We start from the raw sequence: 115,343 nt of genomic DNA on the forward strand, positions 1-115,343 counted from the left end.
GGCTGGAGTTTTTAATGCACCTTGATATCGCATGGCAGGACGTTGATACCGTTCTGCTGGATATGGACGGCACACTTCTCGATCTCGCGTTTGATAACTTCTTTTGGCAAAAACTGGTGCCGGAAACCTTTGGCGTCAAGCAAGGCTTAACGCCGGAAGAAGCGCAGAACGTTCTCCGCCAGGAATATCACGCTGTGCAGCATACGCTAAACTGGTACTGTCTGGATTACTGGAGCGAACGCCTGGGCCTGGATATTTGCGCCATGACCACCCAGCAAGGGCCGCGCGCGGTGCTGCGTGAAGATACGGTGCCGTTTCTGAATGCGCTACAAAAAAGCGGTAAACGCCGCATTTTACTGACCAATGCACACCCGCATAATCTGGCGGTCAAACTTAAGCACACAGGCCTTGCATCGCACCTTGATTTATTACTTTCCACCCATACATTTGGTTATCCGAAAGAGGATCAGCGTCTGTGGCAAGCTGTCGCGCATGAAACTGGGCTCAATCCTGAACGGACGCTGTTTATCGATGACAGCGAACCGATTCTTGATGCAGCGGCGAAATTCGGCATCCGCTACTGCCTGGGCGTCACCAACCCGGATTCCGGGCTGGCGGAAAAATGTTATCAGCGCCATCCAGGCACCAATGACTACCGTGGCCTGATCCCTTCACTTCTCAAGGAGATGTGATGAAACAGCAGCCTGCGCAAGAAGTTCGTCTTGATAAGTGGCTGTGGGCCGCGCGTTTTTATAAAACCCGCGCCCTTGCTCGCGAAATGGTTGACGGCGGCAAAGTGCATTACAACGGGCAGCGTAGCAAACCGAGTAAAATCGTCGAGCTGAACGCCACGCTCACGCTACGTCAGGGAAATGATGAGCGAACCGTCATCATCAAAGGCATTACGGAGCAGCGCCGCCCGGCAAATGAAGCTGTCGAGCTGTATGAAGAGACGACAGAAAGCATTGAGAAACGCGAAAAAGTGGCGCTGGCCCGCAAACTTAATGCGCTCACCATGCCCCATCCCGATCGCCGCCCGGATAAGAAAGAACGTCGCGATCTCATAAAATTTAAATTAGGTGATAGCGAATAACGCTCACCCGCAAGAGAGATAATCATGGCCATTCAAGACCAATTACACCGCTATCTTTTTGAAAACTACGCTGTTCGCGGCGAGCTGGTGACCGTTTCCCATACCTGGAAACAGATCCTCGAAAACCACAACTATCCACTGCCGGTAAAAACGGTGCTCGGCGAGTTGCTGGTCGCTACCAGCCTGCTGACCGCGACGCTGAAATTTGCCGGTGATATTACCGTACAGTTGCAGGGTGATGGCCCGATGAGCCTGGCGGTTATCAACGGTAACAATCGCCAGCAAATGCGCGGTGTGGCGCGTGTTCAGGGCGATGTACCGGAAAACGCGGATCTGAAAACGCTGGTGGGCAACGGCTATTTAGTTATCACCATTACGCCTGAAGAGGGCGAGCGTTATCAGGGTGTTGTTGGTCTTGAGGGCGATACGCTGGCGGCATGCCTGGAAGATTACTTCCTGCGTTCAGAACAGCTGCCGACACGTTTGTTTATCCGCACCGACGAGGTTGATGGCCAGCCCGCAGCGGGCGGCATGCTGCTGCAGGTATTGCCAGCGCAGGAAACGCAGGCTGAAGATTTTGAGCATCTGGCTGTGCTGACAGAAACCATTAAAGCGGAAGAGTTGCTGACGCTGGCGGCGGAAGATGTGCTGTGGCGTTTGTATCACGAAGAAGAAGTCACGCTGTATGATCCACAAAATGTGGAATTCAAATGCACTTGCTCTCGTGAACGCTGCGCGGGTGCGCTGAAGACGCTGCCGGACGAAGAAGTGGATAGCATCCTCGCGGAAGAGGGCGAAATCGATATGCACTGCGACTATTGCGGTAGCCACTATCTGTTTAACGCGATGGATATTGCCGAGATCCGCAACAACGCTTCTCCTGCCGATCCGCAGGTGCACTAAACGACCTTCCTCACGCCGCCTGCGGGCGGCGTTTTTGCATGACTCGTCACGTTTCCGCTAAAATCCCCAATGAAAGTGTTACGTAACTTACTTTCATGAAAGCGATTACAGTCACAAAGCCGCGGTTAAAAATGTCGTCTTACGCCATTTTTGGAACATTTACCCCATAAATGAGGCTATTTTTGCCATAATCCGTCTCGTTACGTGACCACAATCACAGTGTTTTCCGTCAGTCTGGGTTTGTCGAGTTAGGTAAATCTATGAGCCTCGTCCCGGTAAGCGGGTAAAAAACAACCCTACAATTTCAGGCAGTACATATTGGCTAAGGAGCAGTGACATGCGCGTTAAGAGCTTAACCCCGCAGGATCTCAAGGCTTATGGTATCAACGATGTTCAGGATGTCGTCTACAACCCCGATTACGATACGCTGTATCAGGAGGAGCTCCGTCCAGACCTGGAAGGATATGAGCGTGGTGTGCTGACGAATTCTGGTGCTGTCGCCGTCGACACCGGTATTTTTACCGGCCGTTCGCCGAAAGATAAGTATATTGTGCGTGATGACACCACCCGCGATACCGTGTGGTGGTCCGATAAAGGCAAAGGCAAGAACGACAACAAGCCGATCTCGCCTGAAATCTGGCAACATTTAAAAGGTCTGGTAACCCGGCAGCTTTCCGGAAAGCGTCTGTTTATTATTGACGCATTTTGCGGCGCAAACCCGGATACGCGCCTCTCGGTGCGTTTTATCACCGAAGTCGCCTGGCAGGCGCACTTCGTGAAGAACATGTTCATTCGTCCCACCGAAGAAGAACTGGCAAGCTTTACGCCGGACTTTATCGTGATGAATGGCGCGAAGTGCACCAACCCGCAATGGCAAGAGCAAGGTCTCAACTCGGAAAACTTTGTCGCCTTTAATCTCACCGAACGCATCCAGCTGATTGGCGGAACCTGGTACGGCGGCGAGATGAAGAAAGGTATGTTCTCGATCATGAACTACCTGCTGCCGTTACAGGGCATCGCCTCGATGCACTGTTCTGCAAACGTCGGTGAAAAAGGCGATGTTGCCGTGTTCTTCGGCCTCTCCGGCACCGGCAAAACCACCCTCTCTACCGACCCGAAACGCCGCTTAATTGGCGACGATGAACACGGCTGGGATGATGATGGCGTCTTCAACTTTGAAGGCGGTTGCTACGCCAAAACCATTCGGCTTTCGGAAGAAGCTGAACCGGATATTTTCCACGCCATTCGTCGCGATGCGTTGCTGGAAAATGTCAGCGTCCGCGACGACGGCAGCATTGATTATGATGATGCGTCGAAAACGGAAAACACCCGGGTGTCGTATCCGATTTACCATATTCAGAACATCGTAAAACCGGTCTCCAAAGCAGGCCATGCAACGAAAGTTATCTTCCTGACAGCGGATGCTTTCGGCGTACTGCCGCCGGTTTCGCGCCTGACCGCCAGCCAGACGCAGTACCATTTCCTCTCGGGTTTTACCGCTAAACTTGCCGGAACCGAACGCGGCGTCACCGAGCCGACACCGACATTCTCTGCCTGCTTTGGTGCCGCGTTTTTATCGCTGCATCCAACCCAGTACGCGGAGGTTCTGGTGAAAAGAATGCAGGCCGCCGGCGCTCAGGCGTATCTGGTCAATACCGGCTGGAACGGCACCGGTAAACGTATCTCTATCAAGGACACGCGGGCGATTATCGACGCGATTCTTAATGGCTCGCTGGACGATGCGGAAACCTTTACCCTGCCGATGTTCAACCTGGCAATCCCGACTTCGCTGCCCGGCGTGGATACGCGCATTCTCGACCCGCGCAATACCTATGCGTCCCCGGAGCAGTGGCAGGAGAAAGCCGCGCAGCTGGCTGCCTTGTTTATTGAAAACTTCGAGAAGTACACCGATACCGCTGCCGGCGCCGCGTTAGTCAGCGCCGGGCCAAAAGTGTAATTTGGCTACGCAAGAGAAACAAAACCCGCCAGATGGCGGGTTTTTTTATGCTTCTTTATTCTGCCCACTCAGTCGGGCAATCGGGATCGGCAGCCAGGCGCGAATACAGAGCCCGCCCCGCTCGCTGGTGCCCAATTCAAGGATGCCGTTATGGTTATCCACAATACGCTGCACGATCGCCAGCCCGAGGCCAGTGCCGCTGGTGCTACGCGCGCTGTCACCACGGACAAACGGCTGGAACAGATGTTCACGCTGCTCCGGTTTGATACCAGGACCGTCGTCTTCAACCTGGAACCAGGCGCGATTGTGCTCAGTGCCGCTGCTGACTTTGATCCAGCCATTGCCGTAGCGCGCCGCGTTAACCACCATATTGGCAACCGCGCGTTTAATGGAAAGCGGGTGCATCCGCACGAAAATCTCGCTCTCTTTCAATCCGGTATCGATTTCACGTTCGTAGCCACTTTCTGCGGCGATCACTTCGCCAAGCACCGCATTCAGTTCGGCCACTTCCATCGGCATCTCCTGCCCGGTACGCAGATAATCGATAAACTGCTCGATAATCGCGTTGCACTCTTCAATATCTTTATTAATAGATTCAGCGAGATAACCATCTTCTGCCGCCATCATCTCCGTCGCTAAGCGAATACGCGTGAGCGGCGTACGCAGATCGTGGCTGACGCCTGCCATCAATAATGTACGATCGTCGGCAAGTTGCTTAACCCCGGCGGCCATCTGGTTAAAGGCGCGGGTGACCGAGCGCACTTCCGACGCGCCATATTCACGCAGCGGCGGCGGAATATGCCCTTTCCCCACCTTCAGTGCGGCGTGTTCCAGGTCAACAAGTGGTCGGTTCTGAATACGGATAAACAACCAGGCACCGCCTATCGCCAGCAGCATAATCGCCAGCGTGTAGCGGAACAGCGGGGAGAAATCCCCTTGATGAATTTCGGTCAGCGGCACGCGCACCCAGATATTGGGCGACAGCCAGGTTTTCAGCCACACCACCGGCGAGCTTTTATTCACCTCAACGCGCACTTCGGTCGGGCCGCCAAGCTGCTGCGCCATTTGCTGACTTAAGAATTCATAATGCTGTGCCCAACGCAGGCCGGCGTCTTCCGCGGCCTCGTTGGAATAAAGCGAAATGCCCAGCTCGCGGTAAATCTCACGACGAAACGCCGGAGGCACCACCAGCTGCGTGCCGTCCTCCAGTTGCAGTTTATCGGTCATCAACATACGCACTTCGTACGCGAGAACCTTATTAAACTGTTGGAGGCTAGGCAGAATGGCGAAGTTCAGCACCACCAGGTAGGTCGTCACCAGGCTGGCGAACAGCAAGGTGACGATAAGTAGCAGGGTGCGGGCAAAAGAACTTCGCGGCGAGAAACGCACTCGCATCATGCTTTAGAGCCGTCCGGCACAAACACGTAGCCCAGACCCCAAACTGTCTGAATATAACGAGGGTGCGCCGGATCTTCTTCCACCATGCGGCGCAAGCGTGAGATCTGCACGTCAATAGAACGCTCCATCGCCGAGTATTCACGGCCGCGCGCCAGGTTCATCAGTTTATCGCGCGACAGCGGTTCACGCGGGTGGCTTACCAGCGCTTTTAGCACTGCGAACTCACCGCTGGTCAGCGGCATCGGCTCGTCTTCGCGGAACATTTCGCGCGTCCCGAGATTCAGCTTGAACTTACCAAACGCAATGACCGCTTCTTCCTGCGATGGCGCACCTGGCAGTTCATTCGCCTGACGGCGCAGCACAGCGCGAATACGCGCCAGCAGCTCACGCGGGTTAAACGGTTTTGGAATATAATCGTCGGCACCGATTTCCAGACCCACAATGCGGTCCACTTCTTCGCCTTTCGCCGTCACCATAATAATCGGCATCGGGTTGCTCTGGCTGCGCAAACGCCGGCAGATAGAGAGACCATCTTCGCCGGGCAGCATCAGATCCAGCACCATCAGATGGAAAGATTCACGGGTTAACAGACGATCCATCTGCTCAGCGTTAGCCACGCTGCGAACCTGGAAGCCCTGCTCGGTAAGGTAACGCTCAAGCAATGCGCGCAGGCGCATGTCGTCATCCACGACCAGAATCTTATAATTCTCTTGCATTGTTTATACTCCCAAAGGTTCCGACAATAATGTTTCCGTATTCTAGAAAAGTGCGCGTTCACGACCAGCGAAATCTGGTATACATTCTAGTCGAAATTGTTACAAAGCATATTTAACAGCAGCTTATATGCATATGTCATCACAGAAAGCATGATTAATCTGCACCTTACACTATCCCATTTGTAAAGTGTGTGCAGGCAAGAATGTCCCGGAAATAAGGCCCAAGAATGAAAACGCCCCTGATTACCCGCGAAGGTTATGAAAAACTGAAGCAGGAACTCGATTTTCTCTGGCGTCAGGAGCGCCCGGAAGTCACCAAAAAAGTCACCTGGGCGGCCAGCCTCGGCGATCGTAGCGAAAACGCCGATTACCAGTACAACAAAAAGCGTCTGCGCGAGATAGACCGCCGTGTGCGCTATCTCACCAAATGCCTGGAAAATCTTAAAATCGTTGATTACTCCCCTCAGCAGGAAGGCAAAGTCTTTTTTGGTGCATGGGTGGAAATTGAAAACGACGACGGCGACACACTGCGTTTTCGCATCGTTGGCTATGATGAAATTTTTGGTCGCAAAGATTACATCTCTATCGACTCACCCATGGCACGCGCTCTGCTCAAGAAAGAGGAAGGCGACGTGGCGGTAGTGCAAACGCCCGGCGGTGAAGCAACCTGGTACGTCAATCAAATTGAATACGTGAAATAACCCCCAGAACCGTCTGAGAAGCCCTGCGCGGCTGGCATTTTGCGATGTCAGTCCGTATAACTATCCCTTGATTTTTGTTCAGAAGATGAAATGACATGATGAATGATTCGCTCTGCCGCATTATTGCGGGTGAACTTCAGGCACGAACCGAACAGGTGGAATCCGCCGTTCGCCTGCTTGATGAAGGGAACACAGTGCCGTTTATCGCGCGCTATCGTAAAGAGGTCACCGGCGGTCTGGATGACACGCAATTGCGTCAGCTCGAAACCCGCCTTGGTTATCTGCGCGAACTGGAAGAACGCCGCCAGGCGATTCTGAAATCGATTGGTGAACAGGGCAAGCTCAGCGATGAGCTGGCAAAAGCCATTAACGGTACGCTGAGCAAAACCGAGCTTGAAGACCTCTACCTGCCGTATAAACCTAAGCGCCGCACGCGTGGGCAAATCGCCATCGAAGCCGGGCTGGAACCACTGGCAGATTCATTGTGGAATGATCCGTCGCAAGACCCTGAAACGCTGGCTGCGACATTTGTCGATGCCGATAAAGGCGTCGCCGACAGCAAAGCGGCGCTGGATGGCGCGCGCTATATCCTGATGGAACGCTTTGCGGAAGATGCCGCGCTGTTGGCGAAAGTGCGTGATTATTTGTGGAAAAATGCGCACCTGGTCGCAACAGTCGTCAGCGGGAAAGAGGACGAAGGCGCGAAATTCCGCGACTATTTCGATCATCACGAACCGATTTCGACGGTCCCTTCGCACCGCGCGCTGGCGATGTTTCGCGGGCGTAACGAAGGCGTGCTGCAACTGGCGCTGAACGCCGATCCGCAGTTTGATGAGCCGCCAAAAGAGAGCCACTGCGAGCAAATTATTATCGACCACCTCGGCCTGCGCCTGAACAACGCGCCGGCGGACAGCTGGCGTAAAGGTGTGGTGAGCTGGACATGGCGTATCAAAGTGTTGATGCACCTGGAAACGGAGCTGATGAGCACGGTGCGCGAACGCGCGGAAGACGAAGCCATCAATGTTTTCGCCCGTAACTTGCACGATCTGCTGATGGCTGCGCCTGCCGGGCTGCGCGCCACGATGGGTCTCGATCCGGGTCTGCGTACCGGGGTGAAAGTCGCGGTGGTGGACGCCACCGGCAAATTGGTCGCCACCGACACCATCTATCCGCATACCGGGCAAGCGGCAAAAGCAGCGGTAGCCGTCGCGGCGCTGTGCGAAAAACACAATGTTGAGCTGGTGGCGATTGGTAACGGCACCGCCTCGCGCGAAACAGAACGTTTCTACCTCGATGTGCAGAAACAGTTCCCGAAAGTGACCGCGCAGAAAGTGATTGTCAGCGAAGCGGGCGCATCGGTTTATTCCGCCTCTGAACTGGCGGCGCTCGAATTCCCGGATTTGGATGTTTCACTGCGCGGCGCGGTCTCAATCGCCCGTCGTTTGCAGGATCCGCTGGCGGAGCTGGTGAAAATCGATCCGAAATCTATCGGAGTCGGCCAGTACCAGCACGATGTCAGCCAGACGCAACTGGCGCGCAAACTGGATGCCGTCGTCGAGGATTGTGTAAACGCCGTCGGCGTTGATCTGAATACCGCCTCTGTGCCGCTGCTGACGCGTGTTGCCGGTTTAACCCGCATAATGGCGCAGAATATTGTCTCCTGGCGCGATGAAAACGGTCAGTTCCTGAACCGCCAGCAGTTGCTGAAAGTTAGCCGCCTGGGGCCAAAAGCCTTTGAGCAGTGCGCGGGCTTCCTGCGTATTAACCATGGCGACAACCCGCTGGACGCTTCTACGGTTCACCCGGAAACCTACCCGGTGGTTGAACGTATTCTGGCGGCAACCGAGCAGTCATTGCGCGATCTGATGGGCAACAGCGCGGAACTGCGCAAACTGAAAGCCAGTGATTTTACCGATGCGCAGTTCGGTGTACCGACGGTTACCGACATCATCAAAGAGCTGGAAAAACCGGGGCGCGACCCGCGTCCGGAGTTTAAAACAGCGACCTTTGCCGAAGGCGTGGAAACGATGAATGACCTGCTGCCGGGCATGGTGCTCGAAGGCGCGGTAACCAACGTGACTAACTTTGGCGCTTTCGTTGATATCGGTGTGCATCAGGATGGTCTGGTGCATATCTCATCGCTGGCGGATAAGTTCGTCGAAGATCCGCATACCGTGGTGAAAGCGGGCGATATCGTGAAGGTCAAAGTGCTGGAAGTGGATTTACCGCGCAAGCGAATCGCGTTGACCATGCGTCTGGACGAGCAGCCAGGCGACACCAACACCCGTCGTGGCAACGGCAACAGCAGTAACCGCGATAACGGAAATCGTAATGCGGCGCGCCCGGCAAAAGCGCCACGTGGCCGCGACAGCCAGCCGAGCGGCAACAGTGCAATGATGGATGCACTCGCCGCAGCAATGGGTAAAAAACGTTAATCTTTCCCCCTCCCTTCACCGGGAGGGGCATTTTCTTCATTTACGTTCGAAAAAGTCCAAATTAATCCTGCCAAATGATGAGCGAAATGCAATTAACTCGTTATTTCGCCTATCATTTAATATTCAAAATTATTAACCAATCATACCTAAATTTTATTTTTACTTTTGGTCTTTGCATTATTTTCTTTGCACGACGCATATTACAAATATTCAACAATCATTAACTTTATAAAATAAAGATTATCTTTTTAACCTGGCGGTCATATTTTTTCGTTTTACGCAGAGAATAGACAACCCAACAAAATTTTGAGCTACGTCAAAAGAGAATCAAATTATCAATTCTGCCCCCGGCAAACGCATTTTTATGATTGATGATAAAAACTATTCTCATTATCATTGGGTCAGTAGATTGTTTCTCCACTCCTTCGATGATGAACAGTGCGCCAGACGGCGCGTGATAACTCTTGGCTCGCAGCGAAAATAAGTAGGCTCTATGCAATTCTCTCCAGACAGTGCGTGGAAAATCACCGGTTTCTCTCAAGAAATAAGCCCGGCCTGGCGGCAGAAACTCCTGTCATTAGGGATGTTGCCCGGCTCCTCTTTTAATGTGGTACGCGTCGCGCCGCTGGGCGATCCTATTCATATTGAAACCCGCCGCGTTAATTTAGTGTTACGGAAGAAAGATCTCGCATTCCTCGAACTGGAAGCGGTTTCTCGTTAATCAGCCAGTCGTTATAAGAGCGGTAAGTAAAAATGAAAAAATTGACCATTGGCTTAATTGGTAACCCTAATTCTGGCAAGACAACGTTATTTAATCAGCTAACCGGCGCGCGTCAGCGTGTGGGAAACTGGTCCGGCGTAACCGTTGAGCGCAAAGAGGGCCAATTCAACACCACCGACAACCACGTTACGCTGGTCGATCTTCCTGGAACCTATTCGCTCACCACCATTTCCGCGCAAACCTCGCTGGATGAGCAGATCGCCTGCCACTACATTTTAAGCGGTGATGCCGATCTGGTGATTAATGTTGTCGATGCATCGAATCTTGAGCGCAACCTCTATCTGACGTTACAACTGCTGGAGCTTGGCGTACCGTGCATTATTGCGCTCAACATGCTGGATATTGCGGAAAAACAGAAAGTCCGCATTGATATCGATGGCCTTGCCGCGCGCCTGGGTTGTCCGGTGATCCCGCTGGTTTCCACTCGCGGTCGCGGGATTGAAGCGTTGAAAATGGCTGTCGACCGTCATCAACACAACGACAACGTTGAGCTGGTGCATTACGCCCAACCCCTCTCCCGCGAAGCAGACGCGCTGGCGCAGCAAATGACCGACGATGTGCCGTTGCAGCAGCGTCGCTGGATGGGCCTGCAAATGCTGGAAGGCGATATCTACAGCCGCGCCAACTCTGGCGTAAGCGAACAGCAACTGGATGCCTCACTCGCGCGCCTGGGAACGGAAATGGACGACCCCGCTCTGCATATTGCAGATGCACGTTACCAGTCGATTGCGGCGATTTGCGATACCGTCAGCAACACGCTGACTGCCGAGCCAAGCCAGTTCACCGCCGCAGTTGACCGCATCATCATTAACCGCTTTTTGGGTTTGCCGATCTTTTTGTTCGTCATGTACCTGATGTTTCTGTTTGCCATCAACATCGGCGGCGCATTCCAGCCCATTTTCGATGCGGGCTCGGTAGCCATATTTATTCATGGTATTCAGTGGCTGGGTTATACCCTGCACTTCCCGGAATGGCTGACCGTATTCCTGGCACAAGGCATTGGCGGCGGTGTAAACACCGTGCTGCCGCTGGTGCCGCAGCTCGGCATGATGTACCTGTTTATGTCCTTCCTTGAAGATTCCGGTTACATGGCACGCGCCGCGTTTGTAATGGATCGTCTGATGCAATCGCTGGGGCTGCCGGGCAAATCTTTCGTACCGCTGATTGTCGGTTTCGGCTGCAACGTACCGTCGGTGATGGGCGCGCGAACGTTAGACGCGCCGCGTGAACGTCTGATAACCATTATGATGGCGCCCTTTATGTCCTGCGGCGCGCGTCTGGCCATTTTCGCTGTTTTCGCTGCTGCCTTTTTCGGCCAGCAGGGAGCGCTCACCGTCTTCTCGCTGTATGTGATCGGTATCGTGATGGCGATCCTTACCGGCCTAGTGCTGAAACATACACTGTTGCGCGGTGAAGCATCGCCGTTTGTGATGGAACTGCCGGTGTACCACGTTCCGCATCTGAAAAGCCTGTTGCTGCAAACCTGGCAGCGCCTGAAAGGTTTTGTCATCCGCGCGGGTAAAGTGATTATCATCGTCAGCATTTTCCTCAGTGCGATGAACAGTTTTTCGCTGGATGGCCGCACCGTACACAAAATTGATGAATCCGCGCTGGCTTCTGTCAGTCGCGTATTTACTCCGCTGCTGGAGCCGATTGGTGTGCATGGCGATCACTGGCAAGCCACAGTGGGTCTTGTCACTGGCGCAATGGCGAAAGAGGTGGTCGTCGGTACGCTGAACTCGCTTTACACCGCGGAAAATATTGAGCATGAAGCCTTTAACCCAGCAGAATTTAGCCTGACGGATGAACTGATTGCCGCCCTGGAAGACACGGCGAAAAGCGTAAAAGAAACGTTCAGCCTGAGCGTGCTGGCGAACCCAATCGAAGCCAGCAAAGGCGATGGTGAAATGGCGACCGGCACCATGGGCGTGATGAGCGAAAAATTTGGCAGCGCGGCAGCCGCGTACAGCTACCTGATTTTTGTACTGCTTTACGTACCGTGCATCACCGCGATGGGTGCTATCGCCCGTGAATCCAGCCGTGGCTGGATGGGTTTCTCGGTACTGTGGGGGCTGAATATCGCCTACTCACTCGCCACACTCTTTTACCAAACAGCGACCTTCAGCGATCATCAGGTCTATAGTCTGACCTGCATTCTGGCGGTTCTTCTGTTTAACGTGGTGGTGATTAGCGCGCTTCGCCGCGCCAGAAGCCGGGTGGATGTCAATCTGCTGGCCACGCGCAAAACCGCCGCCAGCTGCTGCGACAGCCCGGCGGGCGATTGTCACTAAGGAGCAACAAAATGGCGTCGTTAATTGAAGTGCGCGACTTGTTGGCGTTGCAAGGCCGAATGGAGGCTCAGCAACTGAGCGCCGCATTACACACGCCGCGTGCAATGATCGACGCCATGCTCGATCGTATGGAAGCCATGGGCAAAGTGGTGCGTATTCAGGAAGAGGCTACCGGTTGTTTAACCGGTAGCTGCAAACAGTGCCCGGAAGGGAAAAGCGCCTGTTCCCGCGAATGGTGGGCGCTGCGTTAAACGAGCCTGGCTTTCAGCGCCAGCAACGCATCGCAGAATTCATCAGGGTGTGAAACAAACGGCGCATGTGCCGCTTTCGGGAAGATCAACGACTCGCTCTGCGGCCACATATCATCCAATAACGGGACGATTTTACGTGGCACCAACCCGTCAAGGCGGCCATACATACGCAAAAATGGCAGCGTCAGTCCACCAAGCGCTTCGCGTAAATCCACCGTTTTTAAAATCTCCAGCCCACCATTCAGTACTTCCGTTGGTGGCATCGGAAGCGACAGCACCGCATTTTTAAGCTGGCGAGCATCCTGCCTTGCGGTTTCGGTGCCGAGCGTCTGCAATGCCAGGAAACGCTCAACGGTACGCTGAAAATCCTCACTCAATTGCTGCTGGAAACCGGCCAGCACCGCTGGCTTGATACCTGCCCAATCCCCCTGCGCGCTAAAACAGGGCGATGAGGCAACCGTAACCAGCGCGCTGACGCGTTCGGGTGATTGCAACGCAATCTGGCTCGCCACCAAACCGCCCAGGCTCCAGCCCAGCCAAATTGCCTGCTGGGGCGCGTGAGATAACACAATTTCTGCCATCTGCGGCAGCGCCAGTGCGCCAAACCCTTCGCTTCTGCCATAGCCCGGCAAATCCACTAAATGCAGCGTAAATTGCGAACTCAGTTCCGGCGTAATGCAATCCCAGACCTGAGCATTCAGCCCCCATCCGTGCAGCAGCACAAGATGACAATTTCCCTCGCCTTTGGTTTGCCACCAGATGTTCTTCATCAGCTATCGTTCTCTTCTTTCACACAAGGAGGTGGCACATGCTAACAGTGCCGGGCTTATGCTGGCTATGTGGAATGCCATTGATGCTGAGCCAGTGGGGAATCTGTTCAAGCTGCACGCGCGTCATGAAAGTGCGCGAAAAAGTTTGCCCTTTGTGCGGTTTACCTGCCGCTCGCGACGACATGCTCTGCGGGCGCTGTCTGCAAAAACCACCGCCCTGGCAGCGGCTGATTGCCGTCAGCCGTTACGCGCCACCGCTTAGCCCGCTGGTGCAGCAGTTTAAATTTTTGCCTCGCCCGGAAATTGCCCGCGCGCTGGCACGTCTGCTGCTGTTAGCCGTGTTAAACGCGCGCCGCAGCGGGAACTGGCAGAGGCCGGATCTGATCCTCAGCGTACCGCTGCATGCACGTCGCCAGTGGCGCAGAGGGTTTAATCAAAGTGATCTGCTGTGCCGGGCGCTGACGCATTGGTTGCAATGCCCATACGCTTCCGTCGCGCTGCGCCGGGTGCGGGCAACGCCTGTTCAGCACCAACTCAACGCCCGTTTGCGCAAACAGAACCTGAAAAATGCCTTTCATCTTGAATTGCCGGTCGCTGGTCTCCATATCGTCGTGGTGGATGATGTCGTCACAACTGGCAGCACCGTTGCGGAAATCACCCGGCTGCTTTTACGCAGCGGCGCAGCAACTGTTCAGGTCTGGTGCCTGTGTCGAACCTTGTAGACCCTCGATGATGGGCGTATTATAACCAAGTAAAATAGTCAACTATTAGGCCATTGCTATGATCCGTATTTCCGACGCTGCCCAAGCGCACTTTGTCAAACTGTTGGCAAATCAGGAAGAAGGGACACAAATCCGCGTATTTGTGATTAACCCAGGCACGCCAAACGCTGAGTGCGGCGTCTCGTATTGCCCGCCGGACGCGGTTGAAGCCACCGACACCGCGCTGAAGTTTGAACAACTGGTTGCCTATGTCGATGAGCTGAGCGCGCCGTATCTGGAAGATGCGGAAATCGATTTTGTCACCGACCAGTTGGGTTCCCAGCTGACGCTGAAAGCGCCGAACGCCAAAATGCGTAAAGTATCCGACGACGCACCGCTGATGGAGCGCGTGGAGTATTTGCTGCAGTCACAAATCAACCCGCAACTGGCTGGTCACGGCGGTCGTGTTTCGCTGATGGAGATCACCGATGAAGGTTACGCCATCCTGCAGTTTGGCGGCGGCTGTAACGGTTGCTCCATGGTCGACGTCACGCTGAAAGAGGGTATCGAAAAGCAGCTGCTGACCGAGTTCCCGGAGCTGAAAGGCGTGCGCGATCTGACCGAGCACCAGCGCGGCGAGCACTCTTACTACTAAGCCTGCTTTCTGCTGTAGATTGCCCGGCGGCGTTCTGCTTGCCGGGTCTACAAAGTTACTCCTTGTGTTACCCGTATCTCCCTGCCCCTATTTCCCTTTTCCCTGGTGTTTAGTTTCCCGGCGTTAATATGACGCATGTCTCAGATCTTACATTTAGATCGCCAGAGTGATTCTCTTTTTATAGATGTTACCCGTATCATTCCTGTCAGCACCGACAACTTAAAAAACATCCGACTACAATTTTTAGCAATGGATGTCAGCCGCAACGGTGCCGCAGCTCGCTCTTTCCTCTTTCGGGAATTTTCAGCGGCTGCCAGAAACACTGACGTTACCCATAACAAATTAAAGGCCAGGTAAATCATGCCATTAGTCATTGTCGCTATCGGTGTTGCTCTCTTACTCCTGTTAATGATCCGCTTCAAACTGAACGGATTTATCGCTCTGATCCTCGTGGCGCTCGCCGTGGGGATGATGCAGGGCATGCCGCTCGATGCCGTTATTAAATCCATTAAAAATGGTGTCGGCGGTACGCTGGGCAGCCTTGCGCTGATCATGGGCTTTGGTGCCATGCTCGGCAAAATGCTGGCGGACTGCGGCGGTGCACAGCGCATTGCCACAACGCTTATTGAAAAGTTTGGTCGCCAATACATTCAATGGGCAGTAGTGCTGACCGGTTTTACCGTCGGTTTCGCGCTGTTCTATGAAGTTGGTTTCGTACTGCTGCTGCCGCTGGTATTCACCATCGCGGCGTCCGCGCGTATTCCGCTGCTGTATGTCGGTGTGCCGATGGCGGCAGCGCTGTCAGTGACGCACGGCTTCCTGCCTCCGCACCCTGGTCCAACGGCGATTGCGACCATTTTCCATGCTGATATGGGCAAAACGCTGCTCTACGGTACGCTGCTCGGTATCCCAACCGTGATCCTGGCTGGCCCGGTCTATGCACGTTTCCTGAAAAGCATTGATAAACCGATCCCGGAAGGTCTCTACAACGCGAAAACCTTCACTGAAGAAGAGATGCCGGGCTTTGGCGTCAGCGTCTGGACGTCACTGGTACCGGTAGTTCTGATGGCGCTGCGTGCGGTAGCAGAAATGCTGCTGCCGAAAGGCCACGCGCTGCTGCCTTACGCAGAGTTCTTCGGCGACCCGGTCATGGCCACCATGATTGCGGTGCTGATTGCCGTCTTCACTTTCGGTCTGAACCGTGGCCGTTCGATGGACGACATCAACGAAACGCTGACCAGCTCCATCAAAATCATCGCCATGATGCTGCTGATCATCGGCGGTGGCGGTGCGTTCAAACAGGTTCTGGTTGATAGCGGCGTAGATAAATACATCGCCTCAATGATGCATTCCACCAATCTCTCCCCGCTGTTTATGGCGTGGTCAATTGCCGCAGTGCTGCGTATTGCGCTGGGTTCCGCGACCGTTGCGGCAATCACCGCCGGTGGCATTGCGGCGCCGCTGATTGCCACCACAGGTGTGAGCCCGGAATTGATGGTGATTGCGGTCGGTTCCGGTAGCGTGATTTTCTCTCACGTTAACGATCCGGGTTTCTGGCTGTTCAAAGAGTATTTCAACCTGACCATCGGCGAGACCATGCGCTCCTGGTCGGCGCTGGAAACCATCATTTCCGTTTGCGGTCTGGTTGGCTGCCTGCTGTTGGGCATGGTGGTTTAATTCAGTCGCTGCACGTGAAAAGGCCCGGATAACCGGGCCTTTTTTTATTTCCGTTTTGCCGCCGTTTTGCGACGTCGGGCGAGATCTTTTAATAACTTATTGACCTTTTCATCGGCAAACATCGCCTCCAGCGACACCGCCAGCTTCCGCCGCCAGTTTTTATACTGATAGCTGGTGCCTGGAATATTTACCGGCCCGGCCATATCCAGCCAGTCTTCCGGTTGCAGCCCCAACAGCGCGCTGTTGCTGTCGGCGATATAACGCTGCATTCCACGATTGAGCACCGATGTCATTGGTGTACGTGAGGCTTTATGTCCGGCGCGCTGCGGCAAACAGCCGTACTGATGAAGCGCATCGAGCAGCCCCTGTTTCGCCAGTTCGCGATCCTGATACAAGCCGCGTAAAACAACCTCATCAGGATAAAGTCCCAACGTTTTACCGAGCGTCAAATCGACGCTTTCCCAGTAGCCGCGCAGCGTAGGGAGATCATGCGTTGTCGCCACCGCCATTGACTGTTGCGGATACGACTGCGGTGCGCGGAATGTTTTTTCATGATCGTTTTCGAAGTAGAGCACTTTGTAAGAGTAAACGCCGCTGCTGCGCAGTTTACCGACGATCTCCACCGGTACGGTCCCCAGATCTTCACCAATCACCATGCACTGATGACGCTGGCTTTCCAGCGCGAGAATCGCGAGCAAGTCATCGACTGGGTACTGCACATACGCGCCGTGATCCGCCGTTTCACCGTACGGGATCCACCACAGACGCAGCATCGACATCACATGATCAATACGCAGCGCACCGCAATTTTCCATGTTGGCACGCAGCAGATCGATAAATGGCGCATAAGCACGAGCGTGGATCACATGAGGATCCATCGGCGGTAGGCCCCAGTTTTGCCCCAGCGGGCCCAGAATATCTGGCGGCGCACCGACGGATGCCTTCAGGCAATACAGCTCGCGATCGCACCAGGTTTCTGCGCCACCTTCCGCAACACCCACCGCCAGGTCGCGGTACAGACCAATCGGCATCGCGTACCCCTGGCTGGTTTGCCAGCAATCGGCGAACTGGGTGTAAGCCAGCCATTGCAGCCACAGGTAGAAATTCACCTCATCCACATGCTCTTTGCAGAACGCTTTCACCTTTGGGCTATGCGTGTTCTGGAATCCTTCCGGCCACACCGGCCAGCCCCAGCGCAGCGCATCTTCCTTCACCTGATTGGCATGAATGGCATCGAACGCTGCTTGCCAGTAAAGGCTTTCACCTTCCTGCTGCACAAAGCGCTGAAACGCCACAACCTGCTCATCGCTCTCCGCGCGCTGGCGGAAGCGCAGCCACGCCATGCGCAACGCCTCCAGTTTCAGCGCTGTAACGGTGGCGTAATCCACCCACTGTGCATCACGGGCGGCTTGCAGCGTTTCGCGCGTCGTGGACAGGTTCCACCAGGCCTGCGCCTCTTCGCTGTCGCGGAAATCCGCCACCGCATTGACATCGATATAGATAACATTCAACCAGCGGCGCGATGACGGGCTGTACGGGCTGGCGCTCTCCGGGTTCGCCGGATAGAGCGCATGAATCGGGTTGAGCCCGATAAACGCGCCGCCGCGGCTAGCAACCTCGCCGAGCATCTTTTTCAGATCGCCGAAATCGCCAATCCCCCAGTTACTCTCAGAACGCAGGGTGTAGAGCTGCACACATGCGCCCCATAGTTTCTTACCGTCGAGCAGCGCCTGAGGTTCATAACAACGCGCCGGCGCGATAATCACCCGGCACTGCCAATGCTGATTTTTCTGCGTCACAGTTAGCGTGTGATAACCCAGCGGCAGACCAGTGGGCAGTGGCAAATTAGCACCACCGCGCGCGTCGCCCTGGTATTGCTTGCCCGTTTCCGTGGTGAGTTGCCATTGGAAATCACCTTTACCGACAACCGGCAGCACCTTTTTCTTGCCATGGATAAACACTTGCACCACTGGCACTGGTGGCGCGCTGACCGCCACCGCAGGCGCTGGATGCATTGCATCCAGCAAGCGCTGCTTGGTTTGTACGGTAATGGATTGCGGTTTACCGTGCGCATTGATGTAGTTTGGGCTGATCCCCGCCGCCAGCGCGGCCTGTTCCAGACGTTTACTCTCCATCGCCCTTCCTTAGCGTTTAGCCTGCCAGATACGGGTTTGATAATCGCGAATCGAACGGTCGGAGCTAAACATTCCGCAACGCGCAGTATTCAGGATCGCGGCGCGCGTCCAGGCTTCCTGGTCGCGGTAGAGCACATCGACACGTTTTTGCGCGGCCACGTAATCAGCGAAATCCGCCAGCACCAGATACGGGTCGCCGCCCTGTTTGCCGATACTGTGCAGCATCTGGTCGAATGCGTGTTTATCGCCATCGCTGTATTTACCGCTTTCCAGCTCTTTCAGCACCGCATCCAGAAGCTTGTCTTTTTTGCGCCACTTCAGCGGGTCGTAACCTTTCGCTTTCAGCGCCTTCACCTGCTCAACGGTGTTACCGAAGATAAAGATATTCTCCTCGCCCACCTGCTCGGCAATCTCGACGTTGGCACCGTCCAGCGTACCGACAGTCAACGCACCGTTCAGTGCCAGCTTCATGTTTCCGGTACCGGACGCCTCTTTACCGGCCGTGGAGATCTGCTCGGAAACATCCGCCGCCGGAATCAATTTTTCCGCCGCCGAGACACAGTAATCCGGCAGGAAGACAACCTTCAGTTTGTCGCCAATGCTGGCGTCGTGATTAATCACTTCCGCCACTTTATTGATGGCAAAGATGATGTTTTTCGCCAAGTAGTAACCCGGCGCGGCTTTCGCGCCAAACAGGAACACGCGCGGCACGCGGTCGGCTTGCGGGTTTTCGCGGATCTCTTTATACAGCGCGATGATATGCAGCAAACCAAGATGCTGGCGTTTGTACTCGTGCAAGCGCTTGATTTGAATATCGAACAGCGCCTGCGGGTTAATGTCTATGCCGGTACGCGCTTTCACAAACGCTGCCAGTTGCTGTTTGTTGTGCTGCTTAATCTCGCGGTACTGTTTGCGAAACGCCGCATCGTCGGCGTATTTCTCCAGGTTAATCAACTGGTCGAGATCGTTGGCCCACTCTTTTTTCAGCGTCTTATCAAGCAGCGCAGCCAGTTGCGGGTTGCACTGTTTGATCCAGCGGCGTGGGGTGATGCCATTGGTGACGTTATGGAATTTGCCCGGCCACAGTTGGTGGTATTCCGGGAACAGGTCTTTCACCACCAGATCCGAGTGCAGCGCCGCAACACCGTTGACCGCAAAACCGCCGACCACGCACAGGTTCGCCATGCGCACCTGTTTGTGATGCACGACCGCCAGCTTCGCCCACACCGCTTTGTCGCCCGGCCAGGTTTGCTCGACCAGCACTTTAAATTTGTCGTTAATCTGCTTAATGATTTGCATATGGCGCGGCAGCAGCGCTTTCACCAGCGTTTCGTCCCAGCACTCCAGCGCTTCAGGCATTAACGTATGGTTGGTATAGGCGAAAGTGCGGCTGGTGATCGCCCACGCATCATCCCAGCTCAGTTGATGTTCATCGAGCAATACCCGCAGCAGCTCAGGAATGGCGATGGTCGGATGCGTATCGTTCAGTTGAATAACTTCATAGTCCGGCAGTTGCGCCAACTTGCGCCCCGCAAGATGATGGCGGCGCAGAATATCGGCTATCGAACAGGCACACTGGAAATATTGCTGCATCAGACGCAGCTTTTTGCCCGCCTGATGGTTGTCATTCGGGTAGAGCACTTTGGTGAGCTTTTCCGCATCAATACCGGTTTGTTCGGCACGCAGAAAATCGCCATCGTTAAATTTGGTAAGGTTAAACGGGTGCGCGTGCGTCGCCTGCCACAGGCGCAGTGGCTGTGTTACGCCATTGCGATAGCCGATGACTGGCAGATCCCAGGCTTCACCAATCAACGTAAAAGCGGGTTGCCAGTGCCCTTCTTTGCTGACTTTACCGCCAATCCCAACTTGCACGTCCAGTTGTTCGTTATGGCTAAACCATGGGTAGCTGCGGCGGTGCCAGTCGTCCGGCGCTTCGTGTTGTTGCCCGTCAACAAAAGACTGGCGGAACAAACCGTATTGATAGTTCAGACCGTAACCGGTGGCCGACTGACCAACGGTGGCCATCGAATCGAGGAAGCAAGCCGCCAGGCGTCCTAAACCGCCGTTGCCGAGCGCCGGATCGATCTCCTCTTCCAGCAGGTCGGTCAAATTAATGTTGTGGTGTTGCAGCACCTCGCCGACACCCTGATACCAGCCCAAATTCAACAAATTGTTGCCGGTCAGGCGACCAATCAAAAACTCCATGGAGATATAGTTGACGTGACGCTGCTTTTTCGCCGCTTTGGGTGCGGGCTGCGCCGCCAACAATTCCGCCAGCGCACCGCTGACCGCTTGCCACCATTGATGGGTTGTCATGTCATTCGCGGCCTGAACCCCAAAACGCTGCCACTGGCGCGTAAGAGCCGTTTCAAATTCCGCTTTATTAAACGTTGGCTTTGACATAAAGAATCCGGGTCCTGTAATGAAGTAGATCGACGTTTGCGATAGTGTGCCTGGCTCAACAGGTGACTTCCTCATCCTGCCAGGGATTAGCCGGGGAGGAGTGGCGGGGATGAGCGAAAAGTGTGATCGCCGCCACCTAAAGGTAGCGTCTTTTTTGAACATTATTCAATCAAAAAAGCAGCAACAAAGCATGAGAAATTCATCCTGCTTGCAGGAAAAATGAAATGACGTTTCGGAGAGAATAAGTATTGCTGACCAGTGAAAATTTGGCGAAATAATATTTCGGTGAATGGAATTGTTCGTTTTTTGCTATTTGTGCGTTTATGTCAGCCAATGTCTTAATATTTCTAATAAAGACCTTATAGTTGCCGATTGTATTACGAATCCTTGCCGCCGTAGCCCGCCAGTCCTGCTTCCTCGCCTTTTGCCATTATTGTGCTTTATTTATTCGCGACATAAATAGAAATGTGACATGGTGCAAATTCACAATCGCCAGATTCGGACATAACTTGCAATATTTCTTCATCTGGCCGACCTTATTACTATTAATTACGAAGCGCAAAAAAAATCGCCCCCTCCGTTTTTTCGCACAGTGAAGTGATAACTATGTTGATTCCGTCCAAATTAAGTCGCCCGGTTCGTCTCGACCACACGGTGGTTCGGGAACGGCTGCTGGCTAAACTTTCCGGCGCCAACAATTATCGGCTTGCGCTGGTAACCAGCCCTGCGGGTTACGGCAAAACCACGCTCATTTCACAGTGGGCAGCAGGTAAGAACGACGTTGGCTGGTACTCGCTGGATGAAGGAGACAACCAGCAAGAACGATTTGCCAGCTATTTTATTGCCGCCGTTCAGCAGGCGACGGGCGGGCACTGCGTCAGCAGTGAAATGATGGCGCAAAAGCGCCAGTACGCCAGCCTGCCGTCGCTCTTTTCACAGCTATTTATTGAGCTGACCGAATGGCAGCGCCCGTTGTATCTGGTGATCGATGATTACCATCTCGTCACCAACCCGGTGATCCACGATGCGATGCGCTTTTTCTTACGCCATCAGCCAGAAAACCTGACGCTGATTGTGCTGTCGCGCAACTTGCCGCAGTTAGGCATCGCTAATTTACGTGTGCGCGAGCAGTTACTGGAAATTGGCAGCCACCAGCTTGCCTTTACCCACCAGGAAGCCAAACAGTTCTTCGACTGTCGCCTGACCTCCCCTATTGAAGCGGCAGAGAGCAGCCGCCTGTGTGACGACGTAGCCGGTTGGGCAACAGCACTCCAGCTTATCGCGCTTTCCGCCCGGCAAAACCACAGCGCTCCACATCAGTCTGCGCGTCGCCTGGCGGGCATTAACGCCACCCATTTATCGGATTATCTGGTTGATGAAGTGCTGGATAATGTCGATGTCGATACCCGTCATTTCCTGCTCAAAAGCGCGCTGCTGCGTTCTATGAACGACGCGCTGATTGTGCGCGTGACCGGCGAAGAGAACGGACAGATGCGGCTGGAAGAGATTGAGCGCCAGGGCCTGTTCCTGCAACGGATGGACGATTCCGGCGAATGGTTTAGCTACCACCCGCTGTTTGGCAGCTTCCTGCGCCAGCGTTGCCAGTGGGAACTGGCGACAGAATTACCGGATATTCACCGCGCGGCAGCGGAGAGTTGGATGGCGCAAGGCTTCCCGAGCGAGGCCATTCACCATGCGCTGGCGGCGGGCGATGGCATTATGCTGCGCGATATTCTGCTGCATCACGCCTGGGGGCTCTTTAACCACAGCGAGCTGAGCGTGCTGGAAGAGTCGCTAAAAGCGCTGCCGTGGGAAAGCCTGCTGGAAAACCCTCGCCTGGTGCTGCTGCAAGCCTGGCTGATGCAAAGCCAGCACCGCTACAGTGAAGTGAATACCCTTTTGGCGCGCGCTGAACAGGAGATGACCACGCAAATGGACGCCTCGCTGCACGGTGATTTCAATGCCTTGCGCGCGCAGGTGGCTATCAACGATGGTGACCCGGTGGAAGCCGAACGGCTGGCGATGGTGGCGCTTGAAGAGTTGCCGCTGGCAAATTACTACAGCCGCATAGTGGCCACCTCGGTCCACGGCGAAGTGCTGCACTGCAAAGGCGAGCTGACCAATTCGCTGTCGGTCATGCAGCAAACCGAGCAGATGGCGCGTCGCCATGATGTCTGGCACTACGCGTTGTGGAGCCTTATTCAGCAAAGCGAAATTCTGTTCGCCCAGGGCTTCCTGCAAGCCGCCTGGGAGATGCAAGAGAAGGCGTTCTCGCTTATCCGTGAACAGCATCTTGAACAGCTGCCGATGCATGAATTTTTGCTGCGCATCCGCGCGCAACTGTTGTGGGCGTGGGCAAGGCTGGACGAGTCCGAAGCAGCGGCGCGCCAGGGTATGGAGGTGCTTTCCGCTCTGCAACCGCAGCAACAATTGCAGTGTCTGGCGTTGCTGGTGCAAAACTCGCTGGCGCGCGGCGATCTGGATAATGCCCGCAGCCACCTGCACCGGCTGGAAAATTTACTCGGCAATGGTCAATACCATAGCGACTGGGTATCAAACGCCGACAAAGTGCGGGTGATCTACTGGCAAATGACCGGCGATAAAAAAGCGGCCGCCCAGTGGCTGCGCCAGACGCCTAAACCTGAATTTGCCAATAACCATTTTCTGCAAAGCCAGTGGCGTAATATTGCCCGCGCGCAGATTCTGCTCGGTGATTTCGACCCGGCGGAGATGGTGCTTGAAGAGTTAAACGAAAATGCCCGCAGCCTGCGACTGATGAGCGATATCAACCGCAACCTGCTGCTGTTGAACCAGCTTTACTGGCAGGCGGGACGTAAAAATGACGCGCAGCGGGTGTTGCTTGAGGCATTGCAACTGGCTAACCGCACCGGGTTTATCAGCCACTTCGTGATTGAAGGTGAAGCAATGGCGCAGCAATTGCGTCAGTTAATTCAGCTTAATACGCTGCCGGAACTGGATCAGCATCGCGCCCAGCGTATTTTGCGCGATATCAATCAGCATCACCGTCACAAGTTCGCGCATTTTGATGAGAACTTTGTCGAACGGCTGCTAACTCACCCTGAAGTACCGGAATTGATCCGCACCAGCCCGCTGACCCAGCGCGAGTGGCAGGTGCTGGGGCTGATTTATTCTGGCTACAGCAATGAACAGATTGCGGGCGAGCTGGCCGTCGCGGCGACGACCATTAAAACCCATATCCGCAATCTCTATCAGAAGCTCGGCGTCGCCCATCGCCAGGATGCGGTTCAGCATGCGCAGCAGCTTTTGAAGATAATGGGTTACGGGGTGTAAAAACCGCCGAAAGGCGGTTTAACACAACTCCAGTTGCACGTTGTTGCTGGTAATCACCTGCACCACGCTTGCAGGTGGCATTGTATCGGTGTAAACCGCGTCCACCATGCTGATACTGCCCATATTGACCATCGCGTTACGACCAAACTTCGAGTGATCCACCACCAGCATCACATGGCGCGAGTTTTCAATGATCGCCCGTTTGGTACGTACTTCATGGTAATCAAACTCCAGTAATGAGCCATCCGCATCAATGCCGCTAATGCCGAGGATGCCGAAATCGAGGCGGAATTGAGAGATAAAATCGAGCGTCGCCTCGCCCACAATGCCGCCGTCCCGACTGCGAAGCTCGCCGCCCGCCAGAATCACCCGAAAGTCGTCTTTTTTCATTAATGTATTGGCGACGTTCAGGTTGTTGGTGACGATGCGTAAATCACTGTGGTTGAGCAGCGCATGAGCGACCGCTTCCGGCGTGGTGCCAATATCAATAAAGAGCGTGGCGCCGTTGGGAATTTGTTCTGCCACTTTGCGGGCAATACGTTCTTTTTCCGCCGTTTGTGTCGCTTTGCGATCGTGCCAGGAGGTGTTTTCCGAGCTTGATGGCAACGCCGCACCACCGTGATGACGCAAAATTTTATTCTGATCCGCCAGATCGTTCAGATCGCGGCGAATCGTTTGTGGACTAACGGAAAATTGCTCGACTAACTCTTCGGTACTGACGTATCCCTGCTGTTTAACCAGTTCAATAATTGCGTCATGACGCTGTGTTTGTTTCATGAATTGTCCCTGGATAATTATGTTCGTTTTCGCACATTTCTTGTGTCGACCAGCGCCATCGCCAGCCCAATCACCATCCCCGCCGTGTGTGCGCCGTTAGCAATCGCGAAGCCGGTCAAACCGAACCACTCCGCTATCATCAGCACCACCGTGAAGATAAACAATCCGTTAGGTAACGCAATCTGCGATTCCGGGTCGCGTATACCGCGCAGCCAGGCATAGCCAATTAGCGCGTAAACCACGCCGGATAAGCCGCCAAACCACGGGCCGGTAAGCTGGTGCTGCACAAAACCGCTCAATAAGGCGCTAATGAGGGTAATGACCACCAATTTTCCGGTGCCCAGCCGTTTTTCAACCATGCCGCCAAGATACCACCACCAGAAAAGGTTGAAGATGATGTGCACCAGCGAAAAGTGCATTATCGCATGGGTAAAGTAGCGCCAGACTTCAAACTGCACGCTTGCATCCCACGGCCAGGCAAGCCACATCATTACCGTTTGATCGCCGATGATGTTCATCATCACAAACACAACAATGCACAGCGCCGACATCAGCAGCGTTAATGGCCCGCCACGCTCACGCAGCGCCGCCCGCAAGGGAAAGCGGCGATAGTGCAAGCCACTATCGATTTGGCCGGATTGCCAGCTCGCCGCCAGGTAACGCGGGTCGCCAGGGTTTTCCATAAAACGCGCCAGTTCGCTGCGTACGCGTTCTGCCTGGCTTTCATCTGCCAGCCAGACATCGCTTTGCTGATGGTGTTGAAGAGTGAGGATCACACCCTGGGTCTGCATATAGTCCACAAACGCCTGGGCGACGCGAGGGTTGGAAAAAGAGGTAATCATCAACATGGCAGGCGTCGTTTAGTCCCTACAAAAAAAGACAGTATACCGAAGACGAGCGTAATGCCTACAGCGCACCGTGCATCACTTCTGACGGAAAGTGCCGATGCCAGGCGTCGAAACCGCCGTCCACGCTGTAGACCTGATCGTAGCCCTGCTGCAACAGATATTGCGCAGCGCCTTTACTGCTGTTGCCGTGATAGCACATCACCATCACCGGCGTGTCGAAGTCGTTATCACGCATAAACGCGCCCAGCGTGTCGTTGGTTAAATGAAACGCGCCTGGCGTATGGCCCATCGCAAAGCTCTGCGGATCGCGAATATCCACCAGTACGGCCTGTTGCTGGTGCAATTTTTGGTGGGCTTCTTCTACGTTAATACACTCAAAGTGATCCATGACGTTCTCTTAATTGACACAATAAATGGCTATCCTGCCGTCAAGTGTACGTCGTGACGGCGGGTTAGCGCCATTATGTTATGCATATCACTCTAAATTGTTTTTTTGATGTTACCAAAGGCGCGTTCCTTTGCTATCATGAGCGATATCGAACATTTTTGAGCTATAACGAAAGTGCATGAGGACAGCATGGAAACCAAAGATCTGATTGTGATAGGCGGGGGCATTAATGGTGCCGGTATCGCGGTTGACGCCGCAGGGCGTGGTTTATCCGTGCTGATGCTGGAAGCACAGGATCTCGCCTGCGCGACATCCAGCAACAGCTCCAAATTGATTCACGGCGGCCTGCGCTACCTTGAACACTACGAATTCCGCCTGGTGAGCGAAGCGCTGGCCGAGCGCGAAGTGCTGCTGAAAATGGCACCGCACATCGCTTTCCCGATGCGTTTTCGTCTGCCGCATCGCCCGCACCTGCGCCCGGCGTGGATGATCCGCATTGGTCTGTTTATGTACGATCACCTGGGTAAACGCACCAGTTTGCCAGCGTCCAGCGGTTTGCGTTTTGGCGCAGAATCGGTGCTGAAACCGGAAATCGTGCGCGGTTTCGAATATTCCGACTGCTGGGTGGACGATGCGCGTCTGGTGTTGGCCAATGCGCAGATGGTGGAACAAAAAGGCGGTAAAGTGATGACCCGCACCCGCGCAACCAGCGCACGCCGCGAAAACGGCATGTGGATTGTTGAAGCGGAAGATATCGATACCGGAGAAAAATTCAGCTGGCAGGCGCGCGGCCTGGTTAATGCCACCGGCCCATGGGTGAAAGAATTCTTCGATGACGGCATGCATCTGCCATCCCCGTACGGCATCCGCCTGATCAAAGGCAGCCATATTGTGGTACCGCGCGCGCACGCGCAAAAACAGGCGTATATCCTGCAAAACGAAGACAAACGTATTGTGTTCGTTATTCCGTGGATGGATGAGTTTTCGATTATCGGCACCACGGACGTGGAATATAAAGGCGATCCGAAGCACGTTGAGATCGACGAAAACGAGATCAACTACCTGCTGAAAGTCTATAACGGTCACTTCAAGAAACAGCTGACCCGCGAGGACATTGTCTGGACCTACTCAGGCGTACGTCCGCTGTGTGATGACGAATCCGATTCGCCGCAGGCCATCACCCGCGACTATACGCTGGATATCCACGACGAAAACGGCAAAGCGCCGCTGCTGTCAGTGTTTGGCGGCAAGTTGACCACTTACCGCAAGCTGGCTGAACATGCGCTGGAAAAACTGACGCCGTACTACAAAGGTATTGGCCCGGCGTGGACGAAAAGCTGCGTGCTGCCTGGCGGAGATATTGCGGGCGACCGCGATGATTACGCCGCCAAATTGCGCCGCCGTTATCCGTTTATCAGCGAATCGCTGGCGCGCCATTATGCCCGCACTTACGGCAGCAACAGCGAGCTGATACTGGCGAATGCCACCAGCCTTGAAGAGTTAGGCGAGCATTTTGGTCACGAATTGTATGAAGCCGAATTGCGTTACCTGGTCGAGCACGAATGGGTCAGACGCCTGGACGACGCTATCTGGCGCCGCACCAAACTCGGCATGTGGCTGAATGCGGAAGAGCAGTCACGCGTGGCGCAATGGCTAACGCGTCATCATAAAGCGGAACTGTCGCTGGCGTCGTAACAGAATCCGCCTCTCCCCTACGGGAGACTGGCATCGCAAGAGAAAAAACCTCTCCTGACCGGGAGAGGTTTTTTATTACAACCGAACCGGTTTGATATTCCAGATATTCTCGGCATATTCCTGAATAGTGCGATCCGATGAGAAGTACCCCATATTGGCGATATTGCGCATCGCTTTGTGGGTCCACTCTTCCGGATGGCGATAGAGCTCATCCACTTTTTCCTGGCAGTCGACATAGCTCCGGAAATCCGCCAGGACCTGATAATGGTCGCCAAAGTTGATCAATGAATCGACGAGATCGCGGTAGCGCCCAGGTTCCTGCGGGCTGAACAAGCCAGTGGCGATTTGCGTCAGTACCTGATGCAACTCTTCATCTTTCTCGTAGTATTCACGCGGTTTGTAGCCCTTGCGCCGCAGCGCTTCCACTTCATCCGCCGTGTTACCGAAGATAAAGATATTCTCTTCACCAACATGTTCCTGCATCTCAACATTCGCACCGTCCAGCGTGCCAATGGTCAGTGCGCCATTAAGGGCGAACTTCATATTGCTGGTACCGGAGGCTTCCGTACCCGCCAGTGAAATCTGCTCGGAAAGATCCGCCGCCGGAATAATGACCTGCGCCAGGCTGACGCTGTAATTGGGGATAAACACGACTTTCAGTTTGTCGCCAATCTGCGGATCGTTGTTGATCACCTGCGCAACATCGTTGATCAAGTGGATGATATGTTTCGCCATGTAGTAAGCAGAAGCAGCCTTACCGGCGAAGATATTGACGCGTGGCACCCATTGCGCCGTTGGCTCAGCCTTGATGCGGTTATAGCGAACAACAACGTGCAGCACGTTCATGAGCTGACGCTTATATTCATGAATGCGTTTGATCTGCACATCGAATAGCGCTTTCGGGTTCACTACCACGTTCAGTTGCTGGGCGATAACGATCGCCAGCCGTTTTTTATTCTCCAGCTTCGCCTGCCGCACCGCCTGATTCACCGTCGGGTAATCAATATGCTGCTCCAGCTCGCTTAACTGACTGAGATCGGTACGCCATGTGCGGCCAATATTTTCATCAAGTACGCTCGAAAGCGCCGGGTTCGCCAGCGCCAGCCAACGTCGCGGCGTCACGCCGTTGGTGACGTTGAGAAAACGCATCGGGAAGATGTCTGCGAAATCGGCAAACAGCGACTGGACCATCAAATTAGAGTGCAGCTCAGAAACGCCATTCACTTTATGGCTCACCACCACCGCCAGCCAGGCCATGCGCACCTGGCGCCCGCTGGATTCGTCAATAATCGACGTGCGGCTCAACAAATCGATGTTATTAGGATGCTGCTCCTGCAAGGTCTTGAGGAAATAATCATTAATTTCAAAGATGATTTGCAGATGGCGCGGCAAAATCTTACCCAGCATATCCACCGGCCAGGTTTCCAGCGCCTCACTCATCAGCGTGTGGTTGGTATAAGAGAAGACCTGGCAGGTCACTTCAAAGGCGTCATCCCAGTCGAATTTATGCTCGTCTATGAGCAAACGCATCAGCTCAGGAATCGACAGCACCGGGTGGGTGTCATTAAGGTGAATGGCGATTTTATCTGCCAGATTGCTGTAAGTCTGGTGCAGCTGATAGTGACGGCTGAGGATATCCTGCACTGTTGCGGAGACAAGAAAGTACTCCTGACGCAGACGTAATTCTCGACCGGAATAGGTTGAATCATCCGGATAAAGCACACGGGAGACGTTTTCCGAATGGTTTTTATCTTCCACGGCGGCAAAGTAGTCACCCTGGTTAAATTTGCCGAGATTGATTTCGCTACTCGCCTGCGCATTCCACAAGCGCAGCGTGTTGGTCGCATCGGTATCGTAGCCGGGGATAATCTGATCGTAGGCAACGGCGAGGATCTCTTCGGTTTCAACCCAACGGCTCTTTCTGCCTTCCTGCTGAATGCGCCCGCCAAACCGCACCTTGTAGCGCGTGTTGTGGCGTTTAAACTCCCACGGGTTGCCGTACTCCAGCCAGTAATCCGGCGACTCTTTCTGCCGCCCGTCCACGATGTTCTGCTTGAACATCCCGTAGTCGTAACGAATGCCGTAGCCGCGACCGGGCAACCCCAGCGTCGCCAGAGAATCCAGGAAGCAGGCCGCCAGTCGACCGAGGCCACCGTTGCCAAGACCGGGGTCGTTCTCTTCATCAATCAGCTCTTCAAGGTCGAACCCCATTTCATCCAGCGCATTTTTCACATCGTCATAGATACCGAGTGAGAGCAAGGCGTTAGAAAGGGTACGGCCAATCAGAAACTCCATCGACAAGTAGTAAACCTGGCGCACTTCCTGAGAAAGCTGCGCGCGGGTGGAGCGCAGCCAGCGCTCCACCAGCCGATCGCGCACGGCAAACAACGTGGCATTCAGCCATTCGTGGCGGTTGGCGACAGCCGGATCTTTACCGATAGTGAACATCAGTTTGTAGGCAATCGAATGTTTTAACGCCTCAATACTTAACGTAGGTGAAGCATAAGTAAAAGGTGCATTCATATAAGTGATTCCTGGGAAACTATTTCAACCGAAAGTAAAGATCGCGGTATGACTGTGCAGCGATCTGCCAGCTAAAATCCATCGACATCGCCTGACGTTGCACAAAACGCCAAAGCGATGGACGGGACCACAACACGAAAGCACGCCTGATGGCCCTAAGTAGCGACCAGGCATTACTGTCTTCAAAGACAAAACCGCTAGCGACGCCATCCGCCAGGTTTTCCAGCGAACTGTCGGAAACCGTATCCGCCAGCCCGCCAGTACGGCGCACCAATGGCAGCGTGCCGTACTTCAAGCCATACAACTGTGTCAGGCCGCAAGGTTCAAAACGGCTCGGCACCAGAATCACATCCGCCCCGCCCATAATGCGATGCGAGAACGCTTCGTGGTAACCAATCTGCACCCCTACCTGCCCGGAGTGTTCTGCGGCGGCGGCGAGGAACCCTTCCTGCAACACCGGATCGCCCGCCCCCAGCAACGCCAGTTGACCGCCCTGTTCAAGAAGCCCAGGCAAGGCTTCCAGCACCAGATCCAGCCCTTTCTGGCTGGTCAGGCGGCTTACCACCGCAAACAATGGGATCTTGTCGTTCACTTTCAGCCCCATCGCCACTTGCAGTTGGCGTTTGTTTTCCGCTTTTTCTTCCAGCGTATCGCGCGTGTAGCGCGCACCGAGCAGCAAATCGGTGGCTGGATCCCAAATTTTTTCATCCACGCCGTTCAGGATGCCGCTCAAACGCCCTTCTTGCTGACGCTGGCGTAACAGCCCTTCCATGCCATAGGCGAACTGCGGTTCGGTGATCTCGCGAGCGTACGTCGGGCTCACCGCGGTAATATGGTCCGCGTAATACAGCCCCGCCTTAAGAAACGAAATCTGTCCGTTGAACTCCAGCCCATGCATATTAAAGAACGACAATGGCAGTTCGATGTCATTCATATGCTGTGCATAAAACATGCCCTGATAGGCAAGGTTATGCACCGTAAACACCGACTTGGCCGGATGCCCTTTCGCAGCGAGGTAAGCCGGAGCCAACCCTGCATGCCAGTCGTGCGCATGCACCACATCCGGGCGCCAGAATGGATCAAGCCCACTGGCCATTTCGCTGCCGACCCAACCGAGCAACGCAAAACGCAGCACGTTGTCGGTATAGGCGAACAAATTCGTATCGTGATAGGGACTACCGGGCCGATCATACAGATGCGGCGCATCGATCATGTAAATCCCCACCCCGTTAAAGTGACCGAATAACAACGAAATAGGCCCGGCAAACGTCTCGCGTCGGGACACCACTTTCGCATCGCTCACACCACGACGAATATCAGGGAACGCAGGCAACAGAACGCGAGTATCAACACCACCGGCAATTTGTGCCGCAGGTAACGCGCCAATCACGTCTGCCAGACCCCCGGTCTTCAGCAACGGAAACATCTCAGAACATACATGTAAGACCTGCATTATCGCTCCTGTTCGAAACCCGTTGGCCTTGACGCCAGGAAAGGGAAAACAGCGCGGACCCCTTCCGCGCAAGGTTATTATCTGATGCTTTCAGCTTTTAATTTGCGCAACATTTCACGTGTGACCAACACAATCCCTTCTTCAGAACGGTAAAAGCGACGTGCATCTTCTTCTGCATTTTCACCAATCACCGTTCCTTCCGGTATCACGCAGCCTCTGTCGATAATGCAGCGATGGAGGCGACAGGAACGCCCCACCCACACTTCCGGTAGCAAGACCGAAGAGTCGATATTGCAGAACGAATTGACGCGCACGCGGTAGAACAACACCGACTGCACAACAACCGATCCTGAAATAACGCAACCGCCGGAAACCAGCGAGTTCAACGTCATGCCGTGGCTGCCCGACCTGTCCTGGACGAATTTCGCCGGGGGTAAAGATTGATTATAGGTACGGATAGGCCAATTTTGATCGTACATGTCCAGTTCCGGCATCACCGAGGCTAAATCCAGGTTCGTTTTCCAGTAGGCTTCGAGCGTACCGACATCCCGCCAGTACGGACTGGCATTAGGATCGGACTGCACGCAAGACAACGGGAAAGGGTGCGCATACGCCATGCCAGACTTCACAATCTGCGGAATGATGTCCTTGCCAAAATCATGGCTGGAATCTTCATTCTCATCGTCCTGCTCCAGCAGGTCGTACAGATACTCCGCATCAAAAATATAGATCCCCATGCTGGCCAGCGCCTGGCTGTCATCACCTGGCATACAGGGCGGCGACGCAGGTTTTTCCACGAAGTCGATAATTTTGTCGTTCTCATCAACAGCCATCACACCGAAAGCCGTGGCCTCATGTATAGGCACCGGCAGGCAGGCAACGGTACAGCGCGCCTGTTTTTCGACATGGTCAAGCAGCATGCGTGAGTAATCTTGCTTGTAGATGTGATCGCCCGCCAGAATGACGATGTACTCCGCACCGTAGCGGCGAATAATGTCGAGATTCTGCGTGACCGCATCCGCTGTGCCGCGATACCAGTTTTCACCATGCACACGCTGCTGAGCGGGGAGCAGATCGACTGACTCATTCATCTCGTTGTTAAAAAACGACCAGCCGCGCTGAATATGTTGAATCAGCGTATGCGATTGATACTGCGTGATGACGCCAATTCGTCGAATGCCTGAGTTAATGCAGTTGGAAAGGGCGAAATCGATGATGCGGAACTTGCCACCAAAGTGCACCGCGGGTTTGGCACGTTTTTTGGTTAAATCTTTCAGACGCGTCCCCCGGCCGCCCGCCAGGATCAGGGCAACAGATTTTAGTGGCAACTGACGCGCCAGCATTGTTGGGTCGTTCTTATCTAATCTCACCATGACTGACTCCTTTTTTATGACCGCTGAAATACGCACACTCCATGCGCGGGCCCGTGCCAGATAGAGACGATGACCGGATTGTCCTCTCCGGCAAAAGGCGGAATGGCGCACCATTCACCTGTGGGTAAAGCAATTTCTGCAACTTCTGCGGTGGCATTAAGGGTGATTAACACGCTGTCAGATAACAGGATCTGCAAACGGTGCACCCCGTTTTGCCACGCCTGCGGCGATAACGGCCGTCCTTCATCATTTAACCAGGCGACGTTGCCGTCACCCTCTTCCCACCATGCGTCACGCGTAAGCGCAGGAATACGCTGGCGCAAATGGATAAGCGCGGCGGTAAAGGTCACCAACCCGCTATCCACCTGGTTCCAGTCGAGCCAGGTTAAGGCGTTATCCTGGCAATAGGCGTTGTTATTGCCATGCTGGCTACGCCCCATTTCATCGCCAGCCAGCAGCATTGGCGTGCCTTGCGAAAGCAGTAGCGTAGTTAACAGCGCATGCATGCTCGCGCGCCGTCTTTCCAGCACATCAAGGCTGCCGCCTAACCCTTCTGTTCCGTGGTTAAAGCTGTGATTACTGTTGGTGCCGTCGCGATTGTCTTCGCCATTGGCTTCGTTATGTTTATGGTCAAAAGAGACGCAATCCCGCAGCGTAAAACCGTCGTGGGCGGTAATCAGGTTGATAGAGGCCGATGGCAAACGCCCATCACGTTTGAACACATCGCTGGAGGCGGCAAAGCGCCCGGCGAACTCCCCTAATGAGAGGGATTGTTCAAGCCAGAAACGGCGCGTCGCGTCGCGGAAATGATCGTTCCACTCGGCAAAAGGCGGCGGGTAGTTCCCCACTTGATAACCGCCAGGGCCGATATCCCACGGCTCGGCAATCAACTTCAGCGAGCGCAACAGCGGATCGTTTTTGATGGCAGAAAATAGCGGTGCTTGCTGGCTGAATTCCGGCGTGCGCCCCATCACCGAGGCCAGATCAAAGCGAAAACCATCCACATGAAAAGTCTCTACCCAGTAACGCAAACAGGCATGGGCGTAATCCACCACATCGGCGTTGTTCAGATTGAGCGTGTTACCGCAGCCGGTCCAATTGTGGTAATCGCCGTCCTCGCGGATCCAGTAATAGCTACGGTTGTCGACGCCGCGCAGCGAGAAGGTCGGCCCGTCGAGATCGCTTTCGGCGCTATGGTTGAGGACGATATCAAGGATCACTTCGATCCCAGCCTGATGCAGCGCTTTTACCGCATCGCGAAACTCATTAATCGCCTGTGTCGGGTGACTGGTGTAACGGGGTTCCAGCGCAAACAGCGCCAGCGGGTTATAGCCCCAGTAATTAGAAAGCCCCAGGCGTTGCAGGCGCGGCTCGCTGGCGAAATGCGCCACAGGCAATAATTCCAGCGCAGTAATCCCCAGTTGTTTAAACCAGTTGATCATCACCGGGTGGCCCAGCGCCTTGTAGGTGCCGCGTATTTCCTGCGGGATCTCCGGATGCAGCCACGTCAGCCCTTTTACATGCGCCTCGTAAATGACCGTGTTGCCCCAAGGAATTCTCGGCGGCGCGTCTGCTTCCCAGTCGTAGGCTTCGTGCACCACCACGCTGCGCAATCCGAGCACTGCGTTATCGTGGGGATCCGGCGTGTCATAACCGCCGTGAAACAGCGGGTTATCAAGCGTTTCGCCTTCAACACGCAGCGCACACGGGTCGAGCAATAATTTGGCTGGGTTAAAACGGTGTCCACGAGCAGGTTCCCACGGGCCGTGGACACGGTAGCCGTAATGCAAGCCAGGCTTTGCACCTGGCAGAAAACCGTGCCAGATATCGCCGGTGCGGCCGGGCAAGTCGACGCGCTGTTCATTGCCTTCGTCATCGAACAGGCACAGCTCCACGCGCTCTGCATGCGCGGAAAACAGCGTAAAGTTCACGCCGTTGCCCTGCACATGCGCGCCGTGGGGCGTCGCTTTTCCGGCCGTCAGCTTGCTCATTCTCCCTCCCGCACCAGCCAGATGGTCGCCAGCGGCGGCAAGGTCAACAGCAGGGAGTGCTCTCGCCCACGATTGGCGATCGCATCGCTGTGTACCACGCCGCCATTGCCGGTATTGCTGCCGTGGTAATGCATTGAGTCGCTGTTCAACTCTTCGCGCCAGCGCCCCGGTTGGTTAATACCGATGCGGTAGCCCGGGCGCGATACAGGGGTAAAGTTACTCACGACGAGAATTTCATTGCCCTGCTTATCACGGCGCACAAAGGCAAACACCGAGGCTTCATGGTCATCCACCACCATCCATTCAAAACCGTAGGGGTCGAAGTCCAGCTCGTGCAGCGCTTTGTGATGGCGATAAACCTGGTTCAAATCGCGCACCAGCCGCTGCACACCGTGATGCCAGTTATCACCGCCCTCCAGCAAGTGCCAGTCGAGGCTGCCATCGTGATTCCACTCGCGGCCCTGTGCGAACTCGTTGCCCATAAACAGCAGTTTTTTACCGGGGAAAGCCCACATCCAGGCGTAATAGGCACGCAGGTTGGCAAACTTTTGCCAGGCATCACCGGGCATACGGTCAAGAATCGATTTCTTCCCGTGCACCACTTCGTCATGAGAAAGCGGCAGGATAAAGTTTTCGGTGTAGTTATAGAGAATACCGAAGGTCATCTTGTCGTGATGGTACTTGCGATACACCGGATCAAGCTTCATGTAGTCCAGCGTGTCGTGCATCCAGCCGAGGTTCCACTTGTACCAGAAACCGAGGCCGCCTTGTGATGGCGGACGTGACACGCCAGCGAAATCGGTAGACTCTTCCGCCATGCTGACGGCACCGGGCGCTTGCTCGCCGAGAATACGGTTGGTATTGCGTAAAAACTCGATCGCTTCCAGGTTCTCACGACCACCGTATTCATTGGGGATCCATTCACCTTCTTTGCGGCTGTAGTCGCGGTAGATCATCGAGGCAACTGCATCCACTCGCAGAGCGTCAATACCGAAGCGTTCAATCCAGTACAGCGCATTACCGACCAGATAGTTACTCACTTCCCGGCGACCATAGTTGTAAATCAAGGTGTTCCAGTCCTGGTGAAAACCTTCACGCGGATCGCTGTGCTCGTAGAGTTTGGTGCCGTCGAAATCTGCCAGGCCAAAATCATCCGACGGGAAATGCCCCGGCACCCAATCAAGGATCACGCCTAAACCGGCAGCATGCGCAGTATGAATAAAGTGCAGAAAATCGTCGCGCGTACCAAAGCGGCGGGTTGGCGCGTACAAACCGGTAGGTTGATACCCCCAACTGCCATCAAACGGGTGCTCATTCACGGGCATCAATTCAATATGGGTGAACCCCATCCATTTCGCATAAGGCACCAGTTGATCCGCCAACTCCCGATAACTGAGCCAATAGTTATTGTCCGTATGGCGACGCCAGGAACCCAGATGCACTTCATAGATGCTGATTGGCGCATCGAATTCATTAGCGCGTTTGCGCTCTTCGCTCTGCGTTTTCTTGCCCGGCAAGCCGCAAATCAGCGACGCGCTGTCGGGCCGCATCTGCGCCTCAAACGCGTAAGGATCAGCTTTGATACGCAGCTTACCGTGGGCATCAATCATCTCGAATTTATAGAGCTGCCCATTGAGCGCACCGGGAATGAAAAGCTCCCAGATACCACTTTCCCGACGCAAGCGCATCGGATGGCGGCGGCCATCCCAGTAGTTAAACTGCCCCACCACCGAGACACGTTGCGCGTTTGGCGCCCAGACGGAGAAACGCGTACCGACCACGCCATCGACCGTATCGGCGTGCGCACCCAGCGTTTCGTAAGGCCGCATATGCGTACCTTCGCTCAGCAGCCAGGCATCCATATCCTGGATTAACGGGCCAAAACGGTAGGGATCATCAATCAGGTTTTGTTGGCCGTGCCAGATAACGGCGAACTGATAATAGAACGGGTTTTTACGGCGTTGCATGACGCCGCAGAAGAAGCCCCTGGAATCCAGGCACTCCAGATTTCCCACTTTGCGCCCCGTTTTCGGCTCGATAACCCACACTTCGGTGGCATCAGGCAGCAGCGCGCGCACTTCCAGACCGGCTTCGGTCTGGTGCATCCCTAGCACCGAAAAAGGATCGGCAAAATGACCAGAAATTAGCGCGTTAATGACGTCTTTATCAACACGAACGGACATGGTTCTCATCCTGTTGTTGTGGCATCGCACCTTCCACCGTAGTAAGTCCGGTTGCGACACTTTTTTGACCTGAACGGCGCAGCACCAAATGTGCATCCTCTCTGCTCCGTCCCATCTTCAGGCAAGATGTTCCGACACCTTGTCTAAAGCATAGCCAACACTTTTCAACACTTGAGAAAATAAACACATCTGTGCTTCTTTCTGTCAAAAAAGCACAAAAAAAGGGGCGCCGTAGCGCCCCTTGTGGTGGTGAACTCTGTTACGCCAGTTGGCGCAGCATACGACGCAGTGGTTCGGCCGCGCCCCACAACAGCTGGTCACCAACGGTAAAGGCAGAGAGGAACTCTGGCCCCATGTTCAACTTACGCAGGCGACCCACCGGCGTGGTCAGCGTGCCGGTGACGGCGGCTGGTGTCAGTTCGCGCATGCTGATCTCACGATCGTTTGGCACCACTTTCGCCCACGGGTTATGCGCCGCCAGCAGCTCTTCGACGGTCGGAATCGACACGTCTTTTTTCAGCTTGATGGTAAACGCCTGGCTGTGGCAGCGCAGCGCGCCGATACGCACGCAGAGGCCATCAACCGGAATGACATTGCCGGTGTTAAGAATTTTGTTGGTTTCAGCCTGACCTTTCCACTCTTCGCGGCTCTGGCCGTTATCAAGCTGTTTGTCGATCCACGGGATCAGGCTGCCCGCCAGCGGTACGCCAAAGTTATCGACCGACAACTCGCCGCTGCGTGTCAGCGCGGTCACTTTACGTTCGATATCCAGAATCGCTGACGCCGGATCGGCAAGCTCGGCGGCAACATGGCTGTGCAACTGGTCCATTTGCGTCAGCAGTTCACGCATATGGCGCGCGCCGCCGCCGGATGCGGCCTGGTAAGTGGCAACGGAAACCCACTCCACCAGATCGTTGGCAAACAGCCCGCCGAGTGACATCAGCATCAGGCTGACGGTGCAGTTACCGCCGACAAAGGTTTTCACTCCGTTGTTAAGACCGTCGTTGATCACCGCCTGGTTAACCGGGTCGAGGATAATGATGGCGTCATCTTTCATGCGTAAAGAGGAAGCCGCGTCAATCCAGTAACCCTGCCAGCCGCTTTCACGAAGCTTTGGATAGATTTCGTTGGTATAATCGCCGCCCTGGCAGGTGACAATGATGTCGAGTGCCTTCAGCGCTTCCAGATTGAACGCGTCCTGAAGCGTGCCTGCTGTACTTCCGCCAAACGCGGGTGCAGCCTGCCCAAACTGGGAAGTGGAAAAGAAGACAGGGCGAATGGCGTCGAAATCGCGCTCTTCAATCATGCGCTGCATGAGAACGGAGCCGACCATCCCGCGCCAACCGATAAAACCAACATTTTTCATAGCGAAGTTCCTGCGAAGGTGTGTGCTGTGTATACGAACCAGTATCCCACTGGGAATAGCCACATTACAAAATGCAGCCAAAGTCGCAAGTGAAATTAATCAATGATCGCGAACGTATCAGAAATGCAGCTAATTACTGCAATTTTGCCGCCTGCGTCAGGGATAAGAGTGAATGACTGATATCATCTCCGCCACCGTGTTATTGATCCTGATTATGGATCCGTTGGGCAACCTGCCCATCTTTATGTCGGTACTGAAACACACCGAGCCAAAACGCCGACGGGCGATCATGATCCGCGAGCTGCTGATTGCGCTGCTGGTGATGTTTATCTTCCTCTTCGCCGGGGAGAAAATCCTCGCGCTGCTGAATTTACGCGCAGAGACGGTTTCTATCTCCGGCGGCATTATTCTGTTCCTGATTGCCATAAAGATGATTTTTCCCAGCGAGTCCGGCAGCAGCTCTGGCCTGCCCGCTGGCGAAGAGCCGTTTATTGTTCCTCTGGCAATTCCGCTGGTGGCAGGTCCAACGCTGCTGGCAACGTTAATGCTGCTTTCCCATCAGTATCCGAATCAAATGAGTCACCTGGTGATCGCGCTGCTGATTGCCTGGGGCGGCACCGTGGCTATCTTGTTGCAATCGTCGCTGTTTTTGCGCCTGCTCGGCGAGAAAGGGGTTAATGCGCTGGAAAGGCTGATGGGGCTGATTTTGGTGATGCTCGCCACCCAAATGTTCCTGGATGGGATTCGGGTGTGGATGAAGGGATAAAACTTACCCTCTCCCGGCGGGAGAGGGTTTGCAAACTTAGCTCAACAGTGAAAACGCAATCATCCCGATAATCGCACCGGTGGTGCCGAGGATGGTTTCCATCATGGTCCAGGTTTTCAGCGTTTGTGCTTCGGTTGCGCCGGTAAAGCGGCCATACAGCCAGAAACCGGCGTCATTGACGTGGCTTACCACAATCGAACCGCCCGCGATGCAGATAGAGAGTGCCGCCATCTGCGCGCCGTTGAAATGCAACTGTTCAATAACCGGCATCACCAGGCCGACTGCCGTCAGGCAGGCAACCGTGGCGGAACCCTGAATAATGCGCACCGCAGCGGCCAGCACAAAACAGGTGATCGCGATAGGCAAGCCCAAGCCGGTCAACGCTTCACCCAGCGCCGGGCCAACGCCAGAATCCACCAGCACTTGTTTGAACACACCGCCTGCGCCAATCACCAGCAGGATAATGCCCGCCGGTTGCAGCGCGTGACCGCAGATTTCCATCACGCGATCTTTCGGCATCCCCTGACGCATCGCCAGGCCATAAATCGCCACCAGGCAGGCAACGAGGATCGCGGTGAACGGGTGACCGATAAACTCCAGCCAGTTGTACAAATTGCTGCCTTCGGCTACAAAACGTGCGGCGATGGTTTTCATCCCCACCAGCACCAGCGGGAGCAAAATCAGCGACAGACTAAAACCGAACGATGGCATTTTGCCTTCGCCCAGGTGCGGTTCGCTAATGTCATCCGGAATGTGCAGTTCTACGTAGCGGCTAATAAAGTTGCCCCACAGCGGGCCGGCAATCAGCATGCCCGGAATTGCCGCGCACAGGCCAATCAGGATCATCCAACCGAAATCCGCGTGCATTTGCGATGCCAGCAGCATCGGTGCAGGCCCCGGCAGCAGGAACGCGGCGGCGGCTGCAACACCGGCAAACAGCGGAATCACCAGTTTCACCAGGTTGGTGCCAGTGTGGCGCGCCATGGAGAACGCCACGCTAATCAGCAGTACGATCGCCACTTCAAAGAATAGCGGCAGCGCACAAATCAGCCCCGCCAGGCCAATCGCGTAATGCGCGCGGCTGTGGCCGAAAGAGTGGAGCATTTTGACGGCGATTTGGTCCACCGCACCGGTCTCATGAAGGATTTTGCCGAACATGGCGCCGAGCGCGACCACAATCGCCAGAAAGCCGAGCGTGCCGCCCATGCCTTTTTCCATGGTCTGCGCGATTTTAATCAACGGCATCCCGGAAAAAATCCCTGCACCAATAGAAACCACCATCAAAGCAACGAAAGCGTGCATACGCGCTTTCATCACTAAAAACAGCAGCAGCAAAACCGAGCCTACTGCTGTTAAAACAAGCGTTAATGTACTCACTTAGCACTGCCTTTATTGATGACTTCAATGGTGCTGGCAACAACACCATCCAGCGGCTGGTCAATATCCACAACCAGAACATCCGGCTCATCTGCGCCCGGTTCTTGCAGCGCTTCAAACTGCGTTACCAGCATTTGCGTTTTGAAGAAGTGCCCTTTACGCGCTTTCAGACGGCTTTCGATCACGTCGAAATCGCCTTTCAGATAGATGAAAGAGAGGTTTGGGTTTCCGTCGCGCAGCTGGTCGCGATAGTGTTTTTTCAATGCAGAACACACGATCAGCGACACTTTGTTGGTGCGCTGCATGGCGAAAGCGGCGTCGTTCAGCGCTTGCAGCCACGGTTTGCGGTCATCGTCATTCAGCGGTTCACCGGACGCCATTTTGGTGATGTTGCTGCGCGGATGGAGGAAATCGCCGTCGAGAAACGCGGCATGTAGCTGATGCGCCACTTCGCTGGCAACAGCAGATTTCCCACTGCCTGAAACGCCCATCAGAACATAAACGTGGTTTTCAAGATTTGTCGTGCTCAAGGGTAGCCCCCACAGGTGCAAGAGTGAATTGTTACGGGTAACTGTTATCGGTAACATTGTCCTGCTGGGGTAACGGAGAAGCAATATCCATTCGTGCCAGAGATAAATAACTGTGAGCTAGTTCAAATTTGTCGAGCTAAATAGATCCGCCCGGTGACAAAGTGAAACCTAAATCTAACATTTTCGGCGTAACTGACTCACCACGAATGCGCGCCAGCAAACGTTCAGCACCAATACGCCCCATGCGTTCACGCGGCGTGAGCACACTTGCCAGACGCGGCTCCATTACCTGCCCAATGTCGTGACCGTGGAACCCGGCGATTGCCATATCCTGCGGAATTTTCAACCCCAGACGCTGGCACTCAAACGCCGCGCCAACGGCAAGGTCATCGTTAGTACAAAAAATTCCGTCAAGTTGGGGGTACTCGCGGCGTGCCTGGCGCATCAGCTCAATACCGGCGGTATAAGAGGAAGATTGTTCCACCATCACACTGTACGGCGTTAAACCTGCATCCAGCATCGCCTGCTCATAGCCCTTCTGTTTGATGATAGTACGTTCGTCCAGGCGTGCGCCGAGATAAGCGACCCGACGGTGGCCGCGCTCCAGGATGGCCGATGTTATCTGCCGTGCCGCTTCGAAGTTATCAAAGCCAACGGCGATATCGAGGCACGGCGAGCGGCTGTCCATTAACTCCACGACCGGAATGCCAGCAACTTCAATCATTTTCAGCGTGCGCGGCGTATGAGTACGTTCGGTAAGAATCAGACCGTCAATATTCCAGGAAAGCATCGATTCGAGGCGCTCTTCTTCCATCTCGGCTTTGTAACCGTAGTGCGCCAGCATGGTTTGGTAACCGTGCGCGTCGGTGACGCTTTCAATCCCGCGTAATACTTCAGCGAAAACCTGGTTGGTCAAAGAGGGAAGTAACACGCCAATTGCTCGGCTGGTGGCGTTGGAGAGAATATCGGGAGCCCGATTCGGAATGTAACCCAGTTCATCAAGCGCGGCGGCGATTTTGCCACGTAACGCGACGGAAACTTGTTCCGGGTTACGTAAAAAACGGCTGACAGTCATTTTGGTCACGCCAACGCGATCGGCCACATCCTGCAGTACGGGTCTTTTCTTTTTCATCGTCCTGACATTTTATTCTGAGTGAGAGATTTCCTCAGTTTATCACGGACAAGACACAACCTTCCGGCCAAAACCAGGAGGTTGTGTCATTTATTTAAACAACGTTATACCGGCGGCAGATCGAACAGCAGGATTTCACTGTCGCTATCGGCATGCACCGAGATAGCCTGCTCATCCCAAATCGCCAGACCATCACTGGTGGTGGCTTTTGTCCCGTTGATAGTGACTTCGCCTTTCACCACCTGGATCCACACGCGGCGTTCAGCGGCGATCTGGTGGACAGATTGCTCATCTTTCAACAGCGCCCAACGGTAAAGCTCCATATCCTGATGCACTTTCAGCGAGCCATCACGCGCATCCGGCGACAGCACCAACTGTTTGCCCTGCAACGCATCAAAGCGACGTTGTTCATAACGCGGCGTGATACCGTTAGTTTCTGGAATGATCCAGATTTGGTACAGGCGCAGACGGTCGGTTTTGCTCGGGTTGTATTCAGAATGACGCACCCCAGTACCGGCGCTCATAATCTGGAACTCACCCGCAGGAACCTGCTCTTTATTGCCCATGCTGTCCTGGTGTTCTACCGCCCCTTCCAGCACATACGTCAGGATTTCCATGTCCTTGTGCGGGTGGGTACCAAAGCCCTGGCCTGCATCGATAATGTCATCGTTAATCACTCGCAGTGCCGAGAAGCCCATAAAATTCGGGTCATAATAATTGGCAAACGAGAAGGTGTGCCAGGAATCCAGCCAACCATGATTTGCATGGCCACGGTCATTTGCTTTGCGTAAGAAGATCATGTTTTTTACCCCCGTATGTTTTCGATGGAGTAAGTGTGGACGCAATCGACCACCGATCATAGAGGGTGAAAATTGACTCCTCTGTTCAAAAAAAATGAACAAGTAACGAGGAGCCGTTTTCGGTTATTTGGCGAGGGTTATCGTGGCAGGAGAAGCCTGTTCAAAGGCGCGTTCCAGCAGCTCAAGGTTGGTGAGAACTTCAGATTCCTTGACGTAATTTGGCGCACCGGTTGAAAGCGTTTCATACAGCGCATCGTAGACGCGTCCGTAGTCGCCGGTTTCCGGAGCTATCTCTTCCCGCACCGTTTCACCCGCCGCATTCACATATTCCAGAATGCCCTTGCTTTCATCAGCAGCAAAACCAGGGTCGCCCGGCATAATATTGGCTTTCAGGCTGGTTTCCTGCTGATCAATGCCATATTTGATAAACGACCCTTTGGTGCCATGAACAATAAATTTCGGGTAATCAATCTTCACCAGATGGCTGGTTTTGACGATGGCTTTTAAATCGCCGTAAAACAGCTGGGCTTCGAAAGTATCGTCCGGGTTAGCTTTATTACGCAGACTGCGGATGTCATACGCGGCGTGATCCGGGCGGCCAAACAGCGAAATGATTTGATCCATCGTATGCACGCCAAGACCATAGAATGAGCCGTCCTGTGGCAAACCAGGTTTGGTTTCCGCAACCGGGCGGAAGTAGTCAAAATGGCTTTCAATTTCCACGATATTGCCGAGCTTGCCGCTTTCAATCGCCTTCTTGGTGGTGAGGAAGCAAGAGTCAAAACGGCGATTCTGGTACGGCGTCACCGTCAAACCTTTGCGTTTCGCCAGCTCAAACAGCGTTACCGCTTCCGCCATTGTCGGCGTGAAGGGTTTTTCCACCAGCACATTTTTACCCGCTTCCAGCGCGCGCTTCGCGTAGTCGAAATGGCTGTCGGCATGAGTACAAACGATCACCAGTTTGACCTGCGGATCATTAAAGATGTCATCAATATCGCTGGTGAAGTGAATATGTTGATACTGCGGATACTGCTCTTCCGGCTTCGGGTGGCGGCGAAAAATGTGCGCCACACGCCAGCTATCTTTACGGTGCAGAACATAAGGGAGGTGATAACGGGTGGTGCTTTTACCAAAGCCGATAAATGCGCAATGTAGAGTCATAATTCAGTCCTTATCAAGGTGACTCCTACTACCTTAGCGCATCTGCAAAGGTGCTGTCCCTGCCCCTTTTCTCAAATGGGTTTCAACCTGGCTGGCAAATTAAAGGCAAAAAAAAGCCAGCACGCGGCTGGCTAAGAAATACTGGAAGCAATGTGAGCAATGTCGTGCTTTCAGGATTACCGCAACGGTGTCCCTGAATGCATGGCAATAATAATCATTATCATTCGCACCTGTCTACTTTTTTTTGCAAAAAATGGCAGTTGACGCTTCGCCAGAAAGCCGGGAAGGTAATTGTCTACCCGATCAACAGGAGAAACAGGATGAGTGAGATAGTGGTACGCCATGCCGAAGCGCGCGATGCAGAAGCTTTACGTCAGTTTTATGCGCAACCCGAGGTGTATCATAACCTGCTACAGCTACCTCATCCCCCGACTGAACTCTGGGAAGATCGCCTGAAACCGCAACCCGGCCGCCGCCAGTTAGTCGCGTGCATTGACGAGCAAGTCGCCGGAAACCTGACGTTAATGGTGGAACAAAACCCGCGTCGCAGCCATGTGGCGATATTCGGCATGGCGGTTTCATCGGCGTTCCATAACCGGGGCGTCGCCAGCGCGCTGATGCGCGAGATGATCAACCTGTGTGATAACTGGCTGCGCATTGAACGCATTGAGCTCACTGTGTTTGTAGATAACGCTCCGGCGTTGGCGGTGTATCGCAAGTTTGGTTTTGAAATCGAAGGCACCGCTAAGCGCTACGCGCTGCGTAACGGCGAATATGTTGATTCGTACTTTATGGCTCGCATGAAAGGCTAAGAAAATCCTCTCCCCTTTGGGGAGAGGATTTGTTCAGTATCCGGCAGTTAAATCATCCACCGAACGCGGATCCGATGCCCCATACAGCGTGCCATCCGGCCCGACCATAATGCTCTGCGTACTGCCCATCGCTTCCTTTACCGCCACTTTTTGCCCTTTCTGCTCAAGCAGTTTTAACGTGTCCGGGCTAAAGCCTTTCTCGACGCGCAGTTCATCCGGCAGCCATTGATGATGAAAACGCGGCGCGCTGGTCGCTTCGGCGACGTTCATCCCAAAATCAATGCTATTGACCACCATTTGCAGCACGGTGGTGATAATTCGGCTGCCGCCGGGGCTACCGGTTACCAGCCAGGTTTTGCCATCTTTCAGCACAATGGTTGGCGACATCGAAGAAAGCGGACGTTTACCCGGCCCAACCGCATTCGCATCGCCGCCCACCAGTCCGTAGACATTCGGCACGCCCGGCTTGGCCGAGAAATCATCCATTTCGTTATTCAGCAGAATGCCGGTATTGCCAGCGACAATCCCGGTGCCGAATACCGTATTCAGCGTATAGGTGACCGCAACCGCATTGCCGTCTTTATCCACCACGGAGAAGTGCGTGGTTTGGTTACTTTCGTAAGGCTCGAGCTTGCCGGGGCGGATCTGGCTGGAGGGGCGCGCTTTGTTGACATCAATCTGCGCGGCAATCGATTTGGCGTATTCCTTGTTGGTTAACGCCTGCCACGGCACTTTGACAAAGTCCGGGTCGCCCAGATATTCCGAACGGTCGGCGTAGGCATATTTCTCCGCCTCAGCCATCACCTGCATCGCATCCGCGCTGCCGAAGCCATATTTCGCGAGATCGAAGTTTTCCAGGATATTGAGGATTTCCACAATATGGATCCCACCTGAAGAAGGCGGTGGCATGGAGTAAATCTGGTAACCGCGATAGTCGCCGCTTATTGGCGTGCGCTCCACGGCTTTGTAGTTGGCTAAATCCTCTTTGGTGATAAGCCCGCCGTTTTTGCTCATCTGCTGGGCGATTTGCTCAGCAATTGCGCCTTTGTAGAAGGCATCCGGGCCTTTTTCCGCAATCATCTCCAGGCTTTTGGCGAGATTGCTTTGCACCAGCTTGTCGCCTTTTTTCAGCGGCTCGCCATCTTTCCAGAAAATAGCTTTGCTGTTTTCGTGGTTGGGCAACACTTCGCTGCCATAGGTTTTCAAATCTTCGGCCAGCGCATCGTTAACCACAAAGCCCTGTTTCGCCAGCTTGATGGCCGGCTGTACCACTTTGTTTAGCGGTAGCGTGCCGTACTTTTCCAGCGCCAGCGAGAAACCAGCAACAGTGCCGGGCGTGCCGGACGCCAAGTGGGAAGTCAGGGATTTTTTACTGTCCGGGTTGCCTTGATCGTCCAGAAACATATCGCGTGTCGCGCCAGCGGGTGCCATTTCGCGGAAATCAATCGCCGTGACCTTCCCCTCTTTGCTACGAATCAGCATGAAGCCGCCACCACCGAGATTGCCCGCCTGCGGGTGTGTGACCGCCAGTGCGTAACCCACAGCCACCGCCGCATCCACCGCATTACCGCCCTGCTTGAGAATATCAACACCGACGCGCGTGGCGGTTTCATCCACCGAGGCAACCATGCCCTGCTTCGCCACCACCGGATGGAAGACATCGGCTTCAACCCCGTAAGACACCGGAGGCGGCGCGGTTGCCTGCCCTTCTGGCGGCGCAGCCGCAACGCCAAAACATCCTCCCGCTATCAGCGCGGCAATCGCCAGCCAACGCGCAAACTTCTGTTTCATCATCGTCGTTCTCCACAATAAGGGCTACAGTCCCCGCTTAAGCCTGGTTCACAACTCTTAAAAATGCATTGTCACGAATGAAAGCGAGTAAACTGATAGGAAACCTCAATGGAGGAAAGGACGATGAAACGATTACTGATTCTGGCGGCCCTGCTGCCTTTTAGCGCCTTCGCGCAGCCGTTAAACACCACCAACGACCCTCACCAACCGGGTTATGTGATCCCAAGCCAACAGCGGATGCAAACGCAAATGCTCAATCAGCAGCAACAGCATCAAGGGATGCTGAAACAGCAGATGCAGACGCAAACACAACTGCAACAACAACAGTTGCAGACGCAGATGAACAACAATTCCCAACGGGTAAGGCAGGCACAGCCGGGGGAGCTCGATCCCGGCCGCCAGCAGTTGCTCCCCAACAACAGCGCCGGGATGCTCAGCGGGGGAACGAATAGCAGTGGTGTGACACAGCAGCATATGCTGCCGCAAACGCAAAACGGCGACATGCTGCAAAGCACATCGCCGCCGACAGCACCTTAGTACTGGAAGTGTGGCCCGATATCGTCGATTTTATCGGTACAGATAGAGTCAACGCCCCAGCGCAGTAATTCCGCCGCCCGTGCGGGCTGGTTGACGGTGTAAACCAGAATGCGCAAGCCCGCATCGCGCAGCATACGCACGCGGGCTTCATCCAGCAGTTTATGGTTCAGATGGATAGACACGCACTCCAGCCGTTCGGTGAGCGCCTGCCAGTCATCGCGCCACTCATCAAGCAGCAGGCCGCGCGGTAATTCCGGCGCAGCTTGTTGTGCCGCTTCCAGCGCGTCAATTTCAAATGATGAAAGCAGTGGCGGTGTCATCCCTGTCCACAGCTCGCGCGCGGCCAGCGCAACGACTTTGCCAGTCAGCGGCCCGGTTCCAGTGGTGGGTTTGATTTCGATATTTGCCATCATGCCGTGCTGACGGCAGCGCTCTGCCACCTCAGAAAGCAGCGGCAGCGGCTCACCCTTGAACTCACCGCTGAACCAGCCACCCGCATCTACTTTCAGCAGATCGCTCCACGCCAGTTCGCCCGCAACGCCCCAGCCGTTGCTGGTACGCTCGAGATTGTCGTCATGCAGCAGAAAAATCTGCCCATCTTTCGACAGCTTGGCATCAAACTCAATCATCGTATGCCCGTAACGCGCGCCAACATCAATGGCGGCCAGCGTGTTTTCCGGCGCCAGTTTACCGCCGCCACGATGGGCGACAATGTGGGGATATGGCCAGTTGCTCATACTCGTTGTCCTGTTTCACCATCAAATAAGTGCAGGTGATTTTCCGGCAAATGGAGCCACAGCGTGCTGCCTGCCGTCGGGCGATCCTGATGCGACAAACGCACCACCACTTTCTGCTCGCCCCAGCGACCATGCGCTAAGTTATCCGCGCCGAGGATCTCCAGCGTATCCATCACCAGCGGTACACCGCCTGCGGCCTGTGAGCTTAGCGCAATATGTTCCGGGCGGATACCCAATGTCATCTTGCGACCGGCATAACCGCGGTAGTACCAGTTGATGGGCAGCGCCATGCCGCTCTCCAGCTCAAAGTGCGTACCGGCGCTGCTGATGCGACCATCAAGCAGGTTCATCGCCGGGCTGCCGATAAAGCTCGCCACAAAGCGGCTGGCGGGCTTTTCATACACCTCAACCGGCGTACCGATTTGCTCCGCCACGCCTTTATTCATTACCAGCACGCGCTGCGCCAGCGTCATCGCTTCCACTTGATCGTGAGTGACATACAAAGAAGTGGTGTTCAGACGGCGATGCAACTGTTGCAGTTCAAGGCGCATTTGCACGCGCAGCTTGGCATCGAGGTTGGAAAGGGGTTCGTCAAACAGGAACACCGCCGGATCTCGCACAATTGCACGGCCCATCGCCACGCGCTGACGCTGGCCACCAGAAAGCTCACGCGGGCGGCGTTTTAACAGGCCATCTAATTCAAGAATACGCGCCGCTTCCGCGACACGCCCGGCGATATGCTCTTTACCCATGCCGCGGATTTTCAGTCCCCACGCCATGTTCTCTTCCACGCTCATGTGCGGGTAAAGCGCATAGTTCTGGAACACCATCGCGATACCGCGATCTTTGGGTTCCATTTCGGTGACGCGCTGGGTATCAATCCAGATATCCCCGCTGGTCACGCGCTCCAGGCCTGCGACCATGCGCAGCAGTGTTGATTTACCGCAGCCTGAAGGGCCAACCATCACAATAAACTCGCCGTCGGCGACATCCAGCGTCAGCGGCTGAATCACCTGGGTTTTGCCGTTGTCCCAACTTTTGGTGACCGCTTGTAATTTTAATCCTGCCATATAAGGTTGCATCTCTTGATTGTTCGTGAACGTCGCTGGCGGCCATTTTTGCCCAAGGCAAGGCGCGAGCGGCGAAGTTTGGTGGGCCCAAATAAAACGCGAGTAACGCAGCTTTGGGCAAAAATGGCCCCAGCCCTTCGGGACGCGTGCCGAAACCGCGTACTCTGCGTTGTCGGATTTGGACATAGGCCCACTATGTCCATCATCCTCCGCCTTGATTACGCGATTTCGGCTCAGCGTCGACGTCACGCACAATCAAGGGATACAACCTACTTCTCACTGTCGACCAGGCCACGCACAAACGCGCGCTGCATGGCTAAAACGATAACGACCGGGGGGATCAGCGTCAGCAACATGGCTGCCATGACTTGGTTCCATTGCGTGGTGCTTTCGCCGCTGGCGATCATGCTTTTTACCCCCGCCACGGCGGTGCCAAGGTTGACGTCGCTGATAATCAGCAGCGGCCACAGATACTGATTCCAGCCGTAGATAAAGGTGATGACGAACAGCGCCGCGAGGTTGGTTTTCGACAGCGGCAACACGATGTCGCGGAAAAACCGCATGGGCGATGCGCCATCAATACGCGCCGCTTCCATTAGCTCGTCCGGCAAGGTCATGAAGAACTGGCGAAACAAAAACGTTGCTGTCGCAGAGGCCATCAGCGGCAGCGTCAAGCCGGTATAGCTGTCGAGCATTTTCAGGTTCGCTATCACTTCCACCGTTGGGAAAATACGCACCTCAACCGGCAGCATCAGCGTGCAGAAAATCATCCAGAAGAAGAGGTTACGCAGCGGGAAGCGAAACCAGACAATGGCGAAGGCCGAAAGCATCGACACGGTGATTTTGCCGACGGTGATGACAAACGCCATGATGAAGCTGTTGGTCAACATCAACCAAAATGGTGCGCTATTCGCGCCAATACCATTGACCCAGATGTTGCGCAGGTTTTCCCACAAATGGGTGCCGGGAATCAGCGTCATTGGCGTGTCGTAAACGGCGTTGATATCCAGCGTCGCCGTCACAAAGGCGACATACAGTGGAAACAGCACCACCGCAATCCCGAGAATAAGCATGACATGGCTGAACAACGTCAGTCCGGGGCGATTCTCAATCATTGGTAGCGCACCTTACTTTCAACATAGCGGAACTGGACAACCGTCAGCACTATCACCAGGAACATCAGTACCACCGATTGCGCCGCAGACGCGGAGAGATCCAGTCCGGCGAAACCTTCGCGGTAAATTTTATAAATCAGCGTAGTGGTTGCCTGAACCGGGCCACCGGCTGTCGCGGCATCGATCACCGGGAAGGTGTCGAAGAAGGCGTACACCAGGTTAACCACCAGCAGGAAAAAACTGACCGGCGCAATCAGCGGCAGCGACAATTTAAAGAAGCGGCGGATCGGCCCGGCACCGTCAATGGCGGCGGCTTCGACCAGTGAGCGCGGAATCGACTGCAAGGCGGCGAAAAAGAACAGAAAGTTGTAGCTGATCTGCTTCCATACCGAAGCAAAAACCACGAGGAACATCGCCTGGCTGCTGTTCTGCGCGTGGTTCCAGTCATAACCAAACTGCTCAAGGAAGTGCGTAATCAACCCCCGGCCAGGGTTAAACAAGAAGATCCACATCACGGCAGCAACGGCTGGTGCAACGGCGTAGGGCAGTAACATTAAGGTTTGATAGATTCGGCTACCGCGCACTACGTTATCCACCAGTGCGGCAAAAAACAGCGAGACCAGTAAGCCGCTGAACGTCACCCAAGCGCTAAAGCGCATGGTGGTCCAGAAGGAGTCCAGGTAATAACTGTCGTGAAACAGCGCGACAAAATTATCCAGCCCAACAAACTGACTGGATAGCCCGAACGGATCGACACTTTGTACCGAATACCACAGCGCTTCAGCCGCAGGCCAGATAAAGAAAATAAGGGTGATCGCCAGCTGCGGTGCAACCAACAAGTAAGGGAGCCAGCGCGAACGAAACACCGGACGGGATGAGGACATAAGCAACTCTTTTCAGATAGGCCGGATAGCAACGGCCTACCGTTAAGTAGGCCGTATTTGTCTGCCGGATAAGCGCGTCTCATCCGGCAAAGCGCTACATCAAGACTTGGTAGACTGCTCGAAGCGACGCAGCAGCTGATTACCGCGCTCAACGGCGGAATCCAGCGCCTGTTGCGGGGTTTTCTTACCTGTCCACACGCTTTCCAGCTCTTCATCAACAATGGTACGAATCTGCGGCATGTTGCCCAGACGCAGCCCTTTGGTGAACGACAACGGCGGCTTATTCAGCATCTGACGCGTGGCAATGTCTGCGCCCGGGTTCTTGTCATAGAAGCCCTCTTTACGCGTCAGATCATATGCTGCGGTAGTGATCGGCAGATAGCCCGTTTTCTGGTGCCATTCCGCTGCGATTTCCGGCTTCGCCAGGAAGTCGAGGAACTGGGCAACGCCTTTGTAAGTGGCATTGTCTTTACCCTGCATTACCCACAAGCTTGCACCGCCGATGATGGCGTTCTGCGGCGCGCCTTTCACGGTGGCGTCATATGGCATCATCCCAACGCCATAATTGAATTTGGCGTAATGGCGAATATCCGCCAGCGAGCCGGAAGAGGCAGTAGTAATGGCGCAGTCGCCGTTATAGAACTTCTCGGTGGACTCATCTTTACGTCCGAAGTAGCTGAAATCGCCTTTCTTGTTCAGTTCTTCCAGCATGGCGATGTGTTTCACCTGCTCCGGCTTGTTGAACTCCAGTACCGCGTCAGTACCGTCAAAGCCGTTATTTTTAGTAGCAACCGGCAGACCATGCCAGGCGCTGAAGTTTTCAATCTGGATCCAGCCCTGCCAGCCGCTGGCGTAGCCGCATTTCATCCCGGCTGCTTTCAGCTTGGCGGTGTACTCGGCCAGGTCCTGCCAGGTTTTCGGCGGCTGATCCGGGTTTAGGCCCGCTTTTTTAAAGGCGTCTTTGTTGTAATACAGCACCGGAGTAGAGCTGTTGAACGGCTGAGAGAGCAAATGTCCCGTTTTAGAATCGGTGTAGTAACCCGCAACGGTTGGCACAAACTGGCTTTCATCGAAGTTGATGCCCGCGTCTTTAAACACCTGGTAGACAGGTTTGATCGCTTTAGACGCCATCATGGTGGCGGTACCGACTTCATAAACCTGCAAAATCGCCGGTGCATTACCGGTACGGAAGGCCGCGATACCCGCGCTCAGGCTCTGCTCGTAGTTGCCTTTATAGATCGGTACGATTTTGTAATCCGGGTGGGTGTCATTGAAACGTTGCGCCAGGGAGTCAACTTCTTTACCTAACTCCCCTTCCATCGAATGCCAGAACGGAATGGTGGTTACTGCCATGGCGTTGCCTGCAAAGACTAACCCCATCGCCAGACCCAAAGCTGTATGTCGTAACGTTGTCATTGTGCTCTCTCTTGTTATGCGGTATGCGCGATTTCACGCGTTTTTATGCTCGCGAGGTAACATGACATGCTCGAATTACAGAAAAATAACCATTTAATTACAAATAGATGACAGCCAGGCGTCAGGAAAATGTCGCCTGGATGATAATACGGTGAAGGAAAAATGGCGGTTAATCGGAGTCCCGTCGCGTTTTAGAAGGGAAAAAGGGCTTCTCCGTTGAACAGAGAAGCCCTTTATAAAGGCGCTAAGAGGTATGCACATTACCGTTTTTCCTGAAAAGGCAGGAATTTCTCCCTGCCTCCAGGTTGCTACTTACCGGATTCGTAAGCCATGAAAGCCGCTACCTCACGCAACCCATCTTTGTAACGAATTTCGCACAGCGATTTTCGAGTCAGATACGTGAATATCAACAGTGTGAAACACACGATAAACACGCACCAGATAAGGGTTCCTTGCGGTAGCTTCATAACCTGCGGCTCCTTGCCTTTCGGCGGGTAAGAGGCTACTCTACATGTGTCGAGCATATAGACAGGCCTCGTTGGTTAATTGAAAAATGACCTTCGGGGCTTTCTTTTTTCTGCCGCACAACTTTTTACCGTCATGAGGCAAAAAGCCTCAAGCGCCACCCGCATCATATCCCATCAAGCCGTCTGGTCGCATCGCAGGAAAACGTTTTTAAGACAAAAAACCGGTCCTTGCGAGACCGGTTTAAATGCTATTACATCAACGAGTTAACCACCTAAGTAAGCGCTGCGCACCGCTTCATTCGCCAGTAACGCGTCGCCGGTGTCTTCCAGCACTACATGGCCGTTCTCCAGCACGTAGCCGCGATCGGCGAGCTTCAGCGCCTGGTTGGCGTTCTGCTCAACCAGGAAGATCGTCATCCCGTCTTTTCGCAGTTGTTCAATGGTGTCGAAGATTTGCTGAATAATGATCGGCGCAAGACCCAGCGAGGGTTCATCCAGCAGTAACAAACGCGGCTGGCTCATCAGCGCGCGACCAATCGCCAACATCTGCTGCTCGCCGCCGGACATGGTGCCGGCACGCTGGATACGGCGCTCATGCAGGCGCGGAAACAGTTCATAAACCCATTGAATACGCGTCTGATACTGCTCGCGATCGGCGAAAAAGCCGCCCATCGCCAGGTTCTCTTCTACAGTCATCCGTGAAAAGACGCGGCGACCTTCCGGCACAATCGCCACGGCTTCACGCATGATCTTTGCGGTCTGCCAGTCGGTAATGTCTTTGCCATCAAACACAATGCGCCCGCTGCTGGCGCGCGGATCGCCGCACAGGGTGCCGAGCAGCGTGGTTTTCCCCGCGCCGTTGGCACCAATCAGCGTCACGATCTCACCCTGGTTAATATGCAGGCTGACATCGTGCAGTGCCTGAATTTTGCCGTAGTGAGCGCTAACTTTGTCAAAAGATAACATCGCTTTTTCCATCTTATGCCTCACCCAGGTATGCACGGATCACGTCCGGGTTGTTACGAATCTCTTCCGGCGTCCCGTTCGCCAGCGGCGTGCCCTGGTTCACTACATAAATCCGGTCGGAAATCCCCATTACCAGCTTCATATCATGCTCAATCAGCAGGATGGTGGTGTTGTGATGGTTACGCAGCTCGACAATCAACTCGTCCAGCTCTTTGGTCTCTTTTGGGTTAAGACCCGCTGCCGGTTCGTCGAGCATCAGGATTTCAGGCTGCGTTACCATGCAGCGTACGATCTCCAGACGGCGCTGATCGCCGTAAGCGAGGTTGCTGGCCTGGCGGTTAGCGTGCGCTAACAAACCAATACGATCCAGCCAGGTGGCAGCGCGGTCCAGCGCCTCACTCTGCGCACGGCGAAACGCCGGCGTTTTCAACAGGCCGGAGAAAACCCCAGTCTTGAGCTGCTGGTGTTGCCCCACCAGCAGGTTTTCAATGACTGTCATTTCGCGGAACAGGCGCACATGCTGGAAAGTCCGCACCACGCCCATGCGGGCAATTTGCTGCCCCGGCAGCCCTTCCAGGTGCTGATCACGTAGCATAATGGTGCCACCCGTCGGTTTATAGAAACCGGTCAGGCAGTTAAAAACGGTGGTTTTGCCCGCGCCGTTCGGGCCAATCAGCGAAACGATCTCCTGCGAGCGCAGCTCCAACGACACATTGTTGACAGCTAACAGCCCGCCAAAGCGCATCATCAGGCCGTTTACGGATAACAGTGGCTGACTCATGCCTGCTCTCCTTTCGCTTGCCCGCTTTTCAGTTTCAACTGCGGACGGGTCATCGGCAGCAAGCCTTGCGGACGCCAGATCATCATCAGTACCATCAAACCACCCAGCATCAACATGCTGTATTCATTAAAGTCACGCATCAGCTCGCGGGAAACCACCAGCAGGATTGCCGCGAGGATCACCGCAAACTGAGAACCCATACCGCCCAGTACCACAATCGCCAGCACAAACGCGGATTCGGCGAAAGTGAACGATTCCGGGCTGACAAAGCCCTGGCGCGCGGCAAACAGCGTACCGGCAAAACCGGCGAACGCGGCGCTGATGGTAAAGGCCGTCAGCTTAATGCGTGTCGGGTTCAGCCCGAGTGAACGGCAGGCGATTTCATCTTCACGCAGCGCTTCCCACGCGCGCCCCAGCGGCATGCGCAGCAGGCGGTTAATCACAAACAGCGTCAGCACCACCAGCAGCAGCGCAACCAGGTAGAGGAACACCACGCGATCACTGGGGTCGTAAGGCACGTTAAAGAAGTTGCTGAAGGTATCCCAACCCCCTTCACGGGCGGTGCGGCTGAACTCGAGACCGAACAGCGTCGGTTTGGGGATCTGGCTGATACCGTTCGGGCCGCCGGTTATTTCGGTGTTGTTCAACAGCAGAATGCGGACGATTTCGCCGAAACCCAGCGTCACAATCGCCAGGTAATCACCGCGCAGACGCAGCACCGGGAAGCCCAGCAGGAAACCCGCGGCAGCGGAAACCAGCCCCGCCAGCGGCAGGCATGTCCAGAAACCCAGGCCGTAATAGTGATTGAGCAGCGCGAAGGTATACGCACCGATGGCGTAAAAACCGCCGTAACCCAGCACGAGCAAACCGGAAAGCCCGACCACCACGTTCAGGCCGAGGCCGAGGATGATATAGATCATCGTCATGGTGGCGATATCCACCGTGCCGCGCGAAACGACAAACGGCCACGCCACCGCAATCACCAGCAGCGCTAACAGGAACAACTTCTGTTTGAGCGTAGAGCCATCAATCGCCGGCAGCACGAATTTCGGACCGGAAACACCCTTCAGGCTTTTCTGCAAAACAGGCCGCAGCAACTGGAAGAAAAACACCACTGCCGTACCGATAAAGATCCACTGCCAGCGAATATCCGCCGCGGTATCCACAACCAGTTTGGTGCCGTTCAGCTCCAGTTGAACGCCCATAAAGACGCTCGCCAGCACGAAAAACATCGCCGCCGAGAGCAGCGCCAGCACAAAATGCATCGGTTTCATACTTTTTCAACCTCCGGGCGGCCAAGGATACCGGTCGGCATCACCAGCAACACCACAATCAACAGCGCGAATGACACCACATCTTTGTATTCGGTGCTCAGATACGCCGAAGAGAGAGATTCCGCGACACCCAGAATCAGGCCGCCGATCATCGCGCCAGGAATGCTACCGATTCCACCCAGCACTGCGGCGGTAAACGCTTTCATCCCGGCCATGAAACCGATATATGGGTTGATAACGCCATAGAACTGACCAAGCAGCACGCCCGCGACCGCCGCCATCGCCGCGCCGATCACAAAGGTTAGCGCGATGACGCGGTCGGTGTTGATACCTAAGAGGCTTGCCATTTTCAGGTCTTCCGCACAGGCGCGACAGGCGCGCCCCATGCGGGAATAGCGGATAAACAGCGTCAGCGCCAGCATGGCAACGAAGGTCACAATCCAGATAACCAGTTGCATGGTGGTGATGCTGGCCGAGAAGTGTTCACTGCTGCCGACAACCCACTGGCCGTTAAACAGGCTCGGCAGCGCCACATCGCGGGAACCTTCGGTCAGGCTGACGTAGTTTTGCAAGAAGATCGACATGCCGATGGCGGAAATCAGCGCAATCAGGCGCTTGGAGCTGCGCACCGGGCGATACGCCACCCGTTCGATGCTCCAGCCGTAAGCGCTGGCAATGATAATGGCACCGACGAAACCGGCTGCGACCAGCAGCCAACTGGAGTCGATACCCATCATCATCAGCGCGGCGATGATCATAAAGGAGACATAACTGCCGATCATGTAGACCTCGCCGTGGGCGAAGTTGATCATGCCGATAATGCCGTAAACCATGGTGTAACCAATGGCGATCAATGCGTAGGTGCTTCCCAGCGTGACGCCGTTAAACATCTGCTGCAAGAAATAGAGAAACTGCTCAGACATAACATAACCTTCTAAAATCTCCCGGGGCATTGCTCCCCGAGAGAGGGATGACAGTTATTTCGCCACGGACGACGAACCATCGGCGTGCCATTGGAAGACACCGAATTCAAATCCTTTCAGATCGCCTTTTTCATCCCAGTTCAGCGGCCCAATCACGGTTTTAGCCCCGTTGGCTTTTAAATCTTTAATCAGCGCCAGCGGCTCACTGCTGCCGGTGCGCTCCAGCGCAGTAGCCAGCGATTGCACTGCGGCGTAGGTGATCCACACATACGGGCCGCTCGGATCTTTCTTCTGCGCTTTCAGCGCATCGACAATGCCCTGGTTCGCCGGATCCTGGTCGTAACGCTTCGGCATCGTCACCAGCATGCCTTCTGCCGCGTCACCCGCGATATTGGACAATGACGCATTGCCCACGCCTTCCGGCCCCATGAATTGGATTTTCAGACCGTTGGCGCGCGCCTGGCGAAGAATTTGCCCCATTTCCGGGTAGTAACCACCGTAGTAGACGAAATCGATATTTTCTTTTTGCAGACGCGCCACCAGCGCAGAAAAATCCTTCTCACCGGCGGTGATGCCGTCGAAGAACACCACATTCGCTCCACCTGCTTTCAGCCCTTCCTGCACGGAGCGCGCGAGGCCTTCGCCGTACTGCTGTTTATCGTGAATGATGGCGATGCGCTGCGGTTTCACCGTGTTCAGAATGTACTTCGCGGCAGTCGGCCCCTGCGAGGAGTCTAACCCGGCGGTACGCATAATGTGCTGGTAGCCGCGCTGCGTCAGCTCTGGGTTGGTCGCGCCAGGCGTTATCATCAGAATGCCTTCGTCTTCGTAGATATCAGAAGCAGGCTGTGTTGATGATGAGCAAAGATGGCCAATCACATATTTCACACCGTCATTGACGATTTTATTCGCCACGGCAACGGCTTGTTTTGGGTCACAGGCGTCGTCATATTCCTCGGCGACCAGTTTGTCGCCCTTGATCCCGCCCTTAGCGTTGATATCCTGGATAGCCTGACGCGCGCCGTTGAACTCCATATCGCCCCACTGGGCAACCGGACCGGACATCGCACCGACAACCGCTACCTTAATATCCTTCGCTATGGCCGCGTGAGACATCGCAAGTGAAACCATCCCCGCGATTAATGTCTTCGCGTTCCTTTTCATTGTTGTAAATCCCCGTTCGTGATGTCGTGTTTACACTTCCTGCTTCAGGTAGCCGGAACGTTGGCTTACTGTTTCCTGAATTATTCGTGTAATAATTTTGTTTTATTATGGTTAAAAAGCATTCTGTACTTTTAATGCACAACACTATTTTTACCAGCGCCTTTAATGGTTTAGCGCAGTTTTTTGGCAAAAACCAGACTAAATACTCTATTTTTCAGGCGATTAAGCAGAGATAATATTCTGTATTTCTTCCGAGATAAACAAAAAAAGCCCTCCTGCCAGCATAAAATAACGGTACATAAAGCGGAATAAATCGCTACCAATTAGGTTAAAATCCTGCCTCTTTTTCGATCTCCAATGTTTCACGCTACCCCAGACGCTGCGGAAAAATTATTCACCTATTGAATGAAAAATAAAAAACGATCAATCCCTGCCATACGAAATTGATTACACTCACACTATGTTTTGCGTTTTGGACAAGCTGTACATGAAATTAACTATCGTCCGGCTGGTGACCTTCACCGAGCAGGATCACACTGATTTAGCAAAAGTCTGGCCGGAATACTCGTCTGCATCTCTTGAAGTGGATGACACTCACCGCATCTACGCAGCGCGTTTTAATGACCGTCTGTTGGCTGCCGTTCGCGTGACGCTACTCGGCACCGAAGGGGCGCTGGATTCCCTGCGCGTACGCGATATCACTCGTCGTCGCGGCGTGGGGCAATATCTGGTGGAAGAAGTGATGCGTGATAACCCGGCGATCACCAGTTGGTGGATAGCCGATATTGGCGTCGAAGACCGGGACGTAATGGCTGCCTTCACCCAAAGACTGGGATTTACCGCGCAGGAGAACGGCTGGGAAAAACGATAAAGCCCGCGCAGTGGATTTGCCTGATGGCGTTACCTATATCAGGCTTACGTCGGTCCTGGTAAAACAGTAAAAAGGCCGGGTTACCCTTGGTAACCCGGCCTTTTCAATCGATTCTGACCACAACTTTCGTGTCGCAGGAAGGCGGCACGTTCGCTCATCCCGGGGAGCTTACTGAAGCAAGTGACCGGGGTGAGTGAGTGCAGCCAACGCACCTGCGGCGCGAAAGGCGACGGTCAGCTTAGAAAATCACTTAGCGTCAGTCGCTGTACCGTTGGCGTGCCAGGTGAACACACCGAACTCAAAGCCTTTCAGATCGCCCTTCTCATCCCATGACAGCGGCCCCATTACGGTATCCACTGAGTGGCCTTTCAGCCAGGTGGCGATAGCCGCCGGATCGGCAGACTGACCCAAGCCGGCAGCCAGAGATTGCAGCGCGGCATAAGTCGTCCATACAAATGCGCCGCTTGGATCTTGTTTCTTCGCTTTAATCGCATCCACGATCGGTTTGTTCGCCGGAATCTGGTCATAGTTTTTCGGCTTGGTAACCAGCATACCTTCTGCGGATTCACCGGCGATGTTAGACAGGGAAACGTTCGCCACGCCTTCCGGCCCCATAAACTGGGTTTTCAGACCAGCAGCACGAGACTGACGCAGGATCTGCCCCATTTCCGGGTGGTAACCGCCGTAGTAAACGAAGTCGATGTTCTCTTTCTTCAGGCGCGCAACCAGCGTGGAGAAGTCTTTCTCACCGGCGGTGATACCGTCGAAGAACACCACATTCGCGCCGCCTTTTTTCAGGCCGTCCTGCACTGCACGCGCCAGACCTTCACCGTACTGTTGCTTGTCATGAATAACGGCGATGCGCTGCGGCTTCACTTTATCCAGAATGTATTTCGCTGCGGTCGGACCCTGGTCGGAATCCAGGCCGGTGGTGCGCAGCGTCAGTTTGTAACCACGCGCGGTCAGCTCAGGCGCTGTCGCGGCAGGCGTGATCATCAAAATGCCTTCGTCTTCGTAGATATCAGACGCCGGCTGAGTAGAAGAGGAGCAGAGGTGACCGATAACGTATTTAATGCCGTCATTGACCACTTTGTTAGCGACCGCCACCGCTTGTTTCGGGTCACAAGCATCGTCATATTTTACCGCAACCAGTTTGTCGCCTTTGATCCCACCTTTGGCATTAATATCGGCGATAGCTTGTTCAGCGCCGGTAAACTCCTGGTCGCCGTACTGCGCAACCGGACCAGACATCGCACCGACAACGGCAACTTTGATATCTTTGGCGAATGCCACGTTGCTCATTGCTAACGCAATACATCCTGCCAGTAACGCTTTGCCCTTCATTTTCATCCTGAGTTTCCCCATTGTTATGGTTATTGCATTTGTTGTGATGTTGTTGTGTGGCATATTATTTCGCTTATCATCATAAGCAAAGAATATGATAGTAGTTTTTAACCGTTCCGCCCGGGCCTGAGCAGCATACTCTGCTAAAACATACCCCATTTTTCGGAATATGGAATAACAATTTTGAAGGTTGTACGACAGACTGATGACAGAGGGTGAGAAAGCCGCCCATAAGGCGGCTGAATAATTAATGCGTCAGCGACTGGGAGATAATATCCAGCGCCTTGCGGAATTGAACTTCCGGAATGGTCAGCGGGTAGAGGAAACGGATAACGTTGCCGTAAACCCCGCAGCTCAGCAGCAGCAGACCGTCTGCTAGCGCTTTCTCCTGCACCTGCTTAGTAAATTCAGCCGACGGTGCGCCAGTTTGCGGATCGTTAAATTCCACCGCCACCATTGAGCCCTGCGCACGAATATCGGCGATATACGGGCACTGCGCCTTTGCGCGGTTCAGCACTTCCACCAGATGTTGACCCAGATGATTAGCCCGTTCGCACAGGTTTTCTTCTTCAATCACGTCCAGCACTGCATGCGCCGCCGCAATGGCGAGCGGGTTGCCCGCATAAGTGCCGCCCAAACCACCCGGAGCAGGCGCATCTATCACCTCCGCGCGCCCGGCCACAGCCGAAAGCGGCAAACCACCGGCCAGGCTTTTCGCCATGGTGATTAAATCCGGTTTCACATCGTAATACTCGCTGGCAAAGAGCTTGCCGGTGCGGGCAAAACCGCTCTGCACTTCGTCAACGATCAGCAGAATGCCGTGGTTATCGCACAGCTTGCGCAGCGCCTGCATAAAATCATCCGGTGCGACGTTAAATCCACCCTCGCCCTGCACGGGTTCCAGCAGAATGGCCGCCACCTGATCCGGCGCGATATCCGCTTTAAAAATGCGCTCCAAACTTTTCAACGCCTCTTCAGTACTCACACCGTGCAGCGCGTTGGGGTACTGGGCGTGGTAAATCGAACCGGGGAATGGGCCGAAGCCAATTTTATACGGTGCCACTTTACCGGTGAGCGCCATAGTCATGAAGGTGCGACCGTGGAAACCGCCGCCAAAGGTAATGATTCCGGGGCGTTTGGTATAGGCGCGAGCAATTTTAACGGCGTTTTCCACCGCTTCTGCGCCAGTCGAGAAAAATGCAGTTTTCGCCGGACCAGCAACGGGTACGCGTTCATTAATACGTTCCGCCAGCGAGACGTAGCTTTCGTAAGGAACAATCTGGTAAGCGGTGTGCGTAAATGCCTGCAACTGTTTTTCCACCGCCGCCATCACTTTCGGATGCCGATGTCCGGTGTTAAGCACCGCAATGCCGGCGGCAAAGTCGATCACCTCGTTACCTTCCACATCCCACAGCGTGGCGTTTTCCGCTTTTTCGGCGTAAAAACCACACATGACACCAATCCCACGCGGCGTCGCCTGTAAGCGGCGCTGATTCAGTTCGTTATTCTTCACCTTGATTGTCCCCTGTCTGTGTATGCCCGCTTACCAAGTATATAGCGCCTTTGATAAAGCGATGTTTTACTCAGTCTCGCGCAAGCGCAGGGACACCGACAGGACAGCTTTCCTGCCGCGTTGTGACAGAAGCCGAATGAACGCCTGATGATGTGAAAGTGGTGGTGGCGGGATAATTTAGATAATAAAAAGCCGGGTGAGGCTTGCGCCAACCCGGCTTATTCACTGCAATACGCTTACGCTTCGATAGCGGCGCGCAGTTTTTTCATCGCGTTCTTTTCAAGCTGACGCACACGCTCGGCAGAAACGCCGTAGCGATCAGCCAGTTCCTGCAATGTGGTTTTGTTATCTTCGTCCAGCCAACGTGCGCGAATAATCTGCTGGCTGCGTTCGTCGAGCCCCTGCATCGCATCGGTCAACTTGTTGGCCGCCTGCTCTTCCCAGTTGTCATCTTCAATGCCGTCGGCAAAGTTAGATGATTTATCCTGCAGATAGAGTACCGGCGCCATCGGCTGGCTATCGTGCGCATCGTCATCCGAGGACATATCAAACGTCATGTCCTGCGCCGCCATACGCGACTCCATTTCACGCACGTCTTTGCTGGTTACGCCCAGTTCACGGGCTACCATTTCCACTTCGTCCTGGTTGAACCAGCCAAGGCGCTGTTTGGCTTTGCGCAGATTAAAGAACAGCTTACGCTGAGCTTTGGTGGTCGCGACTTTCACAATACGCCAGTTGCGCAGCACATACTCGTGGATCTCAGCTTTGATCCAGTGCACGGCGAAAGAGACCAGGCGCACACCCACTTCCGGGTTGAAGCGACGAACGGCTTTCATCAGGCCGATGTTACCTTCCTGGATGAGATCCGCCTGTGGCAGACCATAGCCCGAGTAATTACGAGCAATATGAACAACAAAGCGCAGGTGAGACAGAATCAGCTTTTTCGCTGCTTCCAGATCGCCCTGGTAATGCAGCTTTTCAGCCAGTGCCCGCTCTTCATCAGCCGTCAACATCGGCCATGCGTTCGCAGCCCGGACGTAAGATTCCAGGTTACCAACAGGGGCTAAAGCTAAAGTTTGCATTTCTTTGGTCATTCAAATCCTCTCAATTCACTTATCAGCTGGCGGCGGTCTGTCCCCATCAAGCAACAAACATGCCAGCGCTTTTGAGCAACGAGAATAGCATTCACATTTTTATCAGACAGTGATTTTATCCACAAGTTCCTTGTAGGTCTGTGAATAAATTACGCACAAATTGTGACATCAGGATGATAAACCGGAGCAAGGAACGTTAGAAGTGATATTACGCTTCCCTGCTACGGGAATACTTCACGTGCAGGGAAGGAGTATATCAGAGATTTTTTAGTCCGGAGTAAAGTGACGTAAATGTTGAACGGTGGCAAGCCATGCGGCAATCCAGCCAATCATCGAGCACACCAGTAACAGCAGCAAGCACTCGTCAAACGACAGCCCACTCAGCTCAAACTGCGTGCCAAACACCTTCGCTACTTCCGTCACCGCCGATGACAACCGCATTACCAAAATTTCCGACAGGATCAGCGATAAAAACGCCCCGGAGAAACCAAGCAACGCGCCACCATACAGGAACGGGCGCAGGATAAAACCGTCTGTCGCACCAATCAATTTTTGCACGTTAATGGTATCGCGGCGGGCGAAAATACTCAGTCGCACGCTATTGCCGATGACCAAAAACACGGCCGCAACCATCAGTACGCCAATCATTGCCGCCACGCGCCCGACCAGGCCAGTCAGCGATGCCAGGCGCGCAAACCAGCTATCATCCATGCGCACTTCATCAATGCCCTGAATGTGGGAAATTCGGTCACGCAGCGTGTTCAGCGAATCCGTACTCTGAAAATCCAGTTTCGGCACCACCACCGCCACGGCAGGCAGCGGGTTCTCTTCCAGCATATCCAGCGCGCCGCCAAACCCGGACCAGTTGCGGAACTCGCCCAGCGCATCTTCACGCGACAGATAATTCACCTTTTCCACGCCCTGTTCGGACTGGAGTTGGCCCACCACCTGCTGCGCGGCGTTGTCATCCAGCGCTTTATCGAAATAGACGGTGATCTGCGGCGACGGATAGTACTGGGACGCCGCCTGGTTGACGTTTTTGTAGACCATGTAACACACGCTTGGCAGTGTCAGGGAGATGGCAATGACCATCACCGTCAGGAAGGTCGCCAGCGGTTTGCTTTTCAGATCCTGCAGCGCACCGTGCCAAGCGTAGCGTACCTGCTCGTTAAAGACGTTGCTCTTACGTGAAGGCGCTTTGGCTGGCGTTTTACCGCGACGCGGCGCATTACGGTTACCCTCGCCTGAGGACGTAGACGATTTGCGAAACCGATCTAATTTGCTGCCAAACTGCCGAATGTGGTTTAGTGCATCGCGCTTATTCACCCGCCAGGCCTCCATGCAAATGACCGTCGCTCAGGCTCAGCATGCGATACGAACGACGGGAAATCAGACCGATATCGTGCGTTGCCATCAGCACTGTTACCCCTACGCGGTTAAATTCCTCAAACAGACGTAAAATTCCTTCAGACAGCGCATCATCCAGGTTACCGGTCGGTTCATCCGCCAGCAACACGGCGGGTTTATTGACCACTGCGCGGGCAATCCCCACACGCTGTTGTTCGCCACCGGAGAGCTGAATCGGGAAGCTTTTCGCTTTGTCGAGCAGCCCGACTTTATCCAACGCCGCCGAAACGCGACGGCGAATATCATCACCACTGGCGCCCGCGATGATCAGCGGAATCGCCACGTTGTCAAACACGGTTCTGTCCATCAGCAGGTGGTGATCCTGGAAAATCATCCCGATTTGACGACGCAAAAACGGCACTTCCCGGTTTTTCAGACGGGTAATATCGTGACCGCCGAAGAGGATTTTCCCGGCGCTTGGCCGCTCAATCCCACAAATCAGCTTCAGCAGGGTACTTTTCCCCGCACCGGAATGCCCGGTCAGAAAGGCCATCTCGCCCTGCTGCAGGTGAAATGTCACCCCCTGCAGCGCTTGTCTCCCACCGAGATAGGCTTTGCTGACGTGTTCAAAGCGAATCATTGTTAATCCTCTCGGGCAAAAAGTGCCTCTATAAAATCGCCCGCATTAAACGGACGTAAATCCTCAATACGTTCGCCGACGCCGATGTAGCGGATAGGAATGCCGAATTGATCCGCCACCGAGAAAATAACCCCGCCCTTGGCGGTGCCATCAAGCTTGGTCAGCGTAATACCCGTTAAGCCAACGGCTTCGTGGAACAGTTTGGCCTGGCTTATGGCATTTTGCCCGGTGCTGGCATCAATCGTCAGCATCACTTCATGCGGCGCGTCTTCGTCCAGCTTCTTCATCACGCGAACAATTTTCTTCAACTCTTCCATCAGGTGCGCTTTGTTCTGCAAACGACCTGCGGTATCAGCAATCAACACATCTACGTTGCGCGCTTTCGCCGCCTGAATAGCATCGAAAATCACCGAAGCGGAATCCGCGCCGGTATGCTGGGCAATCACCGGGATATTGTTACGCTGTCCCCAAACTTGAAGTTGCTCAACTGCGGCGGCACGGAAAGTATCCCCCGCCGCCAACATCATCGATTTACCCTGCTGCTCAAACTGGCGCGCCAGCTTACCGATGGTGGTAGTTTTGCCTACACCGTTAACGCCAACCATCAAAATCACAAACGGAGTTTTGCTCTCGATGTTGAGCGGCTCATCCACTTTAGCGAGGATCTCGCCCATCTCATCTTTCAGCAAACCATAAAGTGCTTCTGCATCGCGCAACTGCTTGCGGCTCGCGCCTTCCGTCAGGTTGGTGATAATTTTGCGCGTGGTTTCCACGCCGACATCCGCAATCAACAACTGCTCTTCCAGCTCTTCGAACAGATCATCGTCGATCTTTTTCCCACGGAACAGACTGATAAATCCGGAACCGAGGTTTTCTTTGGTTTTAAGCAAGCTGCGTTTCAGGCGCGCGAAGAAACCTTCTTTGGTCGGTTTTTCCTGCTCCTGCACGGATTCTTCAACCGGCACGACAACCACCGCTTCTTCCGCCGCTTCGGCGGCCAACGCTTGCGCGTCCAGTTCCTCGTCGCTTAGCGGAACATCGTCTTCTTCCAGCGGCTCGGCTTCCACCTGCCACTCTTCAGCGCCGATCTCCTGCTCAGCCACCTCTTCCGGCAGCGGCAGTTCTTCATGTTCAACAACCGCCGGGCTTTCTTCCACGGTAGTGTCCGCAACGGCCTCTTCATGTACCCGTTGCTCGCTGACCTCAACCACCTCTTCGGCAAATTTTTCGCTGGCGGCGGCAGGCTCGATAACCGGGGTTTCTTCAACCGGCTGCTCAGTTACTGGCTGCTGTTCGGTTTGCGCCTCTTCAGCCTTCTCTTTCTGCCCAAGGCCAAGCCAGGAAAAAAAGCCACGTTTCTTCTCATTTGCCATTGGCGACTACACTCCTCGCTGTTGTTTCATAGCGCAGTCCGTCTGCACAGCCGGGACTGAAAACATTTGTTAATTAGTCGGATAGTCTATCACTTTCCTCAACTCGCATCACGGCCTGAGGATTAGGGTTTAACGTCATTCGTCAGACCGCTAGAATAGCAGGCCGAAATGATGAGCAAAGCGATAACCATGAAGAAACCTACCCGTAACGCCACCGGCCAGATCCGCATTATTGGCGGCCAGTGGCGGGGCCGTAAATTACCGGTTCCGGACAGCCCCGGCCTGCGCCCGACCACCGATCGCGTGCGTGAAACCTTATTCAACTGGCTGGCACCGTCAATGGTAGACGCCCACTGTCTCGATTGCTTCGCCGGCAGCGGTGCGCTGGGGCTCGAAGCGCTTTCTCGCTACGCCGCCAGCGCAACCTTGCTGGAAATGGAGCGCAGCGTCGCGCAGCAGTTACAGCAAAATCTGGCAACGCTGAAAGCCACCAACGCGAAAGTGGTCAACACCAATACGCTGACATTTTTAGCCAGTCCCGGCTCGCCGCACAATATTGCTTTCATTGACCCCCCGTTTCGTAAAGGGATGCTGGAAGAGACTGTGCGCCTGCTCGAAACCAACGGCTGGCTCGCAGATGAAGCGCTGATCTATATCGAAAGCGAAGTTGAAAATGGATTACCGCCCGTACCCGCACACTGGCAACTGCACCGGGAAAAAGTCGCCGGGCAGGTAGCATATCGTTTGTATCACCGCGAAGCACAAGGAGAGAAGCATGCCGCTGTTGATTAACCTCGGACGTCTGTTGATGCTCTGCATCTGGGCGTTTCTGATTCTGAACCTGATTAAGCCTTTTCCGCGTCCGCTGAATATTTTCGTCAACGTGGCGCTTGTTTTCACTGTGTTTATGCATGCGCTGCAAGCCACCATGCTGAAAACGGCGCTACCGAAAGACGGCCCGCAAATGAGCAAAGCGGAGCAGATCCGTGTTTTTCTCTTCGGCGTATTTGAGCTGCTTATCTGGCAGAAGAAATTAAAAGCGAAGAAATAGCCCCACCGCCCGGAGGCGTCATGCTTACCGGGCCGCTTCCGGCGTAAAATCCACAAAGCGCGATCCCTGGTAACGCAGCACGCCTCTGTCCCCCACCGACAGTGCATTATATTGCTGCGCCTCGAGGCGAAAACGCATCTCCAGCCCGCCGGTTTGCGGTTTAAAACTCACGTCATAACGCATGGCGGTTCCCGCTGGCGTAACCTGTTGCTGGCGAGAACGACGCGGATTAAGCGGTTTTTCCCGCTTGTTGCTCACCACCACACTTTTTTGCTGTTGCGGCGCACTATCGTTTTCGGCGTTTTCGCGCCGCTGCTGTACAAAGCGGAAAGCGGCAAAAACCACAATCAATCCAACGACGATAATGAAAAAAAGCGGGGGTTTACTCATGGCGAATACCTGTCGGAAAAAGCGGAATTGAGCTTATCGCGGCGGAAATAGCGTTGTCATCCTCCTTTTCCCGCCACTACACTGAGTAAGAGAGATTTACGCAACAATAACAGATACAGGGACTTAATTATGCTGTGGTCATTTATTGCTGTCTGCCTTTCCGCCTGGTTATATGTCGATGCTTCGTATCGTGGCCCGGTCTGGCAGCGCTGGGTTTTCAAACCCGTTACGCTCTTACTCCTGCTGTTACTGGCCTGGCAAGCGCCGATGTTCGATGCCATTAGTTACCTGGTACTGGCGGGTCTGTGCGCCTCGCTGGTTGGTGATGCGCTCACCCTGCTACCGAGGCAAAAACTGCTCTACGCCATCGGAGCGTTTTTCCTCGCGCATCTGCTCTATACCATCTATTTCGCCAGCCAGATGACGCTCTCGTTCTTCTGGCCGCTGCCGGTGGCGCTGTTGATTATCGGTGCGCTGTTGGTGGCCGTGATCTGGTCGCGCCTCGAAGAGTTGCGTATGGCGGTCTGTACCTTTATCGCCATGACGCTGGTAATGGTATGGCTGGCAGGCGAGCTGTGGTTTTTCCGCCCGACCAGCCCGGCATTGTCGGCTTTCGTTGGCGCATCGCTGCTGCTGATTGGCAACGTGGTCTGGTTAGGTAGCCACTACCGCAAACGCTTTAGCGCCGATAACGCCATCGCCTCCGCCTGCTACTTCGCCGGTCACTTTTTGATTGTCCGTTCGTTGTATATTTAAAAGGCTTGACTCTGGAGTCGACTCCAGAGTGCATACTCCGGTTAATGAGAAAATTATCATTCACCGGAGGATGCTATGCCAACCCCCAACACATCGCCTCAGTTGAAAAAAGCGCCGCAATTCGCGGCGGTTAAACTGCACCCGATAGAAGAAAAAACCGCGTCCTGCTGCGCCGACGGCCACTGCGAAGAGCGCGAAATACCTGAAATTGCTGCCGAGGGCGAACGCTATAGCTGGCACGTCTCCGGCATGGATTGCGCCGCCTGCGCCCGCAAAGTGGAAAATGCTGTGCGCCAGGTTGAAGACGTCGGCCAGGTTCAGGTCACCTTTGCTACCGAAAAACTTATCGTCATTGCGCAAAAAGATGTGCGTGAGCGCGTAGAACACGCCGTGCAACAGGCCGGGTATCAACTGCGCACTGAAAGTGCACCTGCGCCAGAAACCTCACGGCTGCGCGAAAACCTGCCGCTTCTCATCTTAATCACGATGATGGCGCTCAGTTGGGGACTGGAACAGATTAACCACCCGTTCGGCCAGACGGCATTTATCGCTACTACGCTGGTCGGGCTGTGGCCGATTGCCCGCCAGGCGCTGCGCTTAATGAAAAGCGGCAGTTGGTTCGCCATCGAAACCTTAATGAGCGTGGCAGCCATCGGCGCGCTGTTTATTGGCGCGACGGCAGAAGCAGCGATGGTGCTGCTGCTGTTTTTAATTGGCGAGCGGCTTGAAGGCTGGGCCGCCAGCCGTGCGCGGCGCGGTGTCAGCGCGTTAATGGCGTTAAAACCGGATACAGCAACTCGCCTGAGCAACGGCGAGCGCCAGCGTGTCGCGGCAAGCGAGCTACAACCGGGTGATGTTATTGAAGTTCCGGCGGGCGGACGTTTGCCTGCGGATGGTCGGCTGGTCTCGGCATTTGCCAGCTTTGATGAAAGCGCCTTAACGGGCGAATCCGTGCCGGTTGAGCGCACACAAGGTGAAAGCGTGCCCGCAGGTGCCACCAGCGTTGACCGTCTGGTGCAGCTTGAAGTGGTTTCTAAACCGGGTGAAAGCGCGATTGACCGCATTCTGAAACTGATTGAAGAAGCAGAAGAGCGCCGCGCGCCGATTGAGCGTTTTATTGACCGTTTCAGCCGTATCTACACCCCGGCCATTATGGCCGTGGCGCTGCTGGTCGCCATCGTTCCACCGCTTTTGTTTGCGCAACCGTGGCTGGAGTGGATCTACAAAGGGCTGGCGTTGTTGCTGATTGGCTGTCCGTGCGCGCTGGTTATCTCCACGCCAGCGGCGATCACCTCTGGCCTTGCGGCAGCGGCACGTCGCGGCGCGTTGATTAAAGGTGGCGCAGCGCTAGAGCAGCTCGGCGGCATTCGTCAGGTGGCGTTTGATAAAACCGGCACGCTGACCGTCGGCAAACCGCAAGTCGCCGCGATCACGCCATTAGCCGGTACAGAAGAAGCGGAATTGCTGGCGCTCAGCGCCGCTATTGAACAGGGCTCTACCCACCCGCTGGCGCTGGCCATTGTGCAGGAAGCACAGCGACGTAAGCTGATGATTCCTGAAGCAACAGAGCAGCGCGCGCTGGCGGGTAAAGGTATTGAGGCGAATATCGCCGGGCAGCGGGTGCTTATCAGCGCGCCGGACAAACTGCCGCAAGGTGCACTTCACGACACCGTGTTGGCACAGATCGCGCAGCAGGAAAGCCGTGGGCAAACCGTGGTGGTGGTACAGCGCGACGGCAAGGTTATCGGTTCCATCGGCTTGCAAGATACGCTGCGCGACGACGCCAAAGAAGCCGTTGCCGCCCTGCATGCACTCGGCGTACAAGGCGTGATCCTCACCGGCGACAACCCACGCGCCGCAGCGGCGATTGCGGGTGAACTGGGGCTGCATTTTCGCGCCGGGTTGCTGCCGGAAGATAAAGTCGATGCGGTACGCGCGCTCAACCAGCAAGCGCCGCTGGCGATGGTCGGTGACGGCATTAACGATGCACCCGCGATGAAAGCCGCAACTATCGGTATCGCAATGGGTAGCGGGACAGATGTGGCGCTGGAAACCGCCGACGCCGCGCTCACGCATAACCGGCTGGTCGGCCTTGGGCAGATGATTCACCTGGCGCGCGCCACGCACAGCAATATTCGCCAGAACATCGCCATGGCGCTCGGCTTGAAAGCGATTTTTCTGGTGACAACGCTGCTGGGAATTACCGGTCTGTGGCTGGCGGTGCTGGCAGATACGGGCGCAACGGTGCTGGTAACAGCCAACGCGCTGCGCCTGTTGCGCACCAAAGATTAATGGTTCTTACGCACCAGATAACGGTACGGCAGTGATTCGGTTTGCCCGGCGACCAGCTCATGTTCCATAAAACGGCAAAAGCCGGGAATATCGCGGGTAGTTGCCGGATCATCGGCGATAATCAGCAACGTTTCGCCAATCTGCATATTGCGCACAGTTTTGCGCACCATCATTACCGGCTCCGGGCAGCGTAAGCCCTGAGCATCCAGCGTATGGTCGGCGGTGGAAAACGGATCGGTCATCTTCATCTCGCAAGGGAAAAAACCGCATTAGTTTACGCCGCCTTTTTTGTGACGCAAGCGAGGTTAACGATTGCGCTAAAATTAACCATTGCATCCCACTCCGATTGCAGTATTATGCGGCGGCTCTGCTTGTCAGAGCATAAAAAGTACTGGGTTCCCTCACCCCATTTACCAAAAAGGTCACAATATGACGCATTTTTCAAACGCGCAGCGCATGAAGGCGCTGTTCTGGCTTTCGCTTTTTCATCTGCTGGTGATCATCTCCAGTAACTACCTGGTGCAGTTGCCGGTTTCCATCTTTGGTTTCCATACCACCTGGGGCGCATTTAGTTTCCCGTTTATCTTCCTGGCAACGGATTTAACCGTGCGTATTTTCGGCGCGCCATTGGCCCGGCGAATTATCTTCGCGGTGATGGTGCCAGCACTATTAGCCTCTTACGTCATCTCCTCGCTGTTCTACATGGGCAGTTGGCAAGGTTTCGGCGCGCTGATGCACTTCAATTTGTTTGTCGCCCGTATCGCCACCGCAAGCTTTATGGCTTACGCACTGGGGCAAATTCTCGATGTGCATGTCTTTAACCGCCTGCGCCAGAATCGCCGCTGGTGGCTCGCGCCCGCCGCATCCACCGTGTTTGGTAACGCCAGCGACACCGCTGCGTTTTTCTTTATCGCTTTCTGGCGCAGCCCGGATGCCTTTATGGCGCAGCACTGGACGGAAATCGCGCTGGTGGATTACAGCTTCAAAGTGCTTATCAGCATCGCTTTCTTCCTGCCGATGTACGGTGTGTTGTTGAATATGTTGCTGAAAAGACTGGCAGACAAATCTGAAATTAGCGCGTTACAGGCGAGTTAAAGGTACGGCTTATCAGATGTGATAAGATGCGCCGATGAGCCGTTATGGCTGTTTATTGAAAGGAAGAAGTCAATGCGCAATCTGGTGAAATATGTCGGTATCGGCCTGCTGGTTGTTGGGCTGGCTGCCTGTGATAACAGCGACAGCAAAAAGCCCGTTCAGGGCGCTGCCGCCGAAAGCAACGCCAGCGGTCAACCGGTAACCCTGCTCGACGGTAAACTCAGCTTCTCGCTGCCTGCAGATATGACCGATCAGAGCGGCAAACTGGGCACACAGTCCAATAATATGCACGTATATTCCGATGCCACCGGTCAGAAAGCGGTGATTGTGATTGTCGGCGACAACACGACAGAAGAGTTAAGCGCGCTGGCAAAACGTCTGGAAGAGCAACAACGCAGCCGCGACCCGCAGTTGCAGGTGGTCACTAACAAATCCATCGAATTGAAAGGCCAGACTCTGCAACAGCTCGACAGTATTATCTCTGCCAAAGGCCAGACTGCCTGGTCTTCTGTGGTGCTGGGTAAAGTTGATGACAAACTGCTGACCATCCAGGTGACGTTGCCAGCGGATAACCAGCAGCAGGCGCAGACCACGGCGGAAAACATTATCAACACTATCGTGGTGAAATAAGGCCGCGCAGAACATGAAAAAGGGAACCTGAAGGTTCCCTTTTTACTATTCGCTCACCATCGGCTTGTACTTCAGCCGCCAGGCCAGCAGTAAGGCTGTTAGCACCAGTCCTGCCGCGGCGAAATAGATAGCCGAGACACCCGCCCATGCCATCAGCAACCCCGCCAGCGGCCCGGTTATCCCCAGCGATAAATCCATAAACACCGTGTACGTTGCCAGCGCAGAACCCTGGTTTTGCTGCGGCACCGCTTTGACTGCGACCACACCCAACGCCGGGAATACCAGCGAGAAACCGGCCCCGGCAAGGAATACGCCGAGCTTCGCCATCCACGGCTCCACGGCCAGACCAACCAGCACCAGCCCAAGGGTTTCGACCACAAAACAGAGCATCGCCACATTTATACCGCCGAAGCGATTAATTCCATTCGGGAACAGCAGACGCGCGCCAACAAAGGCACAGCTAAAAAGGGTGAGAGCAAACGCCGCATCTTCCCAGCCTTTGGCATCGTAATAGAGGGTAATAAACGTGGCAATGACGCCAAAACCAGCAGTACCCAGCGCCAGCGCCATCCCGTACAGCCAGACGCGCCCCAGCACGGCACGAAATGGCAGCGGCTTGCCTTTACTGCCTTTCACCGCCGCCCGTGGCAACGCCAGTAGTATTGCCAACAGCGCCACGCCCATAATTGTCAGCGAGAGCCCCTGCAGTCCGCCGTACTGATAACAGACCACACCGAGCGGTGCGCCGATTGCCATCGCGCCATAGGTGGCAATGCCGTTCCAGGAAATCACCCGGCCGATATGTATCGACCCCACCACACCCACACCCCAGAGCGACGCACCGGTTCCAGCGAAACTCTGACCGATACCGAGAATCACGCGCCCCAGACACAGCAGAAGTAAACCTGGCACGCTCGCCGTACCGCCTACGCCCGCCAGCAGATAACTCAGGCCGCTGAGAAACGCGCCGCACAAACCAAAGATCACCACTTTTTTCGGCCCCAGCAGATCGGCATAGCGCCCGGCATGTGGACGGCTCAGCAGCGTTGCGAAGTATTGCAGGCTAATCACCAGTCCTGCCCAAAACGCGCTATAACCCATCACGTCATGGACATAGCCGGGAAGCACCGCCAGTGGCAGACCAATGGCGAGATAACTGGCGAAGTTAAACATAACGACGGACAAAATCCGCAGATTGAGGCGCAATCCGCTTAGCGCCGGTTGGGCGGCGTTTTCAGGCATCGAGTTTTACTCAGGTTTTCACAACAGTGTTTCACTATTACCACGTGATGAAACAGAAAGCAGCATTCACTTTAAGAATATCTCTGGCGGGCGAAGGTGCGGCGGGGCACTACACTTAACGGGCCGATAACAAAAGGAATTTACCATGACACATCCTCAACCCGATCGGGCGGGTTTACATATTCTGTTAAAGCTGGCTTCGCTGGTGATTATTCTGGCCGGCATTCATGCTGCGGCCGACATTATTGTGCAGCTTCTTCTGGCGTTGTTTTTCGCGATTGTTCTCAATCCGCTGGTCACCTGGTTTATCCGGCGCGGTATTTCGCGCCCAGTGGCGATCGGTATTGTGGTGCTGGTGATGCTGGTTTTTCTCACCGCGTTACTCGGCGTGCTTGCCGCGTCAGTCAACGACTTCATGACGCTGCTACCGAAGTACAACCGTGAATTCACCAAGAAATTTATGCAGTTACAGGATGCGATGCCGTTTCTTCGTTTGCACATGTCGCCAGAACGTATGCTGCAACGGATGGACTCCGAGCGGCTAATGGGCTTTGCCACCACCATGGCGACTCAGCTCTCGAACGCAATGGCCAGCATTGTTCTGCTGGTGATGACCGTGGTGTTTATGCTCTTTGAAGTGCGCCATGTGCCTTATAAGCTGCGCTTTGCGCTGCATAACCCGCAAATTCATATCGCCGGGCTGCACCGCGCGCTGAAAGGCGTTTCCCACTATCTGGCGTTGAAGACTTTGCTGAGCGTGTGGACAGGCCTGATTGTCTGGGTCGGTCTGGTGTTTCTGGATGTACAGTTTGCGCTAATGTGGGGCGTACTGGCGTTCCTGCTGAATTACGTGCCCAATATCGGCTCGGTGATTTCCGCCATTCCGCCAATGATCCAGGCGCTGCTGTTTAACGGCACTTACGAATGTTTGCTGGTGGGCGGCCTGTTTCTTGTGGTGCATATGTTGCTTGGCAATATCCTGGAACCCCGCATGATGGGCCACCGACTGGGGATGTCGACGCTGGTGGTGTTTTTATCCTTATTGATTTGGGGATGGCTGCTTGGCCCGGTGGGAATGCTGCTGTCAGTACCGCTAACCAGCGTGTGTAAAATCTGGATGGAAACCACCACCGGCGGCAGCAAGCTGGCGATTTTACTGGGGCCAGGCAGACCGAAAAGCCGCCTGCCGGGATAGTAATTACTCGTTGGGGCGGTCGGGCAAAAAGATCACCAGCACGCCCGCCACAATGACCAGCACACCCAAAGCGCCGCGTAGGGAAAACGGTTCGTGCCATCCGGGAAGCCAGATGGCCGCCGCCCACACCAGGATGTAGCTCAGGCTCAGCAAGGCATATGCCTTACTCAGCGGCAAATGGTGCAGGGCAAAATACCAGCAGCCCATTGATGCCAGATACCCAAACAGACCAAACATCAGCGCTAGCGTGCCTTTTTGCGGTTGCAACAGCACCGAGACAAAAGACCACGAGAATGTCACCGGTGGCAGCGACACCATCGCATAGCGCAACATCAGTTGTGCGCCGCTTACCAGCAACACACTGAGTAATGCCCAGTGCAGCCCCTTCATAGCGAGCTCCCCAGCAACACAATGCCAATGATAATCAGCGCCACACCGAACGCATGGCGAAGGCTCACTGGCTCACGCCAGAGAAAACGTGCCGCCAGCGTCACCCAGACAAAATTAAGGCTCAACATCGGGTATGCCACGCCAACAGGAATGCGCTGCAATACCAGCAGCCACAGCGCCATGCCCGCGCCGAGTGCCATCAGCGCGAGCCCCAGCCACAGGCCGAGATGCTTACTCCGCTGGGCCATCGGCACCGGACGCGTCGCCTGCTTCTGGCACAACTGGCCTGCGCAACTGAGCAGGCTTGCCAGCGCGAGCCAGAGCCAGCTTGTCATCGCGGCTTACTCATCATTGTGGAAAATACTGGATAAAGACCATACGCCCTTGTACATAAACGTTGTCCGGTTTCGGTATCGGCATGCGAGTAAAGTCATCCTTTTTCGACTGGTGCAGCACCAGTGAAATAACCCCTTCCTGACGATGTTGTGACAGCCAGTCGGTGAAATCGTCTTCGCGCACAAACCGCCCTTCGCCGTCAGGATACGACATACCGTAAGTTAACTCACCGCGCGTGCCGAACAGCATGATATCTGAGCGTTTCAGCTCCCAGGCCAGGCCTGCGGCAACACCAACGTTATCGGCCAGCACGTAGCGGCTCGGCGTCAGCGGCTCGTTAACAAAGTTGATCAAAAATTGCGGCTGCTTGGAATCCATCACCTTGTCCGGGATAACGATCCCCACCAACAGCGCAATCGCCAACGGACACAGCGCGGCGTATGACCAACGTTCGGCACTGGCACGCAAGGTAAACATCCCAACCAGCGCCCACGCCAGGAAAGCAAACGCCGCCAGCGCTGCTTTGTAGATCTCAATCTGCGTCCATACCGGATGTTTCAGAAAACCCAAAGGCGACACCACCAGCGCGGCAATCACGCCAACCAGACCAAAACCGATATTGATCCACGCATTGACGCGCAGTGCGCGCCCATTGGTTTGAGCCATTTGCATGGCATAACGCGCCATCAACATCGCCAGCGGCGCGAAACAGGGCAGAATGTAAGTCGGCAATTTCCCTTTGGCGATGCTGAAAAACAGCAACGGCATTACGACCCAACCCAGCAGATAAAACGCTTCACGCATGCCCTCTTTACGCGCCAGCCAGCCCGTTTTCAGCGCACCGGGCAGTAGCGCCAGCCACGGCAAAGAACCTAAAATCAGGAACGGTATGTAATACCAGAACGGCGCTTTGTGTTGTGCGTCCTGCTGCGCAAAACGTTGGATATGTTCAACCCAGAAGAAGTAGCGCCAGAAATCGGGTTCGCGCGACGCAATCGCCAGTCCCCACGGCAGCACCGTCAGTACGCAGCAGATAACGGCCAGCCAGCCCCAGAGCAGCACCTCTTTCCAGCGTTTGTGAACAATCACCCACGGCAGTACGCCAATCACCGGCACCGCCAGCGCGAGAAAACCTTTGGTCATCACGCCCATGCCGCACGCCACGCCAAGCAGGACATAGCCGCCAAACTTACCCCGCAGCGTCGTCGCCTGCGCAGCCAGCCAGAAGCTGAGCATCGCCAGCGTCATCCACAGCGTGATCATCGGGTCCAGCACAGCATAAGTGCTAATGCCATACACCAGAAACGCCGTCAGGAAGATCACCGCCGAGAGCACGGCAGTACGTTTGTCGCGCCACATTTTCCACGCCAGTGCGCCCACAAGCAGCGCCGACACGGTGATGGAGAAAACAGAGCCCAGGCGCACTGAGACGTTATTATGACCAAACAGCCACTGCGCAATACTATTGATCCAATAACCGGCTATTGGTTTTTCAAAATAACGCAGGCCAAGGAAATGCGGCACAATCCAGTCGCCGCTGGTGAGCATTTCGCGGCTGATCTCCGCATAGCGGGTTTCATCCGGCTGCCAGAGCAGACGATATTCCAGTGGAACAACATAGTAGAGGGCGAACAGCGCAACCAGCGCCAGACCATAGTGAATGGATTTCATAACCCAGGACTCAACAGTTGTTGGCAACCCAGCCAGCCTTCCCGGCCAGCCACTTCTCCGCGTACCACTTTGCCTGCCGGTAGCGTCTCTAACGATTCCGGTAATAACTGGCTTAACGGGCAAAAAGCGATACCTTCGCGCGCCGCCATGCTCAGCAGTTCATCGAAACCTTCCGCGCCGATAATGCCTTCCACCTCTGCGTGGATGGTATAAACCGGCGTGCCGTTATCCCGCTGCATCGCGTCGAGGATGAAACGGTTGTAGTGTTCCGCCGCCACCGAAATGCCAACGGCTTCATCCCAGGTGGGCAGCGTTACCGGGATTTGCGGCGCCGCATAGGTGTTCTCGGCGATGAGCGGGCGAAACGGCTGAGTACCGCGGCAGTCGCTGTTATAGCGGAAATTAAAATTCGATTTGGCTTTCACCACTCGCTGATCGGCGCGCCAACCCGCCACGGCGGAACAGCTCACAGACCGGCCAATAATCAGTTCCAGTGCCAGCAATCCGCGCTCAATTTCCGCTTCGAGATGCGCCTGATCCCACACGCCGCTCCAGCGTTGCCAGCCGTGGTGATCCCAGGCATGCAGCCCAACTTCATGCGCCTGCGCGGTTTTGCGGATGACCTCCGCGTTGCCTTCGCCGATAAGCCTGCCGGGCCACGCAGTGCCCGCCAGTAAAATATCCCAGCCGTAGAGCGATGCCGCGCGCGAGCGCAGCATCTTCCACAGAAATTTCGGCTTAAGCAGACGCCAGATGTGGCGCCCCATGTTGTCCGGCCCGACGCTAAAGAAAAAGCTCGCCTGAATGTTGTGCTTTTTCAGTAGCTCCAGCAGACGCGGAACCCCATCACGCGTGCCGCGAAAGGTATCGACATCAATACGTAAGCCGACGTATTTCATGCTTATTTCTCATCCGTCAGTTCAACGGTACGCAGGAAGAAATCCAGCGTTTCGTCAATGGTCTGGCGCATATCCACAGTCGGTTCCCAGTGCAGGCAGCGCTTGGCGTTACGGATGCTCGGTTTGCGGTGTTCCACATCCTGGTAGCCTTTGCCGTAGTAGCTGCTGCTTTCCACTTCACGGAAACCGGCGAACGGCGGGAAGCGGTCGCGCAGCGGGTGTTTTTCAAAGCTGGCCAGCAGCATCTCTGCCAGCTCTTTAATGCTCGCTTCGTTATCCGGGTTACCGATGTTGATGATCTGTCCGTCGCAGCGCCCGTCTTTGTTTTCGATAATGCGGAACAGCGCTTCAATACCATCACTGATATCGGTAAAGCAGCGTTTCTGTTTGCCGCCTTCGATCAGCTTGATCGGCGAACCTTCCACCAGGTTAAGGATCAACTGGGTGATGGCGCGTGAGCTACCGATACGCGCAGCGTTCAGGTTATCCAGGCGCGGCCCCATCCAGTTAAATGGACGGAACAGAGTGAACTTCAGGCCGTGCTTATCGCCATATGCCCAGATCACGCGGTCGAGCAACTGTTTTGATACCGAGTAAATCCAGCGCTGTTTGTTGATAGGTCCAACGACCAGATTCGAGTTGTCTTCGTCGAAATTGTTGTCGGTGCACATGCCGTACACTTCCGACGTCGACGGGAAAATGATGCGTTTGTTGTACTTCACGCAGTCACGGATGATTTTCAGGTTCTCTTCGAAATCCAGCTCGAACACGCGCAGCGGGTTACGGGTGTATTCGATAGGCGTGGCAATCGCCACCAGCGGCAGCACTACGTCACATTTCTTAATGTGGTATTCGATCCACTCGGAGTGAATGCTGATATCGCCTTCAACAAAATGGAAACGCGGATTGTCGAGGAAACGGCTGATCGCATCAGAGCCAATATCAAGGCCGAAAATCTCGTAGTTATCGTCACGCAGCAGGCGTTCAGTTAAATGGTTGCCGATAAAACCGTTCACACCGAGGATCAACACGCGCGTACGGCGTTTTACCGCCACCACCGGCTTGCTGGTCAGCAATGCCCCGGCAACCAAGCCGAGCGACTGCGCCAGTTGTGCGCCCTGCATGTACACACCATTTTCCATCTGCCCGGTGAGGATCTCCAGCGCGCCATCACCGCAGGCCACCAGCAGCGGCGAAACAGAGAGCACCGTGCCCGCGCGAGCCGGAGCCACATCGGTACGAACGCGGGATTTCCAGACGATAAATTTATGCGTACCGGCAAAACTGTACGCGCCTGGCCACGGGTCAGAAACCGCGCGCACCAGATTTTGCAGCGTTTGAGCAGGTTTTTCCCAGTCCAGACGGCCATCTTCCGGCGTGCGACGACCATAGTAGCTGGCTTTGCTGTCGTCCTGCGCCGTTTCGCTAAAGGATTGTGTTTTAATGGCTGGCAGTACGCCTTGCAGCATGCTCTTCGCCGCATCCGCTAATTTGCGATGCAGAGACAGCGCTTCATCGTTCTCAGCAATGGCGACGCGTTGTTGCGCGACAATCGCGCCCGCATCCGCGCGGGAAACCATGCGGTGCAGCGTGACGCCGGTTTCGCTTTCGCCGTTCACCAGCACCCAGTTCAGCGGTGCGCGCCCACGATAGGCGGGCAGCAGCGAGCCGTGCAGGTTAAAGGCACCGATACGCGCGGTATTAAGAATGTTGTCGCACAGTAAGTTGCGGTAATAGAAAGAGAAAATGACATCCGCGTTCAGATCGCGAATACGATCGACCCACAGTGGGTGGTTGACATCTTCCGGCGCATAAACCGGGATGCCGCGCTCAGCGGCAATACGCGCCACCGAGCCGAAAAAGTGGTTTTCATTGGCACTGTCGGGATGGGTAAAAATCGCCGCAATCTCGAAACCTGCATCCAGTAACGCCTGTGTACCAACACATCCCATATCGTGGTAAGCAAAGACAACGGCTTTCATTGATTTTTTTCCTCTTGCGAAACGTCATTTTCCTGACGAACAACACGTTGAATAAAGTAACGGGGACGCGCGCGAACATCGTTATAGATGCGCCCGATATACTCCCCAAGCAGCCCCATGCCGATAAACTGAGCGCCGATAAAGGTGAAGAGAATGGCGAAGAGCATAAACACCCCTTCCCCCGCCCACTGCGGGCCAAACGCCAGACGCAGCACCACCAACAGCACGGCGAGCGAAAAGCCCAGCAGCGCAATCACGCTGCCAAACACGCTGAGCAAGCGCAGCGGCGTGGTGGTCAGGCAGGTCACCAGGTCGTACATCAGGTTAATCAGGCGCATAAAGCTGTATTTGGAATCGCCAAACTCGCGCTCCGCATGCTGCACGGGGATCTCCACCGCGCGGCGAGCAAAGGTGTTAGCGAGGATCGGGATAAAAGTGCTGCGCTCATGGCAGTGCAACATGGCATCGACAATATGGCGGCGATAGGCGCGCAACATGCAGCCATAATCCCCCATCGCTTTACCGGTGGTGCGCTGAATCAGGCGGTTGATAGTACGTGAGGCCATTTTACGAAACAGGCTGTCCTGGCGGTTTTGCCGCACCGTGCCCACCACGTCATAACCCTCATTGGCTTTCGCCACCAGGCGCGGGATCTCCTCCGGTGGGTTTTGCAAATCGGCGTCCAGCGTGATGATCAAATCACCGGTGACATGGCTGAAACCGGCCATAATCGCCGAGTGCTGGCCGTAGTTGCGGTTCAACAGCACCGCGACAACATGGCTGCCGGGTTGTTCTGCCGCTTCACTTAACATCAGCGCGGAGTTATCGCTACTGCCGTCATCCACCAGCAAAATTTCGTAATCAATGCCCAGCACGTCGCAGCTTTCCGTGGTACGGCGAATCAACTCCGGCAAACTCTCTTGCTCGTTATACACCGGGATCACCACGGAAACTTTTTCTACAGGCGGTAAATTAAACATATCAGCGCCCTGCAATGTTGCGGAGCGCGTGAATGACGCGGGTTGTGTCGTCATGGGTCATATCCGGGAAAAGCGGTAGTGAACAGATACGCGCACTGTTCCACTCCGTATTGGGTAAAGAGAGGGGGAAGCGTTCGCGGTAGTATTTCTGCGTATGCGCCGCGCGAAAATGCAGGCCGGTGCCGATGCCTTGCGCTTTCAGAGTTTCCATCAATGCGTCGCGGGAGATACCGCAACGTTGCTCATCGACGCGAATAATAAACAGGTGCCAGGCGTGCTGATGCGGCCAGGAGGGCAAAGCCAGCGGCTGAAACGGCGTATCCGCCAGTTCCTGCAAGTAGCGTTGAGCGATCTCCTGGCGGCGGGCATTCGCGGCGGGCAGTTTGCCCAGTTGCACCAGCGCAATCGCTGCGTTGATATCGGCGAGGTTGTATTTAAAACCAGGGGAGATCACTTCAGCCTGCGGTGCGCGGCCGTGGGTTTGGCGGTCATAAGCATCGACGCCCAGCCCGTGGAATTTCAGGCTGCGAATGCGGTTTGCCAGTTGTTCATCGTCCGTCACGACCAGCCCACCTTCCGCACAGGTCATATTCTTAATGGCGTGGAAGGAGAATATAGCGGTGCCGCGTGAGCCCACATGCTGACCTTTGTAGTACGTTCCGGCAGCGTGAGCGGCGTCTTCAATCACCGGAATACCGTGCTTTTCACCCATCGCGCGGATGGCGTCAATATCTACCGGCGCACCGGCGTAATGCACCGGAATAATCGCTTTGGTACGTGGCGTGATAGCCGCTTCGATAGCTTCCGGCGTGACCATCAGCGTCTCTTTATCGACATCGATCATCACCGGCGTCGCGCCGAGTAGCACAATCATATTGAGTGTGGAAACCCAGGTCAGCGACGGGGTAATCACTTCATCTCCGGCACCAATCCCCAGCGCCATCAGAGTGACGTGCATGCCACCCGTCGCCGAGCTAACGGCAATGGCATGGCGGTTGCCGGTCAGTGTGCAAAAAGCGTCTTCCAGCGCCTGATTTTTGGGGCCTGTCGTGATCCAGCCGGATGCCAGCACTTGCTGAATGGCTGCGAACTCTTCATCCCCCATTGACGGGCGCGAGAACGGTAAAAAATCACTCATCATCATTCCTTGGCGTCATTGACGCGTTAACGGACCGCCACAAAGACACGCTGCGGCTAGTGAGTAAAATGGCGGATGGAAGTTAAACCAAAATATAATGAATGCGCGTTTCCTGCATTTATTATTCGTTACGGTTAGTCGTAGAATGCTACCAATTGAATATTAGGACAAGATTAAGAAAAGGGAGAAATGATAAGCTTAACAGATATGAAATAATATTTTTTCAAACAACAGGTTACAAATGAAAATAGCAAAATCTTAACGTGATGAATGTCAAAAAAGTGAAATATTTAACGCCCTTGCAATGTATACAAAGGCGTTAGCTTCGTTATTTAAACGGCACATCAACGAATACACGAAAATTAATATCATTATGCAATTAATTATTTCGCTCGTTACAACAAAAATATATTAAATACCGTGAAATTTTTATGACAAATTCTGCGGAAAACTGGCCGGTAATTCACTGGCAGCGCAGTCAATCACGCTGTCATTATTTTCGCCGCAATCGCGCACAAACGTAATGGTAGCGAACTCATCAATCACTTCGGTGGGATAAGCCGGGCCAGCTGCACGGTAAGACTCCATCAACGGAATGTGATCGTTCTGGAAGCAGACCGTTTTTTCCGGATTATTGATAACCCAACGCGGGAAGAAAATGGTGCCGTGGAACAGGCGATCGCCAAGGTTCACAATCAGGCTCACATCGGTGCCGGTCGGTTCAGTCCAGGAAATTTTATAGATACTTTCGCCTACGCGAACGATGAATGCCTGCTGGTTTTTCACCCAACGGTTCGCCACGATACCGCTGTGAATCCGGTAATCAAGCGTTGTGGCGTTTTTCACATAAATCTCGTAATTCCAGCCATTATCGTAGGTATAAACCAGATGTTTGCCGACGAAACCGCTCAAATCATGTTTATCAAAGGTACTCATTTTTTATCTCCTCTGGTGTTTGAAATGATCGTACGCCTGCAAAAAACGAATAAATAACGCTATATTTGCATCAGATTCATTCATTTTTTAGATGAGTTATGCACAAGACAACGCTGGAACAATGGACGCTACTGCAAAAAGTGGTGGAGCTGGGGAGCTTTGCGAAAGCGGCAGAAGAGACGCACCGCAGCCAGTCATCGGTCAGTTACAACCTGGCGCTGTTGCAGGAGCGGCTCGGCGTTGCACTGCTGGTACAGGAAGGGCGGCGCGCGGTGCTTACTCCAGCAGGCGAATTGCTGCTCAACCAGGTAAAACCGTTGCTCAAGGCTTTCGACTGGGTAGAAACCCGCGCGGCCACGCTACGCAATGGCATGCGCACGCGGCTGGATTTAGTCGTCGACAGCATTTTCCCCCGCGCGCGGCTGTTTGCCATTTTGCGCCAGTTTCAGCAGCGCTATCCGCAAACGCAGGTGCGGCTAACCGAAGTGCTGGAGACCGCCTCCAGCGAATTACCGGTACATGCGCAAGCCGATGTCATGATCCTGACCCGCCGCCAGGATATGACCGGGCGCGGCGAGTGGCTGATGAACATTGATTTTGTCGCCGTGGCACATCGCGATCACCCACTGTGCGCATCAATGCAGGTGAGCGAAGAGATGCTCGCCGCCTGGCCGCTGATTTGCATTGCCGAAAGCAATAACCGGCAAAGCCCGGTGGCGCAGGAGTCGTGGACGTTCTCCACCATCGATGCGGCGGTAGAAGCCGTGCTGTATCAAGTGGGTTACGGTTGGCTACCCGAGGAGCGCATTCAGCCATTGCTCGACAGCGGCGTGCTTAAAACCCTGCCGCTCAGCCACGGTACGCGCCGCGCCACACCGCTGCACCTGATTGTGAAAAAGGACCTCGCGCCGCTTGATGAGCAAGTGGAAATGCTGTTGCAACTGTTTAAGGCGTAGCGCTCTGACCTTGAATATCTGCAAGCAGCTTTTTAACGTCGCGTCGTACGTCTCGCTCAATGCTTGCGCCAGCCAAAGCGATAACCCCGGAGAATAAATCACCTTGCGCGTACCGGGCGCTCCCCCCGCCAGCCAGCAATGCACATCACGCTAAATGCGATAAATCCTTGTTAAAAACAGGGCCTTTGATCCAGAACATACTATTCGTATGATGAATTACTAAAATCGTCATACTTTCTCGCCACCGACTTTTCGTCAGGAAACCGAACGTGTCTTTCTATCGTCAAGCTGGCGCTCTGCTTCTGCTCTGCGCATCCTTTGCCGTTTTCGCGGCACAAAACACACTCACTACCGCCTGGCCGGTGAATGTTGGCCCGCTCAACCCGCATCTTTACACGCCAAACCAGATGTTCGCGCAAAGCATGGTTTATGAACCACTGGTGAAATATCAGGCCGACGGCAGCGTGAAACCCTGGCTGGCGACAAGCTGGACGCATTCGGAGGACGGCAAAACCTGGGTCTTCACCCTGCGCGACGGGGTGACGTTCTCTAACGGCGAGCCGTTTAACGCCGCCGCCGCTGCGGAGAACTTCCGCGCCGTGCTGGATAATCGCCAGCGCCACGCCTGGCTTGAACTTGCCAACCAAATCACCGACGTCAAAGCCCTTAGCCCCAACCAGTTACAAATCACCCTGAAAAGCGCCTATTACCCTTTCCTGCAAGAGCTTGCCCTGCCCCGCCCGTTCCGCTTTATCGCTCCGTCACAGTTTAAAAACCACGAAACCCTGAACGGCATTAATGCGCCTATTGGCACCGGGCCGTGGGTTTTGCAGGAATCGAAGCTGAACCAGTACGACGTGCTAGTGCGTAATGAACACTACTGGGGTACGAAACCGGCGCTTAGCAAAATTATCGTCAAAGTCATCCCCGACCCAACCAGCCGCGCGGTGGCGTTTGAAACAGGCGATATTGATCTGCTTTACGGCAACGAAGGTTTGCTGCCGCTGGATACGTTTGCCCGTTTCAGCCAGAACCCGGCCTGGCGCACCCAGCTTTCTGCGCCAATGGAGACGGTAATGCTGGCACTGAACTCCGCGCACGCACCCACAAACGAGTTAGCCGTGCGCGAGGCGCTGAACTACGCGGTGGATAAAAAAACGCTGATCGATGGCGCACTGTATGGCACACAGCAAGTTGCCGACACGCTGTTCGCCCCTTCCGTGCCGTATGCCAATATCGGCCTGAAACCGCGCCAGTACGATCCCGCGCAGGCGCGTGCGCTGCTGGATAAAGCAGGCTGGCAACTTCCCGCAGGGAAAAGCGTCCGCGAAAAAGCCGGGCAACCGTTGCATATCGAACTGGCTTATATCGGCACCGATGCACTGAGTAAATCGATGGCCGAAATCATTCAGGCTAATTTGCAGCAGATCGGCGTAGATGTCGCATTAATTGGCGAAGAAGAGAGCAGTATTTATGCTCGACAGCGCGATGGCCGTTTCGGCATGATTTTCAACCGCACCTGGGGCGCACCGTACGATCCGCATGCGTTTATGAGTTCAATGCGCGTGCCGTCGCATGCCGATTACCAGGCGCAGTTAGGCCTGCCGGACAAAGCGATTATCGACAAAGAAATTGGCGAAGTGCTGACCACCAGCGATGACAGCGCGCGCCAGGCGCTGTACCGGGATATTCTCACCCGTTTGCACAACGACGCGGTTTATCTGCCAATCAGTTATATCTCGATGATGGTGGTGGCAAAACCGCAGCTCGGCACCATTCCGTTTGCCCCTATCGCCTCGGAGATCCCGTTTGATCAGATAACCCCGGACGCCGCGCAATGAGCCGCTTTTTACTGTACCGTCTGCTGTTACTGATCCCGATGATCGTCGCCGCGTCGGTGGTCATTTTCCTGTTGCTGCGTTTGGGCACAGGGGATCCGGCGATGGATTATCTGCGCCTGTCGAACCTGCCGCCAACGCCGGAAATGATTGCCGCGACCCGCATTCAACTGGGGCTGGATCAACCGCTCGCCAGCCAATACCTCCACTGGCTGTGGCGCGCGCTGCATCTCGATTTCGGCATCTCTTATGCCACGCAGCGCCCGGTGCTTGATGATGTGCTGCATTTTCTGCCCGCAACATTGCAACTCGCTGGCGCGGCGCTGGCACTGATTCTGCTCACCTCTGTACCGCTTGGTATTTGGGCGGCGCGCCACCGCGATGGCTTGCCTGATTTTGTGGTGCGCGCGGTAGCGTTTCTTGGCGTGTCGATGCCGAACTTCTGGCTGGCCTTCCTGCTGGTAATGTTTTTTTCCGTGCATTTGCAGTGGCTGCCCGCCATGGGCTATGGCGACTGGCAGCATCTGATCCTGCCAGCGATTTCAATTGCCTTTATGTCGCTGGCGATCAACGCCCGCCTGCTGCGCGCCAGCATGCTGGAAGCCGCCGGGCAACGCCACGTGACGTGGGCGCGGCTGCGCGGGTTAAGCGACAAACAGACCGAGCGGCGGCATATTCTGCGTAACGCCTCACTGCCGGTGATCACCGCGCTGGGCATGCATATTGGCGAGCTGATTGGCGGCACAATGATCATCGAAAGCATCTTCGCCTGGCCCGGTATTGGCCGCTATGCCGTGTCGGCAATCTTCAATCGCGACTATCCGGTGATCCAGTGTTTTACGCTGGTAATGGTAATGGTTTTTGTGCTGTGCAATCTGGTGGTCGATCTGCTGAGCGCAGCGCTCGATCCCCGCATTCGCCACCATGAAGGAGCGCACTGATGCACTTTGTGAAAACGGCCCGCTGGCCGGTGCGTTTCGCGCTGCTGATCCTGCTGTTGCTGCTGTTAATTGCCCTGACCTGCCAGTGGTGGACGCCTTACGATCCACAAGCCATCGATTTACCCGCGCGCCTGTTGCCGCCGGGCAGCCAACACTGGCTCGGCACAGATCATCTGGGGCGCGATATTTTCTCTCGCTTAATGGCGGCTACGCGCGTATCGCTGGGCTCGGTGATGATGTGTCTGCTGCTGGTGCTGGCGCTCGGTTTAAGCGCCGGTGGCTGTGCTGGGTTGCTCGGCGGGCGCGTCGATCAGGCCATCATGCGCGTGGCGGATATCTTTATGACTTTTCCCACCTCGATCCTGTCGTTTTTTATGGTCGGTGTACTCGGCACCGGCCTGACCAACGTGATCATCGCCATCGCGCTTTCGCACTGGGCCTGGTACGCACGCATGGTGCGCAGCCTCGTGATTTCGCTGCGCAGCCGCGAGTATGTGCTGGCGGCGCGTCTAAGTGGCGCAAGTTATCTGCATGTGTTTCGCGATCATCTGGCGGGTGCGGTGGTGCCTTCACTGCTGGTGCTGGCGACGCTGGATATCGGCCATATGATGCTGCACGTCGCCGGGATGTCATTCCTCGGGCTTGGCGTCACCGCGCCGACACCGGAGTGGGGCGTGATGATCAATGACGCCCGGCAATATATCTGGACGCAGCCGCTGCAAATGGTGTGGCCGGGGCTGGCGCTGTTTATCAGCGTGATGGCGTTTAACCTGGTGGGCGATGCGCTGCGCGACCATCTCGATCCTCACCTGGAAACGGAGCACGCCCACTGATGCCTGCACAACTGAGCCTGGAAAATATCACCCTGCACGCGGAACGACCGCTGGTGCAGGAGGTGTCGTTAACCCTGCAACGCGGGCGCGTGCTGGCGCTGGTGGGCGGTAGCGGCAGCGGCAAATCATTGACCTGTGCGGCGGCGCTCGGCGTGCTGCCTGCGGGTGTGCGGCAAACGGCAGGTCGGCTGCTGGCGGATAATCAGCCCGTCACACCACAAGCGCTGCGCGGTACGACAGTTGCCACCATTATGCAAAACCCGCGCAGCGCCTTTAACCCGCTGCACACCATGGCCGGTCATGCGCGGGAAACGTGCCAGGCACTCGGTAAATCAGGCGATAACGCGACATTGCTCGCGGCTTTGCAGGACGTCGGGCTGGAGGACGCCGAACGCGTGCTCACACTTTACCCGTTCGAGATGAGTGGCGGCATGTTGCAACGCATGATGATCGCCATGGCGCTGCTGAGCGATGCGCCGTTTATCGTGGCCGATGAACCCACCACCGATCTCGACGTGGTGGCACAGGCGCGCATTCTGGATTTGCTGGCGCAGATTATGCGCGAGCGTCAGCCCGGCATGTTGCTGGTGACTCACGATATGGGCGTGGTAGCGCGGCTGGCGGATGATGTCGCGGTAATGGATAACGGACGCATTATCGAACAGGGCGCAGTGGAAACCCTGTTTAGTGCGCCACAACATGCTATTACACGCGAATTAGTCGCGGCCCATTTGGCACTGTATGGACTGGAGCGGGCGCAATGAACCTTCTTGATGTGAGCGGTGTATCTCACACCTACCACCGTCGACCTGTGCTGGACAATATCTCTTTCCAGTTAAAAAGCGGGGAAACCGTGGCGCTGCTCGGGCGCAGCGGCTGCGGGAAAAGTACGCTGGCGCGGCTGCTGGTTGGGCTGGAATCGCCAGATGAAGGCGAGGTGCGCTGGCAGGGTACGCCGCTAAAACAGCTTAACGCCCGCGCCCGCCAGGCGTTTCGCCGTGATATTCAGATGGTGTTTCAGGACCCGGTCAGCGCGGTGAACCCGCGTAAAACCGTGCGCGAGATTCTGTGCGAACCGCTGCGCCATCTGTTGAAATTGCCCAAAGCAGAGCAGCAGACACGCATCCGGCAATTGCTGGAAGATGTCGAGCTGGATACTTCATTGCTCGATAAACGCCCCCCGCAGCTGAGCGGCGGGCAGTTGCAGCGTGTTTGCCTGGCGCGGGCGTTGGCGGTGGAACCGACACTATTGATTCTGGATGAAGCGGTTTCCAGCCTGGATCTGGTGCTGCAAGCCGGCGTTATCCGGCTCTTACAGCGGCTACAACAACGCTCCGGCGTCGCTTGCCTGTTCATCACCCATGACTTGCGGCTGGTGGAACGTTTTTGCCAGCGCGTGCTGGTGATGGAGACCGGCGCGCTGGTGGAAACGCTCGATGTGACGTCACCGTTGCGCTTTCTCTCTCCGGCTGGGCAAGCGCTGCAACAAGCGGTACTGCCCGCTTTCCCTCTCTCATTACAAAGGACGCAACCATGCAACGCGTGACGATAACTCTGGATGATGACCTGCTCGATACGCTGGACAACCTTAGCGCGCGGCGCGGTTACCACAACCGTTCGGAAGCGCTGCGGGATATTTTGCGAAGCGCGCTGGCTCAGGAGTCCGTGCAGGATAATGAACAGCAGGGTTACGCGGTACTGTCGTATGTGTATGAACATGAGAAGCGCGATCTGGCGAGCCGCATTGTCGCCACGCAACACCATCACCACGACTTATCTGTCGCCACGCTGCATGTGCATATCAGCCACGACGATTGCCTCGAAATCGCCGTGCTAAAAGGCAAAATGGGCGATGTACAACACTTCGCCGATGACGTTATCGCCCAGCGCGGCGTGCGTCACGGCCATTTGCAGTGTCTCGCCGCCGAAAAATAACGCTATATTGCGTAGAGGGTGGTAAAAAACTGCTCGGTCTGGCGTAGCGCCCACTCAATGCGCGCGGGCTCCAGCGAGAACGGCAGATATTCCGCCGCCGCTCGCGGAAAGTGAATACTGCGCGCCACCGCCTGGGTCACCGCCAGGCGGATCTCTTTTAGCGGTGCCAGCGTCAACGGCGCATCGTACTGGCGTAACAGCGCCAGCAGCGTGGCATCCGGCGTATCGCTGTCGTTTTCGAGAAAAGATTGCACCAGCAGGCTGAATCCTACGCGCTCGCCGTGCAGCCAGTCGCGCAGTGCCGGTTCATAAGTCAGGCGGTTATGAATGGCGTGTGCCACGCCAGGCGTTGGGATCTCGCCGCGAATACTGTTCGCCATCCCAGCGATGGCGATATTGGCGTCAATGACATTGACCAGCGCAGGCGTCACACTTTGCGCTTTGTTATCCCGCAACGCCTGCGCGCCGTGTTTTTCGTAAATATCTACCGCCAGCCGGGCGGTTTGTACTTTTAACTGCAATGCCAGGTTATCCGGCGAGTGCTGTAAATAGGGGCGAAATTCGTACCATTTCGCCAATGCGTCGATAATGCCCGCTTTTAAATAACGCACATCGCTCTGCGCGATGATTTCGCTGTCTACCAGCACCAGCCGCGGCAGCGTTTTTAATAATTGGCTGCGGATTTGCCCGCCTTCTTCGGTGTAAAACACCGCCAGCGGCGACCAGGCGGCACACGTTGACGCCACCGTTGGCAGGGTGACAGACTCACCGCCATCAATGGCATCCGCCACCGCTTTGGCGGTATCCAGCACCCGCCCTCCCCCCACGCCAACAATCCACTGCACGCCGAGCTTACGCGCCTGTTTTGCATAGTGCGCCACCCGCTCGTCGGTGCAGTATCCGGTCATGATTTCGGTTTGCCACTTCACGCCGTGCGCGCGCAGGCTGTTTTCCAGCGCCGGATTGACCCGCGCCCACGCCTGCGCACTGGTGATAATCAAAATATGCCGAGTCACAGGCGCAAGATATTTCCCCGCTTCGTGGCGGATACCCGCGTGATGAAACCAGGTTTGCGGTGTGTTGATTGCGAGCATTGGCTGTCCATGTTGCCAGGAGAAGAGCCGTTATCTTCCTGGCGCGGTTCATAGCAGGGAAGCAATAAAATCAGCAATGTAATGCAGAGAACCGCATAAGCCAGAATGCGCGCGATGCGAGCAACAATTGGCAACGCGCTTCCCGCCTCAACTGCTAGCCTTAATACATTTGTTAAATCCACTCAATTAAAGGGCAGACAATGAAAATCTCTCTCGACGGTAAAGTCGCGCTGGTCAGCGCTTCGACGGGCGGTATCGGTTTTGCGATTGCCAAAGGACTGGCGGAAAGCGGCGCGGAAGTGATCCTTAACGGGCGCAGCGAAGGCTCAGTGAATAAGGCAAAAGCGGCGCTGGAAAAACAGGTACCGGGTGCGAAGTTGCGCACCGCCATTGCCGATCTCAGCTCGGCGCAGGGCGTGGAGACGTTGCTGAAAGCGAGCGGTGAGGTCGATATTCTGGTGAATAATGCCGGGATTTACGGCCCGCAGGATTTTTACGCCACTGACGATGCGACCTGGGAAAATTACTGGCAAACCAACGTGATGTCGGGTGTCCGCCTCTCGCGTGCGCTGCTGCCCGCGATGGTGAAAAAGGGCTGGGGGCGCGTAGTGTTTATCTCTTCTGAATCGGCGCTCAATATCCCGGCGGATATGATCCACTACGGCGTGACGAAAACCGCACAGCTTTCGCTGGCGCGCGGGCTGGCGAAAGCTGTCGCCGGAAGCGGCGTCACTGTCAATAGCGTACTGCCAGGGCCCACCATGTCGGACGGCTTTGCCGGAATGATGAAAGAAGAGATGGAAAAGACCGGTAAGTCGCTGGAAACGCTGGCAAAAGAGTTTGTGATGGCGCATCGCCCCAGCTCGGTTATCCAGCGCGCCGCCACCGTGGAAGAGGTAGCGAATATGGTGGTCTATGTCTGTTCAAAACAGGCTTCAGCAACGTCCGGCGCGGCGCTGCGCGTGGACGGCGGCGTGGTGGATGATATTGTTTGATGATTTTCCGGCTGGCCTCAGGGCCAGCTCGGATAGAAATGCGTCATCAGGATCATAAACAGCGGCGTGGTCACGGTCGACAGAAGCGTGGAAAGCAGCATGCTGGTCGCCGTCGCGCCCTGCAACACCTGGAATTTTTGCGCCATCAGATAAACGTTAATCCCCACCGCCATCGATCCCAACAGCACCACCACCTGGCTCTCCTCACGCGGCAGATGCAGCAACCAGGCAATCAACCAAATCAAAGCAGGCATCAAAATCAGTTTCAGCAGGCAGATGGTCAAACTTTCAGGCAACCCTTTGCGGATCTGGTAGCGCGACAAGCTCATGCCGAGGGTGATAAGCGTTAATGGCGCGGCGACCTGCGCCACCATGCTTACCGGGCTATCGAGGAACGTCGGCAGCGGGCGATGAATCAACAAGCTCCAGGCGAACCCGCTGAAGATACCGATGATAATTGGGTTGCGCAGCACGCTCACCAGCGTTTTGCCAATTCCCCGCACCGAGAAACTGCCGTTTTGCGCCCATTCCACCGACACGGTCACGAGTGTCCATAAAATCAGGCTGTTAAACACCAGCACCAACGCCACCGACGAGAGGCTCGATGCGCCAAGCAAAATGATGGCAACCGGAATGCCCAGCATCACGTTATTGGAGAAAATGCCCGCCAGACCGAACACCGAGGCAGAAACCGCGTCTATACGAAACACGCTTTTCGCTGCGATGCGCCCAATCACATAGATGATAAAACAGGTGCCGAAGTAGGCAATCAGCAGCCGCATATCCACTGGCGGGCTTTCAAAGAACTTGCTCATCACTTTGAATAACATGCATGGAATAGCCACATTAAAGCAGAAGCGGTTAAGGCCTTCATTGACCGATTCAGGCCAACCGGCGAAGCGCCCGAGGCAATATCCCAGCGCAATCAATAAAAAGAGCGGAGCAGAAAGCAGCAGTTGTTGCGCGAGCTGCCCGAAGAATTCAGCCGTATCCATTCTTTACCCTGTAAATGTAGCGAAGCGGTTATTTTCTTTTGTTTTCCGCAGTATAGGGGAAGGAGCCACCGACGTCAGCGTGCCTGACGCCAGCTTTGATGTTTTAGCTGAAAAAGCATGTCGTTTCATCTCACGCTCGCAGCGCTGGCGCTAAAACCTGATCTTCCTCTCTCTTCTGCTGCACCCATGCGCCTGAAGGAGTTGTAGCCTGGTCAACCAGCTGCGATTGGTAGTCGATAATATCGTGTATCAGTGAGGCTCGATGGCGTTGTAAATATCAATGTAAAAACTCCGTTGATTTTGCCCCTGGCGCTGAATTGCCTCAGACATCATTATCAACGGAGTTTTCAAAAGGAGGCTTATTATTTGCTTATCCAGCCCGAATGATCGCACACATAAATTTCATTCAGCGATAAATCATGCGGGATTTGTTCAAGGGAATCAGCAATCTCATCGTATGGCGGCGGCAGCGTAAACGAGAGACCATAATCCTCGTCAACAATCAGCGCGCCGTTCAGAATACGCAGGTCTTTGCTACGCTGAGAAAGTTCTTTCATGGTAATTCCAGCATATAATTTGTTTTTATACTTCCCGACATATTTTTCATTGCAGCCGACTGAAACAATAATATCATCCGTGGTGGTTGCTATTATTAACGTGCCATTTTGCACAGAATAGGCATAGCGTATTTCACTGGACGGAGCAGGCAGAGAATACTCTTTTATTTCCACATTATAATTATTAAAAATATCATCAAGGTAAAGATCAATAGACTCTCCAAGATGAACATTTCCTAACGATATAAAGCTCACAATATCCGCGTTAAAGTCAACCATAACCATCCTTCTGTAACCATAAACCATCTCTGATGCACGATATATAAAATTAAATAGATCCAGGATAAATCAGTACTACATGCAAATAGTTTCTTTTATCAATTCCCTGGAGAAGAGGAGCTTTCTATGGAGTGTAGTGCATACGTTAGCTTTTCTTTTATAAATATTTTTTCATCGAATAGCGGCTGTTCTGTCCATAAATAACATCCGACAAATCGTATAGACTCTATTTTCATTATAAAAACTATGGTTATTGGTAGGTCAACCCGTCTCGTTTCGAACGCATTTTGTCAGTGCCATGAGTTTCATGCATGATAAGGAGTTTCTGACGGAGGTAAGTATCGCTTATGCAATCAATCACATCGAATGCAAAACAGTTTGCGGCGTAATTGCGATCAGCAACATTGTCCGTAACCAGAAAGTCTCGATTAATTTTTTTTATGCTGAATGTAATTTGTTACATTAAAAGAGAAGGAATGTGCCTTACATAACAACTTTATAATTTGAACGCTAATCATTTTTATACTTCGGTATCGTGCATGCCAGCGGCGTTAAGCGCTGTGATAGAATGACCTGGCAATATGTTCACTTAGGATGAGTACACTAATAATGAAAAAAGACCAGGCAGAAGAATTGACTGCCGAAAAGCAGTTAAGAGCATTCTACAACGACGATTTTATCCGCGTTTACCAGGCTTATTCCGACACCATCGCAGACAGCGCACTTGAGCATGGCACCTTCGTCTCTCCGCCTTTCAGTATGACCCGCATGACGTGGATTAAACCCTCTTTTCTGTGGATGATGTACCGCTCCGGCTGGGGGAAGAAAGATCCAAATCAGCACCGAATCCTGGCTATCGATCTGAGCCATGAAGGGTTTAGGCAAATTCTCAACCAGGGAATATTGAGCCATCACCGGAACTCCGGGACAGAAGAAACCGAATGGCAAAATAAAATAAAAGCGTCGGATGTGGTTATCCAGTGGGACCCGGAGCGTGATATCCGTTTGAACAAACTGGATCACCGCACGATTCAGATAGGGTTGCGCAATCAGGCGGTCGCCGATTACTGCCAGAAATGGATTGTGAACATTAGCGATGTTACGGAACTTGCCGCAAAAATTCATGATTTGGTGGAAAATGATCGCATCAGCGAAGCACTTGAATTGTTACCGGAGGAGCGGGTTTATGATATTTAATTAACCTAGGTTATGTAAAAAATAGAGTTTAACCGTCGAAAAAATACAGTCAGCTATGAAGGCTGGATGTATTATCGAGATGTTCATGATTGTTTTTTAATGTTATCCTTCATTCCCAGACACAGTTTTAAGTATATAAAAATTATTTTTAACCTAAAAATATCCTCTCAATATATTCATTGACCCAAGAATTAACTTCGGAGAAATAAGCAGAGTTTCCCTTTAATGAATATTGAAGCATACCTTCCAGATTATCGTGAAGGATAAAAAGCGCATAAATTATTTTTTATGAACAAGGTCTTCATCTTTATACGTATCACAAAAAACGTCTAACTCCCGATACAATGCATTTATCTCTCCCTCGACAGGTATATCTGCAAGCCTGATTTTTACGGCCACATCCATAATTAATTCATTTAAAATTGAGAAATCATTATTCATTTTTATTCCCCAAAAGAGCCTAAAGAATAAGTATTTACGATGATAACCTATAACAATTTCATAAACTAAACTCAATCATATCTCGCAAGAAAACAAGAGGTGATCGATTCATTTTTTATTGACTGAGCAGAGACATTTTCTATATTTTCTGATTCGTCATCATCGGTAATAGAAACAAATAACACAGAAGTATTCAGTACTAAAGAAAGCTCACCATATTTTATTTTTTCAAGTGTATTAATAAGCGTTTGAATTAAATCTTTCTTAAATTATGAAAAATTCACTCTGTCCGGAGACCCTCTAAGAGACGTACTAATATCAGTAAAAATTTCCGAATAAACTCCCGCGAATGCCCACTCTGAAGTCGCCCATTTATAGTAATTCTGATTTTCCTTACTTTTATCTTCTTCGTTATCAAGAATGGAGCTTACATACTGTTCAGAATTCGCGCTCAATGATACTGTCATCGCACTACTGTCAGTATAAAGTGAAAATGCATAAAAATTTTCCTCTGGTTTTTCAGCAAGAAGTTTTTTGATTGCTGCAACTGTGGCCTGCAAGCATTTGACTTCTAGTTCATCCCATTTCATATATCGCCTTTCAATTCAGTTAATAACTATATAAAAAGCACTAATTTTATTTAATGATTGCCCTATAAGATACTGACAACCACGAACATAGATTGCAGATCATGAGGTAAGCCGATAATTTTTGTAAATGTACGTATGAAAGGGCATTTTGGAATTTAATTAAAAGATTAATGCAAACCCAAGATATTAATAATAAAAAACGATGTTATCCCTTTCTTTCAAGATAAAAACGCAGATATTTTTTTGGATACTCTTTAAATGGTCTTTCCTTACCATACATATAAGTCGTATTAAAATTTTCATAAGCTTCATCAAGTTGTCCAAGCTCATAGGAGGCCATACCAATATCCATAAAAGGCCCCACATCAATATCCGAACTCCTATATTTTAACTCAATACCTGCCCAATATTTTGCCTCTGAGAAATTGCCCAATGAAAAATATGCATTAAAATAACTTCCGGCCAGCCAAGCACTGAGCATTTCCCATTCAAACTTCGGCTCAGGTAAAATATTGTAAGCCTCATCATACTTATCAATCGCTGCTTTAACTTCCTTATTATCAGCACATTTATTCCCTTCTGTGATAATACCGATAATACCGATAATACGATTTTCTAGATCGGCATTCACTTGCGATAACTCTTTCATTTCCCCCCCTAAAAATATTGTTTACTTTTAGCATACCAGGCCAAAACATGAGCGTTTCTATCGTTAGTTCTGTCTATTGATTGTAATATACCGCTACCCAATCCTTGCAAATCGATCCGGACCTAAGTATCCAGGACATAAGCATACAAGTTAAGTCCACCCAGCAACCCTATCGTGGCTCTCTGGGTGTAGCGCCCACTCGTAAGGGGCTGTTGTAGTTCGGGTCCGTATCCCGGTCAAGAAAAGTACACAAATATGACGACCAACATACCCTTAATCGATAAAAGAAGTACCGACTGAGTTTCTATCTTGCATTACCATTTTAATAACCATTTCCCAGCCATCATCAATCTCTTTCTTACCAGAAAAAACATATAAAACATTGCCCGGTGCGAGATTTTTATTAATGACTTCATTATCAGCAAATTCAATTTGATCAATAAAAACCATAGCCTGATCATCGATAAATCGCCAAGAAGGTTCCCTGATCCATTCTGGAGCAGACTTCATGAACAATAAATTTTCACAAAGCACTTTCTCCATCCATGATTTAGTTTTTTTAGGGATAGATTTAACCCATGATATCTCTGGAGCAGGCAAAGAAGATTGCTGGTATTCTTTATAAATTCGCTCCAAAAAGAGCTCTGACTCTCTATTATTAATACCAGCCTTACAATTATCTTGCGCGACCTCTGATAAAGCAGCGCAAAATAGTACATAATTCTTATCCATTACCATGAGTTTACCCCCGTTATAACTTCTATAAGTTTTATGCCAGAATGGCGGTATTTATCAACATCTTGGTGCTGCCATGGATCTAACTCATCCAAATTACTCTTATTATGCACGCCGGGACCACCTTGACGCTGCGGAATATTTTTGTGATGCAGTTCATATGGTATATCTCTGGTCTGTATCTGACCTGTTTTAATTACCTGTACCTTAGCAGTAAATTTAGGTGCGCGACCTGCTAACATTTCTAAGATATTCCTTTGCGAATAAAGGCCTGATGGATTTGTAAGTTCGTCAGCACCCACATCTTTCCAGTAATTTTTCTGTGCAGTTGACCAACAAACCAGACCCCATGGATCCACCCATCCCAGCGGATCCACCACATACGTATAGGTATTCAGCCCACCCAGCAGCCCTATTGGGTCCATCTGGGTGTAGCGCCCGCCGCAGGGGTCGTAGTAACGGAAGGTGTTGTAGTGCAGTCCGGTTTCGCGGTCGAGGTACTGGCCCTGGAAGCGCAGGTTCTGCGGCACGTCCCAGTCTGCGTTGCTATTTTCCCGCTCGCTGCGTCCCCACGTGGTGGAAACGCCCTGCCAGACGACATCGCCGCTGCTGTCGGTCACTTTTTCCGGCAGACCGTTCAGCTCCGTGTGATACCAGTAAACCTCCGCGTGCCCGCCACGGCTGTCGACGCGGGCCAGCGGCTCGTAGCTGTTTTCCGTGTAGATATACTGCACGGCGGCGTCCGGGTTGCTGTCGCTGCACTCGCCGACCATCTGCAAACCCGACCATGCGTACTGCGTGCGTTCCGCGTTGCGGGTATGGCGTCGCCACACCTGTTTTTCCGTGCGGCGACCGAGCGCGTCATAGCGGTATTCGGCCCGGGTGAACTCCGCGTCGCCCTCAATTATCACCTGGCTGATGCGGTGTTCATCGTCATAACTGAAGCGCTGCACCGTGCCGCGATGACTGTCGTGGCGTTCGGTCATGCGCCCGAAACCGTCGTACTCCCAGCGCACGCCCTCCAGGCGTTTCAGCAGGTTGTCCCACACCGGCGGTAAATCCGGCGTGGTGCGGTTATCCGCAGCGTCATACCAGAAACGTTCCTCGCCGGTTGGCTGGATGCTCTGCGTCATGCGCCCTGCCGCGTCGTATCCCCACAGCGACTGACGATATTTCTCCGCAGGGGTTGGCGGCGCGCCGTCGGTATACATCTGGCGGATAATCTGGTCGGCGCGATCCCACTGGTAGCGGCGTTCGAAGACCAGCCGGTCACGCACATTGTCCATGCAGCGTCGCTGCGTGATGCGCCCGGCGATGTCGTACTGCGTTTCCAGATCCAGCGCGCCCAACGTGCGATGGGTTTCGCGGTGCAGCTTGTCGCGCTGATAGCCGGTGATGGGCAGCGTTTTCCCGCCGAAGACGAGCTGCATCTCCAGCAAATGCCCGGTGCCGTAGCGCAGATACTGCACCTGCCGTCCGTCCGGGAAGGTGGTGGCGCTGAGGTTACTTAATGCGTCGTACTGATGTTCGAATTTGCCAGCGTGGTTCTCCTCGCTGACCAGGTCGCCAAGTTTATTGCGCTGGAAAACAATCACTTCTGCGTTTTCCGGTTCGCGCATATCAATCGCCGCCTGACGCCACTCGCTGTAGACATAGCGGCGCACTTCCGTTGCCAGTTCGCTATAGCGGTACTCGGTGCGGTGCTGCTCGGTTTCCCGCGCGACCATGCGCCCAAGCGCGTCATATTCGTAATTCATCACCTGCGGCGGCAGATTGCTGCCGCTAACCGGGTGGCGCACCAGCGTGGCGACTTGTTGCAGAGCGTTGTACTGGTACTCGGTTTGCCGTCCGGCGTAATCATACTGGCGCGTCAGCAAACCGGTGGCGGTGTAATCAAAGCGCCATTGCTGGTTGTTGGCGTTGGTCAGCGTTACCAGGCGACCCGCGCGATTAAAGCGGAAACGGGTAACATGCCCGGCGGGATCGATGGCTTCGGTCACTTGCCCGCGCGCGTTAAGCGTCACTTTCCGCTCACTGACGCCATCTATGCTCTGCCCGCATAACAGCCCGGCTTTGTTGTACCTGAAGAGAGTTTCGCGGCCATCGGCGCGGATGAACGTTTTGAGGCGACCTGCCGGGCTCCAGATATAGCGTTCGGTGTTGCCCATCGGATCGGTAGTCAACTCAAGCCGACCGGCATCGTCATACTGGCGGCGGCTCAGATTACCGGAACAATCCTCTTCGCGGATCAGCTGCCCCAGCGCGTCCCACCAGAAGCGGTGGCTGTTTTCCAGCGCGTCGATACGGCGGAGTAAATCGCCCTGGTCGTTCCACTCAAAGCGGGTCACACCGCCTTCCGGGTCGGTTAACGACACCACATCGCCCGCCAGGTTGTACTCATAGCGCCAGCTTGCGCCGTCCGGTAACACCTCGGTCAGCGGGAAATCGTACAGCGGGTGCCAGGTTTTCAGCGTCGCGCGATCGAGCGGATCGCGCTCCAGCGTCATGTTGCCGCGATCGTCCCACGCATATTCCCAGCGACCGCCGTCCGGCTGAATCACAGCAAGCGGCTGCTCGGATTTCCCCGACCAGCTAAATTGCCAGTTGCCGCCGTGCACATCGGTATAGTTCGTGATGCGATACAGCGCATCCCAGTGGTGCTCACTCACCACGCCTTCATCATTGCTGACGCGAGCGTAGCGTTTGGCTTCATCAGCATCGATACGCCAGTTTTCCAGCACCGTGCCTTGTTCGTCATGCACCTGATAGGCGCTCACGCGCCAGTGGCTGGAATCGGCTGCGGGACGCCACTGGTAATGGACGGTTAAGCCGGTCGAAAAGCCGTGCCAGGCCAGCATATCGCTGGCGCGATCCCAGCCAAACTGACGGGTGACGATATCATCGGCGTCGGTAACGGTAATAAGTTGCCCTTGTTCGTTATAGCGATAGGACACCAGCAGATGGCGCGCGCCGCCGCAAACCTGGTAAACCGCACGCAACCGCCCGAACTCCGCTTCGTACTCCAGTTCCACGTCGAGCGCTTCGTTATCGCTGGAGATACGCGCCAGTTGACCTTGTTCGTTCCAGCTAAAATAGTGGGCGTTTTCGTGGCGGTCATACAGACGGTGCATGCGCCACTCGCCAGGCCGCGTTGGGTCCGGCTCATAAATTTGCTGCTCACCGCCGCCGGTTTGAATAACCATCGCCCCGTTGGGGCTGCAAAACAGCTTCAGGCCATCTTCCGGGTAGAAAACCATATCGCCGCTGAGCACTTCGCCCATCCCCAGCTCGCGCCCGCTCATATCGCGGAAGATCAGCTGGTTATCTGCCAGACGCAGCAATCGTGTTTCAAACGGCAGCATCCAGCCGGTGCCGAGCATGCCGGTGGCGCGGTTACGGCTGTGGTAGATGCGCTGCCAGTAAAGTGGCATACGGTCTGGCAGCACAAAATCGAGATCCTCTTCTTTGGCAAGGACTTTCGCCCCGGTGGGAATGTTCACCGGGAAGGCGGTATTCACCGCGCTGATGGCCGCTGCGGAAACAATCTGCGAAACAGCCATGCCGCCAAGCGGGCAGATGATCTCTTTGAGCAGGCCGCGAACAAGCTGGCGCTCACAGGCCATTTTTATCAGGCGCGACAGCGCACCAATACCCAGGCTCCCCAGCAGGTTGCCAATCAGGTATGCGAGCTGGTTTTTGCCGCTGCGGATGTCGCGCACGGTAATGGTTTCGCCGCCGATGCGCACGCGCGGATCTTCTTTGACTTTGATTTCGGCTTCGCAGGTACTTTTCTCGCCGTTGCGCGCGGCAGGCTGGTTGTTGATTAAAACGGTTCTGGAACCCTGGGCGACAAAGTTACTGCTGGTAACCATGTGCCCTTTTTTACAGTCAACATTATCTTTCGGCATCGGTGTGGCATGCGGATCGGCGCTCTCCACCATCGGCTGCGTCAAATCATCCCACAGGTTGGAGCCCCACTTTTTCATGTCGTCGAGCGTGAGATGGCTGGCGCGTTCGGCAACCGCAAGCAGCGCCGCACTCGGGTTCAGGGCGGTTTTCATCACCGCCGCTGCCCCGGCGAGGGCTAACATGCCGATGGCCGCCCAGTCGATGCTCTCATCGGCTGGCGCGGCGGCAAGGTTTGTTAAATAGTCCCTGTCTACCGTCGCGGCGGCGCGCGCGGCATTTTTCTTCATGATAAAGACATCGTTCGAGCCGGATACGATATGCGCATCCGGCGGTCCGGGGTCGATGAGCGCATCCACCATTTTCCCGGCCGCATCGCCAATTTTGCCCAGCGTACCGCTGACCATCAGCGCACCAATCGCCACCGCGCCCACCACGGCGCCAATGCCCGTTCCGGCGACGAACATAATCCCCAGAACAATCGCCCCTTCGACCAACCCACTGACCAGATCCGCCAGCGCAGAACTATGAACCAGCGGGTCGTCAATGCGGGCCGCGATGTAATCCGTCATCCTTACGCCCTCAGCTGTAAACCTGTACGGATTGATGTCCAGAACGCGTCGGCGTCCGTATCAAACGGCATTGTACGGCTGAGCGTCAGCACCAGCAGATGGTCGTCAATGCGGGTCACGGCGAGTTTTTCATATATCACTGCGCCCTGGTTTTCGAAACGCAGCGACACTTCGTGGGCAGGCTGACCAGCAACCGTGCTGTCCTGCGTTTCACCCGTCACCACTTTGCGCATGCTGCGTTTCACTTTCGCCAGTTGCTGGTTAAGGAAACTCTCTTCGTCGCCGGGTTTGATATCCCACGCGCGGGTAATCACCAGCGTGGCGTTGTTCTCTTTGAATTTCAGCACGTTAATGCTGCGATCCTGGTAGGCATCCGGCAGAGTGAGTTCGCCTTCGGAGAGTACAAATTGCGCCGTTGCCATTATTTATCCGTCCCTTGATTAAATGCCGCTTTTACCGCCGCCTGGATCTGCGCAATGGTGGGTTGCGCATCTTCACCTTTTGTCGGTTTTGTCAGGTTTAAATCCAGCAAGCCCGCGGTGTTGATAGCGCCCGAACCGATAGCATCGATCTGAAAGTCCACGCATTTCAGCGTGACGGTGCCGTTCGCGCCCAGCGTCAGTACCGATTGACCTGCCACCAGTTGAATGCTGTTGTCAGAAGCCTGCACCAGCGGCCCTTGCACCATCTGTGTAAACCCACCGCCAACCACCTGCTCGTGCGTGAGCTGCGTTGCCTGGGTGTGTTTGCCTGCCACCGAGCCGGTGTAATCGCGGCTGACGCTCACGGTCTGTGAACCGCCAACGCTGTGCGTCTCGTCGTTTTTGACGTGCGTATCCATGTTACGTTCCGCCTGGATCCACACCTGCTCTTCGCCCGCTTTGTCTTCAAAACGCAGGGCGTTGGCATTATCGACCGAACCATCTTTCGAGCGGCTGAGGAAGCCCATTTGCGTGGCGGCAGCAGGAAGCGCCCACGGCGGCATACTCGCTTCGTTATAGACGCGCCCGGTGATGATCGGCCGGTCCGGGTCGCCGTTGATAAAGTCGATAACGACTTCGTCACCCACGCGCGGGATCTGCACGCCACCGAACCCCTGGCCAGCCCATGCGCTTGAAACGCGCACCCAGCAGGAGCTGGTGTCATCGCCTTTTGCCAGCCGATCCCAATGGAATTTCACCTTCACGCGGCCATATTTATCCGTCCAGATGCTTTCGCCCTGCGGGCCGACAACGCGCGCAGTTTGTGGGCCGTAAGTGCGCGGCCATGCGGTTTGCTGCGCCGGGCGATAAACCACGGATGAGGGGATAACGCTGAAATCAATGCGGTGAATGGTTTCGCTGTCGGCGCCGCTGGCATAGCGGTTCTCTTCGAAAAAGTAGTTCGCCGCCGTCACCAGATATTCGCCGTTATCGTTAAAGAACGCCGCATTGGTCAACTGGAACGTGCTGCCCGGCACAATACCAATCGCCGTCGCCGTGCCTTCAATTTGCTGATGCTCCACCTGCCAGCGTTCCTGGCGGATGCGGGCGTAAAACTCACCGTGACCGTGTTCGACAAAGCGCCCCGGCCAGTCGTAAACATCGATGGTGCCCGGCGAGGGAGAATTCGGGTTTTGTCGCGCCTGGAACAGCCATGCGTTGGGTTTGCGGAAGTCGTAGTCATCAAGGCTGTAGAGCCCCGGCGTTACGCTATCTTCCAGCGCCCACTGGCTGATGCCCTCTTCATCGGTGCTGCCGCCGGAAGGTGTCTGGTGATAAGGAATGGTTTCGTAACCGCTGAAGGGATCATGCTGTGTGGCCGCATCTGTCAGTACCAGCGTATGTTTGTCCGCTTCGTGGCGGAAGTGGTAAGCCATACCTTCCAGCTCCATCAGACGGCTGATGAAATCAAAGCTGCTCTCCTGATACTGCACGCAGTAGTCCCAGATGCGGTAGCTGCCGGTCAGTTTGTCTTCAATATTGACCTGGTATTCACCGAGCAAGGTTTTAACGATTTGCGGTACTGTCTGGCCCTGGAAGATACGCAAATTGCGATCGCGCTTCATCGGCCAGAGATCCGGCTCCACGGTGAGTTGATACACCGCGTAGCGGGTGCCGGAAAGCTCGATTGCGCTCACCGCCACACGGGTGATTTTGCCGTTAAGGTAACGCGGCGCGCCGGTTAACGTTTGTGTTGGAATAGCGACAGTCACCGATTTACCGAGTAGCGTGCTGCGGTCCATTCGCGCGTCGGTACCCAGCAGTTGCAGGTTAAAAGTAAAGGCTTCAGACAGCGCTTCCCGCCCGGAGATTTTCCAGAAAAGCAGTCCTTCGACGGGTAACTGAACAGTAATTCGATTGCTCATAAATCGGATCCTGACGTAGGGACACGCACGATTCCGGGTGCTGTCCAGAAGTTTAACGTTACGGGTTTGAGAAAAAGCTACCGCACGATTGCTGTAAACAAAAAGATCAATATTGTCTGGTTTTTCGCGGCAAGAAATGCCAGGAATTATCCTAATCCACGATTAACCTACTAAAAAAAGAGTCATTTTTTTACAAGCAAACGCTGAATAATCGCCAAAAAATGACGCTTAGGTCAAATCTTATGCCGCTAAATTGCTATTGTGCTGTTGCAACCGTGTTATTCAAAAGCGCTAAGTAAAATTATGCAATAAATGTTTCGCGAGTATTATCCCACTTTCACGCGAAAGCGAAGACACGCCAGATGAAAAGCAGTATAAGTTTTTAGAACACCTGCCGTTATATTATTTGCGTGATTATATAAAGTCTCATAATTATTTGCCGATAAAATATAACTCTATACGTCACTGCCATTTAACACCCATTTAATAAGAGTTAAGCAGCAATAAATTCGTAATAATCAGGAGGGGATAATGGAATTTTTTAATCAGTATGGACAGCGCATTGGTCAGGAAATCCAGGACTGGACAAAACGCCCGCTGCCAGAAAAAATTTCGCTTAAAGGCCGTTACTGCGACGTTATACCGCTTGTCGTGGATCACGCGGAAGATCTCTTCCCGGAATGGCAAAGCATTGATGATGACCGGGACTGGACCTACCTTGAAGATCCCCGGCCGAAAGATATGACCGCATGTTATGCCTACCTCAGAAATCTCGCGTCACGCCCTGACAGAATCTATTTTGCGGTACAAGATAAAGAGGATAAGCAAATAAAAGGCATTTTTTATACCGGGAAATTCGATCAGGAAAATGGTTCTTTTGATATTGGCGACGTTAACTGGACGCCGTTAATGAAAAGAACACGCATGAGTACCGAAAGCCTTTATCTTGTTTTGTCTTACTTTTTCGACCAGTTGAAGTATCGCAGATGTGAATGGCGCACTGGCAGTTATAACGCGGACGCGATTCATTCGGCAGAACGTATTGGTTTTGTGAAAGAAGGGATTTTGCGGGAGAAGAAAATCCGCAAAGGACGGCTTAGCGATATTACGGTGTTCTCGATTACCGTGCGCGAATGGTCGGGTCTCTCGTCGATGATGAATAGCTGGCTGAACGAGGACAACTTTGACGGCCGTGGTCGCCAGTTGCATAAACTCTCTTCATTCCGCCGCTACTGATAGCGCCATGCGTTGACGGAAACCTCAACGCATGGCTCTGGAGAATTACGCTTTTGCGTGCTGCTTAAAGCGGAAATCTTCCATAAATTCGCCCAGCTTTTCCACCGCCTTGAGCGTCAGTGCGTTATAGATGGAAGCGCGCACGCCGCCGATAGCCCGGTGGCCGCCAAGACCGGAGAAGCCCGCCGCTGCCGCGTCGTGCAGGAATTTATCTTCCAGATCGGGCGTAGGCAGCGTGAATGCGGCATTCATATCGGAACGAAAAGCGGCATCGCCCCAGTTGCGGTAAAAACCGTCGCTGTCATCAATCAGGCTGTAAAGCAGCCGCGCTTTTTGTTGGTTTATCCGCGCCATGTTTTCCAGCCCACCCACCTCATTGAGCAACCAGCGGGTTACCAGCAACACAACGTAAATGGCGAACACCGGCGGTGTATTCAGATTGGAGTGAGATTCCACCTGGCGGCGATAGTCCAGAAAGGCTGGCAGGTTGTGCGGCGCGTTTTGCACCACGCTGTCACGCACCAGCACAATCGTCACACCCGCCGGGCCAATGTTTTTCTGCGCATGGGCGTAGATCAGCGAAAACTTTCCGGCGTCGCACGGTTTGGATAAAAAGTCCGAGGACATGTCGCAGACCCGCGGCACATCATCGCGTCCCAGAACACGGTTAAATTGCAGACCCTCCACCGTTTCATTCGAGACGTAATGAATGTAGGGCGCATCGGGCGAGAAATCGAGTTCATCATCGCCCGGCAGGCGGCGATAGCCCTCCTTTTCACCGCTCCAGATAACGCGAACCGGGCCTTCACGCATCGCTTCGGTAATCACTTTGCGGCTCCAGTAACCGGTGTCGAAATACTCTGCGGGGTGTTTTTTGCCGCGCAACAGCGTCATCGGCACCATGGAGAACTGCTGTGTTGCGCCGCCCTGTAAAAACAGAATATGGAAATCGGCGGGCAAGCCGAGCAGCGTGCGAATGTTGTTTTCAGTTTCCCGCACCACATTCTCAAACCATTCTGAACGGTGGCTAATGCCGAGAACCGACAAACCAACTTCCGGGACATTAATGATTGCCTGCTGAACCTGGCGTAAAACAACGTCCGGCAGCGCGCCCGGCCCGCCGGAAAAATTGAGGGCATTATTTGGATTAAGTGACATATTTTCCCTGCCTGAAAAAAGGTTAAAACGAAACGCCAGCGCGCTGAAATAACATCTCGCGCATCGCGGTTTTGACTTTATGCATATGAATTTGCTTATTGGGGAACATGGCTTCATCGTCCATAGCGTGGACGACCATGGCCGGGTCAATTTCGAAAATCAGCAGCTCGCCATCTGCGGTTTCCGCGCAGTCGATACCGATGTATTCAAGCCCGCAGCGCTGGCTGATAGCCGCCAGGGCTGCGTGATGGCGCCCGGCGAAATCGGCAAAGGTATTGAAAAAGCGGGCTTCCTGCGCACGTTTATCCGCATCTTCATACATCCCGGCGTTGACGTAGTGGATCATCCAGTGCGCGGAAACGCCCATATGGCAGGCAAACGGCTTACCGTCGATCAACACCAGCCGCATTTTGCGAAACATCCCATCGCCGCCACGGTAATCAACGAAGCGCGAAACAAAAAAATCATCTCCTGCGGTTTGCGCCAGATAAGACTCCAGCTCATCCGCCGCATCGATTTTTTGCAGTCCGTGGCCACCGTGGCTGCCCACCGGGCGCACGATTATCGGGAAGTCATGGTTTTCGACAATCTGTGGCAGTGTTTTTTGACCGCATGTAACAGCCTGCAACGCCAGGCGAGTAGCATGCAGTGCCGGGCAGATAACCAAACCAGGCACATTTTGCAGCAGCAAGCTCGCGTTATGCCGCTCGGAAGTGGGGACGTTTTTCGGCGGGTTAAGTATCGGTTTCGACCAGCCGCGCAGGGCATATTCGAGGCGCAATAGCACACTTGCCTGCTCATCGCTGGCTCCGATTGCCACCATCACCAGATCGTGCTCAGGTACTGGCGACGTCAGCGGGTTTTCAGCGTTTGGATCAACAAAGTAGTAAATCAAATCGACGTCGCTCTCTTCCAGCAGGCAATCGAGCGGGATATTGGCGGAGAGATTGCCGGGCACCATGAGCATCAACAGCCGTATTTTTGCTGGCTGACGCGCAGGCCAGTAATAAACGCGCTGCATTGCCAGCGCTTGTTCCTGAATTTGTAAGCCCAGCGCTTCATGCTTGAGGCTCATCATGGCGGTGGAGAGATTCATCCATAGGACAGCGTCGTCGGGGCTATTTTCTACCTGCGCAACCATCTGCTGCGTAATGGTGGAAAAATCGATTCCCGCGATACTCATGCGTAAAAAAGGCGCCATCCCAAGAAATTGAACAGACGAAACATCTGTTTTTGAAGTTAGAGACATTGTTATAGTTCCTGTTTGTGCTGTGCATATGACTTATGTTGCGACAAAACACTAACAGGCAATGAGAGGAATAACGGCAATAATTAGCGCGACAATTGAACGTAACTTACCGAAATTAATAGCGTTATTAACGAAAATGGCTTTGCGGGCAAAGCGCGCGATCGGGGATTATGGGCGTGAAATGTCGGGAAATTATGAAGAAAAACGGAAGAGAATATGGAGAACCCAATAAGCTGCGGAAAAGCGGTCAGGGTTGATAAGTCAACCTGAGCCAGGCGGCCCAGGTTGACTTTTGACTAGCGCATTACCTCAACGTTTGTCACGTTCACCGGTACCTCTTTGCCTTTTACCCACTGGGTTAACGGCATAAAGACATTCAAATCAGACAGCCATGCCAGCGTCTCTTTTTGCGTATCGCCATCGCTTTCTAGCTCACAGGCCACTTTCCAGTAACGTCCGCTGAGCGCACTGCTTACCTGGCGCGCGTCATCACTGCCGGTCACTTCACAACGACGGTTAATCACCGTGTTCTTCTCATCTTTGTCCGTTTTTGGCGCAACCGTATCAAAGGTGAATGTCTGCCCCTGGTGCAGCGGGAAACGCAGGTTGGTGTGAAGTTCACTGATTACCGTTGGTGTGTAACTCAGACTGATGGCACCTTTTAGCTGCCCGAGGTTGCCCAGCGTCAGGCGCTGTGCCTTGAACATCTTGTAGTTTTCCAGCAGCAACATGAGCCCGTTGGGTTGAACATCCAATTGCATCGGTACGACATCGTTATCGCTCCACTGCATGTTCCATGTCAGCTTTTTAAAGCGCGGCTTGGCCCATGGATTAACGATTTGCAGAGCCTGTTTTTCGATATCAGCAGGGAGCGGGAACTGGGCCATCCACTGTGATGAATTGTTGCTGAAATCCGGTAGCATCCGACCCAGCGAGGAAACACTTTTTTTCTTCGTTGACGGAACATACACCCCTTCTCCTTTAAACGCAGAAGGCGTGCTCATGGCGCAAAGCTGTTTGAACGCAGCAGTGGTGGCCGGTGTGCTAGTAAAATCCTCCGCCCGACGCTGTGCCGCTTTACCGGTCAGGCTATCAGAGACATAACCCTCTGGTGTGATATCCAGCCCGGCCATCACAATGTCATGCTGGGTTTCGCAGTTATACCCATGCACTTCAATCTTCATATCGTACGGTGCGTCATACGGTGGATCGAAAGTGATCTCGCTGTATTCGAAGCCAATTTTAGCGATCAGCACCTTATTTACCCGCAACACAGAAGCCGTATCCACCAGGATTGGCGTGTCGTATTTCGACTTTTTCTCGATATAGACCCAGCTCGGATTGTGTAGCCGGGGAGCCTGGCAAAGATTTTTAGCCACATCATCCAGCTCGCTTTGCGGTTTCGGCTCCGCGTAACGGTTGTAGCTGTCGCCGTAGAAGCGGCGCATCACCACCTCTTTGTCATCAAGCATTTCCCAATAAAGCTTCACCGCTTTGTTGGTGGTGCAGTCAAAACCGTCCCAACGATTAATGTGTTGCCCGTCGTCAAAAACCACCTGGTTCATGGCGGAAATGTGGTCATTCACGCGCAGCATCAGTAATGGGTTTACGGTGTTGCTGACGATTTTTTTGCCGTGTGTTTCAGGCAGATCAACGGCTTGCGCGCTAATGGCAGCGGCCAGCAGTATGGGCAGAAGTAACGTGCCGGTTTTCATTTTCATTCCTTTGTCAGACGCATATCCAGTGATTGCGCAATAGAGGGACCGATGACGTTATCGGCAGTTGGCGGAAAATATAAAGGAGTAAAAACAACCCGTACCACGAAAAATGCGTGCTGCTTTATTTTCATTCCGCGACCTGTATCAAGCCGGGCTGACTATTTTGAGATTTTCCTGATGAGGGGTAAAGGCAAGACAAAGTGTAAAATATGTAACGGCGTGTGTGCCTTTATATCAAATTCATTTCCTCTTAATCGCAATACTGACCTGCGCCATGAGGAATATCTTATTGAATAGCATAACATTGGATATATCATGTATATGACGTAGATCTATTATTATGGCTGGAATAATTCCCTTACTTTTCCCAAAGAAATAATTATCACCAGGCCATCTTCGAACGTTTTTATTTAACAAAACCCGCGCAATGAAAGTGATAGCGGGTGTCACTCATACGCCCAAAATTTACTGAAAAAACTCAGTAAGTGAATGTCTTTATTTCATAAAAAATACGCAGAACAGTAAACCTGCGCTCCAGACAATATTAATTATAACAATAATTTATCTTCACGCTGCGCACATATTCACAGGCAGCGAAATACATAAAAAATCAGCAGCGATAAGGTGACTCATCGCTTCATTTGGAATGGTGTAATAACAACATGAGGTGCCACTGATGAAAGGCGAAGCCGTTAAACAACGTGTGAGAGACAATCTCAAATCGCTGAAAAGAACGATACGCAACCTGCATAAAAAATGGAAACATCGCAATAATTTCACTTCGCAAGTAGTTTGGGTTTCATTGGGTGAGAATTGCCTCCCTGATGATATTCTTAGCCGGCATAACCGAAAATCCTTTAGTTCCGTTTTTTCATCGGGCCGCTCGAATATTGAATATATTCTGCAAATGGAAAAAGACGATTATCGCCATTTACTGGAAAAAGAGCATTTACAACATTTCCCGGATGGCGAGCACACCGTTGTGCGTTCAACGTATTACGAAAAATGTGTGGGGCAATACAGCGAAAGACATATGCTGGGTTTTGAATTCACCCATCATGACCCGCTAAGAATTAAAGAAGATAGCCGCGCATTTCAACGCCGCATTTCCCGCCAGCTGCAATACCGGGGCAAAAAAGATTTTGTGTTTCTTTATCATCACCGAATCACCGAGCATTCGGATCTCTCCCTTTTACGGGAACATCTCAACGAATTCCTGTCGTTGTACAACGCGCAAGGCTGCGACTGCAAGATCGTGCTTTTCTATCAACATATAATTGCGGCAAATAGCGCCAAACGAATCGACTTCACGCCGCATGAAAGCGGTTTGCTTGAATTTATATGCCATACCCATGAGATATGGGGCGGGGATGATTTAGAAACATTCTGGGCGAAGAAAGATGATGCGCTTTTCGCCGAGATGTTCGAAACCGTAGACAAATACAGTCGTAGCAAGCCTCGCGCCTTTCCAGAAAGCACGCTCGCCCCAACCGGTACAGGTGTGCCGTTGTGACAGAAGAGATGTTCGATTCCCCGGCAATGAAAAAGCCCGATCAGGGCTTTTTCATTCGGTGCATCGCGGATTAACACTCAGGCAGATGGGTTCTCCGCTAAGGCCTGTGCGCAGGCCCAGGCGCTCGACCACGCCCACTGGAAGTTGTACCCGCCAAGCCAGCCGGTGACATCCATCACTTCACCAATAAAGTACAGCCCAGGCACGTTGCGGGCTTCCATCGTGCGGGACGACAACTCGTGGGTATCGACGCCACCGAGCGTCACTTCCGCCGTGCGATACCCTTCGGTGCCATTGGGCTGCACGCGCCAGTTCGTTAGCAACGCAACCAGATTTTCCTGCTCGCGACTGTTCAACTGCTTCAATGTGACGTCCGGAATTTGCCCAAGCTGTTGCAGGCACTCCACCAGCCGTTTTGGCAACTGCAAGGCCAGGGTGTTTTTCAGGCTCTGGTTCGGATGTGCATCGCGCTGCTGATTGAGGAAATCGTCCAGATCGACATCGGGCAGCAAGTTGATGCTGACAAATTCACCAGGCTGCCAGTAACTGGAAATTTGCAAAATCGCCGGGCCGGATAATCCCCGATGGGTAAAGAGCAAATTTTCGCGAAAAACTGTGCCATCCTCGGCGGTAATCACCGATGGCACCGAGACGCCGGAAAGCGTCTGCATCTGCTCGAGCAGTGGTTTATGCAGGGTAAACGGCACTAATCCGGCGCGCGTTGGCAGCACTTTTAAACCGAACTGCTCGGCGATTTTATAGCCAAATGGCGAGGCACCCAGCCCCGGCATCGACAAACCGCCGGAAGCAATGACCAGTTTCTTAGCCTGTACGCTTTCGCCGTTGAGCTGCAAAGTGTAGCCGTCGTCGTTACGCTCAACGCTAAGCACTTCTGTACGCAGGCGCTGAATAACGTTGCCTTTTTCGCACTCGGCCACCAGCAGATCGACAATTTGTTGCGCCGAATCATCGCAAAATAGCTGACCCAACGTTTTTTCATGCCAGGCAATACCGTATTTACCGACCAGTTCGATAAAGTCCCACTGGGTATAGCGCGCCAGCGCAGATTTGCAAAAATGCGGGTTTTGGCTCAAATATGCCGCAGGCTCGACATAAAGGTTAGTAAAGTTGCAGCGTCCGCCACCGGACATCAAAATTTTTCGACCGGGTTTTTTGCCATTATCCAGCAATAACACTCGACGACCCGCTTGCCCGGCCAGCGCCGCGCAGAACATGCCCGCCGCACCGGCGCCGATAACAATGGCATCAAAATTTTCCACAGCTGCACCCTCATTTATACATCGTGGCGGATTGTAAAGAGTTCACGCTGGTCGCACCAGCGTGAATACGCGCGAAAGGTAACAGGGTATTGAAAAATATAAATTAATTTTAAAAAGTCAGTTTAATTTAAGAAATAATGTCAAAAAAAATACATAATTCACTTTGCCGACACTGCCAATGTCCCTGATAATGCGCCGCGTTCATGTCCTCAAAATGGCTTAACGACCTATGGTACATTTGTTTGCCGGCCTGGATCTTCATACCGGGCTGTTACTCTTGCTTGCTCTGGTTTTTGTTCTGTTTTATGAAGCCATTAACGGCTTCCATGACACAGCAAATGCCGTTGCAACAGTCATTTATACACGCGCTATGCGTTCTCAGCTGGCGGTCGTGATGGCAGCGGTGTTTAACTTCTTCGGCGTTTTGCTGGGTGGGTTGAGCGTCGCGTATGCGATTGTGCATATGTTGCCCACCGATCTGCTGCTGAATGTCAGCTCTGCGCATGGTCTGGCGATGGTCTTTTCCATGCTGCTGGCCGCCATTATCTGGAACCTTGGCACCTGGTATTTGGGCCTGCCTGCTTCCAGCTCCCACACCTTGATTGGCGCGATTATCGGTATTGGTTTAACCAATGCGTTGATGTCCGGCACTTCGGTGGTGGACGCGTTAAACATCCCGAAAGTGCTGAATATCTTCGCTTCGCTGATCGTTTCACCGATCGTAGGCCTGGTCTTCGCTGGCGGGTTGGTGTTTATCCTGCGTCGTTACTGGAGCAACACGAAAAAACGTGCGCGCATCCATATGACCCCTGCTGAACGCGAGAAAATCGACGGCAAGAAAAAGCCGCCGTTCTGGACGCGCATTGCGCTGATCCTCTCCGCGATTGGCGTGAGTTTCTCGCATGGTGCGAACGACGGTCAGAAAGGTATCGGCTTGATTATGCTGGTGCTGATTGGCGTTGCGCCTGCGGGCTTCGTGGTCAACATGAATGCCTCCGGTTACGACATCACCCGTACGCGTGATGCCGTCAACAACGTGGAAACGTACTTCCAGCAACATCCGGCGCTGCTGCAAAAAGCGACGGGTATCGATCCGCTCATCCCAACGCCGGAAGAAGTGACCACCCAACCGGGTGAGTTCCATTGCCATCCTGGCCGCGCCATTATGGCGCTGGATCGCGCAAAATCGATGCTGACCAACGTTGAAAGCTACGACCAACTGCCAGTGGAACAACGCGGCCAGTTGCGTCGCATTATGCTCTGCCTGTCTGATATCACCGACCAGGTGGCGAAGCAGCCGGAAGTCAGCGCTGACGACCAGCGTCTGCTGAAGAAGCTGAAAGGCGATATGCTGAGCACCATCGAGTACGCGCCAATCTGGATAATCATGGCCGTCGCGCTGGCGTTAGGCTTAGGTACGATGATCGGCTGGCGTCGTGTGGCGACAACTATCGGTGAGAAAATCGGTAAGAAAGGCATGACGTATGCGCAGGGCATGTCCGCGCAGATGACAGCCGCCGTTTCTATCGGTCTGGCGAGTTACACCGGGATGCCGGTTTCCACTACGCACGTGCTGTCATCTTCCGTTGCCGGGACAATGATCGTTGACGGCGGTGGTCTGCAGCGCAAAACCGTGACCAATATTCTGATGGCCTGGGTCTTCACCCTGCCAGCATCAATTATTCTGTCCGGCGTGCTCTACTGGCTGTCGCTGCATCTGATTTAACGCGTTTCGCGCACGACAAAAAACGGGCCAGCTTGCTGGGCCGTTTTTTTTATGGTTTCAATTCAGTGCCAAATCAGCAGCGCAATCAGGCTCACGACCACCAAACCGCAGAGCGAACTGGTTAAAATGAACAGACGGCGCACACGTTCGCAGCGGCGAATAAATTCATCATCATGATGGTCGCGATAACGCTGGGCGTAGATATACCACACCAGCCGCATCTGTTTGCTCGGTTGACCGTGGGAAGTGAAAAAACCGCCACCGTCCACGTATTGATAAAGTAGAGGGTCGCACCCGCGAAGTACCACTAACAACGCTCGCAGCGATGAGTAATAACGCGCCATGTTAACCACACATACGACACACAAAGCCCAAAACAGCGCAACAGTGCTGATTACCATATCCCCTCCCCGGCGACCGCCCACAGAGATTCGCTCCTGGACCATCGCTCCCGGATACCCAACCAAGCCAAACAACGAAGAGTATTATCAATCACCGTACGAAATGACAAGGCAGACGGTATCCCACAATTGACTTCACTTCCATGCGCCAGACAACTGGGGGACACCGTCTGTTTTCCGTACGGTTTATTTATAGTGTAGGAGATCAGTTTATTTTTTTGCCACAAGCATCATCATCATCAATGCATCTGGCTGTAAATCTGGCTTAAGTGAATCGTGATCCAGGTTGATTGACGCTACTAAAAGAGCGTTATAAGGTAGAAATATCTTCACAATGAGACCTTTAAAGCCGGGCGCTACGCTCACGTGAAACGCAGGATGCGGGCGCAGTGCAACAGCATCAGGGGATTTTAACCCCGATGGTCATCGACAACTTATGGAAGGAGTAACACTATGGCTTACAAACATATCCTTATCGCAGTCGATCTCTCCCCCGAAAGCAAATTACTGGTTGAGAAAGCGGTATCCATGGCGCGACCGTACAACGCGAAAATTTCC

102 protein-coding genes (1 of these 102 cut by a window edge) are annotated in these 115,343 nt (G+C 54.0%); 39 read left to right on the forward strand and 63 right to left on the reverse strand.

What is annotated here, in order from left to right:
- Positions 1-14 precede the first annotated feature (14 nt).
- From yrfG to pckA, 4 genes are all read left to right on the forward strand, one after another.
- On the forward strand, positions 15-692 hold the full coding sequence (gene yrfG / locus ACFX4O_RS11855; RefSeq protein ID WP_380209778.1) for a GMP/IMP nucleotidase: 678 nt from the start codon (positions 15-17) through the stop codon (positions 690-692).
- Positions 692-1,093 (forward strand): ribosome-associated heat shock protein Hsp15, encoded by a 402-nt coding sequence (gene hslR, locus ACFX4O_RS11860; protein WP_131411933.1) that lies wholly within the window; start codon positions 692-694, stop codon positions 1,091-1,093. Before yrfG ends, hslR begins: the two co-directional genes overlap by 1 nt.
- A 24-nt stretch (positions 1,094-1,117) precedes the next feature.
- On the forward strand, positions 1,118-1,996 hold the full coding sequence (hslO, locus tag ACFX4O_RS11865; RefSeq protein WP_380209776.1) for an Hsp33 family molecular chaperone HslO: 879 nt from the start codon (positions 1,118-1,120) through the stop codon (positions 1,994-1,996).
- Between the two features lie 337 nt (positions 1,997-2,333).
- On the forward strand, positions 2,334-3,953 hold the full coding sequence (pckA, locus tag ACFX4O_RS11870) for a phosphoenolpyruvate carboxykinase (ATP) (protein WP_380209774.1): 1,620 nt from the start codon (positions 2,334-2,336) through the stop codon (positions 3,951-3,953).
- Positions 3,954-3,998: 45 nt separating this feature from the next.
- Here pckA and envZ read toward each other — a convergent pair whose 3' ends face one another.
- Both envZ and ompR read right to left on the reverse strand, forming a co-directional pair.
- The gene (gene envZ, locus ACFX4O_RS11875; RefSeq protein WP_131411927.1) at positions 3,999-5,351 is read right to left on the reverse strand and encodes a two-component system sensor histidine kinase EnvZ; all 1,353 of its coding nucleotides are present in this window, start codon (positions 5,349-5,351) and stop codon (positions 3,999-4,001) included.
- Positions 5,348-6,067, reverse strand: a complete 720-nt coding sequence (gene ompR / locus ACFX4O_RS11880; protein ID WP_001157751.1) for a two-component system response regulator OmpR — start codon at positions 6,065-6,067, stop codon at positions 5,348-5,350. The genes envZ and ompR overlap by 4 nt, the downstream gene beginning before the upstream one ends.
- Before the next feature lie 227 nt (positions 6,068-6,294).
- Here ompR and greB point away from each other — a divergent pair, with 227 nt between their 5' ends.
- From greB to feoC, 5 genes are all read left to right on the forward strand, one after another.
- Positions 6,295-6,768 (forward strand): transcription elongation factor GreB, encoded by a 474-nt coding sequence (gene greB, locus ACFX4O_RS11885; RefSeq protein ID WP_017459528.1) that lies wholly within the window; start codon positions 6,295-6,297, stop codon positions 6,766-6,768.
- A 95-nt stretch (positions 6,769-6,863) separates the two neighbouring features.
- Positions 6,864-9,203, forward strand: coding sequence for a Tex family protein (locus ACFX4O_RS11890; RefSeq protein ID WP_380209771.1), 2,340 nt, complete (start codon positions 6,864-6,866; stop codon positions 9,201-9,203).
- Between the two features lie 493 nt (positions 9,204-9,696).
- On the forward strand, positions 9,697-9,924 hold the full coding sequence (feoA, locus tag ACFX4O_RS11895; protein WP_017459530.1) for a ferrous iron transporter A: 228 nt from the start codon (positions 9,697-9,699) through the stop codon (positions 9,922-9,924).
- A 32-nt stretch (positions 9,925-9,956) separates the two neighbouring features.
- Positions 9,957-12,275, forward strand: coding sequence for a Fe(2+) transporter permease subunit FeoB (gene feoB, locus ACFX4O_RS11900; protein ID WP_131411923.1), 2,319 nt, complete (start codon positions 9,957-9,959; stop codon positions 12,273-12,275).
- An 11-nt stretch (positions 12,276-12,286) separates the two neighbouring features.
- The gene (feoC, locus tag ACFX4O_RS11905; protein WP_380209768.1) at positions 12,287-12,526 is read left to right on the forward strand and encodes a [Fe-S]-dependent transcriptional repressor FeoC; all 240 of its coding nucleotides are present in this window, start codon (positions 12,287-12,289) and stop codon (positions 12,524-12,526) included.
- On the opposite strand, the gene bioH is transcribed toward feoC, so the two are convergent.
- Positions 12,523-13,296, reverse strand: a complete 774-nt coding sequence (gene bioH / locus ACFX4O_RS11910; RefSeq protein ID WP_380209766.1) for a pimeloyl-ACP methyl ester esterase BioH — start codon at positions 13,294-13,296, stop codon at positions 12,523-12,525. The two genes, feoC and bioH, sit on opposite strands and share 4 nt — an antisense overlap.
- 38 nt (positions 13,297-13,334) lie before the next feature.
- Here bioH and gntX point away from each other — a divergent pair, with 38 nt between their 5' ends.
- From gntX to gntT, 4 genes are all read left to right on the forward strand, one after another.
- Positions 13,335-14,018 carry a DNA utilization protein GntX gene (gene gntX / locus ACFX4O_RS11915; RefSeq protein ID WP_380209765.1) on the forward strand — a complete coding sequence of 228 codons (684 nt, stop codon included), beginning with the start codon at positions 13,335-13,337 and terminating at the stop codon, positions 14,016-14,018.
- A 58-nt stretch (positions 14,019-14,076) separates the two neighbouring features.
- Entirely contained in the window at positions 14,077-14,652 is a 576-nt protein-coding gene (gene nfuA / locus ACFX4O_RS11920; protein ID WP_131411915.1) for a Fe-S biogenesis protein NfuA, read from the forward strand.
- 135 nt (positions 14,653-14,787) lie between these two features.
- Positions 14,788-15,009 carry a hypothetical protein gene (locus ACFX4O_RS11925; protein ID WP_380221816.1) on the forward strand — a complete coding sequence of 74 codons (222 nt, stop codon included), beginning with the start codon at positions 14,788-14,790 and terminating at the stop codon, positions 15,007-15,009.
- Positions 15,010-15,012: 3 nt separating this feature from the next.
- Complete coding sequence (gntT, locus tag ACFX4O_RS11930; RefSeq protein ID WP_380209762.1) at positions 15,013-16,329, forward strand: gluconate transporter; 1,317 nt, start codon at positions 15,013-15,015, stop codon at positions 16,327-16,329.
- Between the two features lie 44 nt (positions 16,330-16,373).
- On the opposite strand, the gene malQ is transcribed toward gntT, so the two are convergent.
- On the reverse strand, positions 16,374-18,464 hold the full coding sequence (gene malQ / locus ACFX4O_RS11935) for a 4-alpha-glucanotransferase (RefSeq protein ID WP_380209760.1): 2,091 nt from the start codon (positions 18,462-18,464) through the stop codon (positions 16,374-16,376).
- Positions 18,465-18,473: 9 nt separating this feature from the next.
- Positions 18,474-20,867, reverse strand: a complete 2,394-nt coding sequence (gene malP / locus ACFX4O_RS11940) for a maltodextrin phosphorylase (protein ID WP_380209758.1) — start codon at positions 20,865-20,867, stop codon at positions 18,474-18,476.
- 606 nt (positions 20,868-21,473) lie between these two features.
- On the opposite strand from malP, the gene malT reads away from it, so the two are divergent.
- Positions 21,474-24,179, forward strand: a complete 2,706-nt coding sequence (malT, locus tag ACFX4O_RS11945; protein ID WP_380209756.1) for an HTH-type transcriptional regulator MalT — start codon at positions 21,474-21,476, stop codon at positions 24,177-24,179.
- Positions 24,180-24,197: 18 nt separating this feature from the next.
- Here the strand turns inward: malT and ACFX4O_RS11950 are convergent, their stop codons facing one another.
- Genes ACFX4O_RS11950 through glpE form a run of 3 tightly spaced genes read right to left on the reverse strand, consistent with a single transcriptional unit; the run spans position 24,198 to position 26,192 of the window.
- Positions 24,198-24,956 (reverse strand): DeoR/GlpR family transcriptional regulator, encoded by a 759-nt coding sequence (locus tag ACFX4O_RS11950; protein ID WP_017459542.1) that lies wholly within the window; start codon positions 24,954-24,956, stop codon positions 24,198-24,200.
- Between the two features lie 17 nt (positions 24,957-24,973).
- Positions 24,974-25,804, reverse strand: a complete 831-nt coding sequence (glpG, locus tag ACFX4O_RS11955) for a rhomboid family intramembrane serine protease GlpG (RefSeq protein WP_131411905.1) — start codon at positions 25,802-25,804, stop codon at positions 24,974-24,976.
- 58 nt (positions 25,805-25,862) lie between these two features.
- Complete coding sequence (glpE, locus tag ACFX4O_RS11960; RefSeq protein WP_131411903.1) at positions 25,863-26,192, reverse strand: thiosulfate sulfurtransferase GlpE; 330 nt, start codon at positions 26,190-26,192, stop codon at positions 25,863-25,865.
- A gap of 189 nt (positions 26,193-26,381) precedes the next feature.
- Between glpE and glpD the strand changes: the two genes are divergently transcribed.
- On the forward strand, positions 26,382-27,887 hold the full coding sequence (gene glpD, locus ACFX4O_RS11965; protein WP_380209754.1) for a glycerol-3-phosphate dehydrogenase: 1,506 nt from the start codon (positions 26,382-26,384) through the stop codon (positions 27,885-27,887).
- Between the two features lie 75 nt (positions 27,888-27,962).
- On the opposite strand, the gene glgP is transcribed toward glpD, so the two are convergent.
- From glgP to asd, 6 genes are all read right to left on the reverse strand, one after another.
- Positions 27,963-30,410: a glycogen phosphorylase gene (gene glgP / locus ACFX4O_RS11970; RefSeq protein WP_380209752.1), complete on the reverse strand. Its 2,448-nt coding sequence runs from the start codon at positions 30,408-30,410 to the stop codon at positions 27,963-27,965.
- Positions 30,411-30,429: 19 nt separating this feature from the next.
- A complete protein-coding gene (gene glgA / locus ACFX4O_RS11975; protein WP_131411897.1) occupies positions 30,430-31,863 on the reverse strand; it encodes a glycogen synthase GlgA in 1,434 nt (477 codons plus the stop codon).
- A gap of 77 nt (positions 31,864-31,940) precedes the next feature.
- The gene (glgC, locus tag ACFX4O_RS11980; RefSeq protein WP_131411895.1) at positions 31,941-33,236 is read right to left on the reverse strand and encodes a glucose-1-phosphate adenylyltransferase; all 1,296 of its coding nucleotides are present in this window, start codon (positions 33,234-33,236) and stop codon (positions 31,941-31,943) included.
- Between the two features lie 14 nt (positions 33,237-33,250).
- Positions 33,251-35,227 (reverse strand): glycogen debranching protein GlgX, encoded by a 1,977-nt coding sequence (glgX, locus tag ACFX4O_RS11985; RefSeq protein WP_380209749.1) that lies wholly within the window; start codon positions 35,225-35,227, stop codon positions 33,251-33,253.
- Positions 35,224-37,410 (reverse strand): 1,4-alpha-glucan branching enzyme, encoded by a 2,187-nt coding sequence (gene glgB, locus ACFX4O_RS11990; RefSeq protein ID WP_131411891.1) that lies wholly within the window; start codon positions 37,408-37,410, stop codon positions 35,224-35,226. Before glgB ends, glgX begins: the two co-directional genes overlap by 4 nt.
- A 259-nt stretch (positions 37,411-37,669) precedes the next feature.
- A complete protein-coding gene (gene asd / locus ACFX4O_RS11995; RefSeq protein ID WP_380209747.1) occupies positions 37,670-38,776 on the reverse strand; it encodes an aspartate-semialdehyde dehydrogenase in 1,107 nt (368 codons plus the stop codon).
- Between the two features lie 172 nt (positions 38,777-38,948).
- Here asd and ACFX4O_RS12000 point away from each other — a divergent pair, with 172 nt between their 5' ends.
- The gene (locus ACFX4O_RS12000; protein ID WP_017459552.1) at positions 38,949-39,542 is read left to right on the forward strand and encodes a YhgN family NAAT transporter; all 594 of its coding nucleotides are present in this window, start codon (positions 38,949-38,951) and stop codon (positions 39,540-39,542) included.
- Positions 39,543-39,578: 36 nt separating this feature from the next.
- On the opposite strand, the gene gntU is transcribed toward ACFX4O_RS12000, so the two are convergent.
- From gntU to ACFX4O_RS12025, 5 genes are all read right to left on the reverse strand, one after another.
- The gene (gene gntU / locus ACFX4O_RS12005; protein ID WP_131411887.1) at positions 39,579-40,919 is read right to left on the reverse strand and encodes a gluconate transporter; all 1,341 of its coding nucleotides are present in this window, start codon (positions 40,917-40,919) and stop codon (positions 39,579-39,581) included.
- Positions 40,916-41,449, reverse strand: a complete 534-nt coding sequence (gene gntK / locus ACFX4O_RS12010) for a gluconokinase (RefSeq protein ID WP_380209744.1) — start codon at positions 41,447-41,449, stop codon at positions 40,916-40,918. Before gntK ends, gntU begins: the two co-directional genes overlap by 4 nt.
- Before the next feature lie 136 nt (positions 41,450-41,585).
- On the reverse strand, positions 41,586-42,581 hold the full coding sequence (gntR, locus tag ACFX4O_RS12015) for a gluconate operon transcriptional repressor GntR (RefSeq protein ID WP_131411883.1): 996 nt from the start codon (positions 42,579-42,581) through the stop codon (positions 41,586-41,588).
- A gap of 104 nt (positions 42,582-42,685) precedes the next feature.
- Complete coding sequence (locus ACFX4O_RS12020) at positions 42,686-43,381, reverse strand: pirin family protein (protein ID WP_131411881.1); 696 nt, start codon at positions 43,379-43,381, stop codon at positions 42,686-42,688.
- Positions 43,382-43,504: 123 nt separating this feature from the next.
- Entirely contained in the window at positions 43,505-44,542 is a 1,038-nt protein-coding gene (locus ACFX4O_RS12025; RefSeq protein WP_380209741.1) for an oxidoreductase, read from the reverse strand.
- 320 nt (positions 44,543-44,862) lie between these two features.
- Between ACFX4O_RS12025 and yhhY the strand changes: the two genes are divergently transcribed.
- Entirely contained in the window at positions 44,863-45,354 is a 492-nt protein-coding gene (yhhY, locus tag ACFX4O_RS12030) for an N-acetyltransferase (protein ID WP_380209739.1), read from the forward strand.
- A gap of 33 nt (positions 45,355-45,387) precedes the next feature.
- On the opposite strand, the gene ggt is transcribed toward yhhY, so the two are convergent.
- Complete coding sequence (gene ggt / locus ACFX4O_RS12035) at positions 45,388-47,148, reverse strand: gamma-glutamyltransferase (protein WP_380209737.1); 1,761 nt, start codon at positions 47,146-47,148, stop codon at positions 45,388-45,390.
- 120 nt (positions 47,149-47,268) lie between these two features.
- Between ggt and ACFX4O_RS12040 the strand changes: the two genes are divergently transcribed.
- The gene (locus ACFX4O_RS12040; protein ID WP_380209735.1) at positions 47,269-47,682 is read left to right on the forward strand and encodes a DUF2756 family protein; all 414 of its coding nucleotides are present in this window, start codon (positions 47,269-47,271) and stop codon (positions 47,680-47,682) included.
- Here the strand turns inward: ACFX4O_RS12040 and ugpQ are convergent.
- From ugpQ to livK, 11 genes are all read right to left on the reverse strand, one after another.
- Positions 47,679-48,419, reverse strand: coding sequence for a glycerophosphodiester phosphodiesterase (gene ugpQ, locus ACFX4O_RS12045; RefSeq protein ID WP_380209733.1), 741 nt, complete (start codon positions 48,417-48,419; stop codon positions 47,679-47,681). The two genes, ACFX4O_RS12040 and ugpQ, sit on opposite strands and share 4 nt — an antisense overlap.
- Positions 48,416-49,489, reverse strand: a complete 1,074-nt coding sequence (locus tag ACFX4O_RS12050; protein WP_131411869.1) for a sn-glycerol-3-phosphate import ATP-binding protein UgpC — start codon at positions 49,487-49,489, stop codon at positions 48,416-48,418. The genes ugpQ and ACFX4O_RS12050 overlap by 4 nt, the downstream gene beginning before the upstream one ends.
- A gap of 269 nt (positions 49,490-49,758) precedes the next feature.
- Positions 49,759-50,604, reverse strand: a complete 846-nt coding sequence (gene ugpE / locus ACFX4O_RS12055) for a sn-glycerol-3-phosphate ABC transporter permease UgpE (RefSeq protein WP_380209731.1) — start codon at positions 50,602-50,604, stop codon at positions 49,759-49,761.
- A complete protein-coding gene (ugpA, locus tag ACFX4O_RS12060) occupies positions 50,601-51,488 on the reverse strand; it encodes a sn-glycerol-3-phosphate ABC transporter permease UgpA (protein WP_380209729.1) in 888 nt (295 codons plus the stop codon). The genes ugpE and ugpA overlap by 4 nt, the downstream gene beginning before the upstream one ends.
- Before the next feature lie 99 nt (positions 51,489-51,587).
- On the reverse strand, positions 51,588-52,904 hold the full coding sequence (gene ugpB / locus ACFX4O_RS12065) for a sn-glycerol-3-phosphate ABC transporter substrate-binding protein UgpB (RefSeq protein WP_380209727.1): 1,317 nt from the start codon (positions 52,902-52,904) through the stop codon (positions 51,588-51,590).
- A 308-nt stretch (positions 52,905-53,212) separates the two neighbouring features.
- A complete protein-coding gene (locus ACFX4O_RS12070) occupies positions 53,213-53,332 on the reverse strand; it encodes a type I toxin-antitoxin system Hok family toxin (RefSeq protein ID WP_380209840.1) in 120 nt (39 codons plus the stop codon).
- Positions 53,333-53,635: 303 nt separating this feature from the next.
- Positions 53,636-54,349: a high-affinity branched-chain amino acid ABC transporter ATP-binding protein LivF gene (gene livF, locus ACFX4O_RS12075; RefSeq protein ID WP_131413203.1), complete on the reverse strand. Its 714-nt coding sequence runs from the start codon at positions 54,347-54,349 to the stop codon at positions 53,636-53,638.
- Between the two features lies 1 nt (position 54,350).
- Positions 54,351-55,118, reverse strand: a complete 768-nt coding sequence (gene livG, locus ACFX4O_RS12080; RefSeq protein WP_380209725.1) for a high-affinity branched-chain amino acid ABC transporter ATP-binding protein LivG — start codon at positions 55,116-55,118, stop codon at positions 54,351-54,353.
- A complete protein-coding gene (locus ACFX4O_RS12085; RefSeq protein WP_131413198.1) occupies positions 55,115-56,392 on the reverse strand; it encodes a high-affinity branched-chain amino acid ABC transporter permease LivM in 1,278 nt (425 codons plus the stop codon). Before ACFX4O_RS12085 ends, livG begins: the two co-directional genes overlap by 4 nt.
- Entirely contained in the window at positions 56,389-57,315 is a 927-nt protein-coding gene (gene livH / locus ACFX4O_RS12090; RefSeq protein WP_017459570.1) for a high-affinity branched-chain amino acid ABC transporter permease LivH, read from the reverse strand. Before livH ends, ACFX4O_RS12085 begins: the two co-directional genes overlap by 4 nt.
- A gap of 54 nt (positions 57,316-57,369) precedes the next feature.
- Entirely contained in the window at positions 57,370-58,479 is a 1,110-nt protein-coding gene (gene livK / locus ACFX4O_RS12095; RefSeq protein ID WP_380209722.1) for a high-affinity branched-chain amino acid ABC transporter substrate-binding protein LivK, read from the reverse strand.
- Positions 58,480-58,966: 487 nt separating this feature from the next.
- On the opposite strand from livK, the gene panM reads away from it, so the two are divergent.
- The gene (panM, locus tag ACFX4O_RS12100) at positions 58,967-59,350 is read left to right on the forward strand and encodes an aspartate 1-decarboxylase autocleavage activator PanM (RefSeq protein ID WP_131413194.1); all 384 of its coding nucleotides are present in this window, start codon (positions 58,967-58,969) and stop codon (positions 59,348-59,350) included.
- A 246-nt stretch (positions 59,351-59,596) separates the two neighbouring features.
- On the opposite strand, the gene ACFX4O_RS12105 is transcribed toward panM, so the two are convergent.
- From ACFX4O_RS12105 to ftsY, 6 genes are all read right to left on the reverse strand, one after another.
- A complete protein-coding gene (locus ACFX4O_RS12105; RefSeq protein ID WP_380209719.1) occupies positions 59,597-60,700 on the reverse strand; it encodes a branched-chain amino acid ABC transporter substrate-binding protein in 1,104 nt (367 codons plus the stop codon).
- A gap of 241 nt (positions 60,701-60,941) precedes the next feature.
- A complete protein-coding gene (locus ACFX4O_RS12110; protein WP_380209718.1) occupies positions 60,942-62,207 on the reverse strand; it encodes a 4-aminobutyrate--2-oxoglutarate transaminase in 1,266 nt (421 codons plus the stop codon).
- Positions 62,208-62,443: 236 nt separating this feature from the next.
- Complete coding sequence (gene rpoH / locus ACFX4O_RS12115; protein ID WP_017459575.1) at positions 62,444-63,301, reverse strand: RNA polymerase sigma factor RpoH; 858 nt, start codon at positions 63,299-63,301, stop codon at positions 62,444-62,446.
- 267 nt (positions 63,302-63,568) lie between these two features.
- Positions 63,569-64,627 (reverse strand): permease-like cell division protein FtsX, encoded by a 1,059-nt coding sequence (gene ftsX / locus ACFX4O_RS12120; protein ID WP_380209716.1) that lies wholly within the window; start codon positions 64,625-64,627, stop codon positions 63,569-63,571.
- Complete coding sequence (gene ftsE, locus ACFX4O_RS12125; RefSeq protein WP_131413187.1) at positions 64,620-65,288, reverse strand: cell division ATP-binding protein FtsE; 669 nt, start codon at positions 65,286-65,288, stop codon at positions 64,620-64,622. The genes ftsX and ftsE overlap by 8 nt, the downstream gene beginning before the upstream one ends.
- Before the next feature lie 2 nt (positions 65,289-65,290).
- Positions 65,291-66,661: a signal recognition particle-docking protein FtsY gene (gene ftsY, locus ACFX4O_RS12130; protein WP_380209713.1), complete on the reverse strand. Its 1,371-nt coding sequence runs from the start codon at positions 66,659-66,661 to the stop codon at positions 65,291-65,293.
- Positions 66,662-66,850: 189 nt separating this feature from the next.
- On the opposite strand from ftsY, the gene rsmD reads away from it, so the two are divergent.
- Together rsmD and ACFX4O_RS12140 are read left to right on the forward strand one after the other, a co-directional pair.
- Positions 66,851-67,453: a 16S rRNA (guanine(966)-N(2))-methyltransferase gene (gene rsmD / locus ACFX4O_RS12135; RefSeq protein ID WP_131413183.1), complete on the forward strand. Its 603-nt coding sequence runs from the start codon at positions 66,851-66,853 to the stop codon at positions 67,451-67,453.
- Positions 67,443-67,712, forward strand: a complete 270-nt coding sequence (locus ACFX4O_RS12140; RefSeq protein WP_131413211.1) for a DUF1145 family protein — start codon at positions 67,443-67,445, stop codon at positions 67,710-67,712. The genes rsmD and ACFX4O_RS12140 overlap by 11 nt, the downstream gene beginning before the upstream one ends.
- Before the next feature lie 24 nt (positions 67,713-67,736).
- Here ACFX4O_RS12140 and ACFX4O_RS12145 read toward each other — a convergent pair whose 3' ends face one another.
- Positions 67,737-68,102 carry a DUF2500 domain-containing protein gene (locus tag ACFX4O_RS12145; RefSeq protein ID WP_131413181.1) on the reverse strand — a complete coding sequence of 122 codons (366 nt, stop codon included), beginning with the start codon at positions 68,100-68,102 and terminating at the stop codon, positions 67,737-67,739.
- 129 nt (positions 68,103-68,231) lie between these two features.
- On the opposite strand from ACFX4O_RS12145, the gene ACFX4O_RS12150 reads away from it, so the two are divergent.
- A complete protein-coding gene (locus tag ACFX4O_RS12150; RefSeq protein WP_131413179.1) occupies positions 68,232-68,858 on the forward strand; it encodes a lysoplasmalogenase in 627 nt (208 codons plus the stop codon).
- A 75-nt stretch (positions 68,859-68,933) separates the two neighbouring features.
- Entirely contained in the window at positions 68,934-71,150 is a 2,217-nt protein-coding gene (gene zntA, locus ACFX4O_RS12155) for a Zn(II)/Cd(II)/Pb(II) translocating P-type ATPase ZntA (RefSeq protein WP_380209710.1), read from the forward strand.
- Here the strand turns inward: zntA and tusA are convergent.
- The gene (gene tusA / locus ACFX4O_RS12160; protein ID WP_131413175.1) at positions 71,147-71,392 is read right to left on the reverse strand and encodes a sulfurtransferase TusA; all 246 of its coding nucleotides are present in this window, start codon (positions 71,390-71,392) and stop codon (positions 71,147-71,149) included. The genes zntA and tusA overlap by 4 nt on opposite strands.
- Positions 71,393-71,579: 187 nt before the next feature.
- Between tusA and ACFX4O_RS12165 the strand changes: the two genes are divergently transcribed.
- Entirely contained in the window at positions 71,580-72,245 is a 666-nt protein-coding gene (locus ACFX4O_RS12165; RefSeq protein ID WP_380209708.1) for a 7-cyano-7-deazaguanine/7-aminomethyl-7-deazaguanine transporter, read from the forward strand.
- A 72-nt stretch (positions 72,246-72,317) separates the two neighbouring features.
- Positions 72,318-72,875, forward strand: coding sequence for a DcrB family lipoprotein (locus tag ACFX4O_RS12170; protein ID WP_131413171.1), 558 nt, complete (start codon positions 72,318-72,320; stop codon positions 72,873-72,875).
- A gap of 45 nt (positions 72,876-72,920) precedes the next feature.
- Here ACFX4O_RS12170 and ACFX4O_RS12175 read toward each other — a convergent pair whose 3' ends face one another.
- On the reverse strand, positions 72,921-74,117 hold the full coding sequence (locus tag ACFX4O_RS12175; protein ID WP_380209706.1) for an MFS transporter: 1,197 nt from the start codon (positions 74,115-74,117) through the stop codon (positions 72,921-72,923).
- 145 nt (positions 74,118-74,262) lie between these two features.
- On the opposite strand from ACFX4O_RS12175, the gene ACFX4O_RS12180 reads away from it, so the two are divergent.
- Positions 74,263-75,312 carry an AI-2E family transporter gene (locus ACFX4O_RS12180; RefSeq protein ID WP_131413167.1) on the forward strand — a complete coding sequence of 350 codons (1,050 nt, stop codon included), beginning with the start codon at positions 74,263-74,265 and terminating at the stop codon, positions 75,310-75,312.
- Between the two features lie 3 nt (positions 75,313-75,315).
- Here ACFX4O_RS12180 and arnF read toward each other — a convergent pair whose 3' ends face one another.
- From arnF to ACFX4O_RS12220, 8 genes are all read right to left on the reverse strand, one after another.
- Entirely contained in the window at positions 75,316-75,702 is a 387-nt protein-coding gene (gene arnF, locus ACFX4O_RS12185; RefSeq protein WP_380209704.1) for a 4-amino-4-deoxy-L-arabinose-phosphoundecaprenol flippase subunit ArnF, read from the reverse strand.
- Positions 75,699-76,037 (reverse strand): 4-amino-4-deoxy-L-arabinose-phosphoundecaprenol flippase subunit ArnE, encoded by a 339-nt coding sequence (gene arnE, locus ACFX4O_RS12190; protein WP_380209702.1) that lies wholly within the window; start codon positions 76,035-76,037, stop codon positions 75,699-75,701. The genes arnF and arnE overlap by 4 nt, the downstream gene beginning before the upstream one ends.
- Positions 76,038-76,050: 13 nt before the next feature.
- Positions 76,051-77,709, reverse strand: coding sequence for a lipid IV(A) 4-amino-4-deoxy-L-arabinosyltransferase (gene arnT / locus ACFX4O_RS12195; RefSeq protein WP_380209700.1), 1,659 nt, complete (start codon positions 77,707-77,709; stop codon positions 76,051-76,053).
- Positions 77,706-78,608, reverse strand: coding sequence for a 4-deoxy-4-formamido-L-arabinose-phosphoundecaprenol deformylase (arnD, locus tag ACFX4O_RS12200; protein ID WP_131413126.1), 903 nt, complete (start codon positions 78,606-78,608; stop codon positions 77,706-77,708). Before arnD ends, arnT begins: the two co-directional genes overlap by 4 nt.
- 2 nt (positions 78,609-78,610) lie before the next feature.
- Positions 78,611-80,590 (reverse strand): bifunctional UDP-4-amino-4-deoxy-L-arabinose formyltransferase/UDP-glucuronic acid oxidase ArnA, encoded by a 1,980-nt coding sequence (gene arnA / locus ACFX4O_RS12205; RefSeq protein ID WP_131413124.1) that lies wholly within the window; start codon positions 80,588-80,590, stop codon positions 78,611-78,613.
- On the reverse strand, positions 80,587-81,570 hold the full coding sequence (gene arnC / locus ACFX4O_RS12210) for an undecaprenyl-phosphate 4-deoxy-4-formamido-L-arabinose transferase (protein WP_131413207.1): 984 nt from the start codon (positions 81,568-81,570) through the stop codon (positions 80,587-80,589). The genes arnA and arnC overlap by 4 nt, the downstream gene beginning before the upstream one ends.
- A gap of 1 nt (position 81,571) precedes the next feature.
- Complete coding sequence (gene arnB, locus ACFX4O_RS12215; protein ID WP_131413122.1) at positions 81,572-82,708, reverse strand: UDP-4-amino-4-deoxy-L-arabinose aminotransferase; 1,137 nt, start codon at positions 82,706-82,708, stop codon at positions 81,572-81,574.
- Positions 82,709-83,137: 429 nt separating this feature from the next.
- Positions 83,138-83,644, reverse strand: a complete 507-nt coding sequence (locus ACFX4O_RS12220; protein ID WP_131413120.1) for a phenolic acid decarboxylase — start codon at positions 83,642-83,644, stop codon at positions 83,138-83,140.
- Positions 83,645-83,742: 98 nt separating this feature from the next.
- Between ACFX4O_RS12220 and ACFX4O_RS12225 the strand changes: the two genes are divergently transcribed.
- The 7 genes from ACFX4O_RS12225 to nikR all read left to right on the forward strand — a co-directional run bounded on the left by ACFX4O_RS12225 (position 83,743) and on the right by nikR (position 90,147).
- Positions 83,743-84,600: a LysR family transcriptional regulator gene (locus ACFX4O_RS12225; RefSeq protein ID WP_380209697.1), complete on the forward strand. Its 858-nt coding sequence runs from the start codon at positions 83,743-83,745 to the stop codon at positions 84,598-84,600.
- A gap of 269 nt (positions 84,601-84,869) precedes the next feature.
- Positions 84,870-86,441 (forward strand): nickel ABC transporter substrate-binding protein, encoded by a 1,572-nt coding sequence (nikA, locus tag ACFX4O_RS12230; RefSeq protein WP_380209695.1) that lies wholly within the window; start codon positions 84,870-84,872, stop codon positions 86,439-86,441.
- Complete coding sequence (gene nikB / locus ACFX4O_RS12235; protein ID WP_380209693.1) at positions 86,438-87,379, forward strand: nickel ABC transporter permease subunit NikB; 942 nt, start codon at positions 86,438-86,440, stop codon at positions 87,377-87,379. The genes nikA and nikB overlap by 4 nt, the downstream gene beginning before the upstream one ends.
- Positions 87,379-88,212, forward strand: a complete 834-nt coding sequence (gene nikC, locus ACFX4O_RS12240; RefSeq protein ID WP_131413112.1) for a nickel ABC transporter permease subunit NikC — start codon at positions 87,379-87,381, stop codon at positions 88,210-88,212. Before nikB ends, nikC begins: the two co-directional genes overlap by 1 nt.
- Positions 88,212-88,976, forward strand: coding sequence for a nickel import ATP-binding protein NikD (gene nikD / locus ACFX4O_RS12245; RefSeq protein WP_380209690.1), 765 nt, complete (start codon positions 88,212-88,214; stop codon positions 88,974-88,976). The genes nikC and nikD overlap by 1 nt, the downstream gene beginning before the upstream one ends.
- Positions 88,973-89,758 (forward strand): nickel import ATP-binding protein NikE, encoded by a 786-nt coding sequence (gene nikE, locus ACFX4O_RS12250; protein ID WP_131413108.1) that lies wholly within the window; start codon positions 88,973-88,975, stop codon positions 89,756-89,758. The genes nikD and nikE overlap by 4 nt, the downstream gene beginning before the upstream one ends.
- Positions 89,746-90,147: a nickel-responsive transcriptional regulator NikR gene (gene nikR / locus ACFX4O_RS12255; protein WP_131413106.1), complete on the forward strand. Its 402-nt coding sequence runs from the start codon at positions 89,746-89,748 to the stop codon at positions 90,145-90,147. The genes nikE and nikR overlap by 13 nt, the downstream gene beginning before the upstream one ends.
- Before the next feature lie 2 nt (positions 90,148-90,149).
- Here the strand turns inward: nikR and ACFX4O_RS12260 are convergent, their stop codons facing one another.
- Positions 90,150-91,241, reverse strand: coding sequence for an iron-containing alcohol dehydrogenase family protein (locus ACFX4O_RS12260; protein WP_380209688.1), 1,092 nt, complete (start codon positions 91,239-91,241; stop codon positions 90,150-90,152).
- A 200-nt stretch (positions 91,242-91,441) separates the two neighbouring features.
- Between ACFX4O_RS12260 and ACFX4O_RS12265 the strand changes: the two genes are divergently transcribed.
- Complete coding sequence (locus ACFX4O_RS12265; RefSeq protein WP_380209686.1) at positions 91,442-92,236, forward strand: SDR family NAD(P)-dependent oxidoreductase; 795 nt, start codon at positions 91,442-91,444, stop codon at positions 92,234-92,236.
- A gap of 17 nt (positions 92,237-92,253) precedes the next feature.
- Here ACFX4O_RS12265 and ACFX4O_RS12270 read toward each other — a convergent pair whose 3' ends face one another.
- Together ACFX4O_RS12270 and ACFX4O_RS12275 are read right to left on the reverse strand one after the other, a co-directional pair.
- Entirely contained in the window at positions 92,254-93,231 is a 978-nt protein-coding gene (locus tag ACFX4O_RS12270) for an AEC family transporter (protein WP_380209684.1), read from the reverse strand.
- 362 nt (positions 93,232-93,593) lie between these two features.
- Positions 93,594-94,067: a hypothetical protein gene (locus ACFX4O_RS12275; protein ID WP_235855270.1), complete on the reverse strand. Its 474-nt coding sequence runs from the start codon at positions 94,065-94,067 to the stop codon at positions 93,594-93,596.
- Between the two features lie 609 nt (positions 94,068-94,676).
- On the opposite strand from ACFX4O_RS12275, the gene ACFX4O_RS12280 reads away from it, so the two are divergent.
- Positions 94,677-95,264, forward strand: a complete 588-nt coding sequence (locus ACFX4O_RS12280; RefSeq protein WP_380209683.1) for a DUF4291 domain-containing protein — start codon at positions 94,677-94,679, stop codon at positions 95,262-95,264.
- 279 nt (positions 95,265-95,543) lie between these two features.
- On the opposite strand, the gene ACFX4O_RS12285 is transcribed toward ACFX4O_RS12280, so the two are convergent.
- The 7 genes from ACFX4O_RS12285 to ACFX4O_RS12315 form a co-directional block, all read right to left on the reverse strand.
- Positions 95,544-95,705, reverse strand: a complete 162-nt coding sequence (locus ACFX4O_RS12285; RefSeq protein ID WP_380209681.1) for a hypothetical protein — start codon at positions 95,703-95,705, stop codon at positions 95,544-95,546.
- 269 nt (positions 95,706-95,974) lie between these two features.
- Positions 95,975-96,295 carry a DUF4303 domain-containing protein gene (locus tag ACFX4O_RS12290; RefSeq protein WP_380209679.1) on the reverse strand — a complete coding sequence of 107 codons (321 nt, stop codon included), beginning with the start codon at positions 96,293-96,295 and terminating at the stop codon, positions 95,975-95,977.
- A 205-nt stretch (positions 96,296-96,500) separates the two neighbouring features.
- Positions 96,501-96,944 carry a hypothetical protein gene (locus tag ACFX4O_RS12295; protein ID WP_380209677.1) on the reverse strand — a complete coding sequence of 148 codons (444 nt, stop codon included), beginning with the start codon at positions 96,942-96,944 and terminating at the stop codon, positions 96,501-96,503.
- Positions 96,945-97,217: 273 nt separating this feature from the next.
- Positions 97,218-97,682 (reverse strand): hypothetical protein, encoded by a 465-nt coding sequence (locus ACFX4O_RS12300; protein WP_380209675.1) that lies wholly within the window; start codon positions 97,680-97,682, stop codon positions 97,218-97,220.
- The gene (locus ACFX4O_RS12305) at positions 97,676-102,157 is read right to left on the reverse strand and encodes an RHS repeat-associated core domain-containing protein (RefSeq protein ID WP_380209673.1); all 4,482 of its coding nucleotides are present in this window, start codon (positions 102,155-102,157) and stop codon (positions 97,676-97,678) included. The genes ACFX4O_RS12300 and ACFX4O_RS12305 overlap by 7 nt, the downstream gene beginning before the upstream one ends.
- A gap of 2 nt (positions 102,158-102,159) precedes the next feature.
- A complete protein-coding gene (locus ACFX4O_RS12310; RefSeq protein ID WP_380209671.1) occupies positions 102,160-102,579 on the reverse strand; it encodes a DcrB-related protein in 420 nt (139 codons plus the stop codon).
- On the reverse strand, positions 102,579-104,504 hold the full coding sequence (locus ACFX4O_RS12315; protein ID WP_380209670.1) for a type VI secretion system Vgr family protein: 1,926 nt from the start codon (positions 104,502-104,504) through the stop codon (positions 102,579-102,581). The genes ACFX4O_RS12310 and ACFX4O_RS12315 overlap by 1 nt, the downstream gene beginning before the upstream one ends.
- A gap of 531 nt (positions 104,505-105,035) precedes the next feature.
- Between ACFX4O_RS12315 and ACFX4O_RS12320 the strand changes: the two genes are divergently transcribed.
- Positions 105,036-105,740 carry a GNAT family N-acetyltransferase gene (locus ACFX4O_RS12320; RefSeq protein WP_131413695.1) on the forward strand — a complete coding sequence of 235 codons (705 nt, stop codon included), beginning with the start codon at positions 105,036-105,038 and terminating at the stop codon, positions 105,738-105,740.
- A 45-nt stretch (positions 105,741-105,785) separates the two neighbouring features.
- Here ACFX4O_RS12320 and ACFX4O_RS12325 read toward each other — a convergent pair whose 3' ends face one another.
- From ACFX4O_RS12325 to ACFX4O_RS12335, 3 genes are all read right to left on the reverse strand, one after another.
- Positions 105,786-106,898, reverse strand: coding sequence for a phosphoserine transaminase (locus tag ACFX4O_RS12325; protein WP_380209668.1), 1,113 nt, complete (start codon positions 106,896-106,898; stop codon positions 105,786-105,788).
- Positions 106,899-106,920: 22 nt separating this feature from the next.
- Positions 106,921-108,081, reverse strand: a complete 1,161-nt coding sequence (locus ACFX4O_RS12330) for a RimK family alpha-L-glutamate ligase (RefSeq protein WP_380209666.1) — start codon at positions 108,079-108,081, stop codon at positions 106,921-106,923.
- Positions 108,082-108,443: 362 nt separating this feature from the next.
- Positions 108,444-109,862 (reverse strand): hypothetical protein, encoded by a 1,419-nt coding sequence (locus ACFX4O_RS12335; protein ID WP_380209664.1) that lies wholly within the window; start codon positions 109,860-109,862, stop codon positions 108,444-108,446.
- 679 nt (positions 109,863-110,541) lie between these two features.
- Here ACFX4O_RS12335 and ACFX4O_RS12340 point away from each other — a divergent pair.
- Positions 110,542-111,378: a DUF1796 family putative cysteine peptidase gene (locus ACFX4O_RS12340; protein WP_380209662.1), complete on the forward strand. Its 837-nt coding sequence runs from the start codon at positions 110,542-110,544 to the stop codon at positions 111,376-111,378.
- A gap of 77 nt (positions 111,379-111,455) precedes the next feature.
- Here ACFX4O_RS12340 and ACFX4O_RS12345 read toward each other — a convergent pair whose 3' ends face one another.
- Positions 111,456-112,658 (reverse strand): NAD(P)/FAD-dependent oxidoreductase, encoded by a 1,203-nt coding sequence (locus ACFX4O_RS12345; RefSeq protein ID WP_380209660.1) that lies wholly within the window; start codon positions 112,656-112,658, stop codon positions 111,456-111,458.
- A 229-nt stretch (positions 112,659-112,887) separates the two neighbouring features.
- Between ACFX4O_RS12345 and pitA the strand changes: the two genes are divergently transcribed.
- Positions 112,888-114,384: an inorganic phosphate transporter PitA gene (gene pitA / locus ACFX4O_RS12350; RefSeq protein WP_131413701.1), complete on the forward strand. Its 1,497-nt coding sequence runs from the start codon at positions 112,888-112,890 to the stop codon at positions 114,382-114,384.
- 62 nt (positions 114,385-114,446) lie between these two features.
- Here pitA and uspB read toward each other — a convergent pair whose 3' ends face one another.
- Positions 114,447-114,785, reverse strand: coding sequence for a universal stress protein UspB (gene uspB / locus ACFX4O_RS12355; RefSeq protein ID WP_017458289.1), 339 nt, complete (start codon positions 114,783-114,785; stop codon positions 114,447-114,449).
- Positions 114,786-115,238: 453 nt separating this feature from the next.
- Here uspB and uspA point away from each other — a divergent pair, with 453 nt between their 5' ends.
- Positions 115,239-115,343, forward strand: partial view of a universal stress protein UspA gene (uspA, locus tag ACFX4O_RS12360; RefSeq protein ID WP_007369617.1) — the 5' end (the start) only. The gene runs 333 nt beyond the window's last position; only the first 105 of its 438 coding nucleotides appear in the window; the start codon lies at positions 115,239-115,241; the stop codon falls past the right edge of the window.

Origin of the sequence: Kosakonia sp. YIM B13571 (assembly GCF_042788095.1) — a bacterium.
Lineage (GTDB): Bacteria > Pseudomonadota > Gammaproteobacteria > Enterobacterales > Enterobacteriaceae > Kosakonia > Kosakonia quasisacchari.

Bases quoted from the DNA above. Each gene is read 5' to 3' on its own strand.
- ACFX4O_RS12220 (WP_131413120.1), bottom strand. From the start codon at position 83,644: ATGAGTACCTTTGATAAACATGATTTGAGCGGTTTCGTCGGCAAACAT.
- ACFX4O_RS11925 (WP_380221816.1), top strand. From the start codon at position 14,788: ATGTCTCAGATCTTACATTTAGATCGCCAGAGTGATTCTCTTTTTATA.
- yhhY (WP_380209739.1), top strand. From the start codon at position 44,863: ATGAGTGAGATAGTGGTACGCCATGCCGAAGCGCGCGATGCAGAAGCT.
- feoB (WP_131411923.1), top strand. From the start codon at position 9,957: ATGAAAAAATTGACCATTGGCTTAATTGGTAACCCTAATTCTGGCAAG.
- ACFX4O_RS12085 (WP_131413198.1), bottom strand. From the start codon at position 56,392: ATGAAACCGATGCATTTTGTGCTGGCGCTGCTCTCGGCGGCGATGTTT.
- ACFX4O_RS12280 (WP_380209683.1), top strand. From the start codon at position 94,677: ATGAAAAAAGACCAGGCAGAAGAATTGACTGCCGAAAAGCAGTTAAGA.
- ugpQ (WP_380209733.1), bottom strand. From the start codon at position 48,419: ATGAGCAACTGGCCATATCCCCACATTGTCGCCCATCGTGGCGGCGGT.
- ugpB (WP_380209727.1), bottom strand. From the start codon at position 52,904: ATGACAACGTTACGACATACAGCTTTGGGTCTGGCGATGGGGTTAGTC.
- ACFX4O_RS12320 (WP_131413695.1), top strand. From the start codon at position 105,036: ATGGAATTTTTTAATCAGTATGGACAGCGCATTGGTCAGGAAATCCAG.
- ACFX4O_RS12165 (WP_380209708.1), top strand. From the start codon at position 71,580: ATGACGCATTTTTCAAACGCGCAGCGCATGAAGGCGCTGTTCTGGCTT.
- ACFX4O_RS12225 (WP_380209697.1), top strand. From the start codon at position 83,743: ATGCACAAGACAACGCTGGAACAATGGACGCTACTGCAAAAAGTGGTG.
- gntT (WP_380209762.1), top strand. From the start codon at position 15,013: ATGCCATTAGTCATTGTCGCTATCGGTGTTGCTCTCTTACTCCTGTTA.
- ACFX4O_RS12290 (WP_380209679.1), bottom strand. From the start codon at position 96,295: ATGAAATGGGATGAACTAGAAGTCAAATGCTTGCAGGCCACAGTTGCA.
- ftsE (WP_131413187.1), bottom strand. From the start codon at position 65,288: ATGATTCGCTTTGAACACGTCAGCAAAGCCTATCTCGGTGGGAGACAA.
- ACFX4O_RS12265 (WP_380209686.1), top strand. From the start codon at position 91,442: ATGAAAATCTCTCTCGACGGTAAAGTCGCGCTGGTCAGCGCTTCGACG.
- feoA (WP_017459530.1), top strand. From the start codon at position 9,697: ATGCAATTCTCTCCAGACAGTGCGTGGAAAATCACCGGTTTCTCTCAA.
- nfuA (WP_131411915.1), top strand. From the start codon at position 14,077: ATGATCCGTATTTCCGACGCTGCCCAAGCGCACTTTGTCAAACTGTTG.
- nikB (WP_380209693.1), top strand. From the start codon at position 86,438: ATGAGCCGCTTTTTACTGTACCGTCTGCTGTTACTGATCCCGATGATC.
- envZ (WP_131411927.1), bottom strand. From the start codon at position 5,351: ATGATGCGAGTGCGTTTCTCGCCGCGAAGTTCTTTTGCCCGCACCCTG.
- tusA (WP_131413175.1), bottom strand. From the start codon at position 71,392: ATGACCGATCCGTTTTCCACCGCCGACCATACGCTGGATGCTCAGGGC.
- ACFX4O_RS11890 (WP_380209771.1), top strand. From the start codon at position 6,864: ATGATGAATGATTCGCTCTGCCGCATTATTGCGGGTGAACTTCAGGCA.
- ACFX4O_RS12000 (WP_017459552.1), top strand. From the start codon at position 38,949: ATGACTGATATCATCTCCGCCACCGTGTTATTGATCCTGATTATGGAT.
- nikD (WP_380209690.1), top strand. From the start codon at position 88,212: ATGCCTGCACAACTGAGCCTGGAAAATATCACCCTGCACGCGGAACGA.
- ACFX4O_RS12285 (WP_380209681.1), bottom strand. From the start codon at position 95,705: ATGAATAATGATTTCTCAATTTTAAATGAATTAATTATGGATGTGGCC.
- glpE (WP_131411903.1), bottom strand. From the start codon at position 26,192: ATGGATCACTTTGAGTGTATTAACGTAGAAGAAGCCCACCAAAAATTG.
- arnT (WP_380209700.1), bottom strand. From the start codon at position 77,709: ATGAAATCCATTCACTATGGTCTGGCGCTGGTTGCGCTGTTCGCCCTC.
- malP (WP_380209758.1), bottom strand. From the start codon at position 20,867: ATGTCAAAGCCAACGTTTAATAAAGCGGAATTTGAAACGGCTCTTACG.
- asd (WP_380209747.1), bottom strand. From the start codon at position 38,776: ATGAAAAATGTTGGTTTTATCGGTTGGCGCGGGATGGTCGGCTCCGTT.
- panM (WP_131413194.1), top strand. From the start codon at position 58,967: ATGAAATTAACTATCGTCCGGCTGGTGACCTTCACCGAGCAGGATCAC.
- glgC (WP_131411895.1), bottom strand. From the start codon at position 33,236: ATGGTGAGATTAGATAAGAACGACCCAACAATGCTGGCGCGTCAGTTG.
- nikC (WP_131413112.1), top strand. From the start codon at position 87,379: ATGCACTTTGTGAAAACGGCCCGCTGGCCGGTGCGTTTCGCGCTGCTG.
- rpoH (WP_017459575.1), bottom strand. From the start codon at position 63,301: ATGACCAAAGAAATGCAAACTTTAGCTTTAGCCCCTGTTGGTAACCTG.
- glgB (WP_131411891.1), bottom strand. From the start codon at position 37,410: ATGTCCGTTCGTGTTGATAAAGACGTCATTAACGCGCTAATTTCTGGT.
- nikE (WP_131413108.1), top strand. From the start codon at position 88,973: ATGAACCTTCTTGATGTGAGCGGTGTATCTCACACCTACCACCGTCGA.
- greB (WP_017459528.1), top strand. From the start codon at position 6,295: ATGAAAACGCCCCTGATTACCCGCGAAGGTTATGAAAAACTGAAGCAG.
- ugpA (WP_380209729.1), bottom strand. From the start codon at position 51,488: ATGTCCTCATCCCGTCCGGTGTTTCGTTCGCGCTGGCTCCCTTACTTG.
- ACFX4O_RS12325 (WP_380209668.1), bottom strand. From the start codon at position 106,898: ATGTCACTTAATCCAAATAATGCCCTCAATTTTTCCGGCGGGCCGGGC.
- ACFX4O_RS11950 (WP_017459542.1), bottom strand. From the start codon at position 24,956: ATGAAACAAACACAGCGTCATGACGCAATTATTGAACTGGTTAAACAG.
- ACFX4O_RS12170 (WP_131413171.1), top strand. From the start codon at position 72,318: ATGCGCAATCTGGTGAAATATGTCGGTATCGGCCTGCTGGTTGTTGGG.
- uspB (WP_017458289.1), bottom strand. From the start codon at position 114,785: ATGGTAATCAGCACTGTTGCGCTGTTTTGGGCTTTGTGTGTCGTATGT.
- ugpE (WP_380209731.1), bottom strand. From the start codon at position 50,604: ATGATTGAGAATCGCCCCGGACTGACGTTGTTCAGCCATGTCATGCTT.
- glgX (WP_380209749.1), bottom strand. From the start codon at position 35,227: ATGAGCAAGCTGACGGCCGGAAAAGCGACGCCCCACGGCGCGCATGTG.
- zntA (WP_380209710.1), top strand. From the start codon at position 68,934: ATGCCAACCCCCAACACATCGCCTCAGTTGAAAAAAGCGCCGCAATTC.
- livH (WP_017459570.1), bottom strand. From the start codon at position 57,315: ATGTCTGAGCAGTTTCTCTATTTCTTGCAGCAGATGTTTAACGGCGTC.
- livF (WP_131413203.1), bottom strand. From the start codon at position 54,349: ATGGAAAAAGCGATGTTATCTTTTGACAAAGTTAGCGCTCACTACGGC.
- yrfG (WP_380209778.1), top strand. From the start codon at position 15: ATGCACCTTGATATCGCATGGCAGGACGTTGATACCGTTCTGCTGGAT.
- ACFX4O_RS12305 (WP_380209673.1), bottom strand. From the start codon at position 102,157: ATGACGGATTACATCGCGGCCCGCATTGACGACCCGCTGGTTCATAGT.
- gntR (WP_131411883.1), bottom strand. From the start codon at position 42,581: ATGAAAAAGAAAAGACCCGTACTGCAGGATGTGGCCGATCGCGTTGGC.
- ACFX4O_RS12270 (WP_380209684.1), bottom strand. From the start codon at position 93,231: ATGGATACGGCTGAATTCTTCGGGCAGCTCGCGCAACAACTGCTGCTT.
- livK (WP_380209722.1), bottom strand. From the start codon at position 58,479: ATGAAAAGGAACGCGAAGACATTAATCGCGGGGATGGTTTCACTTGCG.
- glpD (WP_380209754.1), top strand. From the start codon at position 26,382: ATGGAAACCAAAGATCTGATTGTGATAGGCGGGGGCATTAATGGTGCC.
- ACFX4O_RS12105 (WP_380209719.1), bottom strand. From the start codon at position 60,700: ATGAAAATGAAGGGCAAAGCGTTACTGGCAGGATGTATTGCGTTAGCA.
- hslR (WP_131411933.1), top strand. From the start codon at position 692: ATGAAACAGCAGCCTGCGCAAGAAGTTCGTCTTGATAAGTGGCTGTGG.
- arnD (WP_131413126.1), bottom strand. From the start codon at position 78,608: ATGAAATACGTCGGCTTACGTATTGATGTCGATACCTTTCGCGGCACG.
- glpG (WP_131411905.1), bottom strand. From the start codon at position 25,804: ATGTTGATGATTACCTCTTTTTCCAACCCTCGCGTCGCCCAGGCGTTT.
- pckA (WP_380209774.1), top strand. From the start codon at position 2,334: ATGCGCGTTAAGAGCTTAACCCCGCAGGATCTCAAGGCTTATGGTATC.
- ggt (WP_380209737.1), bottom strand. From the start codon at position 47,148: ATGATGAAACAGAAGTTTGCGCGTTGGCTGGCGATTGCCGCGCTGATA.
- ACFX4O_RS12180 (WP_131413167.1), top strand. From the start codon at position 74,263: ATGACACATCCTCAACCCGATCGGGCGGGTTTACATATTCTGTTAAAG.
- arnA (WP_131413124.1), bottom strand. From the start codon at position 80,590: ATGAAAGCCGTTGTCTTTGCTTACCACGATATGGGATGTGTTGGTACA.
- hslO (WP_380209776.1), top strand. From the start codon at position 1,118: ATGGCCATTCAAGACCAATTACACCGCTATCTTTTTGAAAACTACGCT.
- ACFX4O_RS12335 (WP_380209664.1), bottom strand. From the start codon at position 109,862: ATGAAAACCGGCACGTTACTTCTGCCCATACTGCTGGCCGCTGCCATT.
- ACFX4O_RS12025 (WP_380209741.1), bottom strand. From the start codon at position 44,542: ATGACTCTACATTGCGCATTTATCGGCTTTGGTAAAAGCACCACCCGT.
- ompR (WP_001157751.1), bottom strand. From the start codon at position 6,067: ATGCAAGAGAATTATAAGATTCTGGTCGTGGATGACGACATGCGCCTG.
- arnC (WP_131413207.1), bottom strand. From the start codon at position 81,570: ATGTTTAATTTACCGCCTGTAGAAAAAGTTTCCGTGGTGATCCCGGTG.
- ACFX4O_RS12310 (WP_380209671.1), bottom strand. From the start codon at position 102,579: ATGGCAACGGCGCAATTTGTACTCTCCGAAGGCGAACTCACTCTGCCG.
- ftsY (WP_380209713.1), bottom strand. From the start codon at position 66,661: ATGGCAAATGAGAAGAAACGTGGCTTTTTTTCCTGGCTTGGCCTTGGG.
- glgP (WP_380209752.1), bottom strand. From the start codon at position 30,410: ATGAATGCACCTTTTACTTATGCTTCACCTACGTTAAGTATTGAGGCG.
- ACFX4O_RS12275 (WP_235855270.1), bottom strand. From the start codon at position 94,067: ATGGTTGACTTTAACGCGGATATTGTGAGCTTTATATCGTTAGGAAAT.
- malT (WP_380209756.1), top strand. From the start codon at position 21,474: ATGTTGATTCCGTCCAAATTAAGTCGCCCGGTTCGTCTCGACCACACG.
- rsmD (WP_131413183.1), top strand. From the start codon at position 66,851: ATGAAGAAACCTACCCGTAACGCCACCGGCCAGATCCGCATTATTGGC.
- malQ (WP_380209760.1), bottom strand. From the start codon at position 18,464: ATGGAGAGTAAACGTCTGGAACAGGCCGCGCTGGCGGCGGGGATCAGC.
- ACFX4O_RS12145 (WP_131413181.1), bottom strand. From the start codon at position 68,102: ATGAGTAAACCCCCGCTTTTTTTCATTATCGTCGTTGGATTGATTGTG.
- ACFX4O_RS12260 (WP_380209688.1), bottom strand. From the start codon at position 91,241: ATGCTCGCAATCAACACACCGCAAACCTGGTTTCATCACGCGGGTATC.
- feoC (WP_380209768.1), top strand. From the start codon at position 12,287: ATGGCGTCGTTAATTGAAGTGCGCGACTTGTTGGCGTTGCAAGGCCGA.
- ACFX4O_RS12050 (WP_131411869.1), bottom strand. From the start codon at position 49,489: ATGGCAGGATTAAAATTACAAGCGGTCACCAAAAGTTGGGACAACGGC.
- arnB (WP_131413122.1), bottom strand. From the start codon at position 82,708: ATGAGTGATTTTTTACCGTTCTCGCGCCCGTCAATGGGGGATGAAGAG.
- glgA (WP_131411897.1), bottom strand. From the start codon at position 31,863: ATGCAGGTCTTACATGTATGTTCTGAGATGTTTCCGTTGCTGAAGACC.
- ACFX4O_RS12340 (WP_380209662.1), top strand. From the start codon at position 110,542: ATGAAAGGCGAAGCCGTTAAACAACGTGTGAGAGACAATCTCAAATCG.
- ACFX4O_RS12175 (WP_380209706.1), bottom strand. From the start codon at position 74,117: ATGCCTGAAAACGCCGCCCAACCGGCGCTAAGCGGATTGCGCCTCAAT.
- pitA (WP_131413701.1), top strand. From the start codon at position 112,888: ATGGTACATTTGTTTGCCGGCCTGGATCTTCATACCGGGCTGTTACTC.
- ACFX4O_RS12020 (WP_131411881.1), bottom strand. From the start codon at position 43,381: ATGATCTTCTTACGCAAAGCAAATGACCGTGGCCATGCAAATCATGGT.
- ACFX4O_RS12330 (WP_380209666.1), bottom strand. From the start codon at position 108,081: ATGAGTATCGCGGGAATCGATTTTTCCACCATTACGCAGCAGATGGTT.
- bioH (WP_380209766.1), bottom strand. From the start codon at position 13,296: ATGAAGAACATCTGGTGGCAAACCAAAGGCGAGGGAAATTGTCATCTT.
- ACFX4O_RS12300 (WP_380209675.1), bottom strand. From the start codon at position 97,682: ATGGTAATGGATAAGAATTATGTACTATTTTGCGCTGCTTTATCAGAG.
- livG (WP_380209725.1), bottom strand. From the start codon at position 55,118: ATGAGTCAGCCACTGTTATCCGTAAACGGCCTGATGATGCGCTTTGGC.
- gntX (WP_380209765.1), top strand. From the start codon at position 13,335: ATGCTAACAGTGCCGGGCTTATGCTGGCTATGTGGAATGCCATTGATG.
- arnE (WP_380209702.1), bottom strand. From the start codon at position 76,037: ATGACAAGCTGGCTCTGGCTCGCGCTGGCAAGCCTGCTCAGTTGCGCA.
- ACFX4O_RS12040 (WP_380209735.1), top strand. From the start codon at position 47,269: ATGAAACGATTACTGATTCTGGCGGCCCTGCTGCCTTTTAGCGCCTTC.
- ACFX4O_RS12150 (WP_131413179.1), top strand. From the start codon at position 68,232: ATGCTGTGGTCATTTATTGCTGTCTGCCTTTCCGCCTGGTTATATGTC.
- ACFX4O_RS12315 (WP_380209670.1), bottom strand. From the start codon at position 104,504: ATGAGCAATCGAATTACTGTTCAGTTACCCGTCGAAGGACTGCTTTTC.
- arnF (WP_380209704.1), bottom strand. From the start codon at position 75,702: ATGAAGGGGCTGCACTGGGCATTACTCAGTGTGTTGCTGGTAAGCGGC.
- nikR (WP_131413106.1), top strand. From the start codon at position 89,746: ATGCAACGCGTGACGATAACTCTGGATGATGACCTGCTCGATACGCTG.
- ACFX4O_RS12295 (WP_380209677.1), bottom strand. From the start codon at position 96,944: ATGAAAGAGTTATCGCAAGTGAATGCCGATCTAGAAAATCGTATTATC.